At 68.3% G+C, this 112,593-nt stretch carries 97 protein-coding genes, 13 pseudogenes and 1 riboswitch (1 of these 111 only partly in view); of the genes and pseudogenes, 51 read left to right on the plus strand and 59 right to left on the minus strand.

All coding sequences use genetic code 11. From position 1 onward, the window contains the following. The 5 genes and pseudogenes from ACH4FH_RS32590 to ACH4FH_RS32610 form a co-directional block, all read left to right on the plus strand. Positions 1-732, plus strand: a 732-nt coding sequence (locus tag ACH4FH_RS32590; RefSeq protein WP_398559554.1) for an RNA-guided endonuclease InsQ/TnpB family protein, incomplete at its 5' end; no start/stop codon positions are given. Positions 733-867: 135 nt separating this feature from the next. Then, on the plus strand, positions 868-1,161 hold the full coding sequence (locus ACH4FH_RS32595; protein ID WP_398559555.1) for a VOC family protein: 294 nt from the start codon (positions 868-870) through the stop codon (positions 1,159-1,161). Positions 1,162-1,912: 751 nt separating this feature from the next. After that, positions 1,913-2,059 (plus strand): hypothetical protein, encoded by a 147-nt coding sequence (locus ACH4FH_RS32600; protein WP_398559556.1) that lies wholly within the window; start codon positions 1,913-1,915, stop codon positions 2,057-2,059. A gap of 372 nt (positions 2,060-2,431) precedes the next feature. After that, positions 2,432-3,198: pseudogene (locus ACH4FH_RS32605) on the plus strand (transposase). 135 nt (positions 3,199-3,333) lie between these two features. Then, positions 3,334-3,878 (plus strand): annotated as a pseudogene (locus tag ACH4FH_RS32610) (transposase). A gap of 70 nt (positions 3,879-3,948) precedes the next feature. On the opposite strand, the gene ACH4FH_RS32615 reads toward ACH4FH_RS32610, so the two are convergent. The 4 genes and pseudogenes from ACH4FH_RS32615 to ACH4FH_RS32630 all read right to left on the minus strand — a co-directional run bounded on the left by ACH4FH_RS32615 (position 3,949) and on the right by ACH4FH_RS32630 (position 7,448). Next, positions 3,949-4,695, minus strand: coding sequence for a phosphotransferase family protein (locus ACH4FH_RS32615; protein ID WP_398559557.1), 747 nt, complete (start codon positions 4,693-4,695; stop codon positions 3,949-3,951). 202 nt (positions 4,696-4,897) lie between these two features. Next, the gene (locus tag ACH4FH_RS32620) at positions 4,898-5,332 is read right to left on the minus strand and encodes a VOC family protein (RefSeq protein ID WP_398559558.1); all 435 of its coding nucleotides are present in this window, start codon (positions 5,330-5,332) and stop codon (positions 4,898-4,900) included. A gap of 120 nt (positions 5,333-5,452) precedes the next feature. Beyond that, positions 5,453-6,208, minus strand: coding sequence for an alpha/beta fold hydrolase (locus ACH4FH_RS32625; protein WP_398559559.1), 756 nt, complete (start codon positions 6,206-6,208; stop codon positions 5,453-5,455). A gap of 308 nt (positions 6,209-6,516) precedes the next feature. Beyond that, positions 6,517-7,448, minus strand: a pseudogene (locus ACH4FH_RS32630) (IS5 family transposase). Positions 7,449-7,634: 186 nt separating this feature from the next. On the opposite strand from ACH4FH_RS32630, the gene ACH4FH_RS32635 reads away from it, so the two are divergent. The 3 genes from ACH4FH_RS32635 (at position 7,635) to ACH4FH_RS32645 (ending at position 10,909) form a co-directional block, all read left to right on the plus strand. After that, positions 7,635-8,576 (plus strand): phosphotransferase enzyme family protein, encoded by a 942-nt coding sequence (locus ACH4FH_RS32635; RefSeq protein ID WP_398559560.1) that lies wholly within the window; start codon positions 7,635-7,637, stop codon positions 8,574-8,576. A 557-nt stretch (positions 8,577-9,133) separates the two neighbouring features. Further along, positions 9,134-9,736, plus strand: coding sequence for a TetR/AcrR family transcriptional regulator (locus ACH4FH_RS32640; RefSeq protein WP_398559561.1), 603 nt, complete (start codon positions 9,134-9,136; stop codon positions 9,734-9,736). A 237-nt stretch (positions 9,737-9,973) separates the two neighbouring features. Beyond that, on the plus strand, positions 9,974-10,909 hold the full coding sequence (locus tag ACH4FH_RS32645) for a TauD/TfdA dioxygenase family protein (RefSeq protein WP_398559562.1): 936 nt from the start codon (positions 9,974-9,976) through the stop codon (positions 10,907-10,909). A 133-nt stretch (positions 10,910-11,042) separates the two neighbouring features. Here ACH4FH_RS32645 and ACH4FH_RS32650 read toward each other — a convergent pair whose 3' ends face one another. Beyond that, positions 11,043-12,011 (minus strand): aldo/keto reductase, encoded by a 969-nt coding sequence (locus ACH4FH_RS32650; RefSeq protein WP_398559563.1) that lies wholly within the window; start codon positions 12,009-12,011, stop codon positions 11,043-11,045. A 105-nt stretch (positions 12,012-12,116) separates the two neighbouring features. On the opposite strand from ACH4FH_RS32650, the gene ACH4FH_RS32655 reads away from it, so the two are divergent. Then, the gene (locus ACH4FH_RS32655; RefSeq protein ID WP_398559564.1) at positions 12,117-13,553 is read left to right on the plus strand and encodes a glycoside hydrolase family 5 protein; all 1,437 of its coding nucleotides are present in this window, start codon (positions 12,117-12,119) and stop codon (positions 13,551-13,553) included. Between the two features lie 30 nt (positions 13,554-13,583). On the opposite strand, the gene ACH4FH_RS32660 is transcribed toward ACH4FH_RS32655, so the two are convergent. The 3 genes from ACH4FH_RS32660 to ACH4FH_RS32670 all read right to left on the minus strand — a co-directional run bounded on the left by ACH4FH_RS32660 (position 13,584) and on the right by ACH4FH_RS32670 (position 18,316). Then, the gene (locus ACH4FH_RS32660; protein WP_398559565.1) at positions 13,584-14,747 is read right to left on the minus strand and encodes an LCP family protein; all 1,164 of its coding nucleotides are present in this window, start codon (positions 14,745-14,747) and stop codon (positions 13,584-13,586) included. Beyond that, a complete protein-coding gene (locus ACH4FH_RS32665) occupies positions 14,744-16,837 on the minus strand; it encodes a bifunctional polysaccharide deacetylase/glycosyltransferase family 2 protein (protein WP_398559643.1) in 2,094 nt (697 codons plus the stop codon). Before ACH4FH_RS32665 ends, ACH4FH_RS32660 begins: the two co-directional genes overlap by 4 nt. A 1,239-nt stretch (positions 16,838-18,076) precedes the next feature. Beyond that, positions 18,077-18,316, minus strand: a complete 240-nt coding sequence (locus tag ACH4FH_RS32670) for a hypothetical protein (protein ID WP_398559566.1) — start codon at positions 18,314-18,316, stop codon at positions 18,077-18,079. 366 nt (positions 18,317-18,682) lie between these two features. Here ACH4FH_RS32670 and ACH4FH_RS32675 point away from each other — a divergent pair, with 366 nt between their 5' ends. After that, on the plus strand, positions 18,683-19,627 hold the full coding sequence (locus ACH4FH_RS32675; protein WP_398559567.1) for an erythromycin esterase family protein: 945 nt from the start codon (positions 18,683-18,685) through the stop codon (positions 19,625-19,627). 72 nt (positions 19,628-19,699) lie between these two features. On the opposite strand, the gene ACH4FH_RS32680 is transcribed toward ACH4FH_RS32675, so the two are convergent. Further along, positions 19,700-19,915: a hypothetical protein gene (locus ACH4FH_RS32680; protein ID WP_398559568.1), complete on the minus strand. Its 216-nt coding sequence runs from the start codon at positions 19,913-19,915 to the stop codon at positions 19,700-19,702. Between the two features lie 656 nt (positions 19,916-20,571). Here ACH4FH_RS32680 and ACH4FH_RS32685 point away from each other — a divergent pair. Continuing rightward, positions 20,572-20,757, plus strand: a complete 186-nt coding sequence (locus tag ACH4FH_RS32685) for a hypothetical protein (protein ID WP_398559569.1) — start codon at positions 20,572-20,574, stop codon at positions 20,755-20,757. A 17-nt stretch (positions 20,758-20,774) separates the two neighbouring features. On the opposite strand, the gene ACH4FH_RS32690 is transcribed toward ACH4FH_RS32685, so the two are convergent. Next, entirely contained in the window at positions 20,775-21,365 is a 591-nt protein-coding gene (locus ACH4FH_RS32690; protein WP_398559570.1) for a TetR/AcrR family transcriptional regulator, read from the minus strand. A gap of 129 nt (positions 21,366-21,494) precedes the next feature. On the opposite strand from ACH4FH_RS32690, the gene ACH4FH_RS32695 reads away from it, so the two are divergent. The 3 genes from ACH4FH_RS32695 (at position 21,495) to ACH4FH_RS32705 (ending at position 24,648) form a co-directional block, all read left to right on the plus strand. Next, on the plus strand, positions 21,495-22,226 hold the full coding sequence (locus ACH4FH_RS32695) for an SDR family oxidoreductase (protein ID WP_398559571.1): 732 nt from the start codon (positions 21,495-21,497) through the stop codon (positions 22,224-22,226). 501 nt (positions 22,227-22,727) lie between these two features. Continuing rightward, complete coding sequence (locus tag ACH4FH_RS32700; protein ID WP_398559572.1) at positions 22,728-24,221, plus strand: APC family permease; 1,494 nt, start codon at positions 22,728-22,730, stop codon at positions 24,219-24,221. Between the two features lies 1 nt (position 24,222). After that, entirely contained in the window at positions 24,223-24,648 is a 426-nt protein-coding gene (locus ACH4FH_RS32705; RefSeq protein WP_398559573.1) for a universal stress protein, read from the plus strand. 178 nt (positions 24,649-24,826) lie between these two features. On the opposite strand, the gene ACH4FH_RS32710 is transcribed toward ACH4FH_RS32705, so the two are convergent. Continuing rightward, positions 24,827-26,050 carry a saccharopine dehydrogenase family protein gene (locus tag ACH4FH_RS32710; RefSeq protein WP_398559574.1) on the minus strand — a complete coding sequence of 408 codons (1,224 nt, stop codon included), beginning with the start codon at positions 26,048-26,050 and terminating at the stop codon, positions 24,827-24,829. A gap of 128 nt (positions 26,051-26,178) precedes the next feature. Further along, a pseudogene (locus ACH4FH_RS32715) lies at positions 26,179-26,328 on the minus strand (transposase); the annotation flags it as partial. Between the two features lie 1,051 nt (positions 26,329-27,379). Between ACH4FH_RS32715 and ACH4FH_RS32720 the strand changes: the two are divergent. From ACH4FH_RS32720 to ACH4FH_RS32730, 3 genes and pseudogenes are all read left to right on the plus strand, one after another. Continuing rightward, the gene (locus tag ACH4FH_RS32720) at positions 27,380-28,408 is read left to right on the plus strand and encodes an AMP-binding protein (RefSeq protein ID WP_398559644.1); all 1,029 of its coding nucleotides are present in this window, start codon (positions 27,380-27,382) and stop codon (positions 28,406-28,408) included. Positions 28,409-28,556: 148 nt separating this feature from the next. Then, positions 28,557-29,150, plus strand: a complete 594-nt coding sequence (locus ACH4FH_RS32725) for a hypothetical protein (RefSeq protein WP_398559575.1) — start codon at positions 28,557-28,559, stop codon at positions 29,148-29,150. A gap of 72 nt (positions 29,151-29,222) precedes the next feature. After that, positions 29,223-29,375 (plus strand): annotated as a pseudogene (locus tag ACH4FH_RS32730) (IS701 family transposase); the annotation flags it as partial. A 140-nt stretch (positions 29,376-29,515) separates the two neighbouring features. Here the strand turns inward: ACH4FH_RS32730 and ACH4FH_RS32735 are convergent. The 4 genes from ACH4FH_RS32735 to ACH4FH_RS32750 form a co-directional block, all read right to left on the minus strand. Further along, positions 29,516-30,673: an FAD-dependent oxidoreductase gene (locus ACH4FH_RS32735; protein ID WP_398559576.1), complete on the minus strand. Its 1,158-nt coding sequence runs from the start codon at positions 30,671-30,673 to the stop codon at positions 29,516-29,518. A gap of 158 nt (positions 30,674-30,831) precedes the next feature. Further along, positions 30,832-31,104: a helix-turn-helix domain-containing protein gene (locus ACH4FH_RS32740; RefSeq protein ID WP_398559577.1), complete on the minus strand. Its 273-nt coding sequence runs from the start codon at positions 31,102-31,104 to the stop codon at positions 30,832-30,834. After that, positions 31,104-31,595 (minus strand): DUF2975 domain-containing protein, encoded by a 492-nt coding sequence (locus ACH4FH_RS32745; RefSeq protein WP_398559578.1) that lies wholly within the window; start codon positions 31,593-31,595, stop codon positions 31,104-31,106. The genes ACH4FH_RS32740 and ACH4FH_RS32745 overlap by 1 nt, the downstream gene beginning before the upstream one ends. A 460-nt stretch (positions 31,596-32,055) precedes the next feature. Next, the gene (locus ACH4FH_RS32750) at positions 32,056-32,775 is read right to left on the minus strand and encodes a spermidine synthase (RefSeq protein WP_398559579.1); all 720 of its coding nucleotides are present in this window, start codon (positions 32,773-32,775) and stop codon (positions 32,056-32,058) included. 1,061 nt (positions 32,776-33,836) lie between these two features. Here ACH4FH_RS32750 and ACH4FH_RS32755 point away from each other — a divergent pair. Continuing rightward, the gene (locus ACH4FH_RS32755) at positions 33,837-34,778 is read left to right on the plus strand and encodes a hypothetical protein (RefSeq protein ID WP_398559580.1); all 942 of its coding nucleotides are present in this window, start codon (positions 33,837-33,839) and stop codon (positions 34,776-34,778) included. Positions 34,779-34,859: 81 nt separating this feature from the next. Here the strand turns inward: ACH4FH_RS32755 and ACH4FH_RS32760 are convergent. Both ACH4FH_RS32760 and ACH4FH_RS32765 read right to left on the minus strand, forming a co-directional pair. Next, positions 34,860-35,116, minus strand: a pseudogene (locus tag ACH4FH_RS32760) (BtrH N-terminal domain-containing protein); the annotation flags it as partial. 17 nt (positions 35,117-35,133) lie between these two features. Then, complete coding sequence (locus ACH4FH_RS32765) at positions 35,134-36,360, minus strand: RNA-guided endonuclease InsQ/TnpB family protein (RefSeq protein ID WP_398559581.1); 1,227 nt, start codon at positions 36,358-36,360, stop codon at positions 35,134-35,136. Positions 36,361-36,385: 25 nt separating this feature from the next. Here ACH4FH_RS32765 and tnpA point away from each other — a divergent pair, with 25 nt between their 5' ends. Further along, complete coding sequence (gene tnpA, locus ACH4FH_RS32770; protein WP_398559582.1) at positions 36,386-36,817, plus strand: IS200/IS605 family transposase; 432 nt, start codon at positions 36,386-36,388, stop codon at positions 36,815-36,817. Between the two features lie 591 nt (positions 36,818-37,408). Then, positions 37,409-38,923 (plus strand): MDR family MFS transporter, encoded by a 1,515-nt coding sequence (locus tag ACH4FH_RS32775; protein WP_398559583.1) that lies wholly within the window; start codon positions 37,409-37,411, stop codon positions 38,921-38,923. A 205-nt stretch (positions 38,924-39,128) separates the two neighbouring features. On the opposite strand, the gene ACH4FH_RS32780 is transcribed toward ACH4FH_RS32775, so the two are convergent. The 5 genes and pseudogenes from ACH4FH_RS32780 to ACH4FH_RS32800 form a co-directional block, all read right to left on the minus strand. Continuing rightward, a complete protein-coding gene (locus tag ACH4FH_RS32780; RefSeq protein WP_398559584.1) occupies positions 39,129-39,554 on the minus strand; it encodes a contact-dependent growth inhibition system immunity protein in 426 nt (141 codons plus the stop codon). A 285-nt stretch (positions 39,555-39,839) separates the two neighbouring features. Further along, positions 39,840-40,502, minus strand: coding sequence for a lysophospholipid acyltransferase family protein (locus ACH4FH_RS32785; RefSeq protein WP_398559645.1), 663 nt, complete (start codon positions 40,500-40,502; stop codon positions 39,840-39,842). Positions 40,503-40,760: 258 nt separating this feature from the next. Then, a pseudogene (locus ACH4FH_RS32790) lies at positions 40,761-41,050 on the minus strand (LysR family transcriptional regulator); the annotation flags it as partial. Between the two features lie 226 nt (positions 41,051-41,276). Next, positions 41,277-41,498 (minus strand): hypothetical protein, encoded by a 222-nt coding sequence (locus tag ACH4FH_RS32795; protein WP_398559585.1) that lies wholly within the window; start codon positions 41,496-41,498, stop codon positions 41,277-41,279. A 349-nt stretch (positions 41,499-41,847) separates the two neighbouring features. Beyond that, entirely contained in the window at positions 41,848-42,165 is a 318-nt protein-coding gene (locus ACH4FH_RS32800; protein WP_398559586.1) for a hypothetical protein, read from the minus strand. Between the two features lie 169 nt (positions 42,166-42,334). Here ACH4FH_RS32800 and ACH4FH_RS32805 point away from each other — a divergent pair, with 169 nt between their 5' ends. The 3 genes from ACH4FH_RS32805 to ACH4FH_RS32815 all read left to right on the plus strand — a co-directional run bounded on the left by ACH4FH_RS32805 (position 42,335) and on the right by ACH4FH_RS32815 (position 45,071). Continuing rightward, positions 42,335-43,051 carry a DUF6333 family protein gene (locus tag ACH4FH_RS32805; RefSeq protein ID WP_398559587.1) on the plus strand — a complete coding sequence of 239 codons (717 nt, stop codon included), beginning with the start codon at positions 42,335-42,337 and terminating at the stop codon, positions 43,049-43,051. A gap of 458 nt (positions 43,052-43,509) precedes the next feature. Beyond that, entirely contained in the window at positions 43,510-43,767 is a 258-nt protein-coding gene (locus ACH4FH_RS32810) for a hypothetical protein (RefSeq protein ID WP_398559588.1), read from the plus strand. An 863-nt stretch (positions 43,768-44,630) separates the two neighbouring features. Then, on the plus strand, positions 44,631-45,071 hold the full coding sequence (locus tag ACH4FH_RS32815; protein ID WP_398559589.1) for a VOC family protein: 441 nt from the start codon (positions 44,631-44,633) through the stop codon (positions 45,069-45,071). Positions 45,072-45,339: 268 nt separating this feature from the next. On the opposite strand, the gene ACH4FH_RS32820 is transcribed toward ACH4FH_RS32815, so the two are convergent. Further along, positions 45,340-46,362: a zinc-dependent alcohol dehydrogenase family protein gene (locus ACH4FH_RS32820; protein ID WP_398559590.1), complete on the minus strand. Its 1,023-nt coding sequence runs from the start codon at positions 46,360-46,362 to the stop codon at positions 45,340-45,342. Positions 46,363-46,451: 89 nt separating this feature from the next. Next, the gene (locus ACH4FH_RS32825) at positions 46,452-47,735 is read right to left on the minus strand and encodes an MFS transporter (protein ID WP_398559591.1); all 1,284 of its coding nucleotides are present in this window, start codon (positions 47,733-47,735) and stop codon (positions 46,452-46,454) included. A 137-nt stretch (positions 47,736-47,872) separates the two neighbouring features. Between ACH4FH_RS32825 and ACH4FH_RS32830 the strand changes: the two genes are divergently transcribed. The 3 genes and pseudogenes from ACH4FH_RS32830 to tpg all read left to right on the plus strand — a co-directional run bounded on the left by ACH4FH_RS32830 (position 47,873) and on the right by tpg (position 51,556). Then, entirely contained in the window at positions 47,873-48,784 is a 912-nt protein-coding gene (locus ACH4FH_RS32830; RefSeq protein ID WP_398559592.1) for a helix-turn-helix transcriptional regulator, read from the plus strand. A 696-nt stretch (positions 48,785-49,480) separates the two neighbouring features. After that, positions 49,481-50,683: an esterase/lipase family protein gene (locus ACH4FH_RS32835; protein ID WP_398559593.1), complete on the plus strand. Its 1,203-nt coding sequence runs from the start codon at positions 49,481-49,483 to the stop codon at positions 50,681-50,683. Positions 50,684-51,096: 413 nt separating this feature from the next. Then, positions 51,097-51,556 (plus strand): annotated as a pseudogene (tpg, locus tag ACH4FH_RS32840) (telomere-protecting terminal protein Tpg). Between the two features lie 101 nt (positions 51,557-51,657). Here the strand turns inward: tpg and ACH4FH_RS32845 are convergent. The 5 genes from ACH4FH_RS32845 to ACH4FH_RS32865 form a co-directional block, all read right to left on the minus strand. After that, complete coding sequence (locus ACH4FH_RS32845; RefSeq protein ID WP_398559594.1) at positions 51,658-52,845, minus strand: alpha/beta fold hydrolase; 1,188 nt, start codon at positions 52,843-52,845, stop codon at positions 51,658-51,660. Positions 52,846-53,353: 508 nt separating this feature from the next. Continuing rightward, positions 53,354-53,557, minus strand: coding sequence for a cold-shock protein (locus tag ACH4FH_RS32850; RefSeq protein ID WP_398559646.1), 204 nt, complete (start codon positions 53,555-53,557; stop codon positions 53,354-53,356). 214 nt (positions 53,558-53,771) lie between these two features. After that, positions 53,772-54,347: a hypothetical protein gene (locus ACH4FH_RS32855; protein ID WP_398559595.1), complete on the minus strand. Its 576-nt coding sequence runs from the start codon at positions 54,345-54,347 to the stop codon at positions 53,772-53,774. A 355-nt stretch (positions 54,348-54,702) separates the two neighbouring features. Then, positions 54,703-55,260, minus strand: coding sequence for a S1 RNA-binding domain-containing protein (locus ACH4FH_RS32860; protein ID WP_398559596.1), 558 nt, complete (start codon positions 55,258-55,260; stop codon positions 54,703-54,705). 295 nt (positions 55,261-55,555) lie between these two features. Continuing rightward, on the minus strand, positions 55,556-57,040 hold the full coding sequence (locus ACH4FH_RS32865; RefSeq protein ID WP_398559597.1) for an oxidoreductase: 1,485 nt from the start codon (positions 57,038-57,040) through the stop codon (positions 55,556-55,558). Between the two features lie 6 nt (positions 57,041-57,046). Between ACH4FH_RS32865 and ACH4FH_RS32870 the strand changes: the two are divergent. From ACH4FH_RS32870 to ACH4FH_RS32880, 3 genes and pseudogenes are all read left to right on the plus strand, one after another. Continuing rightward, a pseudogene (locus ACH4FH_RS32870) lies at positions 57,047-57,178 on the plus strand (IS5/IS1182 family transposase); the annotation flags it as partial. Between the two features lie 443 nt (positions 57,179-57,621). Next, the gene (locus tag ACH4FH_RS32875; protein WP_398559598.1) at positions 57,622-58,266 is read left to right on the plus strand and encodes a helix-turn-helix domain-containing protein; all 645 of its coding nucleotides are present in this window, start codon (positions 57,622-57,624) and stop codon (positions 58,264-58,266) included. A gap of 18 nt (positions 58,267-58,284) precedes the next feature. Further along, positions 58,285-58,599: a transposase gene (locus tag ACH4FH_RS32880; RefSeq protein WP_398559599.1), complete on the plus strand. Its 315-nt coding sequence runs from the start codon at positions 58,285-58,287 to the stop codon at positions 58,597-58,599. 149 nt (positions 58,600-58,748) lie between these two features. On the opposite strand, the gene ACH4FH_RS32885 is transcribed toward ACH4FH_RS32880, so the two are convergent. Beyond that, on the minus strand, positions 58,749-59,942 hold the full coding sequence (locus ACH4FH_RS32885) for an MFS transporter (RefSeq protein ID WP_398559600.1): 1,194 nt from the start codon (positions 59,940-59,942) through the stop codon (positions 58,749-58,751). 105 nt (positions 59,943-60,047) lie between these two features. Here ACH4FH_RS32885 and ACH4FH_RS32890 point away from each other — a divergent pair, with 105 nt between their 5' ends. Then, complete coding sequence (locus ACH4FH_RS32890) at positions 60,048-60,656, plus strand: TetR/AcrR family transcriptional regulator (protein ID WP_398559601.1); 609 nt, start codon at positions 60,048-60,050, stop codon at positions 60,654-60,656. Between the two features lie 613 nt (positions 60,657-61,269). Here the strand turns inward: ACH4FH_RS32890 and ACH4FH_RS32895 are convergent. Then, the gene (locus ACH4FH_RS32895) at positions 61,270-61,635 is read right to left on the minus strand and encodes a SpoIIE family protein phosphatase (RefSeq protein ID WP_398559647.1); all 366 of its coding nucleotides are present in this window, start codon (positions 61,633-61,635) and stop codon (positions 61,270-61,272) included. A 56-nt stretch (positions 61,636-61,691) separates the two neighbouring features. Here ACH4FH_RS32895 and ACH4FH_RS32900 point away from each other — a divergent pair, with 56 nt between their 5' ends. Next, positions 61,692-61,982 carry a hypothetical protein gene (locus ACH4FH_RS32900; RefSeq protein WP_398559602.1) on the plus strand — a complete coding sequence of 97 codons (291 nt, stop codon included), beginning with the start codon at positions 61,692-61,694 and terminating at the stop codon, positions 61,980-61,982. A gap of 59 nt (positions 61,983-62,041) precedes the next feature. On the opposite strand, the gene ACH4FH_RS32905 is transcribed toward ACH4FH_RS32900, so the two are convergent. Continuing rightward, the gene (locus tag ACH4FH_RS32905; RefSeq protein WP_398559603.1) at positions 62,042-62,599 is read right to left on the minus strand and encodes a DUF3291 domain-containing protein; all 558 of its coding nucleotides are present in this window, start codon (positions 62,597-62,599) and stop codon (positions 62,042-62,044) included. Positions 62,600-63,077: 478 nt separating this feature from the next. On the opposite strand from ACH4FH_RS32905, the pseudogene ACH4FH_RS32910 reads away from it, so the two are divergent. Further along, positions 63,078-63,221: pseudogene (locus tag ACH4FH_RS32910) on the plus strand (alpha/beta hydrolase fold domain-containing protein); the annotation flags it as partial. 67 nt (positions 63,222-63,288) lie between these two features. On the opposite strand, the gene ACH4FH_RS32915 reads toward ACH4FH_RS32910, so the two are convergent. The 6 genes and pseudogenes from ACH4FH_RS32915 to ACH4FH_RS32940 all read right to left on the minus strand — a co-directional run bounded on the left by ACH4FH_RS32915 (position 63,289) and on the right by ACH4FH_RS32940 (position 67,352). Continuing rightward, positions 63,289-64,053 (minus strand): YqjF family protein, encoded by a 765-nt coding sequence (locus ACH4FH_RS32915; RefSeq protein WP_398559604.1) that lies wholly within the window; start codon positions 64,051-64,053, stop codon positions 63,289-63,291. A 510-nt stretch (positions 64,054-64,563) separates the two neighbouring features. Next, entirely contained in the window at positions 64,564-64,923 is a 360-nt protein-coding gene (locus tag ACH4FH_RS32920) for a UBP-type zinc finger domain-containing protein (protein WP_398559605.1), read from the minus strand. 35 nt (positions 64,924-64,958) lie between these two features. Beyond that, complete coding sequence (locus ACH4FH_RS32925; RefSeq protein WP_398559606.1) at positions 64,959-65,432, minus strand: VOC family protein; 474 nt, start codon at positions 65,430-65,432, stop codon at positions 64,959-64,961. A 489-nt stretch (positions 65,433-65,921) separates the two neighbouring features. Beyond that, positions 65,922-66,119: pseudogene (locus tag ACH4FH_RS32930) on the minus strand (transposase); the annotation flags it as partial. Positions 66,120-66,351: 232 nt separating this feature from the next. Further along, positions 66,352-66,780 carry a hypothetical protein gene (locus ACH4FH_RS32935; RefSeq protein ID WP_398559607.1) on the minus strand — a complete coding sequence of 143 codons (429 nt, stop codon included), beginning with the start codon at positions 66,778-66,780 and terminating at the stop codon, positions 66,352-66,354. 167 nt (positions 66,781-66,947) lie between these two features. Next, the gene (locus ACH4FH_RS32940; protein WP_398559608.1) at positions 66,948-67,352 is read right to left on the minus strand and encodes a hypothetical protein; all 405 of its coding nucleotides are present in this window, start codon (positions 67,350-67,352) and stop codon (positions 66,948-66,950) included. Positions 67,353-67,500: 148 nt separating this feature from the next. On the opposite strand from ACH4FH_RS32940, the pseudogene ACH4FH_RS32945 reads away from it, so the two are divergent. Next, a pseudogene (locus ACH4FH_RS32945) lies at positions 67,501-68,097 on the plus strand (transposase); the annotation flags it as partial. Between the two features lie 49 nt (positions 68,098-68,146). Here the strand turns inward: ACH4FH_RS32945 and ACH4FH_RS32950 are convergent. From ACH4FH_RS32950 to ACH4FH_RS32965, 4 genes are all read right to left on the minus strand, one after another. After that, positions 68,147-68,632: a GNAT family N-acetyltransferase gene (locus ACH4FH_RS32950; protein WP_398559609.1), complete on the minus strand. Its 486-nt coding sequence runs from the start codon at positions 68,630-68,632 to the stop codon at positions 68,147-68,149. Between the two features lie 622 nt (positions 68,633-69,254). Further along, complete coding sequence (locus tag ACH4FH_RS32955; RefSeq protein ID WP_398559610.1) at positions 69,255-70,622, minus strand: MFS transporter; 1,368 nt, start codon at positions 70,620-70,622, stop codon at positions 69,255-69,257. Between the two features lie 41 nt (positions 70,623-70,663). Continuing rightward, the gene (locus ACH4FH_RS32960; RefSeq protein ID WP_398559611.1) at positions 70,664-72,319 is read right to left on the minus strand and encodes an amidohydrolase; all 1,656 of its coding nucleotides are present in this window, start codon (positions 72,317-72,319) and stop codon (positions 70,664-70,666) included. Between the two features lie 179 nt (positions 72,320-72,498). Then, positions 72,499-73,398, minus strand: a complete 900-nt coding sequence (locus ACH4FH_RS32965; RefSeq protein ID WP_398559612.1) for an Lrp/AsnC family transcriptional regulator — start codon at positions 73,396-73,398, stop codon at positions 72,499-72,501. 234 nt (positions 73,399-73,632) lie between these two features. Between ACH4FH_RS32965 and ACH4FH_RS32970 the strand changes: the two genes are divergently transcribed. Next, positions 73,633-74,613 (plus strand): C-terminal binding protein, encoded by a 981-nt coding sequence (locus tag ACH4FH_RS32970; protein ID WP_398559613.1) that lies wholly within the window; start codon positions 73,633-73,635, stop codon positions 74,611-74,613. Further along, entirely contained in the window at positions 74,610-75,386 is a 777-nt protein-coding gene (locus ACH4FH_RS32975; RefSeq protein ID WP_398559614.1) for a class II aldolase/adducin family protein, read from the plus strand. Before ACH4FH_RS32970 ends, ACH4FH_RS32975 begins: the two co-directional genes overlap by 4 nt. A gap of 117 nt (positions 75,387-75,503) precedes the next feature. Here ACH4FH_RS32975 and ACH4FH_RS32980 read toward each other — a convergent pair whose 3' ends face one another. From ACH4FH_RS32980 to ACH4FH_RS32990, 3 genes are all read right to left on the minus strand, one after another. Next, entirely contained in the window at positions 75,504-76,799 is a 1,296-nt protein-coding gene (locus ACH4FH_RS32980) for an MFS transporter (RefSeq protein ID WP_398559615.1), read from the minus strand. After that, positions 76,796-77,335 carry an ArsR/SmtB family transcription factor gene (locus ACH4FH_RS32985; RefSeq protein WP_398559616.1) on the minus strand — a complete coding sequence of 180 codons (540 nt, stop codon included), beginning with the start codon at positions 77,333-77,335 and terminating at the stop codon, positions 76,796-76,798. The genes ACH4FH_RS32980 and ACH4FH_RS32985 overlap by 4 nt, the downstream gene beginning before the upstream one ends. Before the next feature lie 771 nt (positions 77,336-78,106). Continuing rightward, positions 78,107-78,937, minus strand: coding sequence for a PIG-L family deacetylase (locus ACH4FH_RS32990; RefSeq protein ID WP_398559617.1), 831 nt, complete (start codon positions 78,935-78,937; stop codon positions 78,107-78,109). 275 nt (positions 78,938-79,212) lie between these two features. Here ACH4FH_RS32990 and ACH4FH_RS32995 point away from each other — a divergent pair, with 275 nt between their 5' ends. After that, positions 79,213-80,106, plus strand: coding sequence for a methyltransferase domain-containing protein (locus ACH4FH_RS32995; RefSeq protein ID WP_398559618.1), 894 nt, complete (start codon positions 79,213-79,215; stop codon positions 80,104-80,106). A 214-nt stretch (positions 80,107-80,320) separates the two neighbouring features. Continuing rightward, positions 80,321-80,674 carry a DUF4333 domain-containing protein gene (locus ACH4FH_RS33000; protein WP_398559619.1) on the plus strand — a complete coding sequence of 118 codons (354 nt, stop codon included), beginning with the start codon at positions 80,321-80,323 and terminating at the stop codon, positions 80,672-80,674. Between the two features lie 784 nt (positions 80,675-81,458). Here the strand turns inward: ACH4FH_RS33000 and ACH4FH_RS33005 are convergent. The 4 genes from ACH4FH_RS33005 to ACH4FH_RS33020 form a co-directional block, all read right to left on the minus strand. Continuing rightward, positions 81,459-82,679, minus strand: a complete 1,221-nt coding sequence (locus ACH4FH_RS33005) for a metallophosphoesterase (protein WP_398559620.1) — start codon at positions 82,677-82,679, stop codon at positions 81,459-81,461. A 275-nt stretch (positions 82,680-82,954) separates the two neighbouring features. Continuing rightward, positions 82,955-83,173, minus strand: a complete 219-nt coding sequence (locus ACH4FH_RS33010; RefSeq protein ID WP_398559621.1) for a hypothetical protein — start codon at positions 83,171-83,173, stop codon at positions 82,955-82,957. A 254-nt stretch (positions 83,174-83,427) separates the two neighbouring features. Next, the gene (locus ACH4FH_RS33015) at positions 83,428-83,796 is read right to left on the minus strand and encodes a hypothetical protein (protein ID WP_398559622.1); all 369 of its coding nucleotides are present in this window, start codon (positions 83,794-83,796) and stop codon (positions 83,428-83,430) included. A gap of 143 nt (positions 83,797-83,939) precedes the next feature. Beyond that, the gene (locus tag ACH4FH_RS33020; protein WP_398559623.1) at positions 83,940-84,122 is read right to left on the minus strand and encodes a hypothetical protein; all 183 of its coding nucleotides are present in this window, start codon (positions 84,120-84,122) and stop codon (positions 83,940-83,942) included. A 274-nt stretch (positions 84,123-84,396) separates the two neighbouring features. Between ACH4FH_RS33020 and ACH4FH_RS33025 the strand changes: the two genes are divergently transcribed. From ACH4FH_RS33025 to ACH4FH_RS33040, 4 genes and pseudogenes are all read left to right on the plus strand, one after another. Continuing rightward, positions 84,397-85,599 (plus strand): DUF418 domain-containing protein, encoded by a 1,203-nt coding sequence (locus ACH4FH_RS33025; protein WP_398559648.1) that lies wholly within the window; start codon positions 84,397-84,399, stop codon positions 85,597-85,599. 144 nt (positions 85,600-85,743) lie between these two features. Next, a complete protein-coding gene (locus ACH4FH_RS33030; protein WP_398559649.1) occupies positions 85,744-86,046 on the plus strand; it encodes a hypothetical protein in 303 nt (100 codons plus the stop codon). A 937-nt stretch (positions 86,047-86,983) separates the two neighbouring features. Beyond that, positions 86,984-87,078: riboswitch (TPP riboswitch) on the plus strand. Beyond that, complete coding sequence (locus ACH4FH_RS33035; RefSeq protein WP_398559624.1) at positions 87,069-88,469, plus strand: purine-cytosine permease family protein; 1,401 nt, start codon at positions 87,069-87,071, stop codon at positions 88,467-88,469. (Overlaps the previous riboswitch by 10 nt.) A gap of 203 nt (positions 88,470-88,672) precedes the next feature. Further along, positions 88,673-88,924, plus strand: a pseudogene (locus ACH4FH_RS33040) (Tn3 family transposase); the annotation flags it as partial. Between the two features lie 45 nt (positions 88,925-88,969). Here ACH4FH_RS33040 and ACH4FH_RS33045 read toward each other — a convergent pair. Next, on the minus strand, positions 88,970-90,448 hold the full coding sequence (locus tag ACH4FH_RS33045; protein ID WP_398559625.1) for an MFS transporter: 1,479 nt from the start codon (positions 90,446-90,448) through the stop codon (positions 88,970-88,972). Between the two features lie 1,339 nt (positions 90,449-91,787). On the opposite strand from ACH4FH_RS33045, the gene ACH4FH_RS33050 reads away from it, so the two are divergent. From ACH4FH_RS33050 to ACH4FH_RS33075, 6 genes are all read left to right on the plus strand, one after another. After that, entirely contained in the window at positions 91,788-92,468 is a 681-nt protein-coding gene (locus ACH4FH_RS33050; RefSeq protein ID WP_398559626.1) for a pyridoxamine 5'-phosphate oxidase family protein, read from the plus strand. 530 nt (positions 92,469-92,998) lie between these two features. Further along, positions 92,999-95,329: a nitrate- and nitrite sensing domain-containing protein gene (locus ACH4FH_RS33055; RefSeq protein WP_398559627.1), complete on the plus strand. Its 2,331-nt coding sequence runs from the start codon at positions 92,999-93,001 to the stop codon at positions 95,327-95,329. Beyond that, entirely contained in the window at positions 95,326-95,730 is a 405-nt protein-coding gene (locus tag ACH4FH_RS33060; protein WP_030083887.1) for a roadblock/LC7 domain-containing protein, read from the plus strand. The genes ACH4FH_RS33055 and ACH4FH_RS33060 overlap by 4 nt, the downstream gene beginning before the upstream one ends. Beyond that, the gene (locus tag ACH4FH_RS33065; RefSeq protein WP_398559628.1) at positions 95,730-96,101 is read left to right on the plus strand and encodes a DUF742 domain-containing protein; all 372 of its coding nucleotides are present in this window, start codon (positions 95,730-95,732) and stop codon (positions 96,099-96,101) included. The genes ACH4FH_RS33060 and ACH4FH_RS33065 overlap by 1 nt, the downstream gene beginning before the upstream one ends. Continuing rightward, positions 96,088-96,678, plus strand: coding sequence for a GTP-binding protein (locus tag ACH4FH_RS33070; RefSeq protein WP_398559629.1), 591 nt, complete (start codon positions 96,088-96,090; stop codon positions 96,676-96,678). Before ACH4FH_RS33065 ends, ACH4FH_RS33070 begins: the two co-directional genes overlap by 14 nt. Before the next feature lie 242 nt (positions 96,679-96,920). After that, entirely contained in the window at positions 96,921-98,078 is a 1,158-nt protein-coding gene (locus ACH4FH_RS33075; protein ID WP_398559630.1) for an RNA-guided endonuclease InsQ/TnpB family protein, read from the plus strand. A gap of 63 nt (positions 98,079-98,141) precedes the next feature. Here ACH4FH_RS33075 and ACH4FH_RS33080 read toward each other — a convergent pair whose 3' ends face one another. The 3 genes from ACH4FH_RS33080 to ACH4FH_RS33090 form a co-directional block, all read right to left on the minus strand. After that, a complete protein-coding gene (locus ACH4FH_RS33080) occupies positions 98,142-98,399 on the minus strand; it encodes a hypothetical protein (protein ID WP_398559631.1) in 258 nt (85 codons plus the stop codon). Between the two features lie 378 nt (positions 98,400-98,777). Further along, complete coding sequence (locus tag ACH4FH_RS33085; RefSeq protein ID WP_398559632.1) at positions 98,778-100,241, minus strand: FG-GAP-like repeat-containing protein; 1,464 nt, start codon at positions 100,239-100,241, stop codon at positions 98,778-98,780. A gap of 520 nt (positions 100,242-100,761) precedes the next feature. Further along, positions 100,762-101,379 (minus strand): TetR/AcrR family transcriptional regulator, encoded by a 618-nt coding sequence (locus ACH4FH_RS33090; RefSeq protein WP_398559633.1) that lies wholly within the window; start codon positions 101,377-101,379, stop codon positions 100,762-100,764. A 63-nt stretch (positions 101,380-101,442) separates the two neighbouring features. Between ACH4FH_RS33090 and ACH4FH_RS33095 the strand changes: the two genes are divergently transcribed. Beyond that, a complete protein-coding gene (locus ACH4FH_RS33095) occupies positions 101,443-103,248 on the plus strand; it encodes an amidohydrolase (RefSeq protein ID WP_398559634.1) in 1,806 nt (601 codons plus the stop codon). Positions 103,249-103,795: 547 nt separating this feature from the next. Here the strand turns inward: ACH4FH_RS33095 and ACH4FH_RS33100 are convergent. Next, complete coding sequence (locus ACH4FH_RS33100; protein WP_398559635.1) at positions 103,796-106,075, minus strand: PQQ-binding-like beta-propeller repeat protein; 2,280 nt, start codon at positions 106,073-106,075, stop codon at positions 103,796-103,798. Positions 106,076-107,098: 1,023 nt separating this feature from the next. Here ACH4FH_RS33100 and ACH4FH_RS33105 point away from each other — a divergent pair. Continuing rightward, positions 107,099-107,245, plus strand: a complete 147-nt coding sequence (locus ACH4FH_RS33105; protein ID WP_398559636.1) for a hypothetical protein — start codon at positions 107,099-107,101, stop codon at positions 107,243-107,245. 355 nt (positions 107,246-107,600) lie between these two features. On the opposite strand, the gene sufU is transcribed toward ACH4FH_RS33105, so the two are convergent. From sufU to ACH4FH_RS33120, 3 genes are read right to left on the minus strand one after another with little or no spacing between them, the layout of a single operon-like run. After that, positions 107,601-108,038, minus strand: coding sequence for a Fe-S cluster assembly sulfur transfer protein SufU (gene sufU / locus ACH4FH_RS33110; protein ID WP_398559637.1), 438 nt, complete (start codon positions 108,036-108,038; stop codon positions 107,601-107,603). Continuing rightward, positions 108,029-109,369: a cysteine desulfurase gene (locus ACH4FH_RS33115; protein WP_398559638.1), complete on the minus strand. Its 1,341-nt coding sequence runs from the start codon at positions 109,367-109,369 to the stop codon at positions 108,029-108,031. The genes sufU and ACH4FH_RS33115 overlap by 10 nt, the downstream gene beginning before the upstream one ends. Further along, the gene (locus tag ACH4FH_RS33120) at positions 109,366-110,112 is read right to left on the minus strand and encodes a hypothetical protein (RefSeq protein WP_398559639.1); all 747 of its coding nucleotides are present in this window, start codon (positions 110,110-110,112) and stop codon (positions 109,366-109,368) included. Before ACH4FH_RS33120 ends, ACH4FH_RS33115 begins: the two co-directional genes overlap by 4 nt. 383 nt (positions 110,113-110,495) lie before the next feature. Between ACH4FH_RS33120 and ACH4FH_RS33125 the strand changes: the two genes are divergently transcribed. Then, complete coding sequence (locus ACH4FH_RS33125) at positions 110,496-111,107, plus strand: HD family hydrolase (RefSeq protein WP_398559640.1); 612 nt, start codon at positions 110,496-110,498, stop codon at positions 111,105-111,107. A 391-nt stretch (positions 111,108-111,498) separates the two neighbouring features. On the opposite strand, the gene ACH4FH_RS33130 is transcribed toward ACH4FH_RS33125, so the two are convergent. Beyond that, positions 111,499-111,678, minus strand: coding sequence for a hypothetical protein (locus ACH4FH_RS33130; protein WP_398559641.1), 180 nt, complete (start codon positions 111,676-111,678; stop codon positions 111,499-111,501). 290 nt (positions 111,679-111,968) lie between these two features. On the opposite strand from ACH4FH_RS33130, the gene ACH4FH_RS33135 reads away from it, so the two are divergent. Next, a protein-coding gene (locus ACH4FH_RS33135; protein WP_398559642.1) for an ornithine cyclodeaminase family protein crosses the window boundary here: on the plus strand, positions 111,969-112,593 show its 5' portion. Its footprint extends 296 nt past the window's final position; only the first 625 of its 921 coding nucleotides appear in the window; it begins with the start codon at positions 111,969-111,971; the stop codon falls past the right edge of the window.

Raw genomic sequence — 112,593 nt, forward strand, 5'->3', positions numbered from 1 at the left:
ATCGAGTTCGTGTGCTCGCCCGAGGCGATGAAGCTCCTTGCGTCCCGTAAGGGCGAGAGCGACTTGGTGATGCGGGACGGCGTGTTCTTTCTGATTGCCACCATCGATATCCCCGAACCGCCGGTGTCGGAGCCTGTCGGGTTCCTCGGCGTGGACCTGGGCATCGTCAACATCGCCACCACCTCGGACGGCGAGATCATGTCCGGGCGCCGGATCAACCGGTACCGCAGTCGTCAGCGTGACCTGCGGACGAAGTTGCAGAAGAAGCGCACCAAGGCGGCCAAGCGCCGTCTTAAGGCGATCCGCCGCCGTGAGGCGCGGCACGCCGCGAACACCAACCACATCATCGCCAAGCGAATCGTTGCCACCGCTGAACGCACCTCGCGCGGGATTGCCCTGGAAGGCCTTTCGGGCATCCGGCAGAGGGTTACGGCCAAGAAAGACCAGCGGGCACGACTGCACTCCTGGGCCTTCGCCCAGCTCGGCACCTTCGTCGAGTACAAAGCCAGGCGGGCAGGTGTCGCCCTGGTCCATGTGGACCCGCGCAACACCTCTCGCCAGTGCTCCGAGTGCCGGCACACCCACCGGACGAACAGGGTGACGCGAGCAAGGTTCGTATGCCGGTCCTGCGGGACCATGCTGCACGCGGACTACAACGGCTCCCGCAACATCGCCCACCGCGGCGAGGCTGTGTGGCAGCGGGGCGCAGTCAAACGCCCCAGTACAGCCTGAACTGTACTCAGACGCAGGGGACCAACGCGGCAGCCAGTCACGCTCCACTTGCAATCAACGCCTTACAGGACCGGGTGACAAGCTCGGTCCTTCACGGCCGAGAATTTGACCAAGCATCTCGGCTACACGCAAGCCATGGCAGCAGACGGGTTCGCCTCCCTGTCCCGCCAGGACGCCGCCGTCGACCTCGTCCTGCTCCAGCATGGGACACCGGTCCTGCCAGCCGGGCAACGTGACCAGCACGCCTCCGGCCTGATCGTGGCCTTCACCGTCACCGACATCGAGGAGCAGGAACGCTGGCTACGCGCCGAGGGCGTCACCATAGCCATGCCGCTGCGTGATGGGCCGTGGGGTGAACGGCTCTTCCAGGTCGCCGACCCCAACGGCGTCGTGGTCCAAATCGTCGAATGGGTCACCCCCGCCGCCTGACCCGTCAGACACGTACCACCACAGGAACCTGATGTGAAAGTGGCGTCGTCAGTCGCCGTTTAAGACAAGGTATCGGTGAACCTTGCGTTCGACTTGGGCAGTCAGGGCAAGGATTCCGTGCACCGCCCCAGCTTCTTCGGCGGCTGAGTCGTCTGCCAAAGCCAGGAGTTCCGGGACGAGGGACCTGAGCTGCGACCGGTTGAACACGGCGTCGTGCCAGGGGTCGACGCAGCCGAGCAGGGGCAGGTTCCGTCACGCCGCCCGTGCGCACAGGGCGGCGATGGCCGGATGCACGCACGTGGCTTCGACCGCACCTGTGAATGTCCGGACCTGGACTGATCCCCATGCGGCCACGCTACTGCTCAGAAGAGGGTGCCGGCGAAGCATATTGGCCCACTACGTCGGGGTGCCGTTCCACTTCGCCTCCCGGGGTGTCCCAGACGACGAGACGCCACGCCGGTGGACGGTCCAGCGTCTGTCCGAAGGCACATGGCCAGGACCATAAGGGGATGTCGGATAGGCCCGGGATCAAGGTGGGCTGCCGGGTGCGGCATGGAGGTTTACGTGATTGGTGACGCACCCCAGGGGCTCTGTAGCGCGGCCATTTGCGCTGTGAACGCCGGGGCCGCCGAGTTAGGAGGACACTGATGGTATGGCCCTACCCAAATCGCATCATTGCTCGGCTTGCTCGGACGGTGCCGCGCCGGACACAGCCCTTCACGAAGACCTCGTCGTAGGAGCACCGTTGTCCATGGAGGATCTCACCGACGCGCAGCGCCTCGACCGGTTCGCCCGCAAGTATGCCCACGACGGTTGCCAGGTCAGAGAAGTCAGGAGGGTCCCGCACAACAGCTCGAGTGGCTACGCCTGGTCCGTCCGCTTCACCGAGAATTCCTGACAAGTTGATCACCGGCAGCTCCGGGACGGTCCACGCGAGGGGGAGCCCGCCCCGATGGATATCGGGCTTCGCGTAGCGGACGGCGACGCCGCAGCCCTTCTGGTCCAGGCGCTGGTCGCACCCGGGGGCACCAGGAATCCCCCGGGTGCGCGGCGCAGCGAACGTCGAGCTCTTGCCTATGCCATGGCGGCGGCCACGGTTCGTCTGGCCAGAGGACGGCGGTTCCTTCAGGCATGGCGGTGCGCCGCGAGCTGGGAGGAAGCAGAGATCGCCGGAGCAGCCGGCGGTTCGCAGCTGGAGAGGACGCAGCGAGGGAAGGCGGGAGGCTAAGGAGTGTCCCGTTAGTGATCTTACTATGGGATGATCTTGGTCGTGTCTGGTGTGATCGCGGCGTCGGAGCCGTCCTGGATAGCTCCGTTCACCGGGCTGAGCCCGCGCGCGTTCGGCAAGTTGGTGACGCAGCTGCGGCGTGAGGGCGTCGGCGCTCCGGGCAAGGGACGGCCGTGGAAACTGGCCTTGGAAGACCGGGTGCCGCTGGTGGCCGCGTACTGGCGAAGCAACCTCACTCTGCGCCGGCCTGCGCCGCTGTTCGGGGTATCGAAGTCGGCGGCCGACCGCGTCATCGACGACCTCGGCCCGAAGCGCGCCTTCCAGCAGCGCAAGCGGTTCAGAAAGGACGCGGTGCTGATCGTGGACGGAACTCCGGTGCCCACCCGCGACCACAGCGTGGCCGAGCAGTCCAAGAACTACCGGTACTCCACGCACCACCAGCTGGTCATCGACGCGGACACTCGCCTGGTGGTCGTGGTGGGGCGGCCGCTGCCGGGCAACCGCAACGACTGCCGAGCCTGGAGTGAGTCCGCCACCAAGGCCGCGGTAGGGAAGACCACGACGATCACCGACGGTGGCTATCCGGGCACCGGGCTGGTGATGCCGCACCGCCGCCGCGCCGACGAGGAACTGTCCGACTGGCAACAGGCCCACAACAAGTCTCACAAACAGGTCAGGGCTCGTGTCGAGCACGTCTTCGCCCGCATGAAGACCTGGAAGATTCTCCGCGACGCCGCGTCAAGGATGACGGCGTTCACACCGCGATGCTCGGCATCACTCTGCTGCACAACCTCGCTCTCACGGGATAACTCCCGCCCCTATAACGACTCCTAACAAAAGGAGGTTTCTGGACCTCCGGGAATGACGGTTCGTCAGTCCGTTGATGCTGCCGAAGGGGGTGGAAGTCAGTCGAGACGAGGAAGACCGCTGCCAGACCGTGGGAGATCGACGACGAGTTGTGGGCGCGGATCGAGCCGCTGCTGCCGGTCGTCCCGCGTAATCCGCGGCGTGCAGGTCGTAAGCGTCTGGATAGTGGCAAGGTGCTGTGCTGGATCCTGCTCGTCTGTCTACCGGGATCCGCTGGGAGTTTCTGCCCCGGTCGCGGCAATCACCACCGGCAGCAACCAGCAACGACGTCACCCAACTGGTCCCGCTGATCCAGGCCGTCTCGCTGATCCGCGGCAAGCGCGGCCAGCCTCTGCATCGCCCCAAGCACTTGTACGCCGACCGCGGCTATGACCCCGAGGTCTACCGGGACCAGGTCCGCCGGTTCCAGATCACCCCGCACATCGCCCGGCGCGGCACCGGGCACGGCTCCGGTCTGGGCGTGCACCGCTGGGCCGTGGAAGGAGCGATCGCGCTGCTGCACTGGTTCCGCCGCCTGCGTACCCGTTGGGAGCTCCGCGACGACATCCACCACGCGTTCGTCACCCTCGGCTGCGCTGTCATCTGCCGGCGACGACTGCGCACCGTACTTTGTCGAGAGTAAGGGCGGGCGATCAGCCCAGGGGATGGCCTGGTCGACAGAGCGCATTCGTAGCAGTCGGGCCCGCGCAGCCTCACATCCGGGATCTCAGCACGTCGACCTCACAGCCCGGCGCGAACGGGTCGAAGCCGTGCTCGATCAGCCAGCGAACTGCCAGCAGGCTTCGCAACGACCACCACGCGTGGATCACGTCGAGCTCGATGTCGATGCCATAGCCGGCGATGACGTCGTCGAGGTGCTCCTCCTGTCCGAGCGTGAAGGTGGCGAGGTCGTACAGGGCATCACCCTGGCCCGCCTCGGACCAGTCGATGATGCCCGTGACCTCGCCGCCGTCGACGAAGACGTGCGCGATCTGCAGGTCGCCGTGCGTGAACGCCGGAGTCCACGGCCGGAGCGCCGCCTCGGCGACGTGGCGGTTGCGGGTGACCAGGTCAGCGGGCAGGAGGCCGTTCGTCACGAGCAACTCGCACTCGTCGTCGAGTTCCGCCGCCAGCGCGACGGTGCTCCGGCCGGCCCGGCCGGGCCGGGGCGGCAGCGGCGCGTCGTGCAGCTTCCGGATGGCGGCGCCCGCCGCGGCCCACGCCGCCGACGCCCCGGTCGACGGCCCGCCGAGGCGCCCAAGCGTCGTCCCCGGGAGCGCGGCGATCGCGAGCACGGGCGGCTTGCGCCACAGGACCTCCGGGGTCGGGACCGGCGCGAGGGCCATCGCCTCGACCTCGACGTCGATGCGCGCCTGATCGGCGTCCACCTTCAGAAACACGTCGCCGACGCGCAGAGTCGCGCGCTCGGAATGGGCGACAACGACTTTGACCTCATCCATGGGCGACCAGTATCCCGGGGATGATCGCCGATGTCGCCGGGTTTATCGCGTGCGATTACGTGGCTGACTGCGTCCCGATACCCGGCGGTCTCGTGCGCGACACCGACCTCTGACTAGGTCAAGTCGACCACTTTTGTTAGGAGTTCCAAGACCAGAGAGGTTCGAGGGAGGTGGCTCCGCACCTCGCCGGCTCGGCGGATGCTCAGTCGAGACAGAATTCGTTCCCCTCGATGTCCTGCATCAGGATGCACGACTCGTTGTCGTCATCGGCGAGCAGCGTTCGCAGGTGCACCGCGCCGAGCGCGACCAGTCGTGTGCATTCGGCCTCCAGTGTGGCGAGGCGCTCCTCACCCACGAGCCCGGTGCCGGCTCGCACGTCGAGGTGCACCCGATTCTTGACGACCTTGCCTTCGGGAACGCGCTGAAAGAGCAGGCGAGGGCCCGCACCCGAGGGATCACTGCACGCGAAGTAGATGGCCTGATCTTCAGGCGGCAGCGAGCGATGGTAGTCCTCCCAAGTGACAAACCCCTTCGGGGCCGGCGGTACGACGTACCCCAACACCTCGCACCAAAAACCGGCGAGTCGCGCAGGTTCTGCGCAGTCGAAGGTGACTTGGAACTGCTTGATCGATGACATCGGCGCACCATAACAGGGGGCTCTGTTGCTATCTCCTGGTCGCAGGGGTGAATCGAGGTCGGTGGCCTCCGAAGGGTGGGACCCAGGTCCAATCCCGGCCAACCACCCTCGTGCCAAAGATCAGTTACGGGACAACCCTGAGTGGGCGAGGAATCTTTCGAGCACCGTCGCCAGGGCCTCTGGGCTCTCATCGGGGGCGAAGTGGCCGGCGTCGCTGAAGACCTCGAGCTCTGCGTTCGGATACCACTGCAGCCAGGTGGACCGCATGGTGTCGGGGCCCATCGCCGGGTCGTTCGCACCAGCCACGACAAGCACCGGGGTCGGATTTCCCTCGAGCCGCTCGTGGATGTCGGAGCCGCGAGTCCAGGATTCGAGGTACGAGCGCAGGGCAGCCGACGAGGAGCGTTCCGAGCCGCTCACCCTGGCATCCAGCCATGCATCGTCGTGCCGACTGCCGGTGGTGACGTCAAAGATCGTCCTGCGGTTGCCGGAGTCCGTCACCGCCCCGACAAACAGCTCCCACATCTCACCTTCGAGCGGGAACCCGGACGCGGGTACCGGCGAGATGCCGACGATCGAGCGGACCCGCGAGGGGGCGTCCAGCAACATCAGCTGGGCCGACTTGCCGCCCATGGAGTGACCGATGACAGAGAAGGTGTTCCAGCCGAGGTCGTCGGCCACGGCGAGGGCGTCCGCCGCGACCTCCTCCATCGTGTAGGTGCCGGGGATCTCCGTCGCCTCGCCATACCCACGGCAGTCCACGAACGCGTAGCTGAACGCGCTCCCGTCCAGGTACCGCCGCAGTTGGCCGAAGCTCGACCTGTCGCTGAGCCAGTGGTGGAGTGCGAGGACCCGCTCCGGACCGTTGCCCTGCACCTCATACGGAATTACTTTCCCTGCTGCATCGCCCGTCACAATGCTGGGTCTCCCCCTCCGGCCCGGGCCCGGAATCCCGTCGGCTTGAGGATCCGCTCCAACGGCCTAGCAGCGCGAGCGGGGGTGCCGGTGCCGCGCCAGGGTGTGCGGACCGTGATTTCTTTCAGGGTGCGGCGGGCTCGGTAATGAGCTGGTTCCCGCATGGCCCCTGCTGCCTCGCCCGACGGCTGCGGCGCCGCTACGGTCGCCGTCCAGCCTGGTCATTGGTGCGCCGGGCTGCGGCGCACTCCTAGGCACTGTTTCTCGGATCATGTGCGGAGCCAGATTAGGAGTGCTGCGAGGGTGACAATGCCGAGGTAGATGTAGGCGCGTTTCTCGTAGCGGGTGGCGATGGCTCGGAAGCCCTTCAACCGGTTGATGGCGCGTTCGACAGTGTTGCGTTTCTTGTAGTGCTCCCTGTCGAAGCCCGTCGGACGCCCGCCGCGAGAGCCGCGGTTGCGGCGATGTTGTTGCTGGTCGAGACGTACGGGGATGGTGTGCCGGATTCCACGTCGTCGCAGGTAACGGCGGTTGCTCCGGGACGTGTAGGCCTTGTCTGCCAAGACATGGTCGGGGCGGGTGCGCGGCCGTCCGACTCCGGTGCGGGGCACGGAGATCTGCTCCAGCACACGCTGGAACTGGGGGCCGTCACCGTAGTGTCCCGGTGTCAGGACGAGGGCGAGGGGTCGGCATCGCCCCTCGGAGACAAGGTGGATTTTGGTCGTGAATCCTCCGCGGGAGCGTCCCAGACATTCGCCGATGTGACCACCTCCGCCAGCCGGTCGACCAGTTTCCGCAGCACCGGATCGGCCTGGTTCATCCCCCGGGCGGCCCCCTTTTGAGCAACGTCGGCCGGCGGCGCTTTCCTGGCGCCGGCGGCGTGCTGGTGGGCCCGCACCGCTGTTGAGTCCACCGACACGTCCCAGTCGATCCGGCCCGCGTGGTCCTCGACGGCCTGGACCTTCGACAGCAGCATCGCCCACGTCCCATCAGCTGACCAGCGGCGATGCCGTTTATAGACGGTCTCCCACGGCCCGAACCGCTCCGGCAGGTCCCGCCACTGCACACCCGTCCGCACCCGGTAGAGGACCCCATTGATGACCCGACGGTGATCGCTCCACCGGCCCCCACGGGTACCACCACGAGGTAAGAACGGCTCCAACCGATCCCATTCCGCATGTGTCAGATCCCCACGGCCCATACCGCCAGCCTGGCCCCAACTCCCCACTCATGTCAGGAGATCCGAGAAACAGTGCCTAGGAGGGAGGTGTGCCACAGCCGGTTATCGAATCGACCCCGAAGAGCAACGGCTACTAAAATCAGATGAGTTGGCAATTTTTTTGCCTTACTCTGGGACTGCCCGAGCCCCGTGCGGAGGAATGCGACGATGGCCGACCGCTTTGCCTCGCCCGACCACGCCACTGACGCCGAGCCGGCGCCCCACGATCTTCCCTCCATTGCCCAGCTCCTTGCAGAACGCTGGGCACTTCATGCGGTTGAAATCACGCCTCTCGAAGGTGGAATGAACTCCCTGACGTGGGAGGCCCGCTCGGGGAGCGACCGGTGGGTGATGAAGGCGGTACCGTCGGAAGCAAAGGACGCCTTTGTCTTCGGTCTTGACCTGGCGAAGCGACTGGAGCGAGCGGGTATACCGGCCGGGGCGCCCGTGGCGACGGTCAGCGGGTTGTCGGTCGTGTCCTTCGACCGCCAGGTGATGGCTCTGCTGCGTTGGGTCGAAGGCGGCGGGCTGACCGGCGAGTCGCACGCCGAGCTGGAATTAATAGGGACCACTTTGGCCCGCGCCCATCGCACGCTCGGTATGCAGAACGGCAAGGGCACCGCACCCGCTCGTCTGTATCTCCCGTCGGAGCACCTGGATGTACGCCCCTGGCTCAGACCCGTGATCACCAAGGTCATGGCCCGGCTGGACGAACTCGACCTGCGGCAGCTGACCTGGGGGCCGGTGCACGGGGACCCGGCTCCGGATGTCTTCCGCCTCGATCCGGTCAGTGGTGTCTGCGGGGTGATCGACTGGAGCGGGGCCGGTGTATGGCCGCGGGCGTACGATCTGGCGGCGCTGGTGATGTATCGAGGGGCGGACTCCATGCGACCGCTGATCGATGCCTATGTGGCGGGAGGCGCGCTGACCCGAGACGAGGTCGAGCGAGCGCTGCGCCCCATGCTGGATTACCGCTGGGCCGGCCAAGCCGCCTACTTCGCCGGCAGGATCGCCCGCGGGGACCTCACGGGCATCGACGATCCGGGCGTGAACGAGGCAGGACTGGAGGCCGCACGCCGGTGGTTCGCCGGCCGGGACGACAGCTACTGATTTTCGGGCGTTCGCCTGGACTGTGATCCTCGTGGTCCGCGCCGGCGCGACCTGTCGGGCACTGCCGCTCGCCTGCCGCGTCCACGGGTGCGGCGGGGGCGGCTGAGCACGATGGGTATCGCCCGGGTGCAGAGGGCTGCGCCCGCGTGCTTGCCCGACTCGGCGCCCGACGACGCGAAGGGCAAGCCGAGCGCGAGCACACCGCTGGGTAAGGGCCGGGGGGCTGGGGTTGGCTGAAGCGGTGGGCGGCCGGCTCAAGGCGGCGGCCGAGTCGCCACCGGTGATGAGCGGGAGAAGTTCTGCCTGTGGATCGACGCCGATCACGATGGCTGTGACACCCGCCGGGAGGCCTTCCTCGCGGAGGCGGTGAAGAAGCCCCGGCAGGGTGAGGGCTGCAGGCTCACAGGGGGCGCCGGCGCTCCTACTTCGTACTCCCTCGGGGAGGTCATCAAGGCTGTTCTCCGGGCGGGCCCGGCCGAGGGGGCGCGGGTGGTGACCGGCTGAGGTGTCGCGTGCCCCACGAGCAGCGCGGACGGGGGCCCGCGTAGGGTCTCGGCATGGCTGACGAGCAGGTGCACCGCACACGGAGGGGGCCGGGCCGACCGCGTCAGGTGCACGTCACCCGGGCCGTCCTCGACGCCGTTGTCGACCTGGTGGCGGAGAGCGGTATGAACGCGCTGACCATGGACGTCGTGGCGGCCCGCGCCGGGGTGAGCAAACCTGCGATGTACCGGCGCTGGCCCACCAAGCAGGACCTCGTCATCGCCGCCATGGAGTCCCGGATCGGCCCGCTGACGGTGCCTGACATGGGCGATTTCCGGGCAGAGCTGCGGGCCGTACTGACGGCGCGCATGGAGGCGTACCGGCAGCCCGGCGTGGGTCGACTGCTCGCCGGGGTGATCGGTGCCGCCGCGGAGGCCGGAGCGGAGCCCGGGGCCTATCGCGACTACACGTCCCGCGTGATGAGCGAGACGCGGCACCTGCTGGAGCGAGGGATCGCGCGTGGTGACGTACGACCGGACGTCGACGTGACTGATGCCGCGACGCTCGTGGCGGCGTCGCTCTTCTTCCGCCTGGTCGGTGAGCAGCGGATGCCGGACGAGGCGAGTGTCGAATCGATGGTGGACCTGATCGGCCGGGCGGTCGGCGCCCGGCCGTAGGCCCGGTTGAGGCTCCCCGCACGCACGCACGCACGCACGCATGCATGCACCCGCGCACCGATCCATGCGCGCATGCTGGGCTGTTGGCCCTGTGCGCCGCTTCGCCATGCCCGGCTTCGACCGCGCCGCCCGTGCGCACCACGCTTCGAAACAACTCGCCCCGACCCCTTGCCCCGCCACGGGGCCAATATCGATACTGCCGGTTACGTAATCTGTTTCCGCTGTCGGGAGGTACCCATGCAGGCCATCGCCTCGACACCTGTGGCCAACCCCAAGCCCGTACTCGACAAGCCCCTCATGCACTACGGCAGCCGCGTCCTGGAACGACTCGCCCCCGGCGCCGAGCAGTTCGCGTACCGGCTGCTGGAGATCGCTCCACTCACCCCGCATTTCGGCGCCGTGCTCGGTGGCGTCGACCTGACCCGGCCGATCACCGACGAACTCGCCGCGGAGCTGCGCCACGCGCTGCTCGAGTGGAAGGTGATCTTCTTCCGCGGCCAGACCGGCTTCACGGCCGAGCACCAGCTCGCCCTCTCCGGCATCTGGGGGCCGCCGGAGGCCAACCCGTTCTTCGCGCGGACCGGGACCCCGGGCATCTCCCGGCTCGCCAAGGACGCCAAGGCCGCAGGCAACAAGAACATCTGGCACAGCGACCACTCGTTCATGACCAACCCGTCGCTCGGCGCCGTCCTGCGCGCCGTGGAAGTGCCCTCCGCGGGCGGCGACACGATGTGGGCGGACATGGCCGCCGCCTACGACAACCTGCCCGATGACCTGAAGGACCGGCTGGAGGGCCTCACCGCCGTCCACGACTGGGAGGCCAGCTGGGGCGCCCTCATGAACGATGCGCAGAAGGCCGCCTTCCGTGAGACCTGGCCGCAGGTCGAACACCCCGTCGTCGTGCGCCACCCGCGCAGCGGGCGCAAGACCCTGTACGTGAACGAGCCGTTCACCCGCTTCATCAAGGGCCTGTCCGACGCGGAGAACCGCGAAGTGCTCGACATCCTGGTCCTCCAGGCACGCATCCCCGAGTTCCAGATCCGCTTCCACTGGGAGCCCGACTCCGTCGCCATCTGGGACAACATCGCCACCCAGCACTACGCGGTCAACGACTACTTCCCGCAGCGCCGGGTGATGGAGCGCATCGCCATCGCCGGCGTCCCGCTGTCCTGAACGGCTCTCCCAGTTCTCCAGCAGTACCCATGCCCCCGGCACCGGCACCCCACCCGTACGGCTCCACACGCCTCCCGGCGGCGACGTCGGCTCGCACCGACGCCGTCGCCGCGCGGCAGGTCCGCGCTACGGGTCAGAACCCGGATACCTCGTGCGGCCGGTACGGCTCTTCCAGCTGCCGGACCTCGTCCGGGGTCAGCCGGAGGTCGAGGGAGGCCAGTGCGTCGTCCCAGTGGTGAGGCTTCGTCACACCGACGATGGGGGCGGTGACTCCGGGCCGCGAGGACAGCCAGGCGAGGGCGACCCGGGCGCGTGGCAGCCCCCGGGCCTCCGCGATGCGGGCGACGGCCGCGACGATCTCCCGGTCCTCGTCGCGGTAGAGCTGCTTGCCGAATTCGTCGGTGCCGCTGCGGACGCTGGTGGCGTCCCAGTCCCGGGTGAGCCGGCCGCGCGCCAGCGGGCTCCAGGGAATGACGCCGATGCCCTGGTCCGCGCAGAGCGGCAGCATCTCCCGCTCTTCCTCGCGGTAGAGGAGGTTGTAGTGGTTCTGCATGCTGACGAACCGGGTCCAGCCGTGCCGTTCGGCGGTGTAGAGCGCCTTGGAGAACTGCCAGGCGTGCATGGAGGAGGCACCGAGATAGCGGGCCTTGCCCGCCTTGACGACGTCGTGCAGTGCTTCCAGGGTTTCCTCGATCGGGGTGTACGGGTCCCAGCGGTGAATCTGGTAGAGGTCGACGTAGTCGGTGCCCAGGCGGCGCAGGCTGTTGTCGATCTCGGTCATGATCGCCTTGCGGGACAGACCCCTGCCGTTGGGGCCCTCGCGGGTGATCCCACAGACCTTGGTGGCCAGCACGATTTCGTCGCGGCGGGCGAAATCCTTGAGGGCCCGTCCGACGATCTCTTCGCTGGAGCCGTCGGAATAGACGTTCGCGGTGTCGAAGAAGTTGATGCCGGCTTCGACGGCCTGGCGGATGAGCGGGCGGCCGGCCTCCTCATCGAGGGTCCAGGAGTGGGTGCCGCGGCCGGGGTCGCCGAAGCTCATGCACCCCACACAGATCCGCGAGACATCCAGCCCGGTCGACCCCAATTTCATGTATTCCATTGTCACGCTCCTCGCCTTACCGTCACCTCACGTCGCCGCACAGCGACCGCAGTTGATCCTCTCAGGCCGGTCGGCACAGTCACTTCATGACCAAGGGGTGCAGCCATGCGTACGGTCAGCTCGGCTCTTCGCGGAGCCCTCGTGGCGCTCAGCGCCGCACTACTGGCGCTGGTGATGACGCTCGGCACTGCCGCCCCACCCGCATCCGCCGCCCCGGGCCCCGGAGCGGGTGCGGGCGTGCCCCGGCTGCTCGACGACGACGGGCGGGTGCTGACGCTGCACGGCTGGAACGTCGAGGACAAGGTGCACCGCGGGGCCGACGCGCTATCCGCCATCACCGAGCGCCACTTCCGTGATCTGCGTTCCCACGGCTTCCACTTCGCCCGCCTGCTGATCTTCTGGGACGACCTCGAACCCCGCCGGGGCCGGTACAGCGAGCGGTACCTCCGCAGCATCGAGCGCATCCTCGACTGGGCCGGAAAGCACGACGTCCAGGTACTCATCGACGCCCATCAGGATGTCTTCGGCCCGGCGTTCGGGCACCGCGGCATCCCCGAGTGGGCGACCCGTACCGACGGGCTGCCCTTCACCCCGCACCCCGACGACTGGTTCGCGGAGTACTTCGAACCCGCTGTCCAACGTGCCTTCACCCACCTCTACACGGATCCGGATCTGCAGCGCGCCCAGGCGCGGATGTGGCGCCTGCTCGCCGACCGCTTCGGCAGCCATCCGGCGGTGTTCGGGTACGACCTGATCAACGAGCCGATGGGAGAGCTCCGGGAAGGCGAGGAGCTGCCCGCCGCGGCGCGCCGCATCGAGGCCCAGTACCTCACGCCCATGTACAACCGCATCGCACGTCACATCCGCACCGTCGACCGCGAAAGCCGGCTGTTCATCGAGCCGACCCCGATCGTCGGCGAGGGCGTGCCGACCGGGCTTGGCACCGTGCACGACCCTCATGTCGTGTACTCCCCGCACTTCTACAACGCGGCGATGGAGGCCGGCGCCGACTACGACCCGGACGCCGGCTGGATCGAGACCTACGAGGCCGCCGTCACCGACTATCCCCGGCGCCACCGCGTCCCCGTCGTGGTCGGCGAGTGGGGCCCGCTCAACAACGCGCTACCACACAGCCGCCGCTTCTACCGTGACGCGCTCGCCTCCTTCGCCCGCTACAGCTCGGGCTGGACCGGCTATGTGTGGTGCTACGGCGGCGGCTACTGCGCCATGGACGAGGACGGGAAACTCCGCACCAACAAGGAGCTGACCGCTACGGCCTACGTGGCGGCGGTTGCCGGGCGCCCCCGCTCGGAGAGTCAGGGCCCCGGCCGCTACCGCCTCGTGTACGACGCGCGCCGGGGCGGCCGGACCGAGATCGCGCTGCCGCCGGACGCCGGATACCGGAGGGTGTCGGTGGCCGGCGGCGGGGCGTGCAGCGACACCCGGGCCGTGCCCCCGGGGAAGGCGGCCGTGGTCACGGTGCGTTCGGCCCGACGGGCGGGCGTCACGGTGACCGTGACCACGGTGCAGGGACGGCCGTGACAACCGCTCGCACCTCCCCGGGTGGCCCCGCTACCGGGCTCGCCCGCTCTCGACGTCCACCGGCCGGTCCCGTGCGAGCTCGTCGAAGAGCTTCCTGGCCCGCGCCTTGTCCCAGAGCACCGCGTTGCCCTTGGAAGTGGGGATGCCGACGTCGCTCACGGGGACGTTGATCTGCTTTCCGTGCCCGCCGTTGACGCCCTGGATCGCGCGGAACATGGTCGTCAGGTCCAGCAAACCGGTCTCCCGGTCGACGATGAGGGTGTCCAGCCCGGCCTGGAGTGCGGGATAGAGCGCGAAGGGATTGAGCAAGGTGCCCCGCGCCGTGGCCTTATGGGCGAGAGCTGACAGGAACTTCTGCTGGTTCTTGGTGCGGCCCAGATCGCCCTCGGCCTCCTGATGGCGCTGGCGGACGAACGCGAGGGCCGCGGTGCCGTCCAGAATCTGGCAGCCCTTCTTGAGGTCGGCGCCGGACTTCTTGTCCTTCAGGTCCCGGTCGAGGCACATCCGTACGCCACCGACCGCGTCGACGAGGTTCACGAAGCCCGCGAAGCCGATCTCCGCGTAGTGGTCGATCCGCAGACCGGTGTTGTGCTCGATGGTGCGGCTGAGCATCTTGGGGCCGCCCATCGCGAACGCGGCATTGAGCTTGTTCTTCGTGGGGCCGAAGTGCTTACCGGTTCGGGGACTGGTGAAGCCGGGCACGGTCAGCCAGGAGTCACGCGGCAGGCTCACCATGGTCGTGCCGTGCGCGCCGGTATGCAGAAGGATCATCGAGTCGGTGCGCCGGCCACCGGCTGATCCGGTGTGCAGCTCCCGTTTCTGGCTGTCGGTGAGCCCTTCCCGGCTGTCGGAGCCGACGATCAGGTAGTTGGTCCCCTCGCCGGTCCGCTGCGCCCCGCTGGGCTCCGCGAGATCGACGCTGTTGTTGAGCGTGTTGCCGGCCCAGGCGAGGGTCCCGACGGGGACGCCCAGCAGCGCCAGGACCAGCGCGACCACTGCCCGGCGCAGCGGACGCACGGGCTTGGGGCGCCGGCGCCGGCGGCGCGGGCCGTAGCGGGACACCCGTGCCGTACCGCCGGTCTGCGCACCGCCGACCGCGGGCGGGAGCGGGCCGGTGCCCTGCCCCGCCACGGACGATTCACTGTCGGCCCACCGCTCCAGCGGCTTCTTCAAGGTCCAGCTCTCCTCGGTCATTTCGGCGCCAGGGTGGTCGGGTGGATGACGGGCTCCTTGAGCAGATGCTCGTTGGCCGTGCCGGAACGCTGCATGCGGTGCCACTTCAGCCGGGTGCCGAGCAGTGCGGTGACCACGGACTGGATCACCACGAGATACAGCAGCTGCCGATAGACGAACAACTGGAGGGGAAGGACCCACAGGGCCCGCAGCTTCTCGTGGTCCAGCCGCAACGCGTATCCAGCGATGAGCAGTTGCACGGCGAGGAAGCCGAGCCAGACGCCGACCGACTGAGCGGTGTCGCCGAAGCACACCCCGTACAGGGCGAAGACATCGACCACCGGCGCGAACAGCGGCAGCGCGACCTGGAACAGCACGAGATACGTGAGGCCGCGGCGGCCGAACCGTCCGGCCGGACCGGCCTCCACCAGGGCGTGCCGGTGCTTCCACATGGACTGCAGCGTTCCGTAGCACCAGCGGTAGCGCTGAGCCCACAACTGCTGGAGTGTGCTGGGCACTTCGGTCCAGGCGATGGCCGTCTCCTCGTAGACCACGTGATGGCCCAGCCGCCACAGCGCCATCGTGAGATCGGTGTCCTCGGCGAGGGTGTCGCCGCTGACGCCGCCGATGGCGATCAGCGCGTCCCGGCGGAAGGCGCCGATGGCCCCGGGGACCGTGGGCATGCACTCCAGTACCTCGTACATCCGTCGGTCCAGGTTGAACCCGAGAACGTATTCAAGGTGTTGCCATCTGCCCAGCAACCGACGCCGGTTGCCGACCTTGGTGTTCCCGCTCACCGCGCCGACCACGGGATCGGCCAGCGGCTGGATCAGCCTGTAGAGGGCTTCCGGCTCGAATACGGTGTCCGCGTCGATCATGACGATGATCTCGTGACGCGCGTAGCTCAGACCGGTGGTGAGCGCCCCGGGCTTACCGGAGTTGGGCTGCCGCACCACCGTTACCCGCGGGTCGCGGATGCCCCGGGCGATCTCCGCGGTCCGGTCCGTCGAGCCGTCGTCGATGACGACGATCTGCAGATCCGTGTGTGTGGACGCGAGCAGCGAGTGCACCGTGGCCGCGATGCCTGCCTCTTCGTTGTGCGCGGGCACCAGCACCGTCACCGGCTCGTTCACCTCGCGTAGGACGGGCACATCGGCACGGTATCCACGCCGGCGCCGTACCTGGACGCGGGCGAGGTGGGCGAGCAGCGCCAGCCGGAGGATGCCCAGCGCGCCGGCGATGCCGAGCGCCCAGGTCATCGAGCGCGCGAAGGCGTGCCCGACGGACTGCATCCAGATCAGTGCCTGGCCCTGGATGCGTTCGGCGAGGGAGGCCGGCGTGACGAGCGTGGGCCGCCCGAGTCCTTCCGTGACGGTGGTGAACCGCCCCACGTCCGGGTCGCGGAGCAGCTTCTTGGTCTCGGCGTAACCCAGCGCGGTATTGCTGAACTGCCGCACCACACCCTCGGGTGGCTTACGGGAGCGTGGGGTGGCCGCGACCAGGAGATAGCCCTCGTCGGTGGCGCGCCGGGCTGCCGTCCACTCGGGTCCGCACATCGTGTCGGCGGTGGTGGTGTGCGGCAGGCGCAGCAATCCGGTATTGACCTGTCCGGAGCCGGCCAGGGCAATCTGAGTGAGCGTCAGCTCCAGTTGTCGGCGGACGGACGAGGCGGTGCCGAGGTCGCCACCGGTGTAGGTGTACGAGCCGATCTCGTGCCCTTCTTCGTGGATCCGCCGCACAAGGTCGGGATGCCGGGCGGCCTGGGTTCCGTAGAGGAAGAAGGTGGCGTGCGCATGGTGCGCGCGCAGCAGGTCGAGCAGGCGGGGCGTCCACTCGGGGTCGGGCCCGCCGTCGAAGGTGAGCGCCACGGTACGCAGCGGCATGGCCGCCGTCTCGACGCCGCGGGAGGTGACGCGCAGCACCGGATCTCCGTTGTCCGCGGACTGCGGAATCGGGCTGGTGCACGCGCGTTTGGTGCGGGCGCCGTCGACCTCGTGAGTGGTCCAGCCCTCGAAGAGCAGCGACGCGGCGACTATGGGGAGGATGAGCATCAACAGTAACCAGTGCCAGCGCGGAGGGCGGCGCATTGCGTGCCGCCCCTGTCCTGCCATCGCCACGATGGCCCCTTTCTGTCCAGGAGACATGCCAACGGGCGAGGCGTGCGTCCGCGCGCCCGCGCCATGGCGGCACGCGCGGACGACCACGCCTCGGTGGTGCGGGAAGGTCACACCTCGTGGGTGGAACTCACCGGTCGGCGTTTCTCACGGGGACAGCGCTGGGGACGGACGTGGGGGCATCGGTAGGGGCAGTGGAACTGCCGGTGGACGGCCGCGATGTGGGGTCGCGGTGGGGGAGTGCAGGCCCGGGTTCATCGCCGCCGGCGGGCGAAGCGCCCGCCGGCAGACCGGACTCGTCACGAGCGGTGTGCGTCGGAAGTGGGTCAGCCTTTCCCGGTGCCGGATTTCCGACCGGTTCCAGGAGGCTGCCGAACACCGCGGCAAGGACCACCAGATATCCGGCGCAGATGCATCCCAGGGTCAATGCGGCACGACCCAGGAGCCTTCTGCGCCGACCTGAGTGATCGACAAATACGGGACGAATCTCTTGCTTACCGAGGCGACTGCTGTGGGGGGTAGCGGTTCGCATGGGGGGTGAGTGTAGCTATTCCTCGCGAAGGAGAATAGACAAGATCAGCAACGCGTTCCCGGCCCACGACACGGACAAAGCTCGCAGGATGCGACAAGACCCCTGACTCTGAATTATGTTCGCTGCTCAACATACTTATTCAGGCACCCGCACAACGCCGCGCCAGTACGGGCCCGAGCCCCCTCCCCGTCGGGTCGTCGAACGCGCCGTCGCCATTGCTACTGTGAAGTAACTCACAAGGCGCGCCAGTTAGTCGCGGCCTTCGCCCACCGGCCCGCGACACGGGGGGCGGTGACATGCCATCACGCACCGCGGCCGCGGATTCCCTCACCCACCCCTTCCTGGCCCCTCACTCCCTGGCCCCCACTCCCTGATCTCCTCGGCATCATTCCGAAACCCTCACGACATACGCGTTTCACAGAACTCCCAGGATTTCACCACCGAAATCCTCACCGGCTCAACAAAACCCAACCCGCTGACTCACCCCGTCCGGTGCGCTTAATATCCATGAAATCTGCACCGCCACTTCCCGTACCGGGAAACGGGTCCAGGGGTCCGAAATTCGCCCTCCACAAGAAGGACAATTCCTCCTGCAGGAACCGCCCCTGGCGGCGATACTCACTCGGCCCCGGCCGGCCGTCGGGGGCAGGCAGCATGGTGCGGGTGCGAGGGTGGCCCTTGGGGGCCGGGGTGTTGGTGAGGCGTCAGCGGAACAGGTCCTGATAGGTGAGGCCCGGCGCGTGCTGTGCCCACTGATCGCGGTTCAGACCGCCGTCGGCCACCTGGCAGGCCAGGCGCTTCGAGTCGTGCGCGGCGGCAGGCAGCGCATTGAGGTTCCACAGGCGCAGCGTGCTGTCGCCGCCGGCTGTCAGCAGCGTACGGCCGTCGGGGGTGAACGCCACGTCGTCGACGCTGTCGTCAAGTGGTGGCGTTTCGCCCGCCACCTGGGGCTGTTGCAGATCAGGGACGCGGGGAAACAAGCGGAGGCCGGGTCCGCCCTCTGGTTGGCCGTCAGCTGGACTTCCTCAGCGCTGTTTCAGCGAAGGTCAGTCCTTGCAGGGCGAGTCGTTGTGTTTCGTATTCCCTCACGCTGACCGTTCTTCTTCCTCGACGGCCTCAAAGCCGCCGAGGACTTCCGAAGCGCGCACCCGTCCTGGTTCGCGCTGCTCACCAAGACCCCCATCGAGTACGAGCAGCTCTACTCCAGCCATCGCTACCCTCGCGGGCCCTTGACCTCAACCATCCTTGAGGTCAGACGATCTCCTGGAGTGGTCCGCATGGGGCGGAGCTTGGAGACGAAGGGCAGGCCCATGGAGACGGCTACCGAATGGATCAAGAAGAACTCCCACGTGCTCGCTACCAGGAAGCCCGACGAGCCATTGGACGATTTGCGGGCGCTCGCCCCGCTGGTGCGCGACGCCAAGATCGTGGCGCTGGGAGCTGCCGCCCGGCAGACACGCGAACTGTCGGACGTGGCACACCGCATCGTGCGGCTGCTGGTGGAAGAGGAGGGGTTCCGGAGCCTGGCCCTGGAGGGCGACGACCCCGGCCGACTCGGCCTGGACGCCTACGTCGCCACCGGCGAGGGAGACCCGCGTGCCCTGCTGGCAGAGGCGCGGGCGTTCTGGCAGACCGCCGAGATCCTCGAACTCGTCCACTGGATGCGGTCCTACAGCAAGCGCCACCCGGACGACCCGGTACGTTTTGCGCACCCCCCTGCTGAACCGGTGCGCCACACCACGCGACTCGACGGCCTGGCCGAACTGGAACGCACACTCGCCGACGGTGTGACCTGGTGGCAGCAGCACACCGGCGACAAAGTCGTCTACTGGGGCGGCATGGCCCACACCGCCGTCGGCGCCCCGCGCACCGTGTCGCCCTCCGAGCCCCCGGAGACCCACCAGAATATGGGTGGATACCTGCGTGAACGCCTGGGCCCGGGTTTCCGGTCCGTCGGCCTTACCCTGGCGCACGGTTCAATCGGCCTGCCCTTGCCCACTCCAAGCCCGGACTTCGTCGACAGCCTGCTGAGCGCGGCCGCCGAGGGCAGGGCGGGATACGTCCTGGATCTGGGCATCCCGCGCCCCGAGCCGGTCCGCCGCTTCCTGGACACCCCGACCCGCACGCGGTTGATCGGCCCGTTCTATGACCCTCGGAACGATGAGGTCCACCACCTGTCGGGCGGATCACTAGCGAGCTGGTTCGACGCCGTCGTCCACACCCAGGAGGTGACACCAGCGCGGCCCCTGCCCTAAAGGACTGCCCGGCGGAGAGTGCCCGCGACGCCGGCTCTGACCGCAGCTCGGCACTGATCCGCCGGACAGGCCTTAGGCGGGTGCCGTGCCGCTTCGGCGCGCGGTGAGCAGGAGGTACTCCCAGTCCATCGCCCCGTCCCGGAGCGCGCCCGCCAGTTCGTCGAGGGCTTGGTCCAGCGCAGCGGTCTTCTCCTGGTCGTCGGCGATGTTGCGGTAGACCGCGATCGTCGGTCCGTAGACGGCCTTGAAGAACTCGCGCAATTCCTCGGGCTCCGCAAAGGCATCCACGCGGACGGTCTGTCGGCGGGCCTCGACCCCGCTGACTCGGCCGCCCAGGAGCGTACGGACGTGCTCCTCCCGGCCTCAAAGCGGCGGCGGTTGCGCCCCCGGCGGCGGAGGTGGCGCGTACGGCTTCATGGCGCTAGGTCACCCGCCCCGGCGATGAGGACGCCACACAGACTGCTGTCGGCGTCGCCGCGCCGGTTCCGGCGGTAGTGCCCAAGCGCCGCGACGGCCGGTCACTGCCGCCGGCATGAGCCGGTATGCGAAGGGCTACCGCAAGCCCATCGACTCCTGCGAAGGCTGCCTGGCCTGGGGCGACTTCAGCGGACGCCTCTGCCCTGCCTGCTATATGTTCGGCCGCAGCCACCAGACGGCCGCCTGCGCCGGCTGCCGCCGCGTCCAGCCGCTGAAGTGGGACTACTGCCGTCTGTGCTGGTGCCAGGCCCGGCTCAACGCCCAGGCCGCAGTCGGTCAGCTGACCGCTGAGGCCGACGTGAGGGCCCGAATCAACGCCGTCCGGCACCATCAGGTGTTCTTCATGGGCCTGCACCACCGCAAAGGATTGGCACCCGCCCCTCGACGACGCGGAGGACAGCAGGGCGCCTCTCGCAAGCCGCCGCCCGCGCCGGCCTGGCTGCCGAGTCCCGGCTGGAGACAGTTGCGTGCGCGGACAGGACGCGACGCTGGAGCGGCTCCGCGTCGACCGGCAACTCGAAGAGGCCCTGACCCACGGGCCCGACCCGCTCCACCTCGCCGAGGTGTTCGGGCTCGACGACAGGACCGCGATGCGCTACGCGGACTCCGCGCGAGCACTACTGGAACAGGCCGCTGAACAGCAGCTTCGATGATGTCCGGGCTTCTGCCGTCAGTCTTCGGGGAGCCGCGACGGCGCAGGTTTCAGTCCGTCCAGGGTGAGGTCGAGGAGGCGTTCGGCCTGCTCTCGCTGCTCGGGCTTGGCCGAGGTGAGGGCGATACCAGCGAGGGCGGCGAACATGTCGGTCGGGCTGATGTCGGACCGGATCGTTCCGGCAGCGGTATTGGCGTCCATGAGGGAGGTGAGGGCGGCCTGAATCATCTCGTGACTGTCGGCGTAGGGATTGGTTCCCGAGTTGACGACGGCTCGCAGGGCGTCGGCCATGCCGAGTTTGGCGGTGGCGTAGTCGATGAAGCGGCGAGTCCAGGCTCGCAGGGCCTCAGGCGGCGACATCGCCGCAAGGAGGCCGGGGACGGCGTCGCACAGCCGGGCCACTTCGTTGCGGTACGCCGCCTCGATCAGAGCTTCCCTGGTCGGGAAGTTGCGGTAGAGGGTGCCGGTTCCCACGCCCGCTTCTTTGGCGATGCGCTCGAAATGCGCATCCAGTCCCTCCTCGGTGAACACGCGCACTGCGGCGGCCAGGATCTTGTCCCGGTTCCGCTGTGCGTCAGCCCTCAGCGGGCGTCCTGCATCCCGGGCCATCAATGGCTCTCCCTTGTCTCCATTTGCTAAGTGGAGGAGCCGCCACTTAGTGTCGATGAAGTGGCGGTGCCTCCACTTTCACTGTAGGGCATGGCCGCCCCCTCTCCTCTACTGGAAGGACTGCCCATCATGTCGGGAATCGAAGGCAAAGTCGTGGCGATCACGGGCGCCAGCAGCGGCATCGGTGAGGCGACCGCGCTCCTGCTCGCCGAGCGTGGCGCGAAGATCGTCCTCGGGGCGCGCCGTCCGGAGCGTCTTGAGGCCCTGGCCGCCCGCATCGAAAGGGCCGGCGGTGAAGCCGCCTGGGCCCGCACGGACGTGACGCGACACGAGGACCTTTCCGGCCTCGTCAAGCTGGCGCGCGATCGATACGGCAAGCTCGACGTCCTCGTCAGCAATGCCGGGATCGGTCTGATCTCCCGTCTGGATGACCTCCGCGTCGAGGACTGGGAGGAGATGATCGACGTCAACCTCAAAGGGGTCCTGTACGGGATCGCCGCAGCCCTTCCCGTCTTCCGGGAGCAGGGCTTCGGGCACTTCGTCAACACCGTGTCCACCGCCGGACTGCGCATCGTGCCGCTCCAATCGGTGTACGCCGGCACGAAGAACGCCGTGCGCACCATCTCCGAGGGCCTGCGCCAGGAGGCCGGTGACAGCCTGCGCGTGACCGTCGTCTCGCCCGGCGCCGTCCGCACGGACTTCGCAGAGCGCATGGATCCGGCTGTGAAGGACCAGATCGACAAGATGATGGAGATCGCTCTTTCGCCGGACGCGGTGGCCCGCGCCATCGCCTTCGCCATCGAACAGCCGGACGGTGTCGATGTAGGTGACATCGTCGTTCGCCCCACCGCCCAGGGATAGGTCTGCGCAGCCACGTCGCACCCCACACATTCCTATCGAACCCACGGATACCCCCAGCTGACGCACACGGACCGACCCCCGAGTTCCCCCTGAACAAGCTTCAGTTCAGCTGAACCCACGGGCTCTGCGGCCTTGGGGAACATCGGTACAGCCGTTGGTGCTGAGATTGATCTTGGCGTCTGGTTGTGGATCTCCGCGTTCGGGTGAGGCTGGGCCTGGAGGCGCTGGGAAGGTCGATTACCTCGGGGGTAAGCGGGGCCCCGGGCCGGCGGATATGGACGGGCTGGGCCGCAGTGGTCGTCCGTCGCGGCGGCCTCGGCTTCGAGTCCGGCCGGACACCGCCGCGAACCGCCCCTCGGGCATGCGGGAGCTATGACATCGCCGTCCGACCGCACGACCCCACCCCCACTGCCACCTGACATACGCAAGCCTGAATGATCCAAGGGCAAAACCGGCATATGGTGCGATTCTCTGGATCCACGCACGGCGAAGCGAGGAAGTATGGCCGACGACACCGTTGACGCAAGACCTCCCCAAAGCCTCAAGGCCGATGCGATCAGCTTCCTCGACGCACTCGTCATCGGACTCAACGCCACCTCCCCGGCGTACTCGCTGGCGGCGGTCATCGGTCCGGTCGTGGCGCTCGTGGCGATCTACGCCCCTGGGGTGATGATCGCTTCGTTCGTACCCATGCTGCTGATCGCATCCGCGTTCTACTACCTCAACAGGGTCGACCAGGACTGCGGCACGACGTTCTCGTGGGTCACCCGGGCGATGGGCCCGTGGGCCGGCTGGCTCGGTGGCTGGGCCATCGCGATGACCGGGGTGCTCGTTGTCGGCTCGCTGGCCGATGTCGCCGTGAGCTTCGCGCTGCTCGCCTTCGGCCTCGACAGCTGGGTCGACAACGAGGTCGTGCGCCAGGTCCTCACGGTGTTGCTGATCCTTGTGATGACCGGCATGTGCGTCATTGGCACCGAGCTGTCGGCCAGGGTGCAGAACGTGCTGATCCTCCTTCAGGTCGCCTTCTTGCTCATCTTCGTGGTGGTGGCTCTCTACAAGGCCTATGCCGGAACGAGCGCCTTCGACTCCATCGAACCGAAGTTTGACTGGATGAACCCCTTCGGGGCCGGAGGCGCATCATTGACGAGCGGTCTGTTGCTGGGAGTATTCATTTACTGGGGATGGGAGTCCGCGGTCAACCTCAACGAGGAGACCGAGAACTCCGCAAGCGCGCCCGGTAAGGCCGCGGTCTGGTCGACGATCGTGCTGCTGGTGACCTATCTGTCGGTCGCCTTTGCCGTCGTGGCCTACGCCGGCACGACCTTCCTGGCCGACAATGCCGACGAGGAGGAGTTCATCTTCGCTCTGCTCGCGGGCAAGGTGATGGGCGGGTGGGACTGGATTGTGCTGCTGGCGGTGTCCACCTCCGCTCTCGCCTCCACCCAGACCACGATCATCCCCGCCTCGCGCACCGCGCTGTCCATGGCCCGGCGCCACGCGCTGCCCACCCACTTCGCCCGCATCCACCCCCGCTTCCGTACCCCGGATGTGAGCACCTGGTGGGTCGCGGGCATCGCCATCGCCTGGTACCTGGTGATCCGCCAGATCAGTGAGAACGCCCTCTTCGACTCCCTCACCGCGCTGTCCCTGCTCATCGCCTTCTATTACGCGCTCACGGGGCTGGCCTGCGCGGTGTACTACCGCCGCCACCTCACCGAGAGCCTCCATAATTTCCTCCTCATCGGCGCCGGCCCGCTGATCGGCGCCGGGCTGCTGGCGTGGCTGCTCGTGGAGTCCATCGGCGACATGGCCGACCCCGCGAACTCCTACAGCGGAGTCTCCTGGTTCGGCCTCGGCCCGCCGCTGGTCATCGGCATCGCGATCTCCATCGTCGGGGTGGTGATCATGGTCGTGTGGCGGCTCGTGTCCCCAGCCTTCTGGTCGGAGCGCCCGAGCGTCGCCGACCCCGACCTCGTCCACGGCAAGGAGTCCTGAGATGTCCGTGATCCTCGGATACGACCAGTCGCCGGGCGCGGCACGCGCACTTCGCGTGGCGATCGAGTTGGCGGCCGCGTTCGGCGAGCGCCTCGTGCTGGTCTTCGGCGCCGCCGCCCCGGGCGGCACCGGAGAGGAGTACCGGGCGCACCACGAGGCGATCCGCCAGGCCGGCCGTACGAGCCTCGACCAGGCGGTCAAGGCCGTCGACGAGGCGGGCGTGCCGAGCACCGTCGAGATCATTGACGAGAAGCCGGCTCAGGCGCTGCTCGACGCCGCGTCCCGCCACGACGGCCGGGTGATCGTGGTCGGCAGCTGGGGCGAGAGCCCCATGCGCGGCGCGCTCCTCGGCTCCACCCCGCACAAGCTCCTCCATCTGTCGACCGTCCCGGTGCTCTGCGTCCCGACAGCGGAGGAGGGCCCCTGAGGGGCACCTCCCTTCCGTCGGGCCCGGGCCGGGCTGCAGTGACCGGCAGTCATACGTGCCTGTACGGGTGAGAGTGCAGGCCCACGTTTCCGTGGTTGAGTCCGACCCGCAGGGACTTGCTGACCGCACCAGTGACGGACACCATGCGTTGCCTTGGGTGTGGCGTTGCCTCGGTGTGTCAGCGCTCCTCGCGCATCTTCCACGGAGATCCGTACTCGGTGAGCAGGTCGAGGAACGGCCGGGGTGGTAGTGCCTCAGGACCGAGGACGCCGCTGGCACTCCACGCGCCTCGGGCGATCAGTTCGAGGGCGATCACCGGGTTGATGGCGGTCTGCCAGACCACGGCCTGAGAGTTGTACTCGCGCATCGACCACTCGTTGTCGACGACGTGGTACAGGTACACCTCGCGCGCCGCCCCGTCCTTCGTTCCCTTGACCCAGGTGCCCGCGCAGGTCTTGCCTTTCATCCGGTTGCCCAACGTGGCCGGGTCAGGCAGGCATGCGGCCACCACGTCACGCGGAGAGACCTCGACCAGCCTGTTGACGCCGGGGACGGTCACCCTTGCCGTGGAGTCAAGCCCCAGTTCGTGGAGTGTCCTGAGCTTGGCGATGAAGTCCTCGCCGAGTCCGTACTTGAACGTCACCCGGCGTGCGTCCACCCAGCGGGGTACGAGCAACACCTCTTCGTGCTCGACGTTCACGCACTCCACCGGGCCGATGCCTTCGGGGAAGTTGAAGGTCTCCGGCTCGCTGAACGGCGCCGTGGTGTACCACCCGCGGTCCTTCTCGTAGACCACCGGCGGGTTGAGGCACTCCTCGATGGTTGTCCAGATATTGAAGGAGGGTGCAAAGTCGTAGCCCTCGACGGTGAGGTTCGCGCCGTCGCGCACACCGATCTCGTCGATCTCGTCGAAGAGTTCATCGGCCGCGTACCGCGCGAAGACGTCTGACAGCCCCGGCTCCACGCCCATGCCGACCAGGGCGAGATGGCCGGAGCGTGCCCAGGCTTCGGCCTGGGCGAACTGCTCGTCTCCGAGCTTTACTCCGCACTGCTCGTAGGGTGCGATGGCGTGCGGCGCGGACAGTGACATCGCCATGTCCAGGTAGTGCGTGCCCGCGGTGAGCGCGGCGTTGAACAGGGGCATCACGAATCGCGGGTCGGTCGCGTTCAGGAGCACGTCGCAGCGTTCGTCGACGAGGACTTGGCGTACCGCGTCCTCGTGCGAGGCGTCCAAGCGGCGTGAGCTGAACCGCCCTGGATGCTGCTCGTGCGCGGCGACTGCCGCCTCGGCGCGCGTCAGGTCGTAGTCGGCAACGACCATGTGGCTCAGGAAGTCGCGGCGGGCCGCGATATGGGTGACGGCGGTTCCGACGCCGCCCGCACCAACGAGAAGTACGCGCATGTCACACACCATTCGTCGAGAGAGCCCTCGTAGGCGGGTGCGCTGGCGGCGCTCCGAGCAATACGAGGCCGTGCATCTGGGTCAACGCCGGTGGCAAAAGGTTTGAGGAGGCACGTGCCTGATTACGCGAAGCGCCGGTAGGCCGTGGGTCGGGCAGGCCCGAACACGGCGGCAACTGCCGCCACATGCAGCCCGTAGTCGCCACGAACAAGATCGCCGCCAGCACTTCACGATCACCAGCCCCGCGCCCGGCCACCACCTTGCGGACGCATCAACGCTGTCGACGGAAGGAAGGCGGAGTGCTGTCGAACCCGCAAAGCTCGTCAAGGGTGCCCGGCCTCTGTGGCCCGGCTGGCCGCTTGGTGCCGGTCGCCGCTAGGACGTGGCGCGCCGCAGCCCATACTGCGGCTTGATCAAGGTGCGGTCTGGTTCTCCGTGGTTGCAGGGGGCGGGCTCGATGCACTTCTGCCCGTCTTGTCTGTGGTTCGCTGCTGTGACTCCGGACGATGCACACCCATGCCGTCCTTGCGGTTTGCCTCTGCGGCTTGCATGTCGAGCTTCTTGTGTCTGGCCATCTCAGCTCCTTGTGGAGGGGAGGGGATCTCCGGTACTCGACCACCTCGCTCCTACTGTTCGACGGATGCGGCCCGGTGACACGGCTGCGCCTACAGGCAAACAGCACGGCGTCTGATGCGCGTCTCGGTGAGGTCTGAACGGGGCAAGGGCACCCTCCTTCTTCCTGGTGGAGCGACCGGCCCTGCAACCACGTCCCCCGTGCCCACGGCGCCCCGGTCTCGCCCTGCCCTCGGTGGCAAGGACAAGGTGGCCGCCAACACAGGCGAATGAGGCCCCTACGGGCACTGGCATCCACCCGCGTTGCCAGACGGCCCCGCAACTCCCGCAATACAGCGCCAGGCCCCGTGCTCTCGCCGTTCGGCTCGGGGCGTCCATCACCAAGGGTCCGCCATCGGCGGGCTCCTCAAGCCTGCGCCTGCCGGGCGCTGGATGCGCTGATGAGCCTGCGGAGCAGGCAGGGCCGGCGGGGGAGGGGGAGCGCGTCTGGCGCCTGACCGTCCATAAGGCCGAGAAGGGAACCGGGCGCCGCGGAGTTGGGTCCTGGCCGGCCGTGGCGCGTTCCGTTTTGCGCGAGCTCGACTACTCCCGATGGGTGAGAGGTCCGTGGGGGCGGGGTGGGGACACCGGTGGAGGGCACATCACAGCTGTTGATCGATTGCCGTCCCATTTCCAGTGTGAGGAGAGGCCGTGGCAGGGAGCTACGTCGCGCAACTACTGAACGCGCCTACCGGCCGGTAGGCGACTCGCTTGGCCTTGTCGCAGGGCACCCAGAGGTGGACCTACCAGGACCTGGCTCAGGTCACCTCGCACATGGTGTCCGCCCTGCGCGGGAGTATGGAGCGGGAGGGGCCGGTTGCCATCCTGGCCGGGAACCGTCCTCACACCCTGGCCGTGCACCTCGCCGGCCATGTGCTCGGACGGCCGGTAGCGCACCTGGCCAGGGACAGCGCGCGTCCGGGGCTGGAAGCGTTTCTGCGTGAACTGCGGCCGGCCGCGCTGGTCTTCGATCCCGCCGACGCCGCCACTGCCAAGGACCTGACTGCGGCAGTGCCCTGCGGGCGCCTGCTTTCCCTGGGACCCGGTCCGGAGGCAACGGATCTGCTCGCCGAGACGACGGCACGCCGGCCCGGCGAGGCGTTCGCGCCACAGAGCGCGCCCCGGGACCAGATCCGCACGCTGCTGTGCACCGGAGGGAGCACGGGGGCACCCAAGGGGGTGGTCCACACGGTGGTCCACACCCACCGGATGTATGAGGCGCTCCTCGACGCGATGGCCGGCGCCGACGGCGCAGGCGTGCGGCGCCTTTTGCGCGGCGAGATATCCCACCTGTCGTGGTATATCGGAATCCCCGCCCTCATGGCGGGCGGCACCCTGTTCCTGCACGAGGGCTTTGACGCAGACCGCCTCCTGAAAGCCGTCAGCACCGACCGTCTTACTCGCATCACCCTCACCCCCGCACAATTGGTCCGGGTTCTGGAGCACCCCGACCTCGCCGCGACGGATCTCTCCAGCTTGCAGTGTGTCCTCTACGGAACCGCTCCGACCCCACCACAGCGCCTCCGCGAAGCACTGAGGCGCTTCGGGCCCGTGCTCCAGGGCGTCTACGGGCTCCCCGGCCTCATCACCAGCTTTCCGCCTGCCGACCATGTCGATGGGACGCCCGACGTCCTGTCCTCAGTGGGCCGGCCGGCGCCTGGCGCGAGCGTCGAGGTGCGCGACGCGCAAGGCCGCCCCTCCCTCACTGGGAGACCGGCCACGTGTGGGTCACCGGACCGGGCATGATGAGCGGCTACCTCTCGCACGAGAGCACCGTTCGCCACAGGGACTCAACTCTCCCTTTCTGCACGGGAATTACTGACGGCGCACCGACAACTCACGTGCCATGCGGGATCTTGACACCGCGCACACATGGGTCGCCTAGTCTCGGGGCATGGAGTGGACCGACCCGCGCGACATGGACGAAGACGAGTACGCCGAGTACCTGCGCGAAGAGAAGGCCCAAGACCACGTCAGCGCCCACAACCCGGTGCTGGAGAAGTGGCTGGAACAGCAGCGCACCGGATTCCCCGCCTGGGCGAAGGAACGCGCCGGCCGCAGGCCGTGGGACTTCACCGTGGATTCTCTCCCCCGGCTCGAAGCGCTCATCCGGGACGCGTTCGACAGCCCCGCTCAGGCCCGCAAGGTGATGGACACGCCCCTGGTCGCGGTTGCGGCCTGGTACCTCGGTGAGGTCCACAACCGCGCCTTCGGCACCCAGTGGCAGCTCCACCCCTCCTTCGCCGACGACAACCCCCACGACCACCGGCCGCACATCACCCTGCCCTGGGAACGCCGGGAGGAATTCCATTACACCGACCCCGAGCACATCGAGGACGACGCGCGCCCGATCTACTCCGCCACCGAAATCTTGTGCAACCTCCCCGCCCGGTCCGCGGATCAGGGCCTCCTGCACCGCATCAGTAGCCGGTGGGAGGTACCCACCTCCTGCGACGATTCGTCCTGCCGCTACCACCCCAACAGTTAGCCGCTGCGCAAGGCACTAGTACTGCAACGGTCTTTGTCGTGACGGTTGGACCGGTCGGTCATTGGTCTGCTCATGGGTGGGGAGCTGTCTGATGCCCGGTCGTGGGCGGGTGAACTGAAGGCTCTGCACGAGCGGTTCGTGCATCGTTTCTCCAGGTCGAAACCGAGTGAATCGACGCTTGCGCATATGCGGGGATTGATATCTCCGCTGGCGCGGAAGAACGGCGCTGGTCCGTGCTGGTCTCAACCCGGCTGGTGCTGATCGCACAAGTCCAGACGGGCGCTGCCCCACCTGGCAGCGTGAGCCAGAAATCCCACATCAGCCCTGGAGGGTGAGAAATCCCCTCCCTCCAGGGAGGGGAGGACTCAATTGGGTGTGTGGTCGGGGAAGGATCTGTCGCCGAAAAGGACTCGGCTTGCCGCGGCTCGGCCGAACGGTGTGCGGAGCAGGGTGAACGCCGCTGCTGCTGTGGCCGGCGTCCGTACGTGGGCCAATCCCCGGCGCAGTGCGAGTCGCCCGCGGAAGTTGGCGCGGAGTGCGGCTCCGTCGTAGTGGGTCATGGTTTCTGGTTTTCCGGTGTGCAGCGCGTCGTTGAGGACCTCGGCTGCGAGTTCCGACTGCCGTAGGCAGGGGTCCAGGCCGCCTGCGGTGAGTGGGGAGACCGCGCCTGCCGCGTCCCCCACGAGAAGCCCGTCGGCGCAGCTGATCCGGCGCAGCAGGCCGCCGACGGGAATGGGGCCCGCGCGCCGCTCCACCCGTTCGGGCCGCTTGATGCCTGTCAGGCCAGGCGCTGAGGTGCTGAACCGCTCCGCCGCCCGGCGAAGACCGTCTGGATAACGGTCGGCATAGCCTGCGACGCCGACATGTGCGTGCTGCCCGTCGTTGACGACCCACGCCAGGTAGCCGGGGGCGAGTGAGGGGTCGAGTACGCAGTGGAATGTCGGTGGCTCGTCGCTTCCGGGTATTTCGAAGACCTCTTCGGCGCCGACGATCAGGTGGTGGTTGCGGTCGAGAGCGAGGTCGCGGGCGACTGTTGAGCGGGCTCCGTCGGCGCCGACGACGAAGCGGGCTCGGACCACGGTCGGCCTGTCGCGACCGGCCAGGTGGAAGGTGTTGCCCTGTCGGCCGGCATATCGCGTGCCCAGTGCTATGCGTACGCCGGCGTCGGCCGCGGCGGCGGCCGACGCTTCGTAGAGTGGTGCCATGTCGCCCACCCGGTACTCGTCGCGGGAGCTGGTGAGGCTGACCGGGCGGCGCAGGTTGGGCGGGTAGAGGACGACGCGTCGGATCGGTGGTCCGAGGCAGTCGGGGGGCAGCGGGAAGTCGTCGAGCGTCTTGCGTACGAAGATTCCTGTGGTGCGGATCGCGCCGTCAAGATTGGTTCGGCGTTCGACCAGGAGCACGTCGTGGCCTTGTCGGGCGAGGAGTGTGGCGGTGTTCAAACCGGCCAGTCCGGCCCCAACCACCAGTACGTCGACACTGTCCGTGGCCCCTAGAGGGCGGGAGAGGTGGGCTGTCGTCATCGTTTGCTCTGTTCCATGTGGGTCCGGGCATCGGTGCGCGGCAGGCGCCGGCTGTGCGGGCAGCGCGGGCCCGGGCCGCGAGGGTGAGGCGTGCGGACGTCGCCGGCGTCGTCGTACCCGGTGATCGGTGCCGAGGGCCGGCTACGCGGCTGCGGTCACTACGGCAAGGAACCAGCCGGGGCGGATGCTCCGGATTCGTGCGCCGCTCCGTCCCTGTCCCCGGGGTTCTCAGGCTCCCAGCGCAGCAGCTCTCCGGGCTGGCAGTCGAGCACCTCGCAGAGCGCGGCGAGCGTGGTGAAGCGCACGGCCTTGGCGCGGCCATTCTTGAGGACCGCCAGGTTGGCGGGTGTGATCCCCACCCGGTCCGCCAGTTCGCCCACGGACATCTTCCGCTGGGCCAGCATCACGTCGATATCGACGACGATCGGCATCAGATCACCTCGGCCAGCTCGGCCCCCAGCCGCGACGCCTCGACGTCGCGTGCGAGGGCCTGTGCGAGCAGCACCCGCAGCACGAGCACGATGAGCGCGACCCCGAAGACCGCCAGGGAAACCCCACCCAGCAGGACCACAACGCCCGGGGCCACGGCCTCGCCAGGCGCCAGGACCACCCCGAGCGCGAACACCAGGAGCGCGGCCGCCACGAACGCGCCGATCACGAGGTGGACATAGCGGAATGCGGCGTGGGAGAACACGGTTCCCCGTCGCGCCATCGTCACGAGCCGCCACACACAGACCAGCACTACCTGGACCGTAACGACGCCCAGGGCCATGATCACGAGCACCGGAGTGCGGCGGTCCGCGAGGACGCCCTCCTCCATGACTCCCGCCGGCATCGCCACCATCACCGTCTGGGCGAACACTGATCCGGCGAGCAGCGTCACCATCACGGCGCGCAGCGCGAGCACTGTCAGCTTTCCCATCGTCACTCCCTTGGTCGAATAGCAATAGAAATCTATTGATTATCGATAGGTATGGCAAGTCCGGGGGTACCGGCGGGTAGGGCTGCGCGTTTTGCGCCCACGAGGAGTCCTTCGTGCGGCGGAGGTGCGTAGGGTGCGGGCCGACCTTGTCGTTCAGCAGTTCAGGGAGGCTTCTGGTGCCCGAGCGGCGGGCGCCGGTGCCCTGCACACCGAGGTAAGGCAATCGGTCCAGCGTGATCGTCGATCTCGCCGGCCGGGAGGAACCCACCACGTCAATCGCGCACACGCTCTGCAGCGGGGCGCGTCAGCCAGGTCGCTGTCACTGAGCACGAGGGCGGCGCCCGCCCAGGGCCCGATAGCCGCGGGCGGCCTTGTCGCGAGACACTTCGGTGCCTTCGGGCTCGCAGATCCGCCGCCGGCGCCTCGATGCCGGGGTTCTGGACAGCACTGTCGGTTGTGCCTACTCGCCGGGGGCCCGCTTCGCCAAGTAGACCGTGTTGGCGGCTTCGCGCTCCTGCAAGGGGTTGTCGAAGGTGACGACCTCGGCCCTCACCTCGGTGAATGCCCGCCGAAGCGTCGCAGTGAATCGCTCGTCCGGTGCTTCGTTCGACCACAGGGCGAACACCCCACCGGGATGGAGCTGTCCACTCAACCGACGCAGACCTTCGGTTTCGTAAAGATCGGCATGCGAGGGGTGCAAAAGGTGACTCGGCGAGTGGTCGATGTCGACGATGATCGCATCGAACCGTCGGCCGGGGGCGGACGGGGCGAGCCCGCCGGGGGAGCGGAGCAGCGCGAAGAAGTCGCCATGCACCAACGTGCATCGGGGGTCCGATGCCACCTCAGCGGGAATCAGCTCCTTCTGGTGCCACTCGATCACCTCGCTGAGGGCATCGATGACGACCAGGGAGCGCAGGCGCTCGTCCGCCAGCACCGCCTCGGCGGTGCAACCGAGGCCGAGCCCGCCGACGAGCACATCGAGCGCGGGACCCGTCAGCTCCGCGAGGGCCAGCCGTCCCAACTCCTCCTCGGCGAAGGTGAACAGGCTCGACATCAGGAACTCGTCGTTGAGCTTGATCTCGTAGACGTTCTTGTCGATACCCGGGTACCACCGTCGGCGCAGCGCAAGCTCACCCAACGGCGTCCGACGCCAGTCGAGTTCTTGGAACCGTTTACTCATTGACTCTCCCGCGTTGTGCCGCACCGAGCCCGATGACCCGAGGTCCGGCGGGCGGTGTCACGCTATCGTCCCTCGGCGTCGAACGCCGTGTGCTCATTCCGCCACTGAGCAGTTCACTCTGTGCGGCGGCGGAGGCCCCATCTCTCGGGGGCGTCCCTCTTCCTAGAACGTAACGTCTGCGCAGCTTGGAGGTTCTCCCGGAGCATCGTCATCAGGTTCACCGGCCTTGCCGGCCGTGGGAGCGTGACACATGAATTCGATGGCGGTGGGACGGTGAGCCCTGTGAAGCACCTATATGGACGATGCCACGGAGCAGGCGCAAGGGGCGAGGGCAGGAAGAGTCCGTAGGGTCACGACGCGACCGGTCCCATGGCGCAGGTCGTCGGTGCTCGTAGCCCTGATGCCGGCCGCCTTCACCTTCAACACTGCGGAGAACCTGCCGATCGGTCTCCTGTAACTCACCTCCGAAAGCCTACGGAGCTCAGTATCGGTGGTGGGTCACCAGCTGCCCGCAGATGGCCTTCCGCACGTCATCACTCGCTACGTTGGGACGTCACCCTCGTTGACCAGTTCGGCCGGCCGATCAGCGGGCATCCGGTCAGCGCTCAGCCGAAGCCGCCCCGCCGGCGCCGGCCTGCGACTGCCCGATGCTATTGCGCAGTTGAAAGTCGACGACGAATCGCGCACCTGATACGAGCGGGACCAGTTCCGTCTGTTAAGCGACGCAGACCAAGACGGCTGCGCCACCCGCAGGGAAGCCCTTCTCTCGGAGGCCGCGACTACCAAGCCCCGCCCAGGCAAGAGCTGCAAACTGACCGCGGCACCTAGCGCTCCACCCGCCGGACCAGCTCCTTAGATGATCAATTCCGAGGGTGCCTGAGCGCTGCATCTGGCGGCTGAAGGCTTGAATTGGCGGCTCCTCGTGCGCCAGCAGTTCTATGCGCTCCCGTCGGCTGATTTTCACTCCTCCTGGGTGATGACATGGATGCGCCCGGCGGTTGACGCCCGTAGGGCCAGTGATGAATGAGACTTGAACTCCGTTGCTTGCGTGGGGAGTTCAGGTGGATCGGTGGGATCGGGTCGGACGGGTAGCGGCGTATGGGGCAGCGCTGGCGCTGACGCCCTACCTGCTGATCAAGGTGTCGTGGGTGTTCGGTTCGCTCTTGGGGCTGCTGCCGGTCGGGACCGGGTTCGGCATGGTGGAGTGGGTGGTGCTCAACAGCGCCACAATCGGTATGGCAGGGGTCGGGATCGCGGTGGCGCTTGCGCTGACGCGGTCGTGGGGAATGCGCATACCGGGAGCGCCGTTGGCTTTCTGCGCTTGGGTTGGGACGGGGTTCCTCGTCCCGGTGTTGCCGTATGCCGTTCTCAGTTCGCTGCTGGGCTCGGCGGATGGCAATCCGAAGAGCGGGAGTGACGCCGGCCCGTCGATGCCGGTCTGGGAGGCTGCGCTGGTTCAGATCGGGTTTGTAGGTATGGGGCTGGGCCTGGCCATCGCGCTGCCCACGTACTTGCGGCGGCGCTGGCCGGACGCGTTCGCGGGCCGGCTCGGGGACCGTGGAGAGGGCTCGCCAAGAGCGCTGCCGTGGATGGCCGTGGTAGCCGCTGCAGTCGGTCTCATCTGGCTGTACTGGGCGCTGGGCGGCACCGCAGGTGTAGCCCACCGCGGCGAGCGAGACCTCGCTTGGTATGTGCTATCCGGAGTCTTCGGGTTCTGGGCGTGCGTGGCGTCCGCCGCTACCTTGGCTGCCGTCCGAGGCAGGCCCGCACGAGTCCCCCGATGGGGCCCGATGGTGCTCGGCTGGATCGGCTCGGGCTCATTGTTCGCCTGGAGCGGCTGGAAGCTTCCGTTCACCCTGTACCTGGCAGTCGCGCGACCGGCTGATGCGACCCTGCCGGAAAACCTCGCGTTCGCGGCGGTCCTGCACCTTGCAGCGGTGGGGGCGGGCACCGCGATGCTGCGAGCGCTCGTTCGTACGCGGCTTATGCCGCCGAAGTCGTAGTCGATTCTCTCCCGTGTGCGTCGCTCGCCGGGCTGAGCGCTTCAACGGACGAAAGGCGGCATGTGAACCGCTCAGCCACACATCGTCGTAGCCGTACATGGCCACGACATGCCCGCCGAAGTGCGCCCTGGTGCTGAAAGTCCAGGTGATAGCTGTCGAGCTGAAGGCCGACCGGCCGACCGGCGTCGATGGGTGCCGCCACGTCCTGCCATGCCTGCGCGGGGAGGTGGCCTCCCCGACCAGTAGCTCAAGCCCGAGTGCGGCGGACAGGCTCCTGGTGAGCTCGGACGGCTTGACCCGGCCTCCCAGGAAGGGAATTCCATGCCTTTGCTGTCCCATTGACATCCTCGCCCACCTAAAGGAGGGCGATTCCCGCCTGTCGCGCAGTTGTCGAGCGCGACTTCGGGTGAGTTCCTGCTTCATCGCGCTGTGCCGGGACGAGTCCCGGTCTTACCTGCGCTCCACGGGCTGACACGGCCAGTCCGGCCGTCTTCGCGACGTTGACCGCCGCGTTGATGTCTCGGTCTAGAGCGGTCCCGCAGGCTCCACAGGTCCACTCTCGGATGTGGAGGGGCTTGGGGCCGTCCTTGATGCCGCAGGCCGAGCAGACCTGAGAGGTGGGCTCGAACCGGCCGATGCGCACGAAGGTGCGCCCGTACCGACTGGCCTTGTACTCCAGCATCGTCACGAACTGCGACCATCCGGCGTCGTGCACGGACTTGGCCAGGTGTGTGCGGGCGAGTCCCTTGACCGCCAGGTCTTCCACCGCGATGGCTTGGTTTTCGCGGATCAGCTTGGTGGAGAGCCGGTGGTGGAACTCGCGGCGCGCATCGGCCACCTGCGCATGAGCGCGGGCGACGCGAAGCCGGGCCTTGTCCCGGTTGGCACTTCCCTTGTCCTTGCGGGACAGGGAGCGCTGAGCCTTCTCGAGCTGCTTCTCAGCCCGGCGCAGGAAGCGCGGATTGTCAATCTTTCGACCATTCGACAGAACGGCGAAGTGCCCGAGGCCGAGGTCTATCCCAACCTCGGGCGTGGTGGGCGGTAGGACTTCTTCCGGGCCGGTCTCCACGACGAACGACGCGAAGTACCTTCCGGCGCTGTCCTTGATCACGGTCACGGTGGTGGGGGTGGACGGCAGGGTGCGGGACCACTTCACGGTCACGTCGCCGACCTTGGGAAGCCGGAGCTTGCCGCCGAGGGTGACCTTCCATCCGGCGTTTGCGGTGAAACGGACGGCCTGCGGGGTGTCTCTCTTGGACTTGAAACGAGGCGGGCCCATCTTCGGGCGCTTGCCCTTGAGGCCGTCGAAGAAGCTCTGGTACGCAGCGTCCAGGTCCCGAAGGGATTGCTGGAGGATCACTGAGGAAACCTCTGTCAGCCAAGCTCGGTCTGGGGTCTTCTTCGCGGCTGTGAGCCGCTTGGAGAGCTCGCCGGAGGTGACGAACGGCTGCCCGGTGACGCGGGCGTCCTCACGAGCGCGAAGCGCGTCGTTGAAGACTACCCGAGCGCACCCGAACGCCCTGGCCAGCGCCGAGCGCTGAGGACCGTTCGGGTACAGGCGGAACCCGTGCCTGAGCTGCATAGCGCTCATCATACATACTTGGTCCATGTCACCACGTTGGAACCCAAAGCCTGATGTACGCACCGGTCGTCATGTCGTCTACAACCTGCATGTCCACTTGGTTTTTGTCACGAAGTACCGGCGCGATGCCATGACCGACGCCATGCTGGTGCGGTGCGAAGAGATAATGCGGGAGGTGTGCGCCGACTTCGAGGCCGAGCTAAAGCAGTTCAACGGCGAGGAGGATCACGTACACCTGCTCGTGCACTACCCGCCGAAGATGCAGCTCTCCAAATTGGTCAACTCCCTCAAGGGCGTCTCCGCCCGGCTGCTGCGCAAGGAGTACGACGAGCACGTCCGCCGGTACCTGTGGGGCGGCCACTTCTGGTCCGGCTCGTACTTCGCCGGAAGCTGCGGCGGGGCGCCACTAACCGTCGTGAAGCAGTACATCGAGAATCAGAAGCGCCCTGTGGGCTGAGGTAAACAGTGCTGACCCGAGCTCCGGTGCGGGTTAGAATCCGGCCTCTCGCACAGTGGATCGCGGAGTGTCGCGAGGGTTACGCCAACGATGTGGACGTCGAGCGCAGTCTCGTTGCTGTCTGCTCGGGGGGCCGGCCCCCGATCGGCCCGGCGGGACAGCACGGGGGAGAGCCGTCGGAGCCCCCTTGCGACAACTACCGACGGCGAGCAGCGCACGGGCAAGATCAACGAAGGCGCAGCCTGGTTTGCGGACCGGAGGCCGACCGCTTAACGGCTCGCCGCGACCTCATTCGTTCGCGATCTCAAGGAGCCTGAAGGACACTACGAGGCGCTGGGTCCGCCCCGCAGAGCGCTCATCGTTCGTCTCTGAGCTTCCTCGGGCTCAGGGAAGCGTGGGGTCGCCCGGCTGCCGTCGATCTTCGTGGATCAGACGAAATTCGGGGGAGATCTCGGTAACGATGCGAAACAATTTGATCCGACCGATGAGTCCTGCCAGTCGTGCAGGTCTTATCGGGTCACTACCCACATCCATGCCGGCGGCCCTCGGCTGCGAGGCGACTGCGACCAGGAAGCCCAGCGAGGTGCTGCAATGTCAGCTGCGATCCCAGAACGACCGGCCGTGAAGGCGGGCCGCACACCGACGGTGGTGCGGTTGCTGGTACTGGCCACTTTCGTGGTGATCCTCAACGAGACGATCATGATCAACGCGATCCCGAGATTGATGCACTCGTTGCGCATCAGCGAGCAATCGGCGCAGTGGGTGTCCACCGTGTTCATGCTCACCATGGCCGTCGTGATTCCGATCACCGGTTGGTTCCTGCAGCGGGTCACCACGCGCCAGGCCTATGCGATATCCATGGGCGTGTTCCTTGCGGGTACCGTCCTGTCGGCCGTGGCGCCCTCCTTCGAGGTGCTGCTGATGGGCCGGGTCGTGCAGGCCGCAGGCACGGCCGTGATGATGCCCTTGCTGATGACGACGTTGATGATCGTGGTGCCCGATCACGACCGCGGCCGGGTGATGGGCAACGTCACCCTGGCGATATCCGTGGCCCCCGCGCTCGGACCTGCTGTGTCGGGGCTGATTCTGCAGGTCGGCTCCTGGCGGCTGCTGTTCGTGGTCGTCGTGCCGATCGCGGCTTTGGTGACCTTCTTCGGGCTGCGCAAACTGGACAACATCAGCGAGCCGCAGGTGAGCTCTATCGACTGGCTCAGCGTCGGCGTGGCGGCATTCGGGTTCGGTGGCCTGGTGTATGGCCTGAGCCTCTTCGGTGACAGTGACGGAAAGGTCGGGCTGGCCACGGGCATCGTGATCGCCGGGGGCGCGGCAATCGCGGTTTTCGTGATCCGTCAGCTCAAGCTGCAACGCACCGGTGTGCCTCTGATGGACCTGCGCACCCTTGGGCACCGCACCTTCAGCCTGTCGTTGGCCCTCCTGTCCATCGGGTTCTTGGCGATGCTCGGCGCGATGATCCTGCTGCCGCTGTACCTGCAGAACCTGCGCGGGCTCAGCCCGTTGGAGACCGGCCTGCTGGTGATGCCGGGCGGTCTGGGCATGGGTCTGCTGGGGCCGTCCATTGGAAAGATCTTTGATCGATTCGGTGGTCGGTTGCTTGTGGTGCCCGGCTCGATCGGCATGGTGCTCGCCCTCGGCGGGTTCACCCAGGTCTCCACGACGATGCCGTACTGGCAGGTGCTGGGCCTGCACGCGCTGCTGATGGTGAGCTTGGCGGCGACGTTCACCCCGGTCTTCACGCTCGGCATGGGCGGGCTTCCCCCGCATCTGTACTCCCACGGCAGCTCGATGCTCGGGACGTTGCAGCAAGTCGCCGCAGCGTTCGGGACCGCGCTTGTGGTGACGGTGATGTCCGCGCGCACCACCCACCTGGTCGCCGATGGCGTCGCTGCCGTACCTGCACAGGTGAGCGGAATGAAGCTGGCCTTTGGTGTTACGGCCGCCCTCGCCCTGGTGACGATCGTCGTCGCGGCGAAGCTGCCTCCACGGATCGCGGGCGCCGACGCTCAAGATCACGGCAGCGCCGACGGGGACACGGCCGTCAGCGAACCCCCCGGCCACGGCGAGCCCGCCACCGTCAGCCAGAACTGACCGGCACGCGAGATCAGTCCGCGTCGCTGACCTTTTAGGCATGAGGTGGGGCATTTCGAGCGGCGGATCTGCTGCGGCCCAGGGGCTCCCAGGCTGCGCCGGATAGCTGGAAGGTCAGGGCTGCCGGTCATCCGGGCGGCCGTGGTGGGGCCCGTGCCCGGCTACGGTCGCCTGGGTGGCCTCGTCAGCCGACGTCTTGATCAAGTCAGCTAGGTGTGTCGGGCCGCGCGACGAAGCGGGTGAGTTCCTCGGCGGCGCCGCGCGGCAGGTCGGCGACCGACGCCTCGGGCAGAGACGCGATCACGGCGCGCAGCCGCGCGGCGAGGTCCGGGCACACGGCCCAGGCCGGGGCCGGCGCTGCAACGGCTGCGAGCAGCAGGTCCCCCTCGTAGAAGTGTGCGTCCAGCAGCGGATCCTGAAGCAGCAAGCGCACCGCGAGTGGCAGGACGTGCGGCAGGGCCACCCGCTGCGTGATGAGCACGCGCAGGTCCGCCGGGCGGAGCTCACTCAGCGCCAGACTTCGCAACTCATGCACCTTGTGGACCAGGTGGGTCGCGTCGACGGCCGGAGCCGTCCAGCGGGGCGGGTCCAGCTCATCGAGGGTGCGGTCAAGGTGCAGCAGTCGATCCATGAGTTCATTTCTCGTGCCCGGGGTCGGCAGCGCCCGCTGCGGTCGGCCGCGCCCAAGCTGCTAAGGCGTCACAGCAGACGAGCGAAGGCGGACGTTCGCGGCGGTGAGCAGGGCGATGAGTTCGTGGAACGGGTCGTTGAGATGCGGGTCGCGCCGGGGGTGGCGAGTACATGGGCGTTCAAGCCGCGGCCGGGCCGGCCACTGCACGACCTCGGGCGGTGCCCGGCCGTCGATTTGACTGCTCCTGCGGGGTCGCTGTCTGTCGGACGGCGAGCAGAACGAGTTCTACGCGGCGAGGGCGGCAGGTTCTCCGAGGTGGGCGGCCGCGGTGCGCCACGCAGCTGTCACCGCTGTGCGGGCCTTGGTGGTCCGTCCGCCATGGTTGCCGGCGAGCTCCAGCGGGGCTCCGACGTGAACGTGGAGGGTGGGTCGGCGCAGCGGTGCGGTGGCCAGACCGGAGAGTTGCTTGGCAATGCTTCCCGAGGTGACCCGGCGTGTGCCGGCCTGCCCTACGGGGACGACGGGAGAGTTGGTGCGCTCGACCAGCCGGGACATGCCGCTGCGGAAGGTACCGGGTGCCGCTTCGGCCGCGTCCTTGCGGCGGGGCAGGCCGCCTTCTGCGTAGATGAGGACCAGCCGTCCCTGCTCCAGTTGCCGTGCCGCGGTATCGAGCGCGGCGGCGGCACGCCGGTCGCCCCGGTGCACGGGGATATGTCCTTCGCGGGTGAGGACGCGGCCGAGCAGCGGAGTGCGCCACAGGCCGGCGGCTGCCATGATCAGCGGCTCGGCGCCGAGACGGTACAGGGCGGCCAGCACGACCGCGGGGTCCGCCAAGGATGTGTGGTTGGCGACGATGAGGGTCCCTGGCGCGAACTCGGCGCCAGGATCGGCGGTCACCGACAGACGGCCGAAGGTTGGTACGAGCGTGTCGGCGATACGGCTGAGCATGAGAGGTCTCCCGGCTGGACGATGGCGCTTTTCATCGTCGTCGGCAGACGTCGCCGTGGCGTGAGTTGCCGTACTCATCTTTCCGTCTCCGCGTGGCTGCCCGGGACAGGGAGCTCCCAGCGGGGTCGGGGCCGGTGCGGGGCCTCTCAACGAAACCGAACATCCGCCTCGGGGAGCATCGGTATAGCGGCTATCGGTGAGAACGACCATGGGCGGGTCGGGACGGTGTCTCTCCTGGCTTGTCGATTCAGGGCGTATTCGGCTGCACGGCCGGCTCCAGTTCGGTGCCCAGATGCCGTTGTTGGGTCGGCCGGGATAGGCAGAGGTGAGATGGCGGCGCAGGGTGGCCAGGGAGGGGTATGGGTTGTCGGTGCGCCAGATCAGTGAGTGCGGGTAGAGCGGAGTTGGCTCCTTGAGGGGAATGCGGCGCAGGTCGTGGCCGACGGGCCAGACGAGTGGGGTCTGTTCGCTGACGAAGGTGGCCAGTGTCGTGGAGTTGGCGATGGTGTCGAGCAGGGCTCGATCCCGAAGTCTGGGCCGACTGAGACGTACACAACCTGAAACAGCCGCTGCCCGGACGGCCTGAGTCGGTGATAACGCCGTTATCACCCAGCAACGTAGCCCGAGGTGTCGGTTCGCATGGCGAGGCCGCTCCACTGCTTGAGCCGATGCAGCGTTCAACGGTGTTGCGCTCTTGTAGGTCTGTGGGGCGAAGCCGGGGGGCCGGCCGCCGTCGCGGCCGCGACGCAGGCGGTGGCCGGCTTATTCGGAGGGCTACCCCTTGGCCGGGTCGGCGCCCGGCCGCTTGACGATCCGGTCGCCGACCGCGATCGACTTCCAGAGCTGGCGGCCGATCCGGACCTTCACGGGTTCGCTGTCGGCAAGGCGTACTTCGACGAAGTGGTACATGTTCGAGCCGTCGAGCATGCCTCGGGACTTATCGATGACGACGCCTTCCCAGGAGTCATCTCGTCCAACTTTGTGGGATTTGATCATGATGTTGAGTCTACGAGAATCGGCAGCCGGCCATGCAGGGCCTTGAGTCACATCCTGGCGATGACATATGTCATGAGATGGCCAGTCGGGTACCCCCGCCCCGGTGGTTCAACTACGCCGGGTCGCTCTGCTGCCGGTCATGAGCGTGCGGCGCCGGTCGGCGGAGGTGCGGACGGACACCTCTGGCCTGGCAAGGGGGTAGTGGCGCCCCGCCACATCACCACGGCCGCTCGATCGGCCAAGCACCCCTTCCTTTCGCGCCGATGAAGGCGTGTGTTCAGCACATGGGATGGGCGGGCTGGAGGTGGAAGGTGCGGTGACGGTCCGGGGCGCCGTCGTCCCTCGTGCGTCAGCTGGTGCGGGTCGGTTTGGGAAGCAGGAGCATCAGCACCCACATCGTGATCAGGGTGCCGACGACGTAACAGAGGCTGTTGGTGAAGGCGGTACTCACGGCGGAGCCGCGGGTGCCGGCACTGATGTGGATAAAGAAGATGACGGTGGTCAGGGCGGTGCCGAGCGCGATGCCTAGCTGGGCGGCGGTTTTGAAGAGACCGGAGGCCGATCCTGCGTGGTGATGGGCGACCTGGCCGAGGATGAGGTCGGCTAGAGGAGCGCTTATCATCCCGAGGCCGAAGCCGACGGCGAGCATCGGGGCGGCGGTCGGCACGGTTCCCAAGCTGGTGCTTTGGGCCGTGATGAGCCGGTGAAGAGAGAGAACACGACCAGGGGTGAGCTGTCCTGGCGCATCTTCGACCTCACGACCCCGCGCCTACCCCGCACGCAACATCGGCTGGCTTCGGGACTGGCTGTCACAGCTGGCGGCTACGGTGACCCGCATGAACGAGAGCAGTTACTGGACTTCTGCTGCGGACCGGATAGTGCGTGGTTCGATGGGCCTGTGCCACCTGACCGTTTTTGAGGCGCCCTTCAACATCGATGCGCGGAGCCTTCCGCCTCAAGACCCGGCGCAGGCCCGCGTGTTCGCCGAATCGCTGGAGAGCATTGAGGTGGTGCTGGAGGACCTCGGGCCGCGTTCCGTGCAGACACCGTTGCCCTCGGCTGCGCGTGCCGATCTGGACGTGGTGCATGTCGCGGTGTGGGGGAGCATGGTGGGGATCGCGGATCCGGCGTTCGCGACCGACGGCAATGACGAGCCGCTGAGGTCGATGGCCGGTGAACTGCGTGAGCGGTTTCCCGATGCGCGGATCGTGGGCCGGGTTACCTACCACGGGGGCATGGAGCATACGGAGGACATCGTGTGGCTGCCGGACGGTGCGATGTTCCACGCGTCCGGGTGGCCGGGGGAGGAGCCGTTCGTCGTCTCCGGTGACCCGCACGCGGTGATCGCCGCCCTGGACCTGCGTGACTGGATGCTCGACAACGCCGGCGTCGACCTGAACGAGGACGCGAAGGAGGTCCACTGGGCGGGCCTGGCGGGCCTGGCGCTGGGACATTCGGACCCGTGGGGGTGGGAGCAGATGCAGACCACCGCGTTCCGCGTGCGGCATTCCCAGGAGACGGTGCGGGACATGGAGGGCCGGTACTTCATCTAGCGCCGCATATGCGGTGTCAAGTGCGCAGGGAAGACAAGCTCTTTGTGGCGCACCTAGAAGGGCCTGGCCCCCTTTCCCCTGTGACAGGGCGGAAGTGCGGCGCCGCTGTCCTCTGGGCGCCCTGCTGGGAGGTCGCAGGCGCTGCGTCCGCGCTGGAGCTTCCCCGCCTCGATCTCTTCACCGAGGGGCACTTCGCCGGCTGGATCCCGAGCGGGTGGATCACCCTCAGTGGAGAGCGTGCTGACCTGGGGAAACCCATCAGGGTTCCCGGAATGGACGAAGGGCGTTTCAGGTCCCTCAAGCGAAGCGGCCCCGAGCTTGCGGTTCTCAATTTAATCAAGGTCTGGATCTGGGGGGGGCGAACGCGATCGGGACATGCGAGGGAGGATCACAAGTCATGACGTCGCGCCGGCGGGAGCCCGCAAGTGACCCCTGCGGCTGAAGATCGTTGATGGATCATGAACAACACCAAGCGTGTACTCGCCGCTGTCGCCATCGCAGGGGCCGCCTTCTCCTTCACCTCCGTCGCACATGCCGCACCCCAACCGCCCGGCGGCGGCCTGTTGGCTCTCGATGGACGCCCCGGCGTCGCTGATCGCAACACCCTTGGCGCCACCGTGGATGATCTTCTTGGAACCAACAACGTGCGGGATACGACGGCCCCTGGCTCCGTTGGCAACGACGTGGACAGGTTGCTTACCCGCGACGCCCGGTGACGTGATCGCTCTGCTTTGAGCCAGGCGGTGGGCGTCGCAGAGCCCACGGCTGGCCGGTAGTGAGTCGTTCACAGCGTCGGTCACCCCCAGAAGGGCCGCCCCGCTCGTATAGGGCGGTAGGCGTGCCCTGGGGGGGACGGCTTGTCGCCACAGCATGCGATTTGGCGAAGTGCGTCGTGTCGATCCTTCGCGGGTTGCTCTGACACTGGGGCAGAAGCTCGGCGACCGCGGCGAGGGTGGAGGCGTCGACGCCCTAGGTTTTCGGCTTCGCGGCTTGAAGGGCGTCGACTGCGGCGAGGGACCTCCATCCCCTTCTGCAGCACAGCCAGTGCCTCTTGCAGGCGCTGGCTCCCATTGCGCGCGAACACGCGCGGCAGCGCCTCGTACAGCACCTGGGCTTCGACGGTGTTGAGCGGGATGGTGCTGCTGCCGCTGAACGCGTGGTGGAAGATCCGCAGGATCACACCCGTCAGTCGGGGCTTGTCGCGCCGGTCGTACAGGCAATGCGCGCGCAGCCGGCCCATGACGACGAATGGGTGCCACGGACGAGGCATCCCGTCGATCAGTTCCCTTGCGCTACTCCGGGGCGCCGCACAGGTTGCAGGACGACGCCACCCCGGCTTGCTTGGTGTGGATCGGAGGGGGAGACCGCCAGGCTCCGGGGCCGGCGGTCCGCGTACGCACGGTAGGAGCGGGATGGGCCAGCCGGGCTGAGGCCTGCATGATGGCGTCGCGCAGCGCGCAGTGCCGTGACGTATTTTTCGGAGTTCGGCGGTCTGAGGATGTCGAGAACGTGCCACCGGCTCCGTCCCAGGGACATCAGCGGCCACCACCGGCCGCACGAGGAAGAAGGAGAAACCCGCATGGCGATTCAGCGGATGGACAACGTCGGCATCGTCGTCGAGGACATGGATGCCGCCATCGCGTTCTTCGTGGAACTCGGTATGGAGCTGGAGGGCAGGGCGGAGGTCGAGGGCCTCGTCGCCGACCAGTGCACCGGACTCGACGGCGTCCGCTGTGACATCGCGATGGTCCGCACCCCGGACGGTCACAGCCGGCTCGAGCTGGCGAAGTACCGCAGCCCCGCGGTGATCAGCGCCGAGCCGCGCAACCGACCGCACAACATTCTGGGCACGCACCGCGTCATGTTCGCCGTCGACGACCTCGAGGACACCGTTGCCCGCCTGCGCCCTCACGGCGCCGAACTCCTCGGCGAGATCGCCCGGTTCGAGGACAGCTATCTGCTCTGCTACGTCCGCGGCCCGGAGGGCATCATCGTCGGACTGGCCGAGCAACTGCGCTGAGAAGGAGAAACCGAACCATGCAGCCGAACCAGATCAGCGAGGTCTGAACCGCCCGATCAGCCAGGAGCTGCTGGCTCGTGACGTGACCCGCCTGGCCTACGTCGCCAAGGACGGGACCCCGTCCTCGCTTGAACCTCAACTTGCTGGGCCGCTACAGCTTCGACACACCACCACCCCGGCCGGCAATGGGCTGCGCCCATTGCGTGATTCAGCCGGGGGTGGTGGAAGAGGATGGTCCGGGGGACTGACTGACCAGGTCCCGGGGGGCCTAGAAGGTGAGCAGGGCCTTGATGGCGCGGCGTTCGTCCATGGCCCTGTATGCGTCGGCGGCCTGGTCGAGGGGGAGGGTGAGGTCGAAGACCTTGCCGGGGTTGATCTTCCGCTGCCAGATCAGGTCGATCAGCTGGGGCAGGAAGTTGCGTACGGGGGCCGGGCCACCGACCACGTGGACCTGGGAGAAGAAGAGCTCCTCGCCGCTGAGGGCGACGTCGTGGTTGACGCCGACAAAGCCCATGTGCCCGCCCGGCCGGGTGGAGCGCAGGGCCTGCTGCATCGACTCCTGGGTGCCGACGGCCTCCACGACGGAGTGGGCGCCCAGGCCGCCGGTCAGTTCCTTGATCTTGGCCACTCCTGCGTCGCCGCGCTCCGTGACGATGTCGGTGGCACCGAATTCGCGGGCGAGCTTCTGCCGGGGCTCGTGGCGGCTCATGGCGATGATGCGCTCTGCGCCGAGCTGCCTGGCGGCCAGGACCGCGAGCAGGCCGACAGCGCCGTCGCCGACAACCGCGACTGTCTTGCCTGGGCCGGCCTCGGCCGCTACCGCGCCGAACCATCCGGTGCCCAGTACGTCGGAGGCGGCCAGGAGGTCGGGGATCAGGTCTCGGTCAGGGGTTCCCGGCAGCGGCACGAGGGTGCCGTCGGCGTGGGGGATCAGGGCGCGCTCGGACTGGGTGCCGACCTGGGCCATGAAGACGCGGTTCACGCAGGAAGAGGGGTAGCCCGAGCGGCAGATCTCGCAGGTGCCGCAGGAGGCGACGAAGGAGCCGACGACGTACTGGCCGGGCTTGACGCCTGTGACCTCGCTGCCGACCTCCTCGACGATCCCGACGTACTCGTGCCCCATCGGCATTGGCTTCTCGACGGCGTCGACGCCGCGGTAGGGCCACAGGTCCGAGCCGCAGACGCAGGAGGCCGACAGCCGGATGATCGCATCGGTGGGGGCGGTGATTTTCGGGTCGTCGATCTCTTCCACCCGGACATCGCCAGGTGCGTGGAGGATGGTTGCGCGCATGGTGTTTCTCCTTTAGGGAGCGGTGTTGATGCAGCAGAAGCTGCACTGGGGATGCCTCCGGCGAGTGCCGTGTGGTGACATCGAGGGGATCAAGGGATGTGGACGGACGCGGCCTCGGCATCCCCGCGCCCGTGCAGGGCGGAGGTCGCCGGGCGGCGTCGGTGGGTGAGCGCGATCGTGACCGTGGGGATCAGGGTCAGCGCGGCGATGACGGCGCCGACCGCCGCAGGCCCGGTGGCTCCCAGAGGGGAGCCGAGGGACAGGCCGGCGATCCAGGAGCCGGCGGCGGTGCCGAGGTTGAACGCCGAGACGGTCAGGGCCGAGCCCAGCGTGGGGGCATGGCCCGCGAAGCGGACGGCCAGGGAGATCAACACCGGGTTGGCGCCGAGCCCGAACAGCCCCAAGAGCGCCACCAGCACGATGGTGGGCACGGTGAAGCCGGACAGCAGGCAGATTGCCCCCAGCAGGACGGTGGTCACCGTGGCCGCCACGATGGTCGTCGCGTGAGGACGGACGTCTCCGAGACGGCCGCCGACGAGGAAGCCCAGCAGGGCGCCGATGCCGAAGCCGACCAATACCAGCGGCACCAGACCTGCCGCGAGATGGGCCCGGTCGGTCAGGAGCGGCGCGATGTAGGAGTACGTCGACAGGACACCGCCGGTGGTGGTCGCGCAGGCTGCCAGGGCAAGCCACAGGCGGCCGGAGCGCATGGCGGAAACCTCGGAGCGGACCGACACTGCCTGGTGATCGGGGGCATCGTGCGGGACGGCCCGTGCGATGAGCACCGTGGCGGCGACGGCGAGTGCCGCCAGCGCCCAGAAAGGGCCCCGCCAGCCCATCAGCTGCCCGGCGAAGGCGCCCGCCGGTACTCCGGCGACGTTGGCGAGCATGGCACCGGAGCCCACCACGCCGAGGGCGCGCGAGCTCGCGGCCGGCCCGGCGGCACGGGCGGCCACCACGTTGGCCACCGCCCAGAACGCCCCGGTCGCCATCGCCGTCAAGAACCGAGCCGCCAGCAACAGCGCGAAGCTGGAACCCAGCGCGACGATGACATGACCGACAGCGAACACGGCCAGGGCAAGGATGAGCGTGAACCGCCTGGGCAGCCGCAGCGTCAGCATCGCCATCAGCGGCGCCCCGACGACCATCCCGACCGCGAAGACCGTGATCAACAGCCCCGCCTGGGCCACGCTCACCCGCAGGTCACCCGCGATCTGCGGCAGCAAGCCTGCCACCACGAACTCGGTGGTGCCCATCAGGAACGTGCCCAGGGCCAGCGCGTAGATCACCAGCGGAAGCCGGGCGGGCGCGCGCTCCGGGCCTTCGGTGCGCACCTCGCCGGGGGCGTCGAGGAGCCCTCCTCGCGTGCTCATGCTTCATCTCCAGCGGGGGTCGTGGTCAAGCTGTCGACTCTCACGAAACCCGTCTCGTCACGCGCGAAAAAGGTCGAGGTTATGGGGGGTACAAGCTCAACCTCCCTCCGCGCCGCCCCGTGACTACCGTGGAAGTCATGGACCCACGCCCCGATAACCGATCCGAGATCCGGGACTTTCTCGCCAGCCGGCGCGCCAAGATCACCCCGGAGCAGGTCGGGCTGCCCACCAGCGGCCGACGCCGGGTTCCGGGGCTGCGGAGAGAGGAGGTCGCTGTCCTCGCCGGCGTGAGCACCGAGTGGTATTCAAGGCTGGAAAAGGGCCACATCAGCGGGGTGTCCGAGGATGTCCTCGCCGCGGTGGCCCAGGCGCTGCGGCTGGACGAGGACGAGCGCACCTACCTGTTCGACCTGGCCAAGGCCGCCCGGCCGGCCCGCCGCACTCCACCGCGCCGCAAGGACGTCGAGGTCCCGCCCCGTGTTCAGTGGATGCTCGACTCCATGACGATGTCCTCCGCGTTCGTGCGCAACGGCCGCATGGACGTCGTCGCCCACAACGCACTGGCCCGAGCCGTGCACGCGCCCATGTTCGACAGCGACACCACTGACAAGCGGGGCCGGGCCAATATCGCCCGGTTCCACTTCCTCGATCCGGGCGCCCGTCACTTCTTCGTCGACTGGGACGCCGCCGCCCACGCCACCGTCGCGCTGCTACGCGCTGAAGCCGGGCGAGAGCCGAATGACCGAGCCCTGCGCGAACTCATCGGTGAACTCTCCACCCTCAGCTCCGAGTTCCGCACCCAGTGGGCTGCGCACGATGTCCGCATCCGCCACGACGGCATCAAGCGACTCAGACACCCCGAGGTCGGCGACCTGGAGCTGACCTACCACTCCCTGGACCTGCCCCTGCCCAACCGGGCCGTGCACGACCTGACCATCTACGCCGCCGAACCGGGATCTCCCTCCGAAGAGGCTCTGCGGCTGCTCGCGTCCTGGGCAGCCACCCAAGACCCCTCCCGCCGAACGCCCCGGGAAAGCTCCCGCGACTGAGCGCTCGCCAAAGCCGGGACAGGTTCTCTACCCCCGTCGTCGCCGACGGCGTGCAGGCATGCGCAGACGCTGGAGCCCGGAGACTACGGCCACCAGCCACCAGCCACCAGCCGCCGGGCATCGTGGCGACGCACCTGGCCTCTCGGCGCAGTTCCTCCTGCGGCCCGCGGCGTCTCGCCGGGGGCCGCAGGCCGGCATAGGAGCCCGGGTAGTCGTCATGACGGCATGGTGCCGCACATGCGCGGTGCTTCATGTACCTGGCGCCGGCGGGCGGCGAGTTCCCCTGCGAGTCCCCGGCTCACTCAACCGGGGACTCGCAACCGTTTCTGTAAGTAGTCCACGGCCCTGATGGTGATTCCACAGGGAGGCACCTCGGTCAGTCGGGGTGCGGCGCCAAGTGCCCCAGCGCGTGGCCTGGTTGCGCGATGCCGGCGGCGCGGCGTGGATTGGCCCGGGCGTGGGCGCGGGGTGACTGGCGAGCGGTTCTCCTTGGCGCTGTCGTGCTGTCTTGGTGTCGGTTCGGCGTGGAACGGACGAGCGATGAGAACAGGCCACGGGCACATGCCAGGTGCGTCAAACACTTCCTGGCCGTGCTCCATCAGATGTGGTGAACTCCGCAGCTCAGAGGAGTGATGCGCCCGAATCGTCCTCCATGATGGCGTCGTCTGTCCCACCCCTCACGCAAGGAGCACCACCATGTCCGCGACGACCGAGCCCGACGTCGGTTCGTTCACTCTCGGCGGTCCGCTGACCGTCGAGCCCGCCGGGCCGATCAAGGTACCGGAGCACGAGGAGTGGCCCCTTCCGAACGGCTTCGCCTGGGTCTTTCCCGGTGAGGGCAACAGCGGCCTTGTCCGTCCCGTGATCATGGCTGACGGTTTCAACCTCGGCCGGAGCAAGCTCGACGTGCTCTACCACGGGTTGGAGAGCGGCTATCAGTTCATCTCCGAGCTGCGTCGGCGCGGCAGGGACGTGATCCTGCTCGGCTTCGATGAGCGCAGCGCGTCGATCCTGGACAACGCAAAGGCAGCCGAGGCCGCCGTCATGCGGGCCATCGCCGAGCGGCAGGGTAACGCCCGCCTGGTCGTCGGCGGCTTCAGCATGGGCGGCATCGTCACCCGCTACGCGCTCGCCCGCATGGAGACGCAGCGCATCGACCACCAGACCGAGCTGTACTTCTCCTACGACAGCCCGCACCGAGGCGCTTCCATCCCCGTCGGCGTGCAGGCGTTCTCCCACTTCATCCCCTTCCAGAACGCCTTCGCGAGGCAGATGAGCAGCCCGGCCGCGTGCCAGATGCTGTGGCAGCACTACGACCGGGACACCGGCAAGATCGGTGTCTCCCCGCTGCGCACGCAGTTCCTGGACGCCCTGGACCAGGTCGGCAGGTGGCCGCAGATCCCGAGGAAGATCGCTGTGGCGAATGGTCGCGGCGACGGAGTCGGCATGCCGGAGGTGAAGGCCGGCGAGGTCGCACTGCGGGTCGACCGGATCTACCCGGGCACCACCTTCTACACCCAGGCCCAGGGCAACGACGTGACGGCCGCCTACCTCAACCGCAGGCTCCCCAAGGCCGAGAAGACCATCACGACCGACGGCTTCCCGGAACTGGACGGCGCGCCGGGCGGAACCCTGCACACCTACAAGATCCTCGCCCAAGCGATGGAGAAGTTTGGCGGCAAGGCGGACCTGCGGCACGAGGACGTGTGCTTCGTCCCTTCGGTCAGCGCGGTCGCGATCCGCGACATCGACAAGCAGGACGACCTGTACGCGAGCGTTAACGGGCTGGACCCGGAGGAGAGCGAGCTGGACGAGTTCCTCTGTTCATCCACCACCACCGCGCACACGGCCATCACCGAGGAGCTGTGCACCTGGCTCATCGACCGGCTCCCCAGCTGACCCCTCCCGTCATGCGCTGACCGGGGCTGTCGTCCGCTCACTGCAGGCGGACGTCAGCCCCATCGCCGATCTGTGCTCTGACCAGCCCGCTCAACCTGGTTGAGAAAGCATCCCATCGACCAGCCTTTGGTGAGAGTGCTCGACTCTCGCTGCGAAGGATCAACAGCAGACACCTGCAACGCGTGCCTGCTGTGCCCTCGTGCTGCGTCGCGCGAACTACGAGCGATTCAAGAGCGATTGAAGAGTGAAGCGATACGCGATGAGGCGCGATTGAGGTGGAGTGCCTGCCGGAGGTGACCTCTGTGTCGATTGAGAACGAGCTGTTCAGCGCCGTTGACGTGCTGTTGGAGCAAGTTGCGCAGGATGATCTGCCGGCTCCTTCGGAGCGCAAGAGGTTGCGCGAGGCGGCCGGGCTGAGTCAGGCGCAGATCGCCAAGGCGCTGGACGCGCGCCGGGAGCTCAGGACCACGAAGGCCGTCGCCCAGACCTCGGGGTGTCGCAGCGGACCGTGGAGCGGTACGTGGTCGGGAAGCTCAAGCGGCCCCGCGAGGACCTCGCCGCGCGCATAGAGCGTGAGGTCAAAAAGCGGTGGCAGCCGCAGATCCGGGCCAAGGCCAAGAAGAAGTCGGCCAGTACGGGCGGAATCGTCGTCTCCACCCGGGCCCGCTTGGGCTTCACCGCAGCCCCGGGCACCACCGGCGACGCCCGGATCCGCTACATCACCCAAGCGCTGTCACTGCGCTGGGCGGAGCGGCTGTTCGAGGCCCGCGACCAAGGCGCCGCCGAGGCCCAGCTCCTGAAATCGCCGCGCAGGGCCTGGGCGAGCACTACTTCCGCGACAACGGGCGCCGCGCCGACGGCACCACCCGGTGATTGCACCTGTCGCCCCTTTCCTCGGGCAGGGGCGAATCAGCGCACCGGGAGCAAGGTCCGGGCGGTCGCCGCCCGGACCTGGGGCCAGGCCAGTGACCTGCTCAGCAGGTGCTCGGTGCGGCCTTGCCGGAGAAGCGGTCCGCGAGCCAGGGGATGCCCTCGGCGACCGCCCCCTCGGTGGCGGCGATGTGGGTGGGAATGTAGTTACTGGCGAACTTCACCGTCGCGCCCTGGCGGCACCAGTCGGCGGCCAGAGTCTTGCCGACCTGGTGAGGGATGACGTCATCCAGGACGCTGTGGGAGAGCAGGATGGGCAGTGCGGGCTTGCGCTTGCCGAGCTGCTGTTCCGCCACGATCGTGTTCCACGGAGCGCGCTTGAGCCGCTCCGTCAGCGGACGTCCGTCCACGGTCAGAAAACGGGATTGCAGGAACGGGTACTTGCCGATGGCCTGCGTGGTGCACTGGTTGTCCCGCAGGTCACTCGTCACCCGCTCCCCCCGGGAGTTCAGGTACGGGTCGATGTCGATGCCGTACCCGGCGGCGAGGCCGGAGAGGGCGTAGTTGAAGAACGCGGAGTAGGCGGAACCGTCAAGGCTGTCGGCCACCTTGTTCATATCCGCGGGGGGAGCGCCGACGACGGCGCCCTTGATCTTCAGTTCGGGCGCGTAGGTATGGGCGAGCTCGGCGGCGGACGCCGCCGCGCCGCCGCCCTGGGAGTAGCCGTACAGTGCGACCGGGCCGGCATCCGGGAGATCCGCGACGTCCAGGCGCTGGGCTGCTCGGATGGAGTCCAGGACGGCGCGGCCCTGCACCTCGCGGTTCATGTACGTGTGGACTCCGGGTGTGCCTAGTCCCTGATAGTCGGTCACCACGACGGCATAGCCCTGGTCGAGGAGCTTCTTGATGGGCAGCGCCTCGTACTCGGTGCCTTCGGCCATTTGGCGGGAGGGGGCGCACTTGTCCGCCAGTCCCTGGGTGCCGGGCGCGAAGGCGATGATCGGCCGTGGGCCGTGCTGGGGAGTCTTGGGGACCAGCACGGTGCCGGTGACCGCGATGGGCTTCCCCACACGGTCGGTCGTGCGGTACATGATCCGGTTGACGCTCGCCTTGACCTTGAAGGCCTTGAGGGGATCGAGGTAGAAGGCGCCTGGCTCCGCGCTCATCACCTCACCGTTGTCGGCGGCCGGCCTTGTCGGCAGTTCACGCAACGACTGCCGGTCGGCAGCTGCCGTGCCGGGATACAGGGTGAGGGGAAGAGCAGCGGTGATCGCGGCGAAGAGTGTTGCCACGGTACGCCTGCCCAGAGCACGACGACACAGCACGAGGGCTCCTCAGTCATGGGGGGAGGGAGAGATCCATTAGCTACCGGAAATGCGGTAGCCAAAAGAGGAGATCTGCTGAAATGTGACTCGAACGGGCTACGATCTGCGCCTGCGCCTGCGCCTGCGCCTGCGCCTGCGCCTGCGCCTGCGCCTGCACCTGCAACTCACGCGACGCCGCAGCGCTGGGCCGTGACGTTCGCGTGGGCGGGCGTGCACTGCTCAACTCGCCAACCGAAGCGTTCAGTCACAGAACCTGCTGTGCCCCTGCACTGGGCAGGGGCACATGTGCTTGGTGGCACAGGACAGCCGCCCTGGTCGAATGCGAGCGCTCCGAAAGACACTCGAATGAGTTCGACGCGCAACTGCAACCGAGAGCAGCAGTAGGCCCCGGAGACGCCGAAGGTGATGTTTTTGGCGAATCCGGGGCTGCGCTCTCCTCGACTGGTTCCTGGAGAGCGCAGATGCGAGGAAGGGGCTACAAGGGGCGGACCATTTCCGCTTGCGGACCCTTCTGTCCCTGGGTGACCTCGAACTCCACCCGCTGGTTCTCTTCCAAGCCTCTGTATCCGTTGGTCTGGATGGCTGAGAAGTGTACGAACGCGTCTGCGCCTCCATCGTCCTGGCTGATGAAGCCGTACCCCTTGTCGGCGTTGAACCACTTCACAGTGCCTGTTGCCATCGGCCCCAGCCCTTCGATCGGTGCCACGATGCGATCTTGACGCCCCGGCCGCAGCCCAATCAGCAGGCTCCGGAGCTTGATCATTTCCTCCCGCCGCACCAAAATCCACCATCCTCCCTGGACCTCACCCTTGGGGATGAACCTCACCGATTCACGGCTCTTCCCCTGGACTCCGGGCAGGACCCCGCGCCCCGACTGTGCGTGCCGGGGTGTGTCACCAGGTGTGCGCGACGTCCACGATCAGCTGGCCTCCGGACTGCAGCACGCGGAACGGCAACTTGGCGCGCACGCCCAGGCCGACCTGCGTCTGGCCCTCGAAGCTCGCCCCGAACTTGGTGTCCTTGAACGTCTTGTAGCCGGAGATGTTCACCCCCGGCAGCGGCTTGCCTGCCTTCCCGGCGTAGGTGAGCCGGCCGGACGCCGGGTCGTAGCTCGGCGTGGACACGTAGACCTGGAGGATGGCCCCGCCGCCGACCGGTATCCGCTCCCCGGACCCGTCCTGGTGGAAGGCGCCAACGTAACCGACGTGGTAGCCCGTCTTGTCCGGTCCGCTGCCGATGTCGAAGACCATGCGGTCAAAGCAGGGGTTCTGGCTGGTCGTGATGTTCTTCAGCGGCTTGGTGCTCTGGTTGGCGGCCGACTTGGTGCCGCTTCCCCAGGCGGTCGAGCAGGCCGTGGCCGGGGCGGCCTTGCCCACCGGACCGGTCGCTGCCTGGGCCACCCCGGCCCCGCCGACCAGCCCCACGCCCGCCAGGACGAGCGCCGTGGACGCCGTTCTCAACCGTCGCATGATGTACCTCCACAACAGGGTATGCGTACGACTCTTTTGCGTACGAGTACACGCGATAGGAGGGCAGGGGCGGCGAAGGCGTTGCCTTGCGGGGTGGCTTCTGGCCAACGGTCGTCGGAGTTGTCGTGAAAGGTGGGTAGCCCCGGCGAGGGGGCGGTTCGCCAACCGGCCGCGCATCGCGCACCAGGGCCCTGACGGTATGGCGAGCGTACGTCCCAGCGATGCTCCAGGTGCTGAACGAGGCCCACAGCGCGGGCACTCCGGCGTGCACAGCGGGCGTCAGGAAGTCGTCACCGGCCGGCTCCGGCTGTGAGGGGAGCGGAACGCCCCGGCGCCGTTAGCGACCGGGCCGGCATCACATTTCCTCTGGCCTGGAGAGGAACACCCTCCGATGCAGCGGCTCCACGTTCGTGACGACGACGGATATTTCGTCGCCGGGTTGGAAGGCTTCCGGCCGGCCGGCGGCAGGTCTGCCATGGACCTCTTTGAAGGGCACCAGCCCGACGATTCCGTCCCCGATGTCGACGAAGCCACCGAAGGAAAGCACCCTGACGACCGTCCCACGCAGCGCCTGCCCCACCACCGTCCGGTCGGCGAAGGCCTGGAAGGGGTCGGGCTGCAGTGCGCGCAGAGACAGCCTGGCCTCCGCGTTGTAGGTGTCGAACTGGAGGAACTCGCAGGAGACACCTTGTCCGACCTCGATGACATCGGTGGGAGAGTTGATGCGTCGCCAGGACAGTTCGGGGATCGAGATGAACCCGACGCCGGGCAGCGTGGGATGGTCAGGTCCGTCGTCCAGGTCCACGAAGACCCCGAACTGTTTGATCGCCGCGACGGTGCCGGACAGGATCTCGCCAGGGTGCAGCGACTCCAGGAACGCCCAGAGTTCTGGGCTCTCAGCCTGCCATTCCATGTCCGCCACCCTGGCACACAGCGTGGTATGCCGACGGTGCCCCAGTTGACCCCCATGCTCTTCCATCCGTCAGTGAACCGTTGGCATCCGTGTTCCCGGGTCAGCTGAGCTCGCCTGTTACCTGGTTGATTCGGCGCTTCGCTCGGCTGACGGCTGGACGGCCCGGCTCGGCTACTGAAGGGGCGATCTGACGAATGCGGAGTGCGTCCGGCCGGCGCGACATCCGCTGAGGACAACCTCCGAGATCATTCATCACTTATCACTTATCGCTGAGCGCGTGAACGCGTCGGGTCTGTCAGTTCCTGTTCAGGGTGCGGGATACCCCAGCGACAACGGCTGTGGTGAGGAGCCAGCCGACCGCGATCAGTAGGTACGAGAGCCACTGTGTCGCCCCAGTCCAATGCCATGCGCTGCGCTGGCCGAAGTCACCGATGGGGAAGAGCAAGTCGACGGTGTAGATGAAGGGGTTGAACGGGTCGCCCTCTCCGGCCTTCGTCTGAATCGGCGAGCGGGCGCTGAACACCAGGCTGCCGAGCAGGCAGAGCGCGGTCATCCACAAGGCGGCCAGCCAGGGCCGATAGCCGTACCCGACGGCGGCGTCGAGCAGGTATCCCCATACCCGTCCGGGCCGGTTCAGGGTGCGGCGGCGGTGGCGTTGCTTCTCCAGCAGCACCGTCCGGGCATCGTCGTCGTGGCCGGCCTGGCGGTAACAGGCGGCAAGCTGCTCGTACGGCTGCGGGGCATAGCCCGGGTTCCGGCGGATCCACGACAGGCGGTGGGCAACATCCTCCTGCAGGGGTGTCCTGCCGGAGCGGAGAGAGCCGTAGACGAAGCCATCCAGTCGTACCTCCTCCGGCCAGCTCTGCTCGCCGTCGTGCAGAACAGTTGCCCTGGCACCCTGCAGGTCCACCGCTCCCGTTGGCCTTGCGGCGAGGCTGAAGTCGAAGGTTCCCACCTGCATTCCGACGCCGAACAGCGCCGTGTCGCCATCGCGGAGGGTGGCTCCCTCAAGGGTCAGCAGATCCGATATCTGAGTACCCCGTAGCCGTAGAGTTCCCACCGCGCTGAAGCCTTCGGACATGTCCACCACCGTGGCAGTCACGTTGTCCGCAATCAGTGCCAGGCCGCCAGGGCTCTCCAGGCGTGCACCCTGCATGAACAGGCCACCGGACAATTGCGCGCCCGGCAGCCGCACCCCGCCGTGCGTGGTGAAGCCCTTCTGGCAGAAGATGCCGCCGCCCATGACCAGGCCACCCGCGAATACCGCCCATTGCCCGGACGCCGATATCCGCGCCTCGTTCAGGTCGAGCTCTCCAGCCACATGAGCGTTGATAAGGGAGAGACGGCCTGTTTCCATCACGGACTTGTTCAGGTCGAGATGGCCCTCGATGCGGGCCAGTCCGGCGTCCACGCCGGGGACCCAACTGCTCGTGATCCGGATTGTCCGCGTGGAGGCCGCGTAGAAGCTGACTGCCTGCTCCAACCGGCATTCCCTCAGCCAGAGCAGGTGGCTGATCTCCGCACCGGCCAGATCGAGGCGGCCAGTGATCCGTGCGCCTGCGAGCTGCAGGGAAGCGACAGTGCTCGACCGCTCCGTGTTGCGGCCCAGCAGGAGGGCAGCCACGACCTCGGCGCGGACTGTGCGCTCCGGCCCCCAATGCGCCCCTCTGGCGGGATCGTCGTCCTCAGGCGCCGCGGTCCGCAGATCCACCCACCGCCCTTCGGGGAAGGAATCCCACAACGCACGTTCTGCCGCTGTCAGTTCGTCGTAGATCAGCACCGCTACATGCTACGAGTGCAGTTCGGCAGGCTGCTCACCAAGCTACGGCACGACGGTGCGGATCCGGCCCGCAAGGGCCGACCCTGGGGGCTGCCGCTGGAGGACCGCATTCTGCTGACCGTCGCGTTCTGGCACACAGTCAGTGACTGCTGGCTCGGCGGATCTGGACTTCGATCGCATGGCGGGTACGGCGCGAGGGATCCGACGCTGGGAGTCCGCCCGGACCGAGCCAGCGTGACTGCTTCAGCGGCCGTTGCCGCGGCTCGGATGGGGGTCGATGGAATCAGTTGTCCGGTGCACCACTGCACTCCGGGCGCGTGCAGGGGTGGGAGTTCCTCCCGCGCTCCCTCCCGCTGCCGCTGGTCGCTGGCGGATCCGTCGGCCGCACGTCTGCCACATCGGGCCCACACCGCTGACGCTTTGACGAACGCTTCGCGTCGCGCCTTGTGACCGTGGTCCTTCGCTGTCCGGCCGGCCACCAACAGCTGACCTAGTGGCTCGTCTCGCAGCGTTGGGTGGGTAATCGACGTTCCGTCTGATGATCAGCAGACAGTCTCCAGGACTTGATCGTGGAGGTGATCGTGGGACGTCGACCGAGTGTGTTCATCCGTCCGGTCAGCATGGAGGAGGGCCGCCGCCTGCTGCGGATCAGCCGGACCGCGAAGGATCCGGTCCGGCTGCGGCGGGCGATCGTGGTGCTGATGTCCGTCCAGGGCCAGACGGTCAAGGAAATCACCTCGCTGATGCAGGTCGGTGAGGACTACGTCCGCGATGTCATCCACGCCTTCAACGAGCGAGGGTTCGACGCGCTGGAGCCAAAATGGAGCGGGGGACGCCCCAGGACGATCAGTGAGCGGGTGCGCGCGCACATCTGCCTGATCGCCCGGACGTCCCCCGCCGACTGGGGCCTGACCGGCTTTGCCACCTGGAGCTTGTCCAAGCTCGCCGACCACCTCGTCCAACGGCACGCGTCCGAAAATCAGCCGGGAGGCGATGCGCCGCATCCTGCGCTCCGGCAAGATCTCCTGCAGGCCACAACCACGTGGAAGGCCTCTACCGATCCGAACTTCATCGCCAAGATGCACCGGGTCTTGGCCCTGTACGACACCCCGCCGGCCGACGGCCGGGTGATATGCATCGACGAGTTCGGCCCTCTCAAACTTCAGCCAAGCAAGGGCAGGACCTGGCGTCCAGTAGGCAAGCCCCGTCGGCTGCGGGCCACTTGAAACCGGTACGGCGGCGTGATGTACATGCTTGCCGCCCTCGACCTGGCCACTGGCAAGACCTACTACAGGATCCGGCAGCGCAAACGCCGGCGAGAGTTCCTCGGCCTGCTCAAGACCCTTCGCTCCCGCTGGCCTGGGGAGAAGCTGTACGTCGTCCTGGACAACTTCTCCCCCCACAAGCACGCCGAGGTCCTCAGCTGGGCCGCTGCCAACGACGTCGAGCTGGTCTTCCTGCCGACCTACGGATCCTGGCTGAGATGGATCGAATCGGATTTCGCGGCTCTGCGCTACTTCGCCCTCAACGGCACCGACCACCGCACCCACGAGGAGTAGAACGCCGCCATCGCCGCCTACATGCGCCGGCGCAACGCCCGCGCCGAGCCCAAGACCACTTCGCCCCCGACTCGCCAATCCGCCAGTGGACCGCATACCCGTCCAAGGCTGCATGACAAGCCGCGAGGAGTGGTCCGGTCAGTTCTCGATCAACGCCCTGCGGGGAATGCTGCGCGCCGGCCGAATCCGACCATGACGAGCGCCATGAGTGTGAGAGCGATCATCCCGGCTGGAAGAACCGGTGCGCCCACGCCATCGACGACCACAGCCCCCACAGCACCACCGGCAAAGATCGCCACGTTGAACGATGTCGTCAGCATCGCGTTCGCCGCATCGGCGTTCTCGCCCGCGGCCTCCCCCAGGGCCGTCTGCAGCTGCGTCGCCGAGCCGCCGAACGCGAGGCCCCACAGGACGATCGCGAGCAGCACGAGCACAGTGGACTGCTGCGCGGCGGCAAGAAGTCCCCCGGCGACGATGAACAGGATCACACTCGCCAGGGTGAGCCTGCGAAGCGCGCGGTCGATGAACACGCCGGTGATCCAGATACCTCCGAGCGCAGCGACGCCGAAGACGAGAAGCGTGACGTCGGGCCGGAGGGCGAGACGCATCTGCTGCAGATAGGAAGCGATGTAGGTGTAGAGCAGGTTGTGCGCGAGCATCCAGACGAATACGACGGCGAGGATGGTCGCCACGCCGGGAAGGCCCAGCACTCGGCTGAGCGGAGCGCGCGTCTGCGCCGACTGCCCCGGGGCGTCGGGCACGAGGAACTTCGCGAAGACCATGACGATGACGCTGAGCAGTGACATCGCGGCGAAGGACCAGCGCCACCCGACCGTCGAGCCCAGCCAGGCGCCAAGTGGTGTTCCGACGCCGAGTGCGACCGGGGTTCCGGTCATGGCGATGGCAAGGGCACGCCCGGCGTGCTCAGGTGCGGCGATACGCCGGGCGTATCCGGCGAGCATGCCCCACAGCAGCCCGGAGAAGGCTCCCCCGACGAACCGGGCGACAAGAGCGACGGTGAACGAAGGTGATACCGCGGTGACGACGTTCGCGACAAGGAACCCGAGCAGGCCCGCAAGGAGGAGCGGCTTCCGCCGTGCCCCGCGCGTCAGCGCGATCGCGGGTATCGCCGAGAGGACCGTTCCGATCGCGTAGGCGCTCACGAGCTGGCCGGCGCCGCCTTCGGAGACGTCGAGTCCGGCAGCGAGCTGCGGGAGCAGCCCCGCCGGCAGTGTCTCGGTCATGATCACGATGAATCCGGTACACGCCATCACCACCAGTGCCGGAACGGGGAACGACTTGTGCGCTCGCTCGCGGACCGGCGTGGGGCACGTTGTGGTCATCGGTCGGACTCCTCCACTAGTTATGGATTGACTGATCCGATATTGATAGACGGGTCTTACGGGTGTCAAACTGGATCAGTCAGTCCGCAATAGAGGAGGTTCGCCGTGTCCCCTGTCGGCCGTCCCCGCATCTTCGACATGGAGGCCGTCCTGGAGGCCGCGATGCTGCTGTTCTGGGAACAGGGCTATGAAGCGACATCGCTGGCCCAGCTCCGCGAGACCACGGGGCTGTCCTCCGCGAGCCTCTACGGCGCCTTCGGCTCGAAGGAGGGGCTGTTCGAGAAGGCCGTTGAGCACTACATCGCCGGACCGGGCAGCGTCACCGATGTCGTGGCCGACGAGGCGGAAAGTCCCCGCGAGGGCATCGCCCGGCTCCTCCACGGGTCGATCAACATGCAGACCGACACATCCCACCCTCGCGGATGCCTCGTCGCCCTCTCGGGGACGGTCCGGGCACCGGGAGCAGGCGAGGCCGGAGCGCGAAAGGTCGTAGCGGCGCGCCGCGCAGCGGACCGAGCACGCATCAGGGCGTGCATCGTACGCGGCATCGCCGCAGGAGAACTCGCCGAAGACACCGACGTGGACGGCGTCACGTCCATGATCCACGGCTTCTTGCTCGGCATTTCGACACAGGTATGTGACGGCACATCAGCACGGCACCTGCACGCCGCCGCCGACGCCGTGCTCGCGAACTGGGACACACAGGGACGCTGACGCTCACGCGCACCACACGTCGACATCGGTCCACGCACAGCCCCCGGAACCGCACGACTTCAGGCGACATGAATCGCGTGCACAGCCGGCGGCGCACCTGGCCGCCCTGGCCTGCCGACTGCCGGGCAACCGGTCGATTACCCGGCCAACGATGCGAGCCGAGCACCTAGTACGCCGAACCCGAACCCCCTCCGTGTGCCCAATGCTTGACCTCCCCCGTAGCCGGAGGATGCGGTCTCCCGCCCGCCGCTCCCGGCGGGGGCAAGACTCTGGGACTGTGCCTGGGTTGCCGTTATCAGCCTGCGGGCGCGAGGCCGGTAGGGCGCGGGTGGTGGTGAGATGGTCAAAGACCCTTGGTAGGGGTGGGTGCTTGAGCGCTGGGGGCCACAGACGTAGGTGCCACAGGACCTGTGGCCAGGCTGTCTGCGCCTGTGGGCGCGTCTGGTTGACGCCCACGGCGTTGGCCGGCGCGGCTGCAAAACGCCGGGCCCCGGGGGTGCTGCCACTCCAGCCCCGAGGCGGTGAGAGCGGCGCCATGCGACAGGCGCTTCGTCGTGACGCCGAACCGGCTGAGCGACACGTCGCGCGGCGCCTTGTGAAGGCTTGAGCCTGCTCAGTCAGCGTGGTCGGGCGAGCTGATGTCGACGATCTTCTTTAGCTGGTGGCCGGGGTCGAGTTTGGGCGAGCGTTGGATTGCCACCGCAGTCGCGTCATCGTTCAACTGCCCTCCGACATGGGCCAGGAGGTCGGCGCGGATGTGATGCAGCAGTGCCTCAGGACCGCTGCTGGTCGATGGGGCCACCCGCTCGGCGAGCGGATAGAAGGCGCCGTCGGGCGAGCGGGCCTCGATGATGCCGTCGGTGTAGAGCAGGAGCGTGTCAGCGTCCTCGAAAGTGAATGCCTGCCCGTCGCCTTCGCGCTGACCGGGGCCAAGGTCGACGAACGCGAGCGCTGCTGGACCTCCTCGCGGCCGAACCAGACCTCCCGCACGACCGTCCCGGCCAGACGCTGATCCGCGACAAGAACTACTTCGGCGTGGCCTTCGAAGGTGAACTCAGCTCGCGGGGCACCCAGTTGCTGCGGCCGAAGCGCAAAGGCGAACAGGAGAGGCCGGGCGTAGATCTCTTCAAGCATCTGCGGCAGTTCATCGAGTCGATCAACGAGACCTTCAAGGTCAGCTCGACCTCGAACTACCACCGCGGACGCACACCCAACGGCGTCATCGCCCGCGTCATGCAGCGCATCCTCGCCCTGACCGCGGCGATATGGCACAACGACCACGCCGGACAAGACGTCCTACGCTCGCAGACCGCGTTCGATCACTGATGTTCGCCGCCATTCAATCGAGGCGGTTGACAGCGAACCCAGTCGTTCAGGCTTCCTTGTCAGCGAACCTGGTCGCTCTGCGGCCCGATGCCTTTGATCCTGGTCGGAGTTCCCTCCGGGGCGAACGAGTGGTGGAAGGTGAAGGCGTGCGGTGCGGAGCCGTGGGCGTGGAGGCGTTCCAGCCTGGAAACCCCGTCCTGCCAGGTGGGTATCACGCCGTCGGAGACCCACCAGAACACGTAAGCCGGGTGTCCTGTCCTCTCGAACCAGTCGTAACGCCTGTTCAGCGCCTCTCGGTGCAGACCGGTGTAGATGGCGTCGAAGGCGGGGCGCAGGTCGGTCCAGAGTGAGAGGGACGCGGCCAGGGCGGTGGTTTCCACCGTATGGCCCTTGCCGTACCAAGCCGGTACAGCGAACTCTCCCCATGCACCCCAGTCCGCCTCGAAGAGCGCGCCCCGGTCACCGTCTGCCGCCTCAGCATGAGCAACGTATCCGGGGTGCTGACTGATCTCCCGGTAGACGGCCTCACCAATGTCGTAGAACTCGCGCGTGAGAGGTGCGGGATCGGCGAGAGGTGACTTCAGGACGCCGAATGTGTACAGAGCAAGATGGGGCATGCGTCTCTCCCTGGTTGGGGGTGCCTGGTGGGGACCTGGGTCGGTGGCTTACGCATGGGGGCGAGGATTCGTGGGGCGTGACCAACCCATCCCGACACGGGTGGCTCAGCCTGAGGGAACTCCTGCGCGACCGTGGGCGATCGCCGAAGACCAGGTGAAGGTAGCGGCCTCTGCGGGCCATGTCGAAGTTGCGTTTTCCCTGTGCAAGTGGCCTCTTGCACCGGTCATTGCGGGGGCTGGGGCGGTGGCGCTGCCCGTCGCTAAAGTCCGCATCGGCCCAGCAACTGCGGAGGAGCAGCATCGACAGCTCCGCTGAAGCTGGTGTGCCGGGCGACGCCGGCGGCATCGACTGGGTTGGACGACGCAGTGACTGGGTTCGCTGTCAAAGGACAACTGACCCCTTGGAATAGATCATCTAGGCCTTTGTTGGAAGCCTGCATCAGTCGGCGGGCTTCAACTCACCCAGTGCGTCACCGAGTCCAAGGGGCTGAATGCAGAGCGCATGGTGGTGGCCGTGGAATCGGTTTGCGGGAACATGACCGCCGCACTCGCCCTCATGGCCAAGGAGCGCGGTAACGTCAAGTTCGTACAGCAGTCGATGTACTACCCGGTCACGGATGCGCGCTGAGAGGCGTCGAAGATCGGGCCATCAAGCTCTCGGCTAGCGCCCGGCCGCCGCCTGCGGGGGCTCAGGGGGTGGGCAGGCCGCCCGGGCGGGCAGGGCGGCCGAAGCGGACCGGCACGCCGGGGGAGTACAGCACGCTCACCGGCGGTCCGACCGGCGACGGCAGCCCGGCGGCGGTCACCAACTCATCTTCGCAGTGCAGGAGTTCGGCCCGGTGCAGTGGCCAGCGCGGGTGGGTGTTGGGCAGATACACCGGCCGGCCGAAGAAGGCGTGGTGCATCCCCCAGCGGGCGGTCAGGAAGTGTTCGAGGGCAGTCGGTTCCTCGATCCGCTCGCCGACCCGCACCTCGATCCGACAGCGCACCCCGCGCGGCCCCGGCCAGCGTCGGCTGCTGGTGTAGCTGACGGTGTCCGCGTCGCGGTGGATCGCCATCCTGGCCCACATGTAGGGCAGCCGGCAGGCGCTGCGGGCGAAGGCCACCGGTAGCAGCCGCGATGCCTCCAGAGAGCGGAACACCACGCCGCGTCGGCCGTGCCGGTCCACCGAGTAGAGCCGCACGTTGGTCTCTGGAAAGGTGCCGAGGTACGGGATACCCGGCATTCTGAACCAGCCCACCCGGTACATCCGGAACGCCACCAGGCCGACGTAGGTGAGCCCGTCGTGGGTGTCCGGCACGGTCCCGGCCGGCAGCAGCGGCGCCACGTCCGCAGGGTCGGCGGCCCAGTGCAGGAACGACAGGTCGAGCCAGGACTGGGTGAGCAGCGTGTCCGGCACCTCACGCACCGGATCGGGCGCTATCGGCTCTGCAGGGTCAGCGGCGAGCGACATCGCATCAGCGTCGCACACTCTTACCGCCGCCCGCCCGGGCCCCCCGGGCGGCCCGTCGTAGCGCATGCCGCACCGCTCCCACACCCACGCGCGGTACCCCCTCGGCTGTGCGCCCGGAGGCGTGCACCGTCACTGCGTGCTCCGGCAGCTTCACCGCGCGGCGCACGCAGGCTGATGCTCGTCCGGGTCCGTGACCTCCTCCGCCGGGCAGGACAGAACCGCAGAACCCGGGACGAGGGCCGGGACCTCGGTGGTAGAGCTGACTGACCGACAACTTCAAGTGAGACAGCCCATGCGAACGCTCATAAGCGACAACGTCAGCTGAGACTCCACAGAAGTCCCGTCGCAGCCATCCCTGCATCAGCCCACGTCACAGCCTCGACCATCGACAAGATCAAATGAGACGGGACAACTTGGCCCAGAGCTGCCATTGGCGGCCAGGAAGACCAGCCAGAGCATCCCCATCCGACGGCAGCGGGGAAGGCCGGCCAGAGGTTCAGAATCAGCTTCTCAGTGGAGCTGCCGCTCCCAGTCCCCAGGGACCTTGTCCCAGGGGCCCGGAGTGGACTGCGAGGCCGGGTGGGCGGTGGGCGGGGCCAGCTCCGGCCCCTCGTAGTACTGATCGGTCTCGATGTTCCAGAACCAGTCCTCACCCGGTTCGAAGCTGGTCAGCAGGGGGTGTCCGGTCTGGCGCGCGTGCTTCGTGCCATGCTGCGCGGGCGAGGAGTCGCAGCATCCGATGTGCCCGCAGGCGGCGCAGCGCCGTAGGTGGAACCACCACCCCGGTCCGTCCCCCGCCGAGCACTCCACGCACCCGGTTCCGCTGGGCGTCGCGGTCGGATCGAGACCAGGGATCTGGTGGTGTGCCATGAAGGATGCCTCTCTCGTGAGACGCCGTTCAGTGGTCAGGTTTTGGTGTCGGTGCGCGCCAGGATGCCCTTCAGCAGGCCCGTGGACTGTCCGACCTCGATGAGGTAGCCGTCCGGGTCCCGCATGTAGCAGCGCAGCTCGGCGCGCCGGTCGATGGGTGGGGTGAGGAACTCCGCTCCCTTGGCCCTGGCCGCCGCGTAGAACCCGTGGATGTTCGCCACCCGTACGTTCAAGAAGCTGGAGACGGTGTGGGGGTCCTCCGGTGTGCGAAGGACGACGTCGGGTTTGTCGTCGGTGGGCCCGCCGCCGGGGTTCATGATGATCCAGCTGTTGGCGACCTTGATGATGCAGGGGTTCTCGTCCAGCACCACCTGCCCACCCAGCACATCGGCGTAGAACGCCCGCGAGCTGGGGACGTCACCGACTGTGAGGAAGTGCGTGAGCAGCAGGCCCTCGGCCGGTGCGGGAAGGTCCTCGGCTGACGCGCCTGCGGAGATGAAATCGGACATATGTCGAGCGTATGGCGCGGGCGGCCGCCCGGCATCCCCACCCGGCAGAGCCCGTCAACCGTCGTCCGGCCCGCGACCGGGGCCGTTCTGCAGAGCCCGCCGCGGGCGGACGGGGACACCGGCCCGGTGGCCTTAGAAGTTCTTTCTGAACCTCTGGCCGGCCTTCCCCGCTGCCGTCGGATGGGGAGGCTCTGGCTGGTCTTCCTGGCCGCCAATGGCAGCTCTGGGCCACTTGTTCCGGAGGAACTTGCTCCCTGCCTCAGCGGCCCCAAGAGCCCCATGCGATCCGTTCGCATTCCCGTCCGGTGACCGTACAGCGAACGGATCCGTTGTCCGCCCCTCCCGGCTGTGTGAGCTCTGACCCGGCCGTACCGGGTTCAGAAGCGACTTCTGAGCTTGTTCTTTTTCATGGTCTGAGAGCCGCCTTGGAAGCGCGTGACGAGGTCCGACCAGACGCTGAGTAGGGTTGTGGCCATGGCCAAGGGAATGGGGCGGTGGCCCCAGGCCGGGGCGGTTGGGTTTCGGCGCACGGGCCGGGCAGCGCAAGTTCGGGCGGAGGTTTCTGAACCCCCGGCGGACTCGGACGGGAGTGAGCCTGCCGGGCTCGGCCGGCTTCTCCCAGGGTCGGCGAAGGTCGACCGCGAGGGGCCGGGCGAGGCGGAGTTGGGTGTGGGCCGCGATGCGAAGACGTTCGCTGACTGCCCCCGCCGGCACGCCTCCGAATCCCACTGCCCGGCAGCGACTTCTGGCTCCTGGACGAACGCGTGGTTCGGTTCAACCTGTTCACCGGGCTCGGCGAATAGGTGGGCAATGAACGCACCGACGATCCGGCCGCGGCTGCATTGTGCGCCGATTCGTTCGAGACAGTGTGGGAGCGCGCCATCACCCACGAGAAGTACACCGGCGCTCCTCGGCCATGTCACGGCGTCGGGGACTCGGCTGTGTCCGGCGTGGCCGTTTTCTGTCTGGTACTCATGCGGATGCGGTCCATGAGGGCGGTCAATGGAGGAGGCTCGAACGTCGCTCGGTCGCCTTCCGCGAGTTCGTGGACGAGGGCGCTGAGCCCGGCGCACCCGAAGGTGCGGTGGGCGTAGTCGATCGCGGCCAGCACCAAGCCCTGACAGGCGGTCATGTTTTCTGTGGCAACGCCGCTGAGGGCGCTGCGGGTGAGGTCGTCGTCCAGGGCGAGCCGGCCGCAGTCGCAGAACCCCATCGGCTGGACCAGGTCGATGGCTTCCTCCTCGGGGAGGAAGCCGGCGATTGCGTCGACCGGCACGAAGCCGAAGTCGATCGTGACCTGGAACGCCTGACGACATTTGGCCGGGTGGGCGGCGAACTCGCCGGTCATCTCCGTCTCTCCGGCAACGGCGCGGCGGAGCGATTGGAAGGACCGGCCACAGGGCGTCCAGCTCCCCCGCGGGCAGGGGCAGCGGATACATCTTGGACGCTAGGGCAGTCCGTAAAAAACAACGCTCGCCGCCCGGCGCCGTGGACGCCGGGCGGCGAGGATGATGGTTAACAGCCGGTGTTGTGAAGACCCGGCGTCTCGAAGTTGCCCTGATCCGCAACTGACAGGAGACCGTAGATGGTGCTGCAGCCCAGGTTCTGGTTCTTGAACTTGTACGTCTTCGTGTCTCCCTTCTTGACCGTGTACGCGTTGCTGACGTGCTTCGTGCTGCCCTTCCGGTAACCGAACTTCACGGTCACCGGGGAGCCACCGGTCTTCCCGTACACAAGGTTTACGGTGCGGCCGCCGTCGATGATGCCCACGCAGAGCGTCCCGTTGGAGAGCGAGGTGCAGGAGGGGCCCGCGTTGCGGACCGCAGCGGCCGACCCGGCGGCTGAAGCCGGAGCCGCCAGGCCCGCGGCGGTGAGGAGGGAGGCGGTGAGTATGACGCCGGCCCGAGTGTGGTTGCGCATGGGGAGAGTCCTCTTCCTGCAGGTCACTGTGTTGATCACCAGCTAGGTTACCCATGCGTAAATGAGAGCAACAAGGCGGATAGGCCCTGAAAAATCGGACTCACATCTTCCGAATGAGTCGTGAGATTCAGACGCGCCCCCACGAGGGCTGCTCCCGCGCTCGCCGCGACTGCGAGGGTTCGACGAGTTCGGTCCGCTCGGGATCCGGTCCACCGGTCCGGGCTGGGCCGAGCAAGGGCGCCCCGACCGATTGCCGGCCACCTACCACCGCACCCATGGAGTCCGGCACTTCCACGGCTGTCACTCGGTCGGCGACGACACGCTGTGGGGCGTGAACCGCCGCAGGAAGGGGGCCGTGAACACGTTGGCCGCGTTGAAGTCGATCCGCGCCGCCCGGCCCGACGGCGCTCCGATCTACGTGATCCTTGACGACCTGTCCGCGCACAGGGCGCCGACATCCGACGCTGGGTGAGGAAGAACCGAGTCGAGCAGTGCTTCACCCCAACCTACGCGTCCTGGGCCAATCCGATCGAAGCCCACTTCGGGCCGCTGCGGCAGTTCACCATCGCCAACTCCCACCACCACAACCACACGGTTCAGCCCCGAGCCCTGCACGCTTACCTGCGCTGGCGCAACGCCAACGCCCGGCACCGAGACGCCCTGGCCGCCGAACACCGCGAACGCGCCCGCATCCGCCGTGAAGGGCATCCGCTGGGGCGGACGCCCCCTCGCCGCCGCGGCCTGACCACCGGGCACACCACGGTCAGCTCAGCGTTGTGCCACCAGCCTTCCCGTCAAGCGGGTGGAACCGGGCGTGCAGGGACTTCAAAGACGAGTTCACGACCGTCCTCCTCGTCCCACTGCTCTCCGACCTCGACGAAGCCGAAGCCCGAGATGGTGGCCAGGGATGCCACGTTGTCAGGGGCGATCGTCGCCCGCACGGTCGTAACTGCGGGTTCGGTGGCGGCCCGGCGCAGCAACTCGGCCAGCGTGGATCGGGCGTATCCGCGGCGACGGAAGTCGGGAGCGATGGCGTAACCGATCTCAACCATGCCGACTCCATCAGGCGGTCCGTGGAATCCGGCATGTCCGAGGACGAGACCCCCGCCGCCGACGACTGCTTGCCGCACCATCCACCGCGCATGGCCCGGATCAGCGGCCATCTGGTCGAGCCGGAACCTCCACAGCCACTGCGCCCTTTCGGTCACGAAGTACTCGGTCAGCGAAACCCCGGCTGCTCTGCTGGCCTTGGACAGGTCTCCATCAAGCAAGGCGGACATCGCCCCACCTGACAGTTCGACGAAACGGACGTGTCTCGGGCTCCGGGTGAAGGGTCTTTGTTGCTCGTCTTCATCTGTCACCGGCGGATGCTCGCCGACCAACCCGAAGGATGTCCAACGATTTTGAAGCAGTCCTGCAGCAGAGATCCCGACGTCTGCCCTCACCACACTCGGCGAACCAACGCGGTCACAGCACCAGCTCCAGCCCAGCGCACCCGATGACCCCCGACCCCGCGGCAGCCCCGGCACCCGCCCGGCCGCCACGGGAAGCCCGTCTACCTGCGCGAACGATTCATGGCACTTGCGGCCGTAAGAGAAGACGGGCTCTAGTGGACCCGTAGGGACACGCGGCGGACGGAAGGCCCCGGAAGGATCAGGAAGTGGGTGGACCTAGTCGAAGGGTCGGTAGGGCCCTGACCTGCGGTTTTCGGAAGATCGAGGCAAGATCGGGTAGGGGTCGGAAGAACCGAAACAGACTCGCCGATCTGTTGACGCCCAGTTCGCCTTGTACGCCCCCGCGCGCCGCTCACGGCAAAGGCGGCGCCCCGGCGGGCCAACTCCCTGTCGGCTAACCCGCGGGGGGGGCGCCCCCCCCGCGGGGTAGCCGTAGCAGCACTCGTTGCTACGAAGTGGTCGACACTGCCTTTTGTGGCGCCGGGCTCCCGGTTCGTCCGTCGGACGCCTGCGCTGAGCCGATGCGGTGGAGGTGGGCCGTGCACACAATGCCGATCGCGGAGATGAGCATCAGGCCGACGGCCGACGGCCAGTAGTGACCGCCCGTGGCAGCCGTGAGCGAGACCGCGGCGAGCGGGGCGAGGCCACCGAAGATCATGTTGCAGACCTGGTAGGAGAGGGAGATGCCGGTGTAACGGACGTGCGGTGCGAACCCCTCGACGAGGATCGACGCGATCGGCCCGTACAGCGCGGACATCACCAGGCGCATGGCCAGCATCATCAGCCAGATGAGGAAGACGCTGCCGGTGCCCAGCACCATGAACTGTGGCAGGGCCAGGACGATGACGCCCGCGAGCCCGGCGATGACGACCTTGTGCGATCCCACGCGGTCGGCGAGCCACGACAGCCAGGGGGTGACGGCGAGTTCGAGGAACGCCGCCAGGGTGAGGCCGTTGAGCAGCATCGACTCCGACAGATGGAGGTCGCCGGTGCCGTACGAGAGCAGGAAGCTGGTCACGACGTAGTAGCCGCCGGTCGCGGTGGCCAGGGCGAAGACGCCGATGAGGACCGTGCGCCAGGCTTTCTGGAAGACCTCGACGACGGGCAGTTTGATCACCCCGCCGTCTGTAGCCTGCTGCTCCTTGCGTACCTCTTCCATGACCGGGGACTCCTCCAGTTTGACCCGGACAACCAGGCCCACGATCACGAGCACGGCGGAGGCCAGGAACGGCACGCGCCAGCCCCAGCTCATGAAGGCGTCGTGACCGAAGAGGTTCATCAGGCTGAAGGCGCCGGTCGACAGCAACGCGCCGACCGAGGAGCCGAGTTGGGCGAACGAGCCGAAGAAGGCGGCCCTGCCCCGCGGGGCGTTCTCGACGGCGATCAGCACCGCGCCGCCCCACTCCCCGCCGATCGCGATGCCCTGGACCAGGCGCAGCACGATCAGCAGGATCGGGGCGAGCGCGCCGACCTGGGCGTAGGTAGGCAGCAGACCGATGGCGAACGAGGCGGCGCCCATCATCACCAAGGTGATGACTAGAGTCTTCTTGCGCCCGACACGGTCACCGATGTGCCCGAAGATGATGCCCCCGAGTGGGCGCAGCAGAAAGCCCACGGCGAAGGTCGCGAAGGCGGAAAAGGTCCTGAGGTACGGCGACATGCCCGGTGGGAAGAACACGTCGTTGAAGACGATCGCCGCGGCAGTGGCGAACGCGTAGAAGTCGTACCACTCGATGGAGGTGCCTGCCAGCGCCGCGGAGGCGGCTCTGTACGGGCTCCGCCTGGTGGCGGGCTGAGGGGAAGAGGAGGGGGACACGGGGCCTCCGGGGGCGGAAGGGGAGGGGCGAGGGTCGGTGGTCAGCGGCCGGGTGCTGCCCAGGCGCGGGTGCCGCCGATCCAGGTTTCGCGTACGGCGATGGAGGAGAGCTCGGCCGGGTCGGCGGTGAGCGGGTCGTCGGCCAGGACGACGAAGTCGGCGAGCATGCCGGGGGCCAGGGCGCCGACGGCGTGTTCGCGGTGCAGGGCGCGGGCGGCCGAGGCGGTGTGTGCCTGCAGCCCGTCCGCCACCGGCATCCGCAGGGAGGCGTCGCCGAGGACGGTGCCGAGCACGGTGCGCCGGGTCGCGGCGGCGGAGACGGCCTCCAGTGGGGCGGGCGGGGCGACGGGTGCGTCCGAGCTGAAGACGACGGGGACGCCGGCGGCAAGGCAGCTGCCGGCCGGGTTGTAACGGTGACCGAGGTCGCCCACGGCGGTGAGGGTGCCGTCGCCGGTGCGCAGGTGGTGCTGGGGCTGCATGACCGGGATGACGCCCAACCGGCCCATGCGGGCGATCTGTTCGTCGGTGGGGAGGCCGGAGTGCTCGATGCGATGGCGGATCCCGGGGCGTTCCCGGTCGGCCTGGGCCTTCTCGACGGCATCGAGGACCATGCCGATGGCGTACGGGGACTGGGCGTGGGTGGCGGTCTGCAGCCCGGCGTGGTGGGCACGGCCGACGAGCTCGGCGTACTCCTCGGCTGAGTGGTAGAGCTGCCCGTGGTGGCAGCAGTCGGCGGCGTACCCGTCGGGGAAGTACGCGGTCCAGCCACCGAGGGTGCCGTCGGCGTAGAACTTGATGCCCTGCACGCGGAACAGGTCGTCGCCGAAGCCGTGCACGACGCCCAGTTCGAGGGCGGTGTCCAGGAGCGCGGAGGTGAGGTAGGCGGAGACGCGCAGGCGCAGTGAACCGTCCGCGCGGGCGCGCAGGTACGTTTCCATCTCGCGGCGGGAGGCCTGGGCGTCGCCGACGGTGGTGACTCCGGCGGCGAGGAAGACCTCCTGGGCGCGCTGGAGATGGTCGGCCATGACGGCGTCGGGCTCGGAGAGATGGAAGTTCGGGCCGTGGTTGCCGATCTTCACGCCGCCAGGCCCCGTGAGCAGGTCGCATGCGGCGTCCCAGAGCCGGCCGTCCGGCTCGCCGGAGGCGGAGCGGCCGATGCTGCCGCCCTCGGGGGAGGGGGTGCCCGCGGTGATGCCGCAGGTGCGCAGGGCATGGGAGTTGACGACGCCGCCGTGGCCGGAGGCGTTCATCACGTACACCTCGCGGTCGGTGGCGACGCGGTCGAGGTCGTGGCAGGTGGGGTGACGCTGCTCGGCGAGGCGGCGGTGCTCGTAACCGAAGCCGCGCACCGGTACCCCGGCGGGCAGTTCGCGGGCCGCTTCGGTGAGGACCGAGACGAGCGTCTCGATGTCCGGTACGCGCTCGGGGCGGCAGTCGACCCAGGCGAGTGCCTGCCCGTACATCACGGGGTGGCAGTGGGCGTCGACGAAGCCGGGGTGGACGAGGCCGCCGTCGAGTTCGAGGGTGTCGTCGGCCCGGCCGCCGAGTGCGGCGCGGGCGTCGTCCGTGGTCCCGATGTGGACGACCCGGCCGCTGCGGACGGCCAGTGCCTCGGCTCGTTCGGTGGTCCCGGGGGTGGCGACGGCGGCGCCGGTCACCAGGAGCGCGCGGCCGGCGTCGTCGAGGGGTTGGTGCATGAGAGGGGCCTGCTTTCGACCTGGACGTCCATGAGGGAGCCGTGCCTACGGAGAGCCCGTGACGGCTGATTCGTTCGCATGGACGATATGCAGCAGACGATGTCTTGCCTAGACCCCAGGCTTGCGAATGTTTCGGAAAGTCGCGTGGGCTTTGACTTACGTATCGTCTGGCGTGGCGCTCAGGGGGTGGGGGTGGTGAGGTCGTACCGCTCCTTGACCAGCTCCAGGTGGACCCAGCTCTCCACGCTGCGCACGCCCGCGCATGCCCGCATTTCCTCCAGTGTGTCGCGCACCGCCGCGAGGGACTCCGCGCTGATCGTTCCGACGAGTTCCGCGCGCCCCATGCAGGCGGACAGGAAGGAGACCCGGTCCCACTTGCCGATGCGCCGCGCGACGTTGTCCCGCTCGCCGTCCAGGCGTACGGCGAATCCGCACAGGAAGCCCAGCCCCAGCAGTTCCGGGCGGACCAGGGCGAGCACCTTGGCGACGCCGCCGTCGAGGAGGCGCAGGGTGCGTGCGCGGGCGGCCCCGGGTGAGATCCCCACGCGTTCGGCGAGTTCAGCGAAGGGGAGCCGCCCGTCGTGCTCCAGTTCGTTGAGAATCAGCCGGTCCGTCGCGTCCGGTTCCGACATATCGGGCCGGCCTGCCGGTAGGTACGGATCCTTCAGGTGCCGGAGGGAGATCAGCGGGTCCACCGCGTCAACGCCCTTCAGTGACCTGATCGATTCGATGGCCCGGTCCAGCTCCGGCAGCCCCGCGGTGCGCAGCTCCGCCATGAGCGCGTGACTGCCCGCGGTGAGGGTGACGAAAGGCGCCTGCGGCATGGCGGCGACCGCGCGGGCCACCGGTTCGGCCGGTCCGCTCACACCGATCGACAGATGGGCCGAAGCGGTCAGGCCCCGTACGGCGGGATGCACGACGGCCACCACGCGGACGCCGCCTCCGGCGAGCAGCCGCTGTACGCGGGTGCGGGTCGCGGGGCGGGAGAGTCCGACGCGTCGGGCCAGCGTCTCGTACGTCAGGCGGCCGTCCGACTGCAGTTCGCGGACGACGGTCAGATCGGTCGGGTCCAGATCCACCTGGCGTTTCCCCTCGGCTCGGTTGTCCGGGCGCGGGCGCGCCCGAGGCAGGGCCCATTCTCGACCACCGGAACGCCGGGGCTCTGGGATGCGGACGGGATGGGCGCATCACTGTCGTACGTATCGCCGCCTCTGGACAATTTTACCGGATGAAACGTAAGTTCAGAGCGGCCCGTACGGTCGAATCGTTATTTCGCTGCCATTGAAGGTCTTGAGGAGCTCGAGGAGGATGGGATGAGTCGTCCCATGGTGGTGTTCACGGACCCCGAGGAACTCGACGTGGGCCCGGGGGTTCGGTTGCTGACCGAGGCGGGATTCGCCACCCGGGTCGTGGGCAGTCGCGACCCGGACGCGATCGCTGCGGCCGCACGTGACGCGGTGGCACTGATCGTGGGCTACGCCCCGGTGGATGCCGCGCTGCTCGACCGCCTCCCCGGCGTGCGGATGCTGGCCACCATGTCCGCGGGATACGACATGATCGACACCGCGCACGCGCGTCGGCTCGGTGTGTGGGTGAGCAACCTCCCGCAGGCCGCGACCGAGGACGTCGCCGTACACGCGCTCGCCTCCGCACTCGGGCTCGTACGCGCCCTTCCTCAGGCCGACGCCACCGTGCGCGGCGGCGGCTGGAACGCGGAGTTCGCCGAACTTCCGCGCAGGGCCGGTGAGCTGACGCTCGGTCTCATGGGGTTCGGGCGCATCGCGAGGGCCCTGGCCAGGATCGCGGGCCCCGTCTTCGGCCGCGTCGCCGCCTACGACCCGCACGCCGCGGCGGCCGGGTGGCCGTCCGACGTCGAGCGGATGGGCAGGGACGAGCTGGTCGCCACCTGTGACGTCCTCTCGCTGCACACCCCGCTGACCGAGCAGACCCGCGGCATGGTCGATACGGAGCTACTCTCCCGTATGCGGCCGGGGGGCTACCTGGTGAACATCGCCCGCGGTGAACTCGTCGAAGCCGCCGCGCTGTTGACCGCACTGGACGGCGGTCGACTCCGGGCGGCGGCCCTGGACGTGTTCCCGGTCGAGCCTCCCGCGCCGGATGACCCATTGCGCACCCACCCGCGCATTCTGCTCTCCCCGCACAGCGCGTACCTGTCCGATACCTCCCAGCGGGCCTACGTGTGCGCGCCCGCCGAGAACGTCATCGCCTGGCACCGGACCGGACGCCCGCTGACCCCTGTGGTCCAACCGACACCCGAAGGAGCCTCCTCATGACCGAAATGCCGGCCGCCCCCGACGCGGACCGGGAGGAAGAGACCCGGCTGCGCCGCGAACTCGCCGCCGTCTACCGGCTCGTGGCGCACTTCCGGATGACGGACCTGATATTCACCCACATCTCACTGCGACTCCCGGGGCCCGACCACCACTTCCTGATCAACCCCTACGGCCTCCTCTTCGAGGAGATCACCGCTTCGAACCTGGTCAAGATCGACCTGTCCGGCAATCCCGTCGAACCCACGCCCCACCCCGTCAACCCCGCGGGCTTCGTCATCCACAGCGCGATCCACGCCGCGCGCGCGGACGCCCACTGCGTCCTGCACACCCACACCCGGGCCGGCTGCGCGGTCGCCGCCCAGCGCGACGGGCTGCTGCCGCTGAACCAGATGTCGATGGAGTTCTACGACCGCGTCGGCTACCACGATTACGAGGGCGTGGCCCTCAACCTCGACGAGCAGAAGCGCCTGGTCGACGACATCGGCAACCACCCGGCGCTGATCCTGCGCAACCACGGTCTGCTGACGGTGGGCGAGAGCGCGGCCCAGGCATTCCTGCGCATGTACTACCTGGAGAAGGCCTGCGAGATCCAGGTCACCGCCCAGGCCGGCGGCGGACCGCTGACCGTGCCGCCGGCCGAGACGTGCGAGTACACGGCCCGGCAGCTCGCGGGCGACGCGGACGCGGACCTTCAGGACGATGTCGCCTACGACCTGGCATGGGCGGCCATGCTGCGTCTGCTGAACCGGGTGGCTCCGGACTACCGGGACTGATCTGTCGGGCCATGGGGCCGGCAGTCGGGGCCGGGGCCGGGGCCAGCGACTCTCGAGAACTCCTCGCCCCGCCGGGGGGCTGGCACCCGACTTGTTGTGACGCCTCCACGGCAGGCGTCACAACAAGTCGGGTGCACTCTTCTGGGCGGGGTCGTTGAATGCCGGGTGATCTGGGCCGCCGGCCGGGGCGGCGACACGCAGCGCCGCTTCGACCCGGCGGTTGCTGGTCATGGATGCCGTGACGGCCGTCATCGCCAGGAGGAGCACGGCGGCGGCGTAGAGCGGGGTGCGGATGTCGTAGGTGGTGGCAAGCCAGCCGCCGAGGAAGGCCCCGATGGGGGCCGCGCACATGGCCAGCATGCGGGAGGTGGAGGCGACCCGGCCCATCAGGTGGGCCGGGACGATCGCCTGCCGGAGGGAGGGCCCGAGCACCATCGTGGCGCCCATGCCGGCCCCGCAGACGGCGAGCGCCAGCCCGGCCACGTACGGGTTCGGGGCAGCGGCAAGGCCCAGGATGGCGAGCCCTTCGACGGCGGCTGTGCAGGTCAGTGCGGTGCCGGTGCCGAGTCGTCGGCCAAGGTAGGAGGCGATGCCTGCACCGAGCAGGCCGCCGGTGGCCTCGGCTGTGAGGAGCAGGCCGAAGCCGTAGGTGTCGATGCCGAGGCCGTCGTGCGCGAAGAGGGCAAGGACGGTCTCCACGGCGAGGAAGGCGACGTTCCCGACCGCCGGGCGGAGCGCGAGTCCGAGCAGTAACCGGTCCCGGAAGACGTACGAGGCCCCGGCCCGCGCCTGCCGAAGCAGCGACTCGCGGACCTCCGGCACGGGCCGGGGCATGGCGGGCAGCGTACGTACGAGCAGTGCGGAGAGCATGAACGACACCGCGTCGGCGAGCAGCGGAACCGCTCGCCCGAGCGCGAGCAGCGCACTGCCCGCAGGCGGCCCCGCGAAGCCGGACATGGCGGTCTGGGCGCCGCGCAAGCGGGAGTTGGCGCGCTCCAGGAGTGCGGGGTCGCGGCGGAGCAGATCCGGAAGATAGGCCGTGGCGGCCGTGTCGAAGAAGAGTCCGCCGAGGCCGAGCAGGAAGGCGACGGCCGCGAGCAGCGGAATGCTCAGCACGTCGAGCACGGCCGCCGCCGCGGGTATCGCGAGCAGCACCGCGCGCGCCGCGTCCGCGACCCACATCGTGCGCCGGCGGTCCCAGCGGTCCACCAGCGCACCGCCGAGCACCCCGAAGAGCAGCCACGGCAGCGTCCCGGCGGCCGTGACGACGGCGAGCGCCATCGGATCCCGCGTCAACGCCAAGGCGAGCAGCGGCAGCGCGGCATGCGACACCCCGTCACCGAGCGAGGAGATCGTCTGCGCGGTCCACAGTCGTCCGAACCCGGCCGGCAACTTCTGAACATCTGAGGTCACTTGGCGCCTCTCTCGGTCTGCTCGGGCTGTGCCGGGTGGAACAGGGCGAAGACGAGTGACGCGTCCGGCAGCGATGGATCGGACAGCTCCCGGTACTCGTCCGCCAGTGCCTGCAGCCGTGCCCCCAGCTGCGCGAACTGCTCCTCGGTGAGCCGCAGATGCGCCATCCGTACGTGCCGCTCGCCATTCACCGGCGACGCCTCCAGATCCGCCACCGCATGGCGCATCAGTACATCCGGCCCTCCCTCGCCCGGGTCCGGCAGCGCGATCGACCGCGCGGCCATCGCGTAGTACCGCTCGGTGACACCCCGCACCTTTCGTGTCCGTACCACCTTCACCAAGCCGGCCCGCTCCAGCAGCCGTACGTGATAGCTGGAACTCCCCTTCGCAAGGCCCACCCGCTCGGCGATCTGCGTGATCGTCGCGGGCTCGAAGCGGAGCGCGGCCATGATCCGGTGGCGCGTGAGATTGGAGACGGCCCGCAGCTGCTCGTCAGTGGTGACGTGAAACGTCTCGGGAAGATCATCGGTAGGCATGCGAGAAATGGTCAACGATTCTTGACCATTGAGCAAGGGGATTTCGGGGGGACGGCCAGAATCTGCCGTCCGGCGCGCGCGGAGTCGATGTACATGGAGTGGCGGCGCGCCTGCACCGCGACGGGATCCGCCGTGCGCAGCAGGGAGGTCTTCCCCCGCAACGCCACTGCGCGGGCGTGCCGGTGGCGCGTCCCCTTTGACGCGACCGGGGCTGACGGAGGTTCGCCGCGGGCGCCGGCCGCGTGTTGATGTACCCGCACGATCGTGGAGTCCACCGGGACGTCTCAAGCGACCCGCCGCCCTCGTCGTCCGCGGCCTGGACCTGCTGGAGCAGCCCCTCCCACCTCCCGTCCGCCGACCGCAACCGGCGACGTTCGTAGACCGACCGTCTTCCATGGACGACCGAAACGCTCGGGCAGATCACACCACTGCGCATCGGTCCGCACCCAGTGGGCCGGCCGACCGCCGGCCGGCTCTACGTGGGCGGGCGCACCGGTTCGTGCTGGGTGAATGGCGGCAGCACCACACCGTTGAAGCCGTCGGCATCGGAATCATTGGCACGAAGCCCGCCACGCAGGCGTTCGTCCTCGGCCGGTCCGAGCAGGGTGGATGCGTGCCGTCGGAGTCAGCCTGCCTGCCGGCTCCGCGCTACGCCGTGCGGCTGCCCCGCTCTGCACGCTGTCGGCAGCTGGTTGCTTGAACTCCCCGGAACCGTCGGGGGCCTGCCCGACCCCGGGGCCCGTGCGGACGGGCCCCGGTCGGGCGGGTGGATCAGCGTAGTCCGGCGAAGAGATCGTTCTCGGGTAGGGCTGCGCCGGTTGTGTCCTTGACACGTACGAAGGTCTCCATGCCCATCAACTCGCCGAACCTCTCCTTGCCCATCTTGAGGAAGAAGATGTTCTCGCCCTGACTGGCGTGCGCGGCCAGCGCATCGAACTTCTGACCCCTGAATGCGGTGGTGTCCACCCACGTGGTGATCTCATCGTCGGGGAGGCCGATCTCGGCCAACGCGGCGGCCTCGGCAGGATCCGGCTCCGGCATGTCTCCGAGCTCGTGCATGGTCTCCCCGAACCGCTGCATCATCGAGCGGGGCATCGTCGTCCAGTACACCTTCGGTGTCAGCTCGGTCATCTCCAGCGCCGCCATCGTGATGCGGTGGGCCTGGATGTGATCGGGGTGACCGTAGAAGCCGTTCTCGTCGTAGGTGACGACCACATCGGGTCGGTAGTGCCGCATCAGTTCCGCAAGCCTGGCGGCGCCTTCCTCCACGGGCGTCTGCCAGAAGGAGCCGGGGGCGTCGTTGCTCGGCCAGCCGATCATCCCGGAGTCGGCATAGTCCAGCATTTCAAGATCGCTGACCTTCAGGACGTCACAGCTCGCCTCGAGTTCTCGACGGCGCATCACGGCGACGGCCGCCGGATCGTGCGCGGGATCGCTCGGCTTGAGGCCCCCCGGTCCGTCACCGCAACCGCCGTCGGTACAGGTCACGAGAACCGTGCGGATGCCTTCCGCCGCGTACTGCGCGAGGACTCCTCCGGTTCCGGTGGCCTCGTCGTCGGGGTGGGCGTGCACTGCCATGAGCGTCAAGGGCCGGTCAGTCATGAAAGAGTCCTCTGCAGAAATACATCGTGGCCGAGCGCGCGGCGGGCATACCGCGATCCCTGGGGCCCGGATCCTGGCGGGGCGGACGACCTCGTGGTCTCCGTGTTCCCCGCCCGAGCAGCGCCGGTCCCTCGGACGATGCAACCGCGCCGACCGGCCGGCTGTTCCCGGCGCAGAGAACCGTGCTGTAGGACGTGAGGGGTTCGCCGGCTGTGTGAGGCATTCCTCTCCCGTCGTCGTGGCGCTGGTGGCCTGGGAAGGCTGACCATGTAGTCATGACCTCCTCGCCCCGCCCGCCGCACGTCGGTGGCCGACCAGATCCGTTAGACGGGACTACCGCGCTCGGTGGAGAGTCCACTCCCGCCCGCGGGTACCTGCTGGACAACGCGCGCGCCGAGGCGGGCGAGCGATTCGTTTGGCTGGCCGAGCTGTTCGACGGTGTGACGCGCGGGCACTTCGATCGACTGGGGATCAGGGCCGGCTCGCGCTGCTGGGAAGTGGGGGCCGGTGGCCCCAGTATCCCGGAGGCGCTCGCGGCGGCCGTCGGTCCGACCGGGCACGTGCTGGTCACGGACATCGACCCGTCGTGGCTGAAGGCAGGCGTCGGGTACGAGGTGCGCCGGCACGACGTCGCCGCTGATCCGCCCCCGGAGCCGGGGACATTCGATTTGGTGCACGCCCGGCTCGTGCTGGTCCATGTACCCGACCGGGCTCGGGCGTTGGCCACGATGGTGGCGGCGCTGCGGCCTGGCGGCTGGCTGCTGATCGAGGACGCCGATACCGCTCTGCAGCCACTGGCATGCCTGGACGACAGCGGCCCGGCGGAGCGGCGGGCCAACCGGCTGCGCGACGCGGTCCGGGAGCTGCTGGCGCGCCGCGGCGCGGACCTGCGCTACGGCCGGACACTGCCGCGGGCATTGCGTGAGGCCGGCTTGGTAGATGTCGCCGCGGCGGGCTCCTTCCCGGTCGGCGGGCCGGCCTGCGACCGGCTGGAGGCGGCGACCATCCGGCACGTGCGCGGCGAGCTGCTCGCGGCCGGTCTGGCTGACGACGCCGAGATCGACGCGCACTTGGCCGCCATCCACGCGGGCCAACTCGACCTGACACTCGCGCCGCTGATCTCGGCCTGGGGACGCCGTCCAGCCGAGCACCCGCCGGCACTCGGCTAGGTGCGGATCCAGACGTTGTCCGACCAGCCCATAGCGCTGTTACGGACGTCGTAGCGGGGTGCCGGGCATTTGTTCTTGGCGCCGGGTGGCCGTCCGGGGTCGGCGCCTCTCCGGCCGCGCAGGCAGTGGTGCGAGCACTCCGCAGTACCGAGAGGCGTCTTCACGTCGCCACAGGGGATTGTATGAGCACGGACAACCGGATAGGACTGTCCGCGTGACTGATCAACGCAGCTTCGCCCGTACCGTCATCGCGTTCTCCCTGGCCGTGATCTCCTGTTGTGCGCTCACCTTCACCATCATGCTGCTGGCCGGGAGTCCTGCCGTGCAGCCGCAGCGCGTCCTGGACCAGGACGCGCTGGCGCGGGCCGTGCTGAACGACGTCAAAACCTCCGACGACTTCGCCAAGCCCCCGACCATCGACGATGTCAGCTGCCCCGCTTCCGTCCCCGTCGAGGCGGGCCGGGAGTTCGAGTGCAACGTCGACGGCGTCGGCGACGGCAACAGCAGCGGCCATGCCTGGGTCAAGGTGAAGATCAAGGACGATCAGGGCGACCTGTCACTGGGCTGAGGAACGGCAGAGGGAGCGGGACCGCAGCCGTGGCACCGGGGCCGTCCCGGCCCCTGCTTGCTCTTGATAGATAGAGAACAAGCTGACCTTGATTCTTCATGGTCTGAGAGTCGCCCTGAAAGCGCGTCACGAGGTCCGACCAGGCGCTGAGTAGGGTTGTGGCCATGGCCGAGGGAATGGGGCTGAGGCTCAAGGTGGACCTGGACAGTGGCGTCGAGGATGCGACCTTGCTCATCTTGGAATGGCTCGGTGAGCAGGGGGTCGGTGCCATGATCCGGGTGGACGCGGAGCGCATGCATGACGGTCAGCCGGCGTGGACGTTTGCCGCTTCTGGTGGGCCGTTGGACGGTGGGATCAGAGCGAACGGGCCTCGGTCGCCGAGTGTATGGGCAGGGCACTGCTTCGACTGCGAGAAGCCGGGCTGACCGTCCCCTTCTGAAAGCTGTGTTCAGCTCGGGGCAGCGTCTGGTGGTCTTGCCCACGTCGTAATGGGTGGTGGGGTGCCGGTTCTTCGAGCCGGGTGAGCGTCCGGGGCAGGACGGTTGGGGTTTCGGCGCACGGCCCGGGCAGCGCAAGTTCGGGCGGAGCATTCCGAGGACTCGGCAGGCTTCTCCCAGGTCGGCGAGGGCCAACCGCGAGGGGCCGGGGCAGGCGGAGCGGGGCGTGAGCCGCGATGACCAGCGACGTCCACCGGCCCGCCGCCTCCGGGGTGCGGAGCCTCGGACGGGGCGGCAGGCTTCGACTAGGTGAGCGGGTCCATGCGGGATAGTCGGCCCGCTCCGTGTTACGGCGTGAGGGGCCGCTGTGGGGAGCGGAGTACGAGCAGGGTGATCTCGCTGGGAGCGAAGACGCGGAACGGCGGACCCCAGAATCCGGTGCCGCGGCTGGTGTAGAGGAGGGTGCGGGTGCCGTGGCGGCTGAGGCCCGCGAGGGCGGGCTGGTCGATGCGAACGAGGTGGTGGAAGGGCCAGATCTGGCCGCCGTGGGTGTGGCCGGAGAGTTGGAGGTCGATGCCGCCAGCTACGGCCTGGTCGACGAACTTGGGCTGGTGGGCCAAGAGCAGGATCGGCAGGTCTGGGTCGGCGCCGTTCAGGGCTCCGGCGAGGTGGGCGCGGTGGCCGGCCAGGCCGGAGGATTCGGCGGTGACGTCATCCACGCCGGCGACCACAAGGGTGTCTCCGCCGCGTTCGAGCAGCAGATGACGGTTGCGCAGCGGCTTCCAACCCAGCTCGTCCATCAGGTCGACCCAGCCCTGGGCCTCGCTGTAGTACTCGTGATTTCCGGTGACGTAGACCCGGGCCCGGGTGGCTCGCACGGTGCCGAGCGGAGCGGCCTGGGCGCGGCGGCGTTCGGCCGTGCCGTCCGCGATGTCGCCGGTGTGGCAGACCAGATCGGCCTCCAGGGTGTTGACCGTCGCGCAGACTCGCGCCGACCAGCCGGCGCGGTCGAGCGGGCCGTAGTGGGTGTCGGTGATGAGGGCGACGCGGGTGCCGTCCAATCCGGCGCCCAGGCGCGGGAGTTGTACGTCGAGGTGGCGCACCCGTGGCACCCGGCGGGCCTCGGCGTACCCCCAGGCGAGCAGCACGGCGACTACGCCGAGGACCGCCCAGGTGACGATCCGGGCCCGGTTCTGCCCGTCGCCTGCGCCGGCCACGGTCAGGACGAGGCGCAGCAGGACGCCGAGCAGGACGGACCAGGTGAACAGCACCCAGCTGGCCCCAAGGAGGGTGTCCCCGACGATCGCCGCCCAGTCCTGCTGTCGCCGGCCATGGCCGCGCACCATCGCGAGCGGCATACCGATCAGACCGAGGCCGAAAAGGGCGGTGCCGCCCAGGGCCACGGGGAGTGGCCAGTGCTGGCCTGCGTACAGCAGCACCAAGCAAGGCACGGTCCACAGCAGTACGGGGGCGATCATAGGGATGTAGCGCATCAGGCGGCGCAGTCGGCTCTGCTGGGTCGCATGCGCAGACTCGTCCGCGGATCGGGCTTCGCTGGTGTCGGTCACGCTTCCCCTCCTCAAGTAGCCAGACTGTCGGCGCGCAATCTATCCCGTTGTCCCAGGGGACGTCTTGCCGATCATTGATCGAGCCGGATGAGTCTCCGCCGCTCCTGGACATCGGCACAGGGGCCGGCCTCGTAGCCGAGGCACTGCTCAACCGCGTCCACGACATCATCGCCGTCGACAACGACGCTGACAGGCTCGCCGCGGGGGAGGCTGCACTGGGACCCAAGCTCCCCAAGGCAGCCACGCTGTCCCTCACCCAGAGCACGCCGAAGACTTCACCATGCCAGCCGGATCGCCAGATGGTGGTCCAGCCGGCGCAGACCGACATGGCGGTGTGCGTTGACGGCGACCAGCGCCTGCTCGGCCGCATCCGCATCGAGATCCGGCAGCGCGGCGCACAGGTACGCGACGGGGCGGGCGCGGAACACGCCCTGTGTCTGCGGGCGGCTCATGACGACGAATCGGGACGTCTGATGGTGCTGCGAATCAGTCAACGACACACATCAACCAACGGTTGGATGATCCGAAGAAAACGGCCAAGGGTCTGTTGCAGAAGCGGATCTTGGTGGTGGGTGATCACGTTCAGACGCCGGCTGACGCCCGCTGGTGACAGCGGCTCGCGGGCTCCCGCCACATGCTGCAGCCGGTCAGGTGTAGCACGGCCGACAAGGCCACGGCCGCCACGCCGATGCCCGGGCCGGCCTGCTGGGCAGGACCGGGCATCGGGAGTTTTAGGAGGGGGCCTGGATCACGCCTCGGCGACTTGGAACAGCCAGCTGACCGGGATGTCGTCCTCGCTGTCGGTAGCGCTCTTCTTGACGCGTCCGATGGCGGTCTTCTGCGTACTTGTGGGGAGCTTCGCGCCGTTGTGGACGCGGCCGCCTGCGTTCGTGACGTTCAAGTCCACGGCGGCGCTCCAGTTGGTGCCGTCGTGCCAGTTCACCTTGATCTTTGCATCCGCCCAGGCGGAGGCGAAGCTGATCCACATGTCGCCTGACCATCCGGCCTGGTTGGCTGCCGGGACGGCCAGAACGATGCCGTACTTGCAGTGGATGAGCCCGCCGCTCTCAGTGAACGCGAAGCCGGGGGGAACCTCGCCCGTCTGGAAGTTCGCCACTCAGCGCTCCTTGTCTGTCACTGCTCAGGTGCGCCGGAAGCGACACCGCACGGCAGCCCGCAGACCACGGCACGAACCGCGTTAGAGACGTATTCAGGACGGGCCTAGGGTCTGCTGCGGAAGCGGAGCTTGGTCGTGGATGATCACGCGTCGTGGGGCATGGTGATCTGACGAGCGGGCGCGGGCGGCAAGAACAGCGACGACGGCGCCGTGTGGGTCCTGCGCGGCTCCACCGGAGGCATCACGAGCACCGGCGCGGTGAGCTTCGGTGCCTCGTCCGTCGGCATCGGGAACTCGGGGGACGACCCCATGTTCGGGGACGCCATGTCGGGCTCCTGAGCACGCAGACAGACAGGCGGAAGGGGCGGCACCGGAAGATTCCGCCGCCCCTTCCGTTGTGCAAGCGTCACACGCTCCAGAGACGGGATCGGCGTCCTCGCTTGACACCGACGGTACGCGCCGTACGTCTCGCACCTTTCGTATGTACTGCATCGAAGGATGTAGTGGGATGTCGTCGCTGCGGACGAAGAAGCCGGCTCCGAGCGCCCCGACCATGGTGGAAAGCGAGCATCAAGGGCGGGAGTTGGGGTGGCCGAGGTAATGGGGACGCAGTCGGTCGTGGCGGCGGAGGGGGCCACCGGGAGCGCAGGCGCCGGGGCGCGGGCGCGCCTGCCGTTGCTGGATGTGTTGCGTGGGGTGGCGATTCTCGGGACGTTGATGAGCAACGTCTGGATCTTCGCCGGGCCGGGCGCCGAGTGGGGCGTCCTCAGCGGGAACGCCGGCACCTCGGCGGGGGCTGACTCGTCATCCCTGGCCGGGGTGGCGGAGACGATCTTCCGGTCCCTCGCGAACGGCAAGTTTCTGTCGATGCTGACGATCCTCTTCGGGGTCGGCCTGGCCATCCAGTTCAAGTCGGCCGCCAAGCGCGGGCAGCCGTGGCCGGGCCGGTACAAGTGGCGGGCGCTGTTCCTCTTCGCCGAGGGGGCCGTGCACTTCGTACTCGTCTTTGCCTGGGATGTGCTGATGGGGTACGCGGTGGTCGCGTTGCTGGTGGCCTGGCTCCTCACGCGTTCCGCGCGGGCCCAGCGCGTTACGTGGATCGTCATGGGCGGACTCCACCTGGTGGCGATGACGCTGCTCGCGGCTGCCATGCTGCTCGCCTCGGGCGGCGAGACGGATGGCGGCCCCGACGCCGATGCCGTGGCGCTGTACGCCGAGGGCGGTTACGCGGAGCAGATCGCCTTCCGGCTGTCGCATGCCATGGTGCTGCGCATGGAACCGGTGCTCTCCTTCGGGCTGTTGGTGTTCCTGTTCCTGCTCGGCGTACGGCTCTTTAGGGCCGGGGCCTTTCAGAGCGATGCAGCGGGGCGGCGCATTCGACGTCGGCTGGCCGGGTGGGGAATGGGGATCGGCCTACCTCTCACCACCTTTGCCGTGCTGGGCGGTTCGGACTTCTTCCTCCTGGAGCGGTACGGGGCGGCGCCGGTGCTGGCGATCGGCTACCTCGGCCTCATCGGCATGGTGATGGACCGGCTCCGCCACCCGGGCCCACTGACCTCCGCCCTGACCTCCGTCGGCCGTACGGCCCTGTCCTGCTACGTACTGCAGAACATGCTCGCCATGCTGGGCTGCTACGGCATCGGCCTGGGCCTGGCGTCCCGTTGGGCGGACAGCGGCCCGTGGTGGGTGATGGGTCTGTGGGCGGCGATCTGCCTGGTGCTGGTGATAGGGGCACGCCTGTGGCTGCGGCGGTTTGAGCACGGGCCGCTGGAATCGGTGCAGAAGCGACTGCTACGGCGCTGACTCCAGCAGCCAGTCTCAGCCGGGAGCCTCAGCGGACGCAGGCGAGCGGTCGGGCGCTGAGAGGATCTTGGCGCCCACGACTCTCACCTCAGCTGTGCCATTTGGCGTGCACACGGACGACGCTCAGGTGGATGTCGGCTCTACCTGCTCCAGCCCGCGCTGGTCCACGTCAACGCTCTATTGTTGCAGCAGGTCCTCGCCGAACGGGCCTGGGCGAAGAAGCTGTCCGACGAGGACAGGCGCGGACTGACCGCGCTGTTCTGGTCGGACTTCAACCCGTACGGCACCTTCGGTCTCGACGTGAGCAAGCGGCTCGACCTGCTGCTCCCGACCGTGCCCGGATCGCGACGCTCGACCAATACCGCCCGGTGTGAAGGTGCCTCCGGACAGGGGCAGGGGCAGGGGCACGGGCCGGGTGGCGGAGGTCGGCGGAGGCCCGGACGCTGACCCCGGCCTGGCCGGGGGCCAGGAGGCTGAGGGGCCGCTGGAGCGCCACAGTTCTCCGAGATTGGCCGCGGCCTGTGTGGCGGTCTCTTCATCGGCCGCGGTGATGTCGATGACCACCAGACCGGGTTCGCGAAGGTGCCTTTCGGCCCGGGTCAGGGCACATCATCGAGCATGCCGGGTGTCAGGTCGCCATGGATACGGAGTGCCCGGGGCCGGTGGCGGTAGCGGCCGAATTCGGAGCGGAGTTGTCGACCTGCAGCTCGACCACGACCTCGGGGAGCGCGGGCAAGTAGAGGATCGGGTCGGCGCCAGGCAGGCCGCCGACGGGCTCCGGGCAGTTCGATCATCGTGTTGCCGGCCGGGTGCAGCAGCAGCGCCGCCGCCCGTCGCAGTTCGGCACCCACACGGAGGTTGACGCCAACGGGGCGGATCCGGCCCGCGCGAGGTCGCCCCAGAATCAAGGCCTGCATGGCGGGGTTCGTTCCGGTCACGCCGATGACGGCTGCGTCGACGGCGTGGGGCTGGCGCCACCTCACGCACCCCGAACCCCGCCCGCCCCCACAGACCGCGAGCTGCGCGTGCTTCGCCGCGACGCCCTCCACGCCACCGAGCGCGCCGACCCAGCTGGTCGCCACCTCCACGTCGCCGGTCGTTGCGGTCAACACGCTTACGCTGTCGCCCCCACTGCTCGTCCCCTTACTCCGGTTAATCCGGCAACGCTCCGCCCCACGGCCCGGTCGGCAAGCGGCATAGGTCGAACCGGTCACTCACGCTCGCTGAACCAGAGGGGGCCGCGCCCGGGAAAGTGGCAGTTACGGTCCGCGCCTGAAGTGGGCGGGGGAGTGGGTGCCGACGCGCGATGTCCGTCCGTCCGGCTCCCTCGCCGTCCCCTCCCCACCTGCATGAGCACACCGGAGGGCGCGTTAAGGTGTTTGGCATACCGGACACGGGGTGCCCCACCAGGGGGCTGAGATCACACCCGTCGAACCTGAACCAGTTCGTACTGGCGGAGGGATGTCTTCATGTCGTGGACGCATGTTTCCAGTGGGCTGACCGCCGACGGCAGGCCGGCCGCCTTCGACGGGCGCATGCCCGCGGCGCCCGGCGATCTGACCGTCGAGGCGCACGGCATCGAGCCGATTCCGGAGAGTAACCGCTACGGCACGGCCGGACGCCTCTTCACCGTGTGGTTCGCCCCCAATCTGACCATGACCGGCGTCTTCACCGGCACGGTCGGCGTCGCGCTCGGCCTGGACTTCGCCACCGCGCTCGCTGCCGTCGTGCTCGGTACGCTCCTCGGCGCGGTACCCACCGCCTACCTGGGGACCTGGGGGAGCCGGACCGGAGCAGGTCAACTACCCCTGGCTGGGCTGGCGTTCGGCCGGGCCGTCGCGCTGCCCGGGGTCCTGCAGTGGCTGTCCTCCATCGCGTGGGACGCGCTGATCGGGCTGTTCGGCGGGGACGCGCTGGCCCGGTTGTGCGGCTGGCCCTTCTGGCTCGGCGTCCTGGTCATGCTGGTCGCCCAAGGTGTCCTCGGAGTCTTCGGCTACGAAGCGATCCACCGCCTGCAGATCGTCATGACGTTCGTGCTCGGCGCGGCGTTCGCGCTGATCGCCTGGCGACTGCTGGACGGCGTGCACCCCGTAGCCCACGGCTCCGTACACGGTGCGGACCGCGTCGGTGCTTTCGCCCTGACCAGCACCATCGCGGTGAGTCTGGCCCTGTCCTGGGCCCCGTACGCCAGTGACTTCAGCCGGTACCTGCCGGCCTCGACCTCGCGTACGCGCATGTTCTGGTACACGCTGCTCGGCCTTGTGGTGTCCTTCGTGGCCGTCCAGACGCTCGGACTGTGGGGCGCCTCCGTGCTGACCGACCAGACGGCCGGCGGGGTGGACGAGCTCCTCGGCGGTGGGGCGCTGGGTGGCTTCGGGCTGCTCGCCGTGGCGCTGGCCGCGCTGTGCAGTAACGCGATGAACGACTACAGCGGTTCGCTGGCCCTGCAGACGGTCGGGGTGCGCATCCCGCGCCCCGCGGCCGCCGCCCTCGCGGCCGCGCTCGGCTTCCCCCTCGTGCTGTGGATGCACGCGGCGGACACCACCGCGCGCTTCCAGAACGTGCTGCTGTTCGTCGGCTACTGGATTCCTGGCTTCGTCGCGATCGTCATCGTCGACTGGCGCGCGCGGGCCCAGGCGCGGGGCGGAGCGGCGCTCGACATCGCCGCTGAGTCCGAGCGGCGACAGCCGGCCTTTCCTGCCCTCCTCGCTTTCGCCGCCGCCTTCGCCTCCGCCATACCGTTCATGAACACCAGTCTGTACGTGGGCCCGATGGCGGACGCGCTGCACGGCGCCGACCTGTCGTACTACGTGGCCTTCCTCGTGGCACTCACTGTTTACGCGCCCTTGCGGCTTCGTCCCCGCCACTGACCCCAACCCGAGCCACGGCACCACCTGTCCCGAGGGCGCCTACATAGATCAGCAGCGTGACCAGAAGCGTTCCGGTGCTTCAGCACGAGCTGTCCGTTGGGCGAGCAAGACCACCGCCATCATGGAAGTCTCGGGACCTGAGGAACTTCCGTGTCAGATCGTGCGCTGGGCTGTTTGGCGCTTTGACCTGGGGTGATTGGCAGTCCCTGGGCCTGGTCCACAATGCACTCGTGCTGTTCAACACCCGCTACATGGACGCCGCCGTCACCCAGCTGCGCAGCGACGGCTTCGAGGTCCGCGCGCAGGACGTCGCCCGCCTGTCCCCGTTCGTGCGCCACCACATCAACTTTCTGGGCCGCTACCTGTTCAACATCACCGGCCCCGGCCCGGGCCGGGGCCTGCGCCCCTTCCGCAACCCCGACGACGCCGAAGACGGCGAGGACGAGGAAGTCTGAGGGCCCAGGCCCCGGCCGACGTCGTGGCCGGCCCGCACGGGGGGCTCAGTCGGCCCGGCTGTTGGCCTGCTTGGGCAGGCAGAACATCAGGGCCCACATCAGGGCGAGGAGACCGCCGACCCACCACAGCACGCTGATGAACGCGTCGCGGTTGAGCCCGGCGTTGGGGGAGCCGCCGGTGGCGGCGAAGAACACCAGGGCGGTCAGCGAGGTGCCGAGGGCGATGCCCAGGTGGATGGCGGTGTTGAACAGGCCCGAGGCGGACCCGGCGTCCTCGTGGGGGACCCTGGCCAGCGACATGTCGGCGAGCGGGCCGCCGACCATGCCGAGGCCGAACCCGATCAGTACCACCGGAGCGGTCATCGCCACGAAGGTCAGGCCCGCCTGAAGCCGGTCTGCCTGGAGTCCGTAGGCGGCCATCGAGGCGAGCGCGATGAGGGCTCCGGCTTGGGGCATCCGGCGGGCGAAGCGCCCGCCGCTCTTCGCCGCGATCGTCGCACCGGCCAGTTCTCCGAGGGAGAGCAGCACGAAGGCCAGGGCCGCGTGGAAGGGGCTCATGCCCAGTCCGCGCTGGAGGTAGAGGGTCCAGGTCATGAAGAACAGGCCGCACAGCAGGCCGTGCATCAGCTGCGCGGACAGGCCGCCGGAGAACTGCCGGCCCCGGAAGAGGGACAGGGGCACGAGCGGGGCGTTGACCTGCTTGCGCTGCTGGTGGCGCAGGAAGACACCGAGGACGATGAGGCCGGTGGCGAGCAGGGCGAAGCACCACAGCGGCCAGTGGTGGGTGTGGCCCTCGGTGAGCGGGGAGACGATCAGGACGATGGCCAGTGCGGACAGCAGCATGCCGGTGAGGTCGAGCCGGTCGGCCTTCCGGACGGTCGACTCGGGGACGAACCCGCGTCCCAGGAGGAGCACGGCGAGCCCGACGGGCACGTTGACCAGGAAGATCGGCCGCCAGGAAAGCCCGAACAGGTCGGCCTCGGTGAGCAGGCCGCCCATCACCGGGCCCAGGACGTTGGCGAACGCGAGGACGGCCCCGTAGAGGCCAAAGGCTTTGCTGCGGTCCTGACCCTCGAAGGTGACGTGGAGGGTGGCCAGGATCTGCGGGATCATCAGGGCCACTCCCACGCCCTGGAGGACGCGGGCGGCGATCAGCACGCCCGGCCCGGCAGCGAGGCCGCACAGCAGCGAGGCCGTGGTGAAACCGACGGTGCCGATGAGGAGGATCCTGCGCCGGCCGTAGAGGTCGCCGAGGCGCCCGCCGGTGATCAGGCCGACGGCCACGGGCAGTGAATAGCCGGTGGTCAGCCACTGCACCGCGGCCGGTCCGGCGCCGGTCGACTCCTGGATCGCGGGCAGGGCGGTCAGAACGACCGACTGGTCGAGCATGTTCATCAGCTCGGCGCCCAGCAGCACCAAGAGGGCGATCCAGGCCCCCAAAGCCATCTTCGACGGTCCAGGTGTTGGGTGGGTTGGGGGCTGAGTGGTGTGCTGCGGCTCGTTGCCGAGCGCGGAGGAAGACACGACGGGAACTCCTGATCCGAAGGAATCGGGGAGCCTGCCGACAGCCGCACCGAGGCCGGAAAACACCAAACCCGGGGCAGACGGCAGAGCTGCACCCGGGTAAAGACAGAAATCTGCGGGGGAGGGTGACGCAACTCAGGCCAGCGCGACGTCCGCCCCCGGACACGTGCGACAAAACAGCACGTGGGGAACACGGACGACTACATGGCCTGGTTAATAGGACGTCACCTCAAGATCGACACAGAAGGAACAGGAAATTCGGATACTGCCACCGACACCTCGGCACAGGAACTCGCCCACGATACGACACCCCCAGGCCCCGCCGCACACCAGATGACGACATCCCGCGCCCTCGCTGAGTCAGCATCCGGCGGCCGGACGACCCGCTCACCTCCTTGCCGCAGGTACTCCCAGATCACAGGCTGTGATACGGAGACCGCTTTCATGCGGCACAGCGGCTCGATCCATCCAGTCGAGTGGCCACCGCACAACAGGGGTTGCGCATGCTGAACTACTCAGTACTGCTGACCTAATGCTGAGATTGCGGCTCGATTTACCGCCGGCGCCCGCACCGGTACTGGCGCCCTTCGCCCCGCCCGCGGCTCCGCTGCCGCCCATGGACGGCACGGCCCGCAGACCGGGTCACCGCATACGCAGTCGCCTACGGAGGACCTGCCACGGTCTACGCCGTGGCCTCGGTGCCCGCGGCCGCGCCGGTGACACCCAGCCCCATGCGCTGGCCGCGCGGCGCTCCTGGCGTAGGGCAGCCGCAGTGACAGCAGCCTTGTGGCGGGCGGCTTTTCCGACACACCCACAAAGACAGGATTGCTGACAGATGGCCGAGCAGGCACGTCAGGTGCAGACCCACGGTCAGTGAGGCGTCCTGACGGTGATCGTGATGGCAGCAGACCCCCCGTAGGTGGCCACTGCTCTCGTCCGCTGGTGATCATGAGACTGGCACACGCCAGCTGAGCCCTGCAAGGGTTTCCGCAGCGATTTGAATTTCATGCAGCTGATTTCGTTGAACACTGGCGCCATGGCAGCGATATCGGTAGCGTACGGCCGCACCGGGCCCCAGCTTGTCTGTCGGGCATGCCCCTGCATGAACGGCGGGGCGCGGGCCTGAGCAGCCGACAGACGGCTCGCCCCGCGCCTGCTTCCCGCGGGCAAGGGGGCGCCGGATGCCGCCCCCTCCGGTCGTCTACGGGGGGACCAGCCCCGTCATGCATGGGTACCGCGCATGCATGGCTTGCGGCTTCGAACGCACCACAAGCCCTCAGCTCAAGCCCACCACGTTATGAAACCCCCGCAACGCCAACGTACTTGTGAAAGAGCTGACGTGAACGACAGCCAACTCTCCACCACGCTCCCGGATACAGACCGCACCCGTCACCGTCGTCTGCGAGAACAAGGAAGTCAGGACCGTGCCGAGCTCAACGCGATCCTGGACGCAGGCTTCATGTGCCACTTCGGGGTGGTCATCAACGGGCACCCCATGGTCGTCCCCACCGTCTACGGAAGCGACGGACAACACCTCTACTTCCACGGCTCTGTGGCCGGCCGCAGCCTGGTCGCCTCGCCCGACGCGACGGTCTGCGTCACCGTGACGCACGTGGACGGCCTAGTGCTGGCACGGTCAGTGTTCGAACATGGTGTCAACTACCGCAGCGCGATGGTCTACGGCGTACCGCGTCTCGTCACTGACCCCGAGGAGAAGCTGGAGGGGCTGCGCTGCTTGACCGAGATCGCCACACCCGGCCAGTGGGACTACGCGCGGCAGCCGAACCGCAAGGAGATGGCGGCCACCGCCCTGCTCGCCATCTCGCTCGAAGAGGCATCGGTCAAGATTCGCACCGGCGGCCCGGACGACGGTGACGGACCCGACGCCGCCCTCGGAATCTGGGCGGGCGTCCTGCCCCTCGTCTCCACCTGGGGCGAACCGGAAGCCGACCCCCTCCTCGCCGACGGCATCGCACCCCCCAAGCACATCAGCTCCCGCAGCGGCACCCGACTCGGGTGAGCCGAGGCTCCTCGAGGCGGCTCGCCGGCGCCCGAACCATCGGTAGAGCACCTCCCCGAAAGCAGTGACGTCCCACGGAAAAGGATGAAAACCCCGCGTGCCCTCCGCTCTGTGGCTCCTGGCCCTCGGCACCTTCACCATCGGAACCGACGCCTTCGTCGTCGAAATGCGCTCAGAACGCGACGAGATGGCCATGTGAAGATTTGGCCTGCGTCAGGGGTTGTCCACACCACGGGGCCTTATGGATCCCCCGGAGGCAGGTACGAGAGCCGGTCGGGAGGCCCCTGTCTGCACGATCACGCCTGTTCCCAGACGTCAGGTAAACGCCGTCCGGTGCGCAAACGTCTCCGTCGCCACTACCACATATGATTAACGGAAGTCAGCTCTCCGTTTCTCCGGTGTGGCTGGTTATGATCGGCACCCCACATCGCGCCAAAGCCGAACCGGGCTCTCCCCAGTCCTGAACCCAGGACTGCGTCTGGTCTCGGCTGTTGGACCGTCCCCAATGTTCCCCGCTTCCCCGAGGACTGATGTCTCCCATAGAACCCGAAGGCGCACGAGGGCAGTCGACGACTCGTCGGCGGCGTACCCTGCGTCTGCGTACGCTGCTCATTTGGCTGGCAATCGTCCCTATTTTGGCGATGAGTGCCCAAGTGGTCATGACCGCACAGCGGCTGGTGCACCAGTCGGAGAACCTGCGCGCTGATGTGGCAGTTGGTGAGCGGATCGACGTACCCCTGACCAAGCTGATGGTCAAAGTGCAGGCTGAGCGGACGATGACCGCCACACGGTGGGCGGGCGGCTCCGTGGCCGAGAACGAGCTACGCGAGCGGCGTGCGGCCACGGACCGGGCCGCGGACGAGTTCCGCCGGTCGGCGGACGGAGCTCTGGCGGCGACCGGGCGCGAGGACGAACCTTACGTCGCGGAGCTGAAGCACAGCCTGGCGGATCTGGCCTCGTTCCGCGAGCGGGCGGACTCCCGCAGAGGAGGCGTGGAGCGGACGATCGGCTATTACTCCGACCTCGTCGACCGCATCATCGGGGTGTACCAGAACGAGTTCAGCCATGCAGAAGACGCCGAGCTCATCCAGGAGAGCGGCGTGGTCGTCACGATGTTCACGGTGTCCGAGATGGTGGCGCGCGAGACCACCATCCTCGCCATGGCCGGGCCGTCCAGGCGCCTGAGCTCCTCCGGGTTCGCCGAATTCGTCAACTCCGTCGGATCCCAGCGGTACCAGTACGACGAGTGGGTCGCGCCGTATCTGACGGCCGAAGACAGAGCGGACTACGACCAGGTCTTCGCCTCGGACGGCTGGAAGACGAAGGTCCGCATCGAGGACGCGGTCATCTCCGACCACCAGAACACCGCGTCCGGCATCAAGCTGCCCATGGTGGCCGACGCCTGGCGGGCCGCGTATGACAAGTTCGCGGCGCGCCTTGCCGCGCTCGACGCGAAACAGGCGCGAGCAGTACTCGTGCACGCCGACGCCAAGGCCACGCAGCTGGAGACCGAGGTCATCTGGCTGATCGTCGGAAACGGCGCAGCCGTCCTTGCCATCGCGGCCGTCATCGTGCTCACCACGCGCTCCGTGCTCCGCCGCCTGCGCGGTCTGCACCAACGCACGGTAGCCATTGCTGAGGACACGCTGCCGGATGTCGTGGCCCGGCTCCAGCGGGGGCAGCCCGTCGACGACGATGCGCTGCCGGCGGTGAGCGGAGACCAGGACGAGGTCGGACGTATCAGCGACGCGTTCGCCCGGGTCGTCTCCGTATCCGTCGACGGGCATGCGCAGCTCGCGGCCGAGCGTCAGGGCTTCGGTATGTTCGCCGCGGGCATCGCCTCGCGCACCGGAAACCTGGTCAGCCGGCAGCTGACCCTCACCGACGAACTGCAGGACGCCTTCGGTCACAACGAGGAGCTTCTCGCCGGGTTGATGCGATCCGACCAATTGACGGTAGGTATGCGGCGGCAGGTCGAGAACCTGCTCATCCTGGCAGGCGGGGAGATCCCCGATCCGCACACCGAGCCCATGCGCGTCGCCGACCTGCTGCGCGAAGCCGCCGCGGAAGTCGAGGACTTCCGACGGATCGAGCGCCAGGCCCTGGACGAGATCAGCGTGGCACCACGGGTGATCAGCGAGATCAGCCACCTCCTGGCAGAACTCCTCGACAATGCCACCCGGTTCTCCCCGCCGCAGTCGAAGGTGGTCGTCCGTGCCGAACTGGTGACAGACGGGCTGTTGGTCGACATCGAGGACCGCGGGCCGCGGGTGACCGCCGCAACCTACGAGGAGATGAACGGGCGTCTGCACTCGGCCCCGCCGTACTCCGTCCTGGCGGAGAACGCGCACCGGCTCGGACTCTTCGTGGTCGGCCACATCGCCGAACAGCTCGGGGCCACAGTGACGCTGCGCCGCTCGGTATACGGGGGGACGTCGGCCGTGGTGATCCTTCCCGAGGAATGCCTTGTGCCGACCGAACCGGTCCGGGCAGGAAAAGAAGCGCCGCGTGCGGCGACGACGCCCGCCCCGGCACCGGGCACGCTCAACGAGCGCAAGCCCGAACTGGTCTTGGAAGAGAAGACCGCGCCGGCCGGCCGTAGGACGCCGGAGCGCTCACCCGAGCGACCGGTGGAGAGCAAGCCGCCACTTCCCTCCGTGACACCGGACGGTGACGCGAAGCCGGCCCTCCCCGAGCGGGTCCCGCAGGCCCACATCGCCGAGCGGCTCCGCGCGCCACACGCACCGGAGACTGCCGTCGATCAGGACGCGGCGACACCCGAAGAGGTGGCCGACGCCTGGGCAGACTACGAACACGGAACTCAGACAGTGGAAGAAGAACTCCGACAGGATCAGCCATGACGACGCCAACGAACGACATGATCTACAGCGTCCTGGACAACAACCTGAGCAGGATCGCCGGCATCAAGGGAGCCGTACTCCTGTCCAACGACGGGATCAAACTCAGCTCGTACGAGCTGGAACGGGACCAGGCGGAGCGCATAGCCGCCGCGTCCTCCGGTATCGCTTCCACGATGAAGGCGATATCCAGGGAGGTCGACGGCGGCCGGGTAATCCGCCAGCTGGTCGAGATGGACGACAGCTATCTCTGCATCGTCGGGTGCGGGGAGGGCAGCACGCTCATCGTGGTGACCTCCCGCAAGGCGCGGCTGGGGGAGCTGGGCGGTGAAGCCGTGCGCACCGCCCAGGCGCTCGGTGAGTGGCTGAGCACGCCTGAGCGCGGCCAGGCGCAGCGCTCGTAATGGCGGACGAGCCCGGGCCGCGAGAGGGAGGCCGCCGCCGGACGCGGCTGTACGCGCTGACGGATGGACGTACGGCGGCTGCCCACGCCACCCTCACCATGGACACCACGGTCACGGCCGTGGCCGTCGCGGACGGCCACGGCGGTCTGCCCAGCGAGTGGCAGGCCATCCTCGCGATGTGCTCGCCGCCGGGCGGCCTGGCGGTAGCCGAGATCGCGGCGCGCATGCACATGCGCCTCACTCCCATGACGCTTCTTCTCGGCGAACTCGCGGATCGGGGGCTGATCGAGCACCGGTCGCCCCTTGAGGGGACCGAGACCACCAATGTCCACCTGCTCATGAGAATCAGGGACAACCTTGCCCGGATATGACACCCCTGCCCAGGAAGCGGCCCCCGTCAAGATCCTCATCGCTGGGGGATTCGGCGTCGGCAAGACGACCCTGGTCGAGACGGTCTCCGAGATCGAGCCGTTGCGCACCGAGGAACGGCTGACGAGCGCGGGCATCGGCGTCGATGACCTCGACGGCATCGAGTCCAAGGCGGTTACCACCGTCGCGATGGACTTCGGCCGCATCACCCTCACCGACGCACAGGTCGTGCTCTACTTGTTTGGCACACCTGGCCAGGAGCGCTTCTGGTTCATGTGGGACGACCTGCTGAACGGGGCACTCGGCGCGATCGTCCTCGTCGACACACGACGCCTCGACCGTAGTTTCCCGGCCATCGACTTCTTCGAGAACCGAGGGCTTCCGTTCGTGGTCGCCGCGAACTGTTTCAACGGCGAACAGCCTTACACCGCCGAGGAGATCAGGGCGGCGCTGCATCTGCGTGACCCGAACACACCCATCCGTATGCTCGATGCCCGCTCCCGTGAAGAAGCTCGCGGTGCCCTGCTCGCGCTTCTCGACATGCTGATCAACAAAGCCGGGGTCGCGGCGACGGGCTGACACCGGCGACGCCCCGAGACGCCGCTCAGTCGCCCTGGGCTGTAAACGGGCCGTCGCCGCATCCCGCGGGCGGGGCCGTTCAGGTTCTCCGGCTGCGTGGGCAGCCGCTGTGCGTAGCGCGCCGCCGATGTGCGCCCGCCCCTCTTCTTCGAGTCCGACGCAGCCCTCGGGTACGGTCCCGGCGAATATTGGGGTTTGGCTCCCAGCGCGGTGACATAGATCAACTGAGTACGATGATCCGCATGAAGATCGTTACGCAGGTGAAGCTGATGCCGGAGGCCGACCAGGCCGCCGCGCTGTCCGCGACTCTGCGCACGGTCAACGACCTGGCGTGCTGGGTATCCGAGGTGGCGTTCGCCCACGGTGTGCCGCGTGAGTACGAGCTGCGCAAGCACACCTACCCACGCCTTAAGGCCGAGGGGCTCGGGGCGCAGGCTGCCCAGCACACCATCAAGAAGGTGCGCGACGCCTACACCACATTGAAGGCCAACATCCGGGCCGGGAACCTCGGCAAGGAAGGCTCGAGGCGTCGCCGCAAGGCGGAGTCCAAGCCGGTCATGTTCCGGCCCGACGCAGCGCAGCCGTATGACGACCGGTGTTTGAGCTGGCAGTACGACCAGCAGACCGTGTCGATCTGGACCACGTCCGGCCGTGTCAAGGACGTCCGCTTCGTGTGCTCCGCCGACGCGCTGAAGGTGCTCCAGCAGCACCGGCAGGGCGGATCCGACCTGATCGAGCGTGACGGCGTGTTCTACCTCGTCGCCACGTGCGAGATCCCCGAGTCCGAGCAGTACGAGCCTGACAGCTTCATCGGCGTAGACCTCGGCATCGCGAACATCGCGACCACGTCCACCGGCTACATCTCCGCCGGGCGCGGACTCAAGCGGTACCGCAAGCGGCAGCTCGACCTGCGCAAGAAGCTCCAGAAGAAGCGCACCAAGAGCGCGAAGCGACGGCTCAAGGCCCGTTCCCGCAGGGAACAGCGGCACGCCGCCAACCAGAACCACATCATCTCCAAGACGATCGTGACCGAGGCTGAACGCACCGGGCGTGGCTTGTCCCTCGAAGAACTCAAGGGCATCCGCACTCGGGTACGGCTCCGCAAGCCCCAACGGGTCGCAGTCCACTCCTGGGCCTTCGCTCAGCTCGGAGACTTCATCGGCTACAAGGCCAAGAGGGCAGGCGTGCCCCTGGTCTTCGTTGATCCCGCGTACACGTCGCAGACCTGCGCCGAGTGCGGCCACGTCGACAAGCGCAACCGTGTCGACCAGGGGCTTTTCATCTGCCGGGGGTGCGGGGTCGTTGCCCACGCCGACCGGAATGCTTCCCACAACATCGCCACCCGTGGCGAGAGCGTGTGGAATGCGGGGCGTGAGTCACGCGTCCCTGCCACCCCATAGGGGTGTCTGGACGGAGGAGTCCACCCCAGCAGCCAGTTGGGCACTACCTCCAAGCCCGGTCCTTTAGGGCCGGGTCAAGTTGACAAGGTCTTGGACGTCCTTCTGCTGCGGGTTGATCAGTGCAATCACCTTCTTTGGGCGCTCGCCCCGCAGCGCCCTGGGGTCCAGGCCGGACGCGACGAGGAAGTCCCGGCTGCGGGCGAGGGCCCGCTTGTCCTCGGCCGCGCTCATCCAGCCGACCGCTCCGGCCTTCGACACGGCGACCCCCGCCGCCCCGCTCGCCCAGCTCGCCGCTGGCGAACTGCGGAACGGCTCGTCCACGGTGGGGCGTTGAGCCGCCTCCGCCGGGGGTGCCTGGGCCGGACGGTACGTCCCTGGCCAGAGAGACGGGGGAGTGGATGATCGTCGCCCGCCGGTATCCTGCCCCCCCATTGATCGGACGGTGCGGATACGGCCCCCACTTCGCCCGCACCGCACCTCAAGGAGCACGCAGGCGCCCGTCGGCGCTGCGATACCGGCTGCCGGATGGGCGCACCGTGATGGGGCCCGCCCACCGGCAGTCCGAGAACAGGTGGATGCCTCCGGCTGAACATGTCCCTGAAAGAGCGCAGTTCACGCCCCTGGTTCCGATTGGGTGACTCATTGCCTGGTGGCGTGAGGCTGCTCAGTGATCTGCCGAAAAGGCTCCAGCGTGCGGGCCTACTTCGCCGGGTTCGTCAGCTCCGTGCCGAAGCGGCCCTTCGTCGCCGGGGAACCCAGGTCACTCGGGTCGATGAGTGCGGAGTCCTTGGGGCTGAGCCCGTCGGTGCCCGCGTACAGCAGGGCCGCCGCGCCGGCGCCCTCGGTGCGGTTCGGGATGCCCACGGCCAGGTCCGTCTTGCCGTCACCGTTGTAGTCGGCCGGCGAGACGGACGTACCGAACTTGTCGTTGCCCTCCATGGAGCCAGGGACGCTCTCGGTGTCGAGCGAGAAGGTCTGCGCCTCCTCGTCGGTCAGCCAGTTCTCGGTGCCCTTGAGCACGTTGATGGCACCGGCGTCGTTATAGCCCCCGGGCGCCTCGGCGCCGGTGTTGCTGACCACCAGGTCGTCGTGGCCGTCGCCGTCGAAGTCGGCGAGCCGGATGGCCTCGCCCTCCTGGGCCTTGCCCTTCCAGTCCACCGGCTTGTCGGAGTCGAGCCCGCCGGCGGTGCCGGGGTAGGTGCGCAGCTTCTGCTCTTGCGGACCGTCCGAGAAGCCGGTGTCCGTGAGGACGTCCTCCTTCCCGTCGCCGTTGATGTCGCCGACCACGGGGCGGTACTGCGCGAACGGCAGTGGGATGTTCTTGCCCAGCGGCGTGCTCTTCAGGCCCCCGGATGAGCCGGGCAGCACGGCGAGCGTGCCTTCGTCGGAGGGCGAGTCCTGGGAGGCGACGGTGACGAGATCGGTGTAGCCGTCCCCGTTGATGTCGCCGGAGGCCAGGTGCTCGACGCTGACGCCGCCGCCGGGCGGGGTGACGCTGGTCATCTTCGGGGTCGCGGTCTCCCGCAGGTTCTTCGCGCCCTTGACGAGCTGTACCTTCACGCCGTCGGAGATGGCGATGTCGCTGAGGCCGTCCTTGTTGTGGTCGCCCACGGCTATCTGGTCGCCGAAGTGCGCGTTGGCGGCGACCGTTGGCGCGTGGAAGGCGATGGCGTCGCCGGACAGGCCGCTCTCGGAGCCGAAGACGATCGTGACGGAACCGGCCTGCGTAGTGCTGCCGATGGCCTCGTTGTTCGCGGCGACGACCAGGTCGGCGTAACCGTCCCCGTCCACGTCGCCACGCACCACGGTCGAGCCGAAGCCGTCGTTGGCCTCCGGGGTGCCGGGCACGCCCGTGCTGGCCTGCGTCAGCGTGCTGTGCCGCTTGGTGTCGACGCCACCCTTGGCGCCGTAAGTCACGCCCACGTAGCCCGCCTTGGACTTCCCGGAGACGGTGCCCTCGGGGGCTCCCACGCCGAGGTCGGCGTGGCCGTCGCCGTCGAGGTCGCCCTGGGTGATCTTGCTCCGCTCGGCGGCATTCGTCGAGGGCTGGTCCTGGCCCCGCCCGTTGCCGTCCGTCACTGCTGCCATGGCCCCGCCGGCCACGGCCGCGACCACGGCGGCGCCCACGGCGCCTGCCACCATGCTTCTGGTTCGGTTGCGCACAAATCCTCCAACGGGTAACACCGGTCGCCCCTCGGCTCCGCCCCCTGAGTTGTGGGCCCGGTGGAACGGAAGGGGTTGCAGAGATAGACAGAAACAAAAGCGGAACGGTTGCAGAGTGAACAGAAAAAAACTCGGTCCAACACGTTCACGCAGCCACGGCAACTCCGCTCCGGGGCATCGCACTTGGCGCCTACCGTCCGCCCCTCGACTTGCTCCTTCACGCCGTACGGCGAGTGGTCGACCGGCGTTCCGGTGATGCTCAACCGCCTGCCCCGGCGACCGGTCTTCGGTGGATGCGGTACGAGTCGTGCCCACTCATCGTTCGTCAGACGCGCTCTCCGCTGAGCGCGAGCACCGGGCGGGTCCGGGGCTCACCGCTCGCGTCCCCATGCAGCCGCAGCCATCCCGCTATCCGCCCGGACGCTGAGCGCGCTGCGCCGCGGTGGCCCCCGTAAAATGGTTGACGGGGCCACGCACCCCGGTGAATACTCACGCCACCGAACTTAAATGAGATTCAAGTTTATGCGGCCGGGGGCAGGTCCAGTTCCCCGGAGGCATGGGTGAGCGCGGTCCGCACGGCATCCGTACGGTCGAGCCGCCCGATCAGCACATGCACCGCCAGCCCGTCCAACAGGGCGTTGAACGAGGGCAGGAACTCCTCGGCGGTCACCGGGCGGAAGACCCCGCTCGCCGCACCGTCACGGAGGATCGCGGACAGATCCCGCATCCACCCCTTGTCGAGCCCGTCGGCCGTCCGGCTCATCTCGTCGTTCTCCACCGCGCGCAACCACGCCTCCAACCAGAGCTTCCATGAGACGTCGTGCCTGCCCGAGGGCAGGTAGAGCCTGACGTACCGCTCCAACCGCTCACGAGGATCGACGACCCCCGCCAGCTCCTGTGTCCGGCGCTCGGTCAGCTCCCGCTCACTCCAGCGGAAGGCCTCGGCCAGGATGTGGTCCTTCGAGGGGAAGTAGTACAGGACCCGTGCCGGGCTCATCCCTGCCCGCTCGGCGATCTGCTGTACCTGGATCTCCCCTACGGGCCGCTCCGCGATCAGCGCGAGCGCGGCCGCGACCACCGCACGGCGCGCCTGCCTGCCGCGCTCCTGCGTTCTGCCGCTGCCCGGTCGCTCAGCCATGCACCAATTCCCCTTCACCCGTTCCCCCGTCCACCTGTTCGTTCGCATCTGGAGGAGAGTCCTGTGGAAAGTCCCGTGGAGGGTAACCCGCGACGTCGGACCGTGCTGGCGGCTGCCGGCGCGGTCGCGGCAGTGGCCGCCGTCGACAGCTGCTCCGAGCCCACCGCCGAGGGCCACCAGCCGGCCGAGCTCGTGCTGACCGGCGGTTACGTCCACACCGTCGATGCCGAGGACAGCGCGCATCAGGCGCTGGCCGTCAAGGACGGCAGGATCGTCTACGTCGGCACCACCAAGGGGGCCTCCCGCCACATCGGGAAGGGAACAAAGGTGATCAAGCTCGGCGGCCGTATGGTCATGCCGGGCCTCCACGACGGGCATGTGCACCCGATGTCGGGCGGCCAGGGGCTGCTCGGCTGCGACCTGAAGTACGCCCCGCTCACCGTCAAGGAAGTCCAGGAGAAGATCCAGGCGTATCTGGACAGGACGAAGGCGCAGGAGCCGGACGGCTGGGTGCAGGTGGAGCACTGGTACCTCCAGGCCATGCGACCGGAGGGCACCGCGCTGACCAAGGCCGACCTCGACGCCCTGGACACCAAGCGGCCGATCGTCGTGAAGTCCAGCGACGGCCACACCACTCTGGTCAACAGCCGCGCCCTGGAACGCACCGGCATCACCTCCAAGACCGACGATCCGGGCGGCGGCCGCATAGCGCGTGACGACAAGGGCGAGCCGACCGGCGTGCTGGAGGACGACGCGGGCGACCTCATCGCGCGGAAGATCCCCGAGCCCTCCGCCGGAGAGAACCTGAAGATCGCTCGCACCGCCCTGGCCGCCCTGGCCGAGCAGGGGGTGACCACGTTCATGGACGCCATCGCCTCGGAAGGGGGGCTCCGGGCCTTCAGCACTCTCGCGGACCAGGGCAAGCTCACCGCCCGCGCCCACTTCGCCGCGCCGGTCAATGTGGACGACAAGGACCCGCTGAAGGAACCGACCCGGCTGCGCCGCGCCTTCGACAGCGGAAACCGGATCACCGCTCGGCCTCGTATCGCCGTCCGGAACACGAAGCTCTTCCTGGACGGTGTGCTCCAGCACCCCGCCCAAACGGCCTCGCTGATCGACCCCTACCTCGTGCACCAGCACGACCACTGGATCGCAGGAAAGAAGAAGGGCGAGCAGTACTGGGAGCAGGAGAAGCTCAACGACACAGTTCTGAAGCTCGTCGACGCGGGCTTCGACCCCCATATGCACGCCATCGGTGACCAGGCGGTACGCGCCGCCCTCACCGCCTATGCGGCGGCACGCGAGGCCGGGCACAAGAGCAACCGCCTCACCGTGGCGCACGCCGAACTCGTCAACCCCAAGGACGTACCGCGGTTCGGTAGGCTCGACGTCGTCGCGGCCATGGGCTTCCACTGGGCCAAGCCCGCCCCCGACTCCGTCGACTCCGTCAAGCCCTACCTCGGGGCGAAGCGCTGGGCCCACTACGAGCCCGAGGGCGAGATCAACGAGAGCGGCGGGCGCATCTCCCTCGGGAGCGACTGGCCGGTCGATCCGCTCGACGAGTGGGCCGCGATCAAGACCGTGATCACCCGCACCGCCGCCCCCGACGGCCCGTTCGCCAAGCACGGCACGATGACACCGCACCAGCGGCTCAGCCGCGCCACGGCCCTGCGCGCCGCCACTATCAACGGCGCCTACCAGTTGCGGCAGGAGAAGCACACCGGGTCCCTGGAGAGGGGCAAGTTCGCGGACCTGATCGTGCTGGACCGCAATGTCATGAAGGTCCCCGCGGAGGAGATCGCCAAGACGAAGGTGCTGTTGACGATGGTCGGCGGCGAAATCGTGCACGGCAGCGCCGAACTCGACTGACACCGGAAGGGCTTGTGGGCTTGTGGGCCGGTTGGCTCACGAGCCCTTCGGCACGTCGAGGTGCTGCCCCGGCCCGCCTCGGTCCCCGCCACCCCGCCGACGTGCCGGCCGCCCTTCCCGGCTGACAGTCCGGAGCCCCCCTTGTACCGCCGAGCACGACGGCAACCTGGAGGAAGCACGGCAGCTCGCCCTGGCGGTACGGGGCCGGCAGCCCGCGGGGCGGCCAGGCAAGGTCGGCGTCGGCAGCCCCGGCGCTCCGACCTGACCTACCCGGCCCAAGGTCGAAGCCCGTGTTTCCAGGCTCCAGTTGTGTTCCCGCACCGTTCCCACAGAGGCGGCTCCGGTCAGCAGGTCGTGCAGCAGCGCCGCGCACGCTTGCCCGTACTGCGCCGGATGCAGGCTGGTCGAGTACCCAAAGTGCGGTTGGCCGAAGACGCCGGAGTGCACCCTGTCCTTGTGCTGGCCCGGGTCTTGGTATGTGGTGCCGGCGGCGGAGCTTCTCGCGGTACTCCCTGGCAATGTTGCAGCCGCCGTCCAGCCACCTGTGTCAGCCCGACTTCGGCGGCTTTTGCGCGTCGAAAGCGAAGAGAGTGTTCTTGGCCGCGGCCACGATCACCGCACGCCCTGCAAGAGTCACCCGCGGGCTTGCGCCCTGCTGGCCCGTCAAACCATCGACCTGCGGATCTGTTGTCCATAGGGGTTTGCCATCGTTCGGCGACAGCGCGACCACCCGGCCGGTGGCCGAGCTGAAATACAGTGCGTCGGCTCCCGCAACAGGACCCGCCGCGCCCTCCACGGCAGTCTGCCGCGACCACTTCTTCCGGCCGGTCGCCGGGTCGAGTGCTGTGACGAGACCGGTCTGCCCGCTCACGTAGACGGTGCTGTCCGCCACGCCGGGCGTCCCTGCGTATGCCTTGGCCAATCGGGAGTACGTGACCTTCCGTGAGGCCGGGTCGACCCGCGTCACCCCGTTGTAGCCGGCCGGATCCGTTCCCTCCATGTGTACTTGCAGGAGTACGAGCCTGCCGTTGGCGACGCCCATCGGCACGGCGGGGCCGTTGACCTCGATGGGCCTGCCCAGTGCCCCCGAGGCGCGGTCGACCGGGTACAGGGTGGGGTGGCGCACTTCCAAGGCATCCACCTCCGCATCCTTCGCGCACATCGCGACGAGCTGTGGGCCCAGCGGGACGGGAGCGCACTGCGTACCCGCAGGGAATGGCGACGTCCATGTGACCTGACCGCTGTGCGCGTTGCGGGCCTCGAAGCGGGAGTTAGAGGCGTCGACCGTCACGACGTCGGAACCGAGCACGATGGCGTCCTGAGTCCGACCCGTGACGGCCGTCGACTGGGCGCCGGACGGCACGGACCACAGCTCCCGTCCGTTGTTGGCGTCGATGGCCACCACCTCGCTGGGAGGGTCCTGCGGGGCGTCCTGGGCGGCGAAGCGGTAACCGAGCACCGTGTCGTCGGTGGCGCCCACCAGGTGCATGCCGTTGGCGGGGACGCCGGGGCTCTTCGCCGTCCACACCCGCGAGCCGTCCCTGGCCCTGATACGGGTCGCGACAACACTGCCGCCCCCGCAGAACAGCGCATCGCCGTGCGCGACGCAACGCAGCTCGTCGGGGATGTCCGGGCGACCGCCGGGCACGGCCTTGTGCCACGGCTTGAAGCCGTCCGGAAGTGCGGCACCCTGCACCGCAGGGCTGTTGCTCTTGTCGCCGCCGCTGTGGCCCCCGAAGCCGCCCGCCGTCAGTGCGGCGACTCCTCCACCGATCGTTGCCACCGTGACCGCGACCGCGGCCGCGATCACGGGACGCCGGCGGCGACTCAGTCGGCGGCCGACGGGGGTGTCGGCGCTCCCTGTATCGGGAGCGGCCGGGGTGGTGGTCGGGGCCGCCGGCGCCGGGATAGCCGGCTCCGGAATGGCCGGCTCCGGGGTAGCCGGCGTCGCGAAGTGATGCTCGGTGACCATGTCACGGGTGCGGCCCGCGCCAACTCCACTCGCGTCGATCTGGCCGAGGTCGGCCGGCAGGTCCCGTAGCAGCACGAGGAGTTCGTTCGCCGAGGGTCGCCCGTTGGGCTCCTTGGCCAGGCACGCCTCGACGACCGTGCGCAAGGCCGCCGGCACATCCTCCAGCGACGGCTCCTCGTGCACCACCTGGTACGCAGCTATGTATGGGCTCTCCGCGTCGAAGGGCCCGCAGCCCGTCGCCGAGTAGGCCAGCAGCGTCCCCAGCGAGAAGACATCGGACCGCGGCCCCACATCGCGCGGCGCCTGCAACTGCTCCGGTGACATGAACGGCGGCGTACCGATGACCCGCCCTGTAACCGTCAGCGTCTGCTGGTCCACGGCGCGCGAAATACCGAAGTCGATGACGCGCGGGCCCTCGGGCGAGAGCACGACGTTCGAGGGCTTCAGATCACGGTGGACGACCCCCACCCGGTGGATGTCCCGCAGTGCCTCCGCCAGTCCGATGGCGAGCTTCCTCAACTCCGCTCCGCTCAGCGGGCCCTTCGTGCCGATGCGCCGGGCGAGCGTATGCCCCTGGATATAGGTCGTCGCCATCCACGGCTGCTCGGCCTCAGGGGCAGCGTCGACCACGGCGGCGGTGAACGCGCCACTCACTTGCCGCGCCGCCGCCACCTCCTGCCGAAAGCGGATGCGGAACTCGTCGTCCGCCGCGAACTGCGGGTGGATCAGTTTGATCGCGACAGGACGCCCCGAACTCGTACGGGCCAGAAAGACCGTGCCCATGCCACCCGAGCCGAGTCGCGCCTCAAGCGGATAACCGCCGATCTCGGCTGGATCACCTGCGCGCAGCGACACTCTTCCCGACCTCCCGTCCCTCGTGCACATCTACCACCACAGCCCTGCGTACCTCTCCTGCACACAAATTAGCCGCAGGGCAGTACAGCAGAGCACAGTGGGTGAGGAACAGGACTCCAGGGCTGCCCCCCCCCGTGCCGCACCCGACGAAGCCTCGCCAAGAGGAGGGCGGATTCCAGTCCTTGTTGCAACACCGTGGTCGGTTGTCCATCACGCTCTTAGAGAGCCCATCCCGGGAGCGGGGATGGTCCCACGCGCTTCGCCGCCTCCCGGACGAGGTCTCTGCTCCCGCCCCCGAGGGGGATGGTCCCGTTCCTCCCGCCCGACCTGGCGGCCGCCGCAGGGCAACGCTTCACGTGACCGAACTGCTCCAATCCCCATGCGGGCGCGTCGTCCCGGCGATGGTGGCACACCGGCACCTACGCGGCGGCCGTCACCGACGCCGCGCTTGTCGCGTGGCGGCCGGACGCTTGGTCGGCTACGCGGAGCGGGCGGAGCCGGGCGCCGGCGGCCCGCTCCATGGCTCCCGCCTCGGCGGGAGCCGCGGTCAGGGTCTTGTCGGCCCCTGGGACGCGGGGGTAGCTACCAACGGTGCGGACGTCAACGGGGAGGCAGGCGTGGGCCATTTGCCACGGGGGCGCCGCCGTTCGCTGGTCGTTTGGGGGCGCCGACCCCGGCGGCTCTATTGTCTGCGTCCGTTGACTGGATGCCGGCCCGGGGGTGCATCCTGCGGGAGAAGCAGGCAGGGTTACGGCATCGTGAGCGTGGGAGCGAGCTGGATCAAGTCGCCACGACTACACGTGACTTCTATGGCAGTGGTGAGATCTACGGCAGCAAGCAAGCGCCGTAGCGGCGCTTGCGCCGGCGCGCCACACGCGCGCCGGGGCATCGCGCGTGAAAACGAAGGGCGGCGGCACGGAGCACCCTCACCTGCTTGGCGCACGGCGTGCGATGGAGGGCACGGCCGTAGCGCACATAATGCCGCCGCCCTTCCTCCGGGATTTCAGCGTAGGAGCGAGGCCGGTGACCGGCATGCGCAGCAGCCTGGCTCCGCAGGGGACGGGACTCCTCCCGCGCCTCGACGACGCGCCCCAGGCCGCGGGCCCGCCCCCTTACCTACGCAGTCCCGTGCTCCGCGGCCCCCGGCATCTGCACATCGAACACGGCTGATGTGTTGAGACGGCGGACGTGATCGGTGCGAACCGGGCGGTGCCGAGTTGCGTGGCGACAACCGGCCATTCACTTCGGTCTTTCGCTTCGGCTGTCGCTGCGTAGCCCCCGGGAGCCGGTCAACGGTCGTTCTTTCTCAGCCTGGTGGTGAGCACCTGCCCAACCGGCGTATGGCGGCGACCAAAACGGAGCGAAAACAATAGGTATGCCGCCGCCATGTGGCCCAAGGTGTCCTTATGAAACAGCCAAGACGTGCTTATGGGCGCGTGTCCCGGGCTATTCGTGTCACGAGTGGGGCACCGGCACAATCACCGCTACCCCCGCCCGCGACAAAACGCCGTGCTTGCCCGCCCGCTTACGACAGGGCGCTGCGGAGCGCTGCCCAGCCCAGCAGTGCGCATTTGATCCGCGCGGGATGCCGAGCCACGTCCCGGAATGCCACGGCATCACCCAGCCGGGCAGGCCAGGCAGACGCCTCCGTCGCGCGTTCACGCAAGAGCGAGGCGAATTCCGTATGCAGGGATTCGGCCTCCGCTACGGGATGCCCCAGGACGAGCCCGGCCATCACCGAGGCCGACGCCTGACTGATCGAGCAGCCCTGAACCTCGTACGAGAGGTCGGCCACGACCGCCTCGGCGCCCGAACCGGTCAACCGGACGCGCAGGGTGAGTTCGTCGCCGCACGTGGGGTTGGTGTGCTGCACCTCCGTGTCGTACGGCTCGCGCAGCCCGATGTGCCGGGGGGCACGGTAGTGCGCGAGGATGACCGCTTGGTTCTCTGCCGTCAGCTGCATACCACGGCCTCCGTTTCGTCCCCCGTCGCGAAAAGCGCCTGGGCCGCCTCGATGCCCGCCGCCAACGCCGCGATCTCCTCGGGACCGTTGTACAGGTAGAAACTCGCGCGCACGCTGGCGGGCACGCCCAGCCGGCGGTGCAGCGGCCAGGCGCAGTGATGCCCCACTCGTACCGCGATGCCGCGGGCGTCCAGGACCTGGCTGACGTCGTGCGGATGCACCCCGCCGACGACGAAGGACACCGCGCCACCACGGTCTTCCATGGTGGACGGCCCCAGGACCCGCACCCCCGGCATGGCCGTGAGGGTGCGCAGCGCCAACTCGGTGAGCCGGTGCTCGTGCGCGGTGATCCGGTCCATGCCGACGTCGGTCAGATAGCGGATCGCGGCCGCCAGCCCGACCGCCTGCGACACCATCGGCACGCCCGCCTCGAAACGCTGGGGCGGCGGCGCATAAGTCGCCTCCGTCATCCGGACGACCTCGATCATCGAGCCACCGGTGAGGAAGGGCGGCATGATCTCCAGCAGTTCGCGCCGTCCGTAGAGGACCCCTACGCCGAACGGGCCGAGCATCTTGTGCCCGCTGAAGACCGCGAAGTCCACGCCGAGGGCATGCAGGTCGACAGCAGCGTGCGGTACCGACTGGCAGGCATCCAAGAGCGTGAACGCGCCGACCTCGGCCGCGCGGGCCACGATGCGGCGCACGGGATTGACCGTACCCAGCACGTTCGACTGGTGGGTGAAGGCGACCAGCCGGGTCCGCGGGTTGATCACCTCGTCCAGGCCGGCCAGCTCCAGCCGCCCGTCGTCGGTGACCCCCAGCCAGCGCAGCGTGGCGCCGGTGCGCCGGCACAGCTCCTGCCAGGGCACCAGATTCGCGTGATGCTCCATCTCGGTCACCACGATCTCGTCGCCGGGCCCGAGGCGGAAACGGGCGGCCTCCGGTCCGGCGGTCGTGGCGTTGTTCATGGCGTAGGCGACGAGGTTGATGCCCTCGGTGGCGTTCTTGGTGAAGACCACCTCGCCGGGGGCGACCCCGACGAACGCCGCCACCCGGGCGCGGGCGTCCTCGTACGCCTCGGTCGCCTCCTCCGAGAGCTGGTGCGCCCCGCGGTGGACGGCGGCGTTGGAGGTCTCGGTGAAGGCCCGTTCGGCGTCCAGGACGGTGGCGGGACGCTGGGCGGTCGCGCCGGAGTCCAGGTAGATCAGCGGCCGACCGTCAGAGACGATGCGGGCCAGGATCGGGAAGTCCTTGCGGACCAGGGCCGGGTCCAGTGGAGCCGCGCCCCGGTCCTGGCCGGGCCGGACGGGGCCGGTTGTCGGCGCCGTCATGCCTGGGCACCGGGGGCGGCCTCGCGGGTGGCGGCGGTCTCGCCGCCGTGGGCCGAGCCGAGGCCCGCGAGCACCTTATGGGTGGTCTGCAGGCACAGGCCCCGGGCGCACACGGTCACCGTGTCGCTGTCGGCCTCGTCAGCCAGGCCCAGGAACTTCGGGTTGAAGCTCTCGATGCGCTTGGTGCGCACACCCTCGGCGTAGTCCGCCGGCGACGTCCAGCAAAGGTCCTTGTACGAGGAGGTGTTCTCGGGGATGAGGGCCGGGTCGTCCAGTTCGAGGACCGCGCCGAACATCAGCAGCGGTTCGAAGAGCGGTTCGGGCGACTCGGGGTCGGCCGTGGGGCGGTCGGCGACGTAGCTGAAGCCGGCCCCGATCATGGAGAACCGGCAGGTACCCAGCGGCTTTTCCCGGGAGGCGGCCTCCATGGCGGCCTCGCAGCCGAGCTTACGGGCGAGCAGATCGCCCACCAGGAACGAGAGGGCGGAGGACGGATCGGGGACCACGTTGCGCTGCCCCTCCTCGGGGAAACGGGCCACGGTCCGCAGGTCGTCCGCCCTCAGCTCGGTGAGATGTACCGGGGCGAGCTCGGCCGCCGACGAGGCCATGCCGTCGGCGTAACATCGGGCGAATTCGAGCGGCAGCATGCTGGTCGGCGTGCTGATCACGTTGGGGTGGGTGGGGTTGCTGTCCGCCCGGCGGGTGCCCGTTAAGACGCTCATGCCGTCAGCGGTGTTTGCCATGATGGTGCACTGGAATACCGGCTGCCAGAGCGTGCCGGAAGCGAGGCATTCGGAGAGTGTCGCCGGGCCGCGGGAGCGGAATCCGGTCAATGTTCCATCTAGTTCCGACGCGGCGTAGAACTTTGCCATACGAGTTCATTCCCTCGCTGTTGCTTGTTGACAATAGCTTTCACAGGAACGTAATAACTTGCCTGGAAAACTGTCAACGATCATTTCTGGACACGGAATCGCAATGGTCCGGGGCGGAGATGGTGTGATGGCCCGGCGGGCGCACGAATGACCCGTCAACTGTCCTGAAGCGAACGGTCGGTACACCGGTGCTAGAGTCCGGCTCGGCGATCACGCGGTCGCATCAACAATATGTAGAAGATTGGGGAAACGGCATGCCGGGAGATCTCCGGGCGGTATTCGACTTCATCGCTTTCAGCGCTCGCTTACGGGAAGTTGAACGCCACAACAACGCCACTGCCGACCGCAAGGAAAGCGTGGCGGAGCACTCCTGGCACCTGGCCATGGTCAGCTGGCTGCTCCACCAGCAGTTCGAGCGGGAATTCGGGCACGCGCTGGAGCTTGAGCGGATGCTCAAGATGTGCCTGATGCACGATCTCGTGGAGATCGAGGCGGGAGACCCCTCGGCGTGGGCCACCCAGCACAGCGCCGAGCACACCCACGACAAGGCCCGCATCGAGGAAGAGGTCGCCCAGCGCCGCTTCACTCCTCTCCCGGGCACGCTCGGAACGGAATTCCTCGACCTGTGGCACGAGTACGAGGAAGGCGTCACACCGGAGGCGCGGCTGGTGCGCGGCGTGGACCGCCTCAACCCTGCGCTGATGCGACTCCTCACCGGACAGGGCTGGCAGGACGTTGACGCGGACGCCACCGCGCTCGACCGCCTGCAACTCCCGCGGGTCCAGGTCAGCGAGACCCTCACTGCCCTGTACGAAGAGGTCCGGGACGCGGCGGTGGAGCGGGGGCTCCTGCCGGCGGCGTCCTGACCGTCGCGCGCCCTGCCTTGCACCGCGGGCCCGACCACCAAGAGGAATCGATTCCCGAAACCCCGACGCTTACGGCAGTCGAAGTCACCGCCTGAGCAGGCGCGCTCGATTCCAGAGGGCCAGGAATCTGTGGCCGATCGGTGCACGGATCGACTCTCTTGCCCTGTTCCTCGGCACATAGTCCCCATACCAGCTCAGCACCCACAACGGGTGGGGGAAGGCGGGGAATGGAGGCTTCGGAGTTAGCCGCAGCGGCGGTGCACCTGCGGCGGTGCGTCGAAGTCGATTTCGCGGATCTGCTCCCGCTCGCCGGGAGCAAGCCGATCACCGACGGGAAGGGCTAATCGGTCGGCGAGCGCGTGTAGCCTGCCGTAGTCCTGCTCGAGCTCGGCTACGCGCAGCGCTTCGAAGGCAGCGTCAACGTACGGGAAAGGAACCACAAGGTGACCCAGCGCGGGCCATTCCCGCAGTCGAGCGTGACCGTGGCGTACCAGCGGGAGGCCCGGACGCTGATCCTCCGAGAACGCGGGTTGCGTGGATCGGGGTCGAGGTAGGTGGTTCGCTCGGTCATGCGCTCCGCTCCTCGTCGTGCTGCGCGATTGGACCCTAGCGCCGCAGTCAGCGGCTTGTTCGGTGATTGTCGATGCGGGCTGAGCTTCAACAGGTGTTCCCTGCGAACCAGGTTGCTGCAGGGAACTGGTCCGCATGTCCACACAGCGCCAGCGGCCGGATGCCGGAGCGGTCGGCTGACAGCCCCGGGCCGCCAGTCCGGCGAGTCCTGCCCGTTGACAACACCGTCGGCGGTCCCTTCTGCTCTCTTTGGACCCGGTGGAAAGCCCTCATCAACGATGCGGAGTCCCTATGCAGAGCGTCACCGTCGACCCCCGCGAAATCCGCGAAGCCGTCACCATGCGCGAGGCCATCGAGGCTGTGCGCAGCGGCTTCCTCGATCTGGCTGCCGGCGAGTTCGAGATGCCCACCCGTACCGCGCTGCGCGACGGCCAGTTCCTGGTGATGTCCGCCCATCACCGCGCCTCCGCCTCAGCCATGATTAAGACGCTGAGCCTGAACTTCGACCGCGCGCCCGCCATCGCCGGCACCGTGGTGTGGACCGAGACCGGCCGCACCGACAGTCTGATCGCCGACGCCGGAGCCGTCACTACCCTGCGCACCGGCGCCGCCGTCGGCGTCGCAACCGACCTCCTCGCGCCCGCGGCCGCCGGCCGCCTGACCATCATCGGAGCGGGCGGCCAGGCCCCCGATCAGGTCCGCGCCGTCCACACCGTGCGCCCCCTGAGCGAACTGACCGTGGTGGACACCGACCCCCGCCGCGCCGAAGCCCTCGCCGAAACGCTCGCCCCGGAACTCAAGGGGACGCAGATCCGCACCGCCACCGACACCGAAGCCGCGGTCGGCGACGCCGAGATCGTCTGCTGCGCCACCTCCGCGACCAGCCCGCTCTTCGCCGAACAGGCCCTGCCCGCCC

Origin of the sequence: Streptomyces sp. NPDC017993, assembly GCF_044328065.1 — a bacterium.
In the GTDB taxonomy this organism is placed as follows: domain Bacteria; phylum Actinomycetota; class Actinomycetes; order Streptomycetales; family Streptomycetaceae; genus Streptomyces.

What these genes read in the sequence shown, in the direction of transcription:
- tnpA (WP_398559582.1), top strand. Translation starts at nt 36,386, where the DNA reads ATGTCACCACGTTGGAACCCAAAGCCTGATGTACGCACCGGTCGTCAT.
- ACH4FH_RS33055 (WP_398559627.1), top strand. Translation starts at nt 92,999, where the DNA reads ATGTCTCCCATAGAACCCGAAGGCGCACGAGGGCAGTCGACGACTCGT.
- ACH4FH_RS32690 (WP_398559570.1), bottom strand. Translation starts at nt 21,365, where the DNA reads ATGGCCCGGGATGCAGGACGCCCGCTGAGGGCTGACGCACAGCGGAAC.
- ACH4FH_RS32850 (WP_398559646.1), bottom strand. Translation starts at nt 53,557, where the DNA reads ATGGCAACAGGCACTGTGAAGTGGTTCAACGCCGACAAGGGGTACGGC.
- ACH4FH_RS32595 (WP_398559555.1), top strand. Translation starts at nt 868, where the DNA reads ATGGCAGCAGACGGGTTCGCCTCCCTGTCCCGCCAGGACGCCGCCGTC.
- ACH4FH_RS32615 (WP_398559557.1), bottom strand. Translation starts at nt 4,695, where the DNA reads ATGGATGAGGTCAAAGTCGTTGTCGCCCATTCCGAGCGCGCGACTCTG.
- ACH4FH_RS32970 (WP_398559613.1), top strand. Translation starts at nt 73,633, where the DNA reads ATGAGTCGTCCCATGGTGGTGTTCACGGACCCCGAGGAACTCGACGTG.
- ACH4FH_RS32905 (WP_398559603.1), bottom strand. Translation starts at nt 62,599, where the DNA reads ATGCCCCATCTTGCTCTGTACACATTCGGCGTCCTGAAGTCACCTCTC.
- ACH4FH_RS32740 (WP_398559577.1), bottom strand. Translation starts at nt 31,104, where the DNA reads ATGCCGATCGTCGTCGATATCGACGTGATGCTGGCCCAGCGGAAGATG.
- ACH4FH_RS32775 (WP_398559583.1), top strand. Translation starts at nt 37,409, where the DNA reads ATGTCAGCTGCGATCCCAGAACGACCGGCCGTGAAGGCGGGCCGCACA.
- ACH4FH_RS32710 (WP_398559574.1), bottom strand. Translation starts at nt 26,050, where the DNA reads ATGCGCGTACTTCTCGTTGGTGCGGGCGGCGTCGGAACCGCCGTCACC.
- ACH4FH_RS32665 (WP_398559643.1), bottom strand. Translation starts at nt 16,837, where the DNA reads ATGGCAGGACAGGGGCGGCACGCAATGCGCCGCCCTCCGCGCTGGCAC.
- ACH4FH_RS32925 (WP_398559606.1), bottom strand. Translation starts at nt 65,432, where the DNA reads ATGTCCGATTTCATCTCCGCAGGCGCGTCAGCCGAGGACCTTCCCGCA.
- ACH4FH_RS32675 (WP_398559567.1), top strand. Translation starts at nt 18,683, where the DNA reads ATGGAGACGGCTACCGAATGGATCAAGAAGAACTCCCACGTGCTCGCT.
- ACH4FH_RS32745 (WP_398559578.1), bottom strand. Translation starts at nt 31,595, where the DNA reads ATGGGAAAGCTGACAGTGCTCGCGCTGCGCGCCGTGATGGTGACGCTG.
- ACH4FH_RS32785 (WP_398559645.1), bottom strand. Translation starts at nt 40,502, where the DNA reads ATGCTCAGCCGTATCGCCGACACGCTCGTACCAACCTTCGGCCGTCTG.
- ACH4FH_RS32620 (WP_398559558.1), bottom strand. Translation starts at nt 5,332, where the DNA reads ATGTCATCGATCAAGCAGTTCCAAGTCACCTTCGACTGCGCAGAACCT.
- ACH4FH_RS32990 (WP_398559617.1), bottom strand. Translation starts at nt 78,937, where the DNA reads ATGACTGACCGGCCCTTGACGCTCATGGCAGTGCACGCCCACCCCGAC.
- ACH4FH_RS32765 (WP_398559581.1), bottom strand. Translation starts at nt 36,360, where the DNA reads ATGCAGCTCAGGCACGGGTTCCGCCTGTACCCGAACGGTCCTCAGCGC.
- ACH4FH_RS32835 (WP_398559593.1), top strand. Translation starts at nt 49,481, where the DNA reads ATGTCCGCGACGACCGAGCCCGACGTCGGTTCGTTCACTCTCGGCGGT.
- ACH4FH_RS32725 (WP_398559575.1), top strand. Translation starts at nt 28,557, where the DNA reads ATGGAGTGGACCGACCCGCGCGACATGGACGAAGACGAGTACGCCGAG.
- ACH4FH_RS33025 (WP_398559648.1), top strand. Translation starts at nt 84,397, where the DNA reads ATGGGGACGCAGTCGGTCGTGGCGGCGGAGGGGGCCACCGGGAGCGCA.
- ACH4FH_RS32855 (WP_398559595.1), bottom strand. Translation starts at nt 54,347, where the DNA reads ATGCGACGGTTGAGAACGGCGTCCACGGCGCTCGTCCTGGCGGGCGTG.
- ACH4FH_RS32780 (WP_398559584.1), bottom strand. Translation starts at nt 39,554, where the DNA reads ATGGATCGACTGCTGCACCTTGACCGCACCCTCGATGAGCTGGACCCG.
- sufU (WP_398559637.1), bottom strand. Translation starts at nt 108,038, where the DNA reads ATGCAGCTGACGGCAGAGAACCAAGCGGTCATCCTCGCGCACTACCGT.
- ACH4FH_RS32975 (WP_398559614.1), top strand. Translation starts at nt 74,610, where the DNA reads ATGACCGAAATGCCGGCCGCCCCCGACGCGGACCGGGAGGAAGAGACC.
- ACH4FH_RS32640 (WP_398559561.1), top strand. Translation starts at nt 9,134, where the DNA reads ATGGCTGACGAGCAGGTGCACCGCACACGGAGGGGGCCGGGCCGACCG.
- ACH4FH_RS33060 (WP_030083887.1), top strand. Translation starts at nt 95,326, where the DNA reads ATGACGACGCCAACGAACGACATGATCTACAGCGTCCTGGACAACAAC.
- ACH4FH_RS32960 (WP_398559611.1), bottom strand. Translation starts at nt 72,319, where the DNA reads ATGCACCAACCCCTCGACGACGCCGGCCGCGCGCTCCTGGTGACCGGC.
- ACH4FH_RS32645 (WP_398559562.1), top strand. Translation starts at nt 9,974, where the DNA reads ATGCAGGCCATCGCCTCGACACCTGTGGCCAACCCCAAGCCCGTACTC.
- ACH4FH_RS32695 (WP_398559571.1), top strand. Translation starts at nt 21,495, where the DNA reads ATGTCGGGAATCGAAGGCAAAGTCGTGGCGATCACGGGCGCCAGCAGC.
- ACH4FH_RS32635 (WP_398559560.1), top strand. Translation starts at nt 7,635, where the DNA reads ATGGCCGACCGCTTTGCCTCGCCCGACCACGCCACTGACGCCGAGCCG.
- ACH4FH_RS32650 (WP_398559563.1), bottom strand. Translation starts at nt 12,011, where the DNA reads ATGGAATACATGAAATTGGGGTCGACCGGGCTGGATGTCTCGCGGATC.
- ACH4FH_RS32830 (WP_398559592.1), top strand. Translation starts at nt 47,873, where the DNA reads ATGGACCCACGCCCCGATAACCGATCCGAGATCCGGGACTTTCTCGCC.
- ACH4FH_RS32860 (WP_398559596.1), bottom strand. Translation starts at nt 55,260, where the DNA reads ATGGAATGGCAGGCTGAGAGCCCAGAACTCTGGGCGTTCCTGGAGTCG.
- ACH4FH_RS32880 (WP_398559599.1), top strand. Translation starts at nt 58,285, where the DNA reads ATGTACATGCTTGCCGCCCTCGACCTGGCCACTGGCAAGACCTACTAC.
- ACH4FH_RS33090 (WP_398559633.1), bottom strand. Translation starts at nt 101,379, where the DNA reads ATGGCTGAGCGACCGGGCAGCGGCAGAACGCAGGAGCGCGGCAGGCAG.
- ACH4FH_RS32935 (WP_398559607.1), bottom strand. Translation starts at nt 66,780, where the DNA reads ATGACCGGCGAGTTCGCCGCCCACCCGGCCAAATGTCGTCAGGCGTTC.
- ACH4FH_RS32985 (WP_398559616.1), bottom strand. Translation starts at nt 77,335, where the DNA reads ATGCCTACCGATGATCTTCCCGAGACGTTTCACGTCACCACTGACGAG.
- ACH4FH_RS32915 (WP_398559604.1), bottom strand. Translation starts at nt 64,053, where the DNA reads ATGTCGCTCGCCGCTGACCCTGCAGAGCCGATAGCGCCCGATCCGGTG.
- ACH4FH_RS32705 (WP_398559573.1), top strand. Translation starts at nt 24,223, where the DNA reads ATGTCCGTGATCCTCGGATACGACCAGTCGCCGGGCGCGGCACGCGCA.
- ACH4FH_RS33035 (WP_398559624.1), top strand. Translation starts at nt 87,069, where the DNA reads ATGTCGTGGACGCATGTTTCCAGTGGGCTGACCGCCGACGGCAGGCCG.
- ACH4FH_RS32995 (WP_398559618.1), top strand. Translation starts at nt 79,213, where the DNA reads ATGACCTCCTCGCCCCGCCCGCCGCACGTCGGTGGCCGACCAGATCCG.
- ACH4FH_RS32750 (WP_398559579.1), bottom strand. Translation starts at nt 32,775, where the DNA reads ATGAGTAAACGGTTCCAAGAACTCGACTGGCGTCGGACGCCGTTGGGT.
- ACH4FH_RS33120 (WP_398559639.1), bottom strand. Translation starts at nt 110,112, where the DNA reads ATGGCAAACACCGCTGACGGCATGAGCGTCTTAACGGGCACCCGCCGG.
- ACH4FH_RS33075 (WP_398559630.1), top strand. Translation starts at nt 96,921, where the DNA reads ATGAAGATCGTTACGCAGGTGAAGCTGATGCCGGAGGCCGACCAGGCC.
- ACH4FH_RS33020 (WP_398559623.1), bottom strand. Translation starts at nt 84,122, where the DNA reads ATGGCGTCCCCGAACATGGGGTCGTCCCCCGAGTTCCCGATGCCGACG.
- ACH4FH_RS32810 (WP_398559588.1), top strand. Translation starts at nt 43,510, where the DNA reads ATGAACAACACCAAGCGTGTACTCGCCGCTGTCGCCATCGCAGGGGCC.
- ACH4FH_RS32735 (WP_398559576.1), bottom strand. Translation starts at nt 30,673, where the DNA reads ATGACGACAGCCCACCTCTCCCGCCCTCTAGGGGCCACGGACAGTGTC.
- ACH4FH_RS33065 (WP_398559628.1), top strand. Translation starts at nt 95,730, where the DNA reads ATGGCGGACGAGCCCGGGCCGCGAGAGGGAGGCCGCCGCCGGACGCGG.
- ACH4FH_RS32820 (WP_398559590.1), bottom strand. Translation starts at nt 46,362, where the DNA reads ATGCGCGCAACCATCCTCCACGCACCTGGCGATGTCCGGGTGGAAGAG.
- ACH4FH_RS32825 (WP_398559591.1), bottom strand. Translation starts at nt 47,735, where the DNA reads ATGAGCACGCGAGGAGGGCTCCTCGACGCCCCCGGCGAGGTGCGCACC.
- ACH4FH_RS32950 (WP_398559609.1), bottom strand. Translation starts at nt 68,632, where the DNA reads ATGTCCGCCTTGCTTGATGGAGACCTGTCCAAGGCCAGCAGAGCAGCC.
- ACH4FH_RS32815 (WP_398559589.1), top strand. Translation starts at nt 44,631, where the DNA reads ATGGCGATTCAGCGGATGGACAACGTCGGCATCGTCGTCGAGGACATG.
- ACH4FH_RS32795 (WP_398559585.1), bottom strand. Translation starts at nt 41,498, where the DNA reads ATGATCAAATCCCACAAAGTTGGACGAGATGACTCCTGGGAAGGCGTC.
- ACH4FH_RS32660 (WP_398559565.1), bottom strand. Translation starts at nt 14,747, where the DNA reads ATGACCGAGGAGAGCTGGACCTTGAAGAAGCCGCTGGAGCGGTGGGCC.
- ACH4FH_RS32920 (WP_398559605.1), bottom strand. Translation starts at nt 64,923, where the DNA reads ATGGCACACCACCAGATCCCTGGTCTCGATCCGACCGCGACGCCCAGC.
- ACH4FH_RS32600 (WP_398559556.1), top strand. Translation starts at nt 1,913, where the DNA reads ATGGAGGATCTCACCGACGCGCAGCGCCTCGACCGGTTCGCCCGCAAG.
- ACH4FH_RS32940 (WP_398559608.1), bottom strand. Translation starts at nt 67,352, where the DNA reads ATGCGCAACCACACTCGGGCCGGCGTCATACTCACCGCCTCCCTCCTC.
- ACH4FH_RS32700 (WP_398559572.1), top strand. Translation starts at nt 22,728, where the DNA reads ATGGCCGACGACACCGTTGACGCAAGACCTCCCCAAAGCCTCAAGGCC.
- ACH4FH_RS32805 (WP_398559587.1), top strand. Translation starts at nt 42,335, where the DNA reads ATGAACGAGAGCAGTTACTGGACTTCTGCTGCGGACCGGATAGTGCGT.
- ACH4FH_RS33125 (WP_398559640.1), top strand. Translation starts at nt 110,496, where the DNA reads ATGCCGGGAGATCTCCGGGCGGTATTCGACTTCATCGCTTTCAGCGCT.
- ACH4FH_RS33130 (WP_398559641.1), bottom strand. Translation starts at nt 111,678, where the DNA reads ATGACCGAGCGAACCACCTACCTCGACCCCGATCCACGCAACCCGCGT.
- ACH4FH_RS33115 (WP_398559638.1), bottom strand. Translation starts at nt 109,369, where the DNA reads ATGACGGCGCCGACAACCGGCCCCGTCCGGCCCGGCCAGGACCGGGGC.
- ACH4FH_RS32885 (WP_398559600.1), bottom strand. Translation starts at nt 59,942, where the DNA reads ATGACCACAACGTGCCCCACGCCGGTCCGCGAGCGAGCGCACAAGTCG.
- ACH4FH_RS32655 (WP_398559564.1), top strand. Translation starts at nt 12,117, where the DNA reads ATGCGTACGGTCAGCTCGGCTCTTCGCGGAGCCCTCGTGGCGCTCAGC.